At 65.6% G+C, this 115,343-nt stretch carries 109 protein-coding genes, 1 tRNA gene and 1 pseudogene (1 of these 111 cut by a window edge); 55 read left to right on the forward strand and 56 right to left on the reverse strand.

Annotation, left to right across the window (positions count from 1 at the left end):
- Window positions 1–19: 19 nt before the first annotated feature.
- On the forward strand, window positions 20–925 hold the full coding sequence (locus RND64_RS03870; protein ID WP_005204120.1) for an acetaldehyde dehydrogenase (acetylating): 906 nt from the start codon (window positions 20–22) through the stop codon (window positions 923–925).
- Window positions 922–1,998 carry a 4-hydroxy-2-oxovalerate aldolase gene (gene dmpG, locus RND64_RS03875; protein WP_049697727.1) on the forward strand — a complete coding sequence of 359 codons (1,077 nt, stop codon included), beginning with the start codon at window positions 922–924 and terminating at the stop codon, window positions 1,996–1,998. Before RND64_RS03870 ends, dmpG begins: the two co-directional genes overlap by 4 nt.
- 101 nt (window positions 1,999–2,099) lie before the next feature.
- Here the strand turns inward: dmpG and RND64_RS03880 are convergent, their stop codons facing one another.
- The gene (locus RND64_RS03880; protein WP_049697728.1) at window positions 2,100–3,023 is read right to left on the reverse strand and encodes a type IV toxin-antitoxin system AbiEi family antitoxin domain-containing protein; all 924 of its coding nucleotides are present in this window, start codon (window positions 3,021–3,023) and stop codon (window positions 2,100–2,102) included.
- Between the two features lie 120 nt (window positions 3,024–3,143).
- Window positions 3,144–3,947 carry a VOC family protein gene (locus tag RND64_RS03885; protein WP_270483459.1) on the reverse strand — a complete coding sequence of 268 codons (804 nt, stop codon included), beginning with the start codon at window positions 3,945–3,947 and terminating at the stop codon, window positions 3,144–3,146.
- Window positions 3,948–4,082: 135 nt separating this feature from the next.
- On the opposite strand from RND64_RS03885, the gene RND64_RS03890 reads away from it, so the two are divergent.
- Window positions 4,083–4,625, forward strand: coding sequence for a hypothetical protein (locus tag RND64_RS03890; RefSeq protein WP_152929999.1), 543 nt, complete (start codon window positions 4,083–4,085; stop codon window positions 4,623–4,625).
- Here the strand turns inward: RND64_RS03890 and RND64_RS03895 are convergent.
- Both RND64_RS03895 and RND64_RS03900 read right to left on the reverse strand, forming a co-directional pair.
- Window positions 4,579–4,995, reverse strand: coding sequence for a hypothetical protein (locus tag RND64_RS03895; protein WP_049697730.1), 417 nt, complete (start codon window positions 4,993–4,995; stop codon window positions 4,579–4,581). The genes RND64_RS03890 and RND64_RS03895 overlap by 47 nt on opposite strands.
- A 2-nt stretch (window positions 4,996–4,997) precedes the next feature.
- Window positions 4,998–6,233, reverse strand: a complete 1,236-nt coding sequence (locus RND64_RS03900) for a Rieske 2Fe-2S domain-containing protein (RefSeq protein ID WP_064869009.1) — start codon at window positions 6,231–6,233, stop codon at window positions 4,998–5,000.
- Between the two features lie 231 nt (window positions 6,234–6,464).
- On the opposite strand from RND64_RS03900, the gene hsaA reads away from it, so the two are divergent.
- The 7 genes from hsaA to RND64_RS03935 are packed head-to-tail and all read left to right on the forward strand — an operon-like array spanning window position 6,465 to window position 13,016.
- Window positions 6,465–7,700 carry a 3-hydroxy-9,10-secoandrosta-1,3,5(10)-triene-9,17-dione monooxygenase oxygenase subunit gene (gene hsaA / locus RND64_RS03905; RefSeq protein WP_049697732.1) on the forward strand — a complete coding sequence of 412 codons (1,236 nt, stop codon included), beginning with the start codon at window positions 6,465–6,467 and terminating at the stop codon, window positions 7,698–7,700.
- Window positions 7,701–7,717: 17 nt separating this feature from the next.
- On the forward strand, window positions 7,718–8,632 hold the full coding sequence (gene hsaC, locus RND64_RS03910; RefSeq protein WP_049697733.1) for an iron-dependent extradiol dioxygenase HsaC: 915 nt from the start codon (window positions 7,718–7,720) through the stop codon (window positions 8,630–8,632).
- Between the two features lie 20 nt (window positions 8,633–8,652).
- Window positions 8,653–9,225 (forward strand): 3-hydroxy-9,10-secoandrosta-1,3,5(10)-triene-9,17-dione monooxygenase reductase subunit, encoded by a 573-nt coding sequence (gene hsaB, locus RND64_RS03915; RefSeq protein WP_049697734.1) that lies wholly within the window; start codon window positions 8,653–8,655, stop codon window positions 9,223–9,225.
- A complete protein-coding gene (locus RND64_RS03920; RefSeq protein WP_082938030.1) occupies window positions 9,198–10,424 on the forward strand; it encodes a hypothetical protein in 1,227 nt (408 codons plus the stop codon). Before hsaB ends, RND64_RS03920 begins: the two co-directional genes overlap by 28 nt.
- Window positions 10,421–11,245, forward strand: a complete 825-nt coding sequence (locus RND64_RS03925) for an SDR family oxidoreductase (RefSeq protein WP_049697736.1) — start codon at window positions 10,421–10,423, stop codon at window positions 11,243–11,245. The genes RND64_RS03920 and RND64_RS03925 overlap by 4 nt, the downstream gene beginning before the upstream one ends.
- A complete protein-coding gene (locus tag RND64_RS03930) occupies window positions 11,238–12,377 on the forward strand; it encodes a sulfotransferase family protein (protein ID WP_270483455.1) in 1,140 nt (379 codons plus the stop codon). The genes RND64_RS03925 and RND64_RS03930 overlap by 8 nt, the downstream gene beginning before the upstream one ends.
- Window positions 12,378–12,386: 9 nt before the next feature.
- On the forward strand, window positions 12,387–13,016 hold the full coding sequence (locus RND64_RS03935) for a TMEM175 family protein (protein WP_049697737.1): 630 nt from the start codon (window positions 12,387–12,389) through the stop codon (window positions 13,014–13,016).
- A gap of 405 nt (window positions 13,017–13,421) precedes the next feature.
- Here the strand turns inward: RND64_RS03935 and RND64_RS03940 are convergent, their stop codons facing one another.
- The 5 genes from RND64_RS03940 to RND64_RS03960 all read right to left on the reverse strand — a co-directional run bounded on the left by RND64_RS03940 (window position 13,422) and on the right by RND64_RS03960 (window position 18,161).
- Window positions 13,422–14,534, reverse strand: coding sequence for an acyl-CoA dehydrogenase family protein (locus RND64_RS03940; protein ID WP_049698042.1), 1,113 nt, complete (start codon window positions 14,532–14,534; stop codon window positions 13,422–13,424).
- On the reverse strand, window positions 14,531–15,502 hold the full coding sequence (locus RND64_RS03945) for an acyl-CoA dehydrogenase family protein (RefSeq protein WP_049697738.1): 972 nt from the start codon (window positions 15,500–15,502) through the stop codon (window positions 14,531–14,533). The genes RND64_RS03940 and RND64_RS03945 overlap by 4 nt, the downstream gene beginning before the upstream one ends.
- A gap of 3 nt (window positions 15,503–15,505) precedes the next feature.
- Window positions 15,506–16,672, reverse strand: a complete 1,167-nt coding sequence (locus RND64_RS03950) for an acyl-CoA dehydrogenase family protein (RefSeq protein WP_049697739.1) — start codon at window positions 16,670–16,672, stop codon at window positions 15,506–15,508.
- Window positions 16,673–16,675: 3 nt separating this feature from the next.
- The gene (locus tag RND64_RS03955) at window positions 16,676–17,593 is read right to left on the reverse strand and encodes an enoyl-CoA hydratase (RefSeq protein ID WP_049697740.1); all 918 of its coding nucleotides are present in this window, start codon (window positions 17,591–17,593) and stop codon (window positions 16,676–16,678) included.
- Between the two features lie 85 nt (window positions 17,594–17,678).
- Entirely contained in the window at window positions 17,679–18,161 is a 483-nt protein-coding gene (locus RND64_RS03960) for a hypothetical protein (protein WP_049697741.1), read from the reverse strand.
- 266 nt (window positions 18,162–18,427) lie between these two features.
- On the opposite strand from RND64_RS03960, the pseudogene cysC reads away from it, so the two are divergent.
- Together cysC and RND64_RS03970 are read left to right on the forward strand one after the other, a co-directional pair.
- Window positions 18,428–18,997: pseudogene (cysC, locus tag RND64_RS03965) on the forward strand (adenylyl-sulfate kinase); the annotation flags it as partial.
- A gap of 96 nt (window positions 18,998–19,093) precedes the next feature.
- Entirely contained in the window at window positions 19,094–19,894 is an 801-nt protein-coding gene (locus RND64_RS03970; protein WP_049697743.1) for a 3'(2'),5'-bisphosphate nucleotidase CysQ, read from the forward strand.
- On the opposite strand, the gene eccA is transcribed toward RND64_RS03970, so the two are convergent.
- Window positions 19,854–21,647: a type VII secretion AAA-ATPase EccA gene (eccA, locus tag RND64_RS03975; protein WP_049698043.1), complete on the reverse strand. Its 1,794-nt coding sequence runs from the start codon at window positions 21,645–21,647 to the stop codon at window positions 19,854–19,856. The genes RND64_RS03970 and eccA overlap by 41 nt on opposite strands.
- Before the next feature lie 138 nt (window positions 21,648–21,785).
- Between eccA and purL the strand changes: the two genes are divergently transcribed.
- The 3 genes from purL (at window position 21,786) to RND64_RS03990 (ending at window position 25,255) form a co-directional block, all read left to right on the forward strand.
- Complete coding sequence (gene purL, locus RND64_RS03980) at window positions 21,786–24,089, forward strand: phosphoribosylformylglycinamidine synthase subunit PurL (RefSeq protein WP_049698044.1); 2,304 nt, start codon at window positions 21,786–21,788, stop codon at window positions 24,087–24,089.
- A gap of 119 nt (window positions 24,090–24,208) precedes the next feature.
- Window positions 24,209–24,685: a CD225/dispanin family protein gene (locus RND64_RS03985; protein ID WP_082938029.1), complete on the forward strand. Its 477-nt coding sequence runs from the start codon at window positions 24,209–24,211 to the stop codon at window positions 24,683–24,685.
- Between the two features lie 48 nt (window positions 24,686–24,733).
- Window positions 24,734–25,255, forward strand: coding sequence for a DUF2752 domain-containing protein (locus tag RND64_RS03990; RefSeq protein WP_414651988.1), 522 nt, complete (start codon window positions 24,734–24,736; stop codon window positions 25,253–25,255).
- A gap of 32 nt (window positions 25,256–25,287) precedes the next feature.
- On the opposite strand, the gene RND64_RS03995 is transcribed toward RND64_RS03990, so the two are convergent.
- On the reverse strand, window positions 25,288–26,184 hold the full coding sequence (locus RND64_RS03995; protein ID WP_270483453.1) for a glycerophosphodiester phosphodiesterase: 897 nt from the start codon (window positions 26,182–26,184) through the stop codon (window positions 25,288–25,290).
- Between the two features lie 77 nt (window positions 26,185–26,261).
- On the opposite strand from RND64_RS03995, the gene RND64_RS04000 reads away from it, so the two are divergent.
- Window positions 26,262–27,365, forward strand: a complete 1,104-nt coding sequence (locus RND64_RS04000) for an NAD(P)H-dependent amine dehydrogenase family protein (protein ID WP_270483451.1) — start codon at window positions 26,262–26,264, stop codon at window positions 27,363–27,365.
- Window positions 27,366–27,382: 17 nt separating this feature from the next.
- Here the strand turns inward: RND64_RS04000 and RND64_RS04005 are convergent, their stop codons facing one another.
- Window positions 27,383–28,894, reverse strand: a complete 1,512-nt coding sequence (locus RND64_RS04005; RefSeq protein WP_049698046.1) for a glutamate--cysteine ligase — start codon at window positions 28,892–28,894, stop codon at window positions 27,383–27,385.
- Window positions 28,895–28,999: 105 nt separating this feature from the next.
- Here RND64_RS04005 and RND64_RS04010 point away from each other — a divergent pair, with 105 nt between their 5' ends.
- The 3 genes from RND64_RS04010 (at window position 29,000) to purM (ending at window position 32,391) form a co-directional block, all read left to right on the forward strand.
- Window positions 29,000–29,386: a sterol carrier family protein gene (locus tag RND64_RS04010; RefSeq protein ID WP_049697745.1), complete on the forward strand. Its 387-nt coding sequence runs from the start codon at window positions 29,000–29,002 to the stop codon at window positions 29,384–29,386.
- A 153-nt stretch (window positions 29,387–29,539) separates the two neighbouring features.
- Window positions 29,540–31,123 (forward strand): amidophosphoribosyltransferase, encoded by a 1,584-nt coding sequence (gene purF / locus RND64_RS04015; RefSeq protein ID WP_005204188.1) that lies wholly within the window; start codon window positions 29,540–29,542, stop codon window positions 31,121–31,123.
- A gap of 143 nt (window positions 31,124–31,266) precedes the next feature.
- Window positions 31,267–32,391: a phosphoribosylformylglycinamidine cyclo-ligase gene (gene purM, locus RND64_RS04020; RefSeq protein WP_049698047.1), complete on the forward strand. Its 1,125-nt coding sequence runs from the start codon at window positions 31,267–31,269 to the stop codon at window positions 32,389–32,391.
- A 100-nt stretch (window positions 32,392–32,491) separates the two neighbouring features.
- Here purM and RND64_RS04025 read toward each other — a convergent pair whose 3' ends face one another.
- The 3 genes from RND64_RS04025 to ygfZ form a co-directional block, all read right to left on the reverse strand.
- Window positions 32,492–32,668, reverse strand: a complete 177-nt coding sequence (locus tag RND64_RS04025; protein ID WP_005204191.1) for a DUF3073 domain-containing protein — start codon at window positions 32,666–32,668, stop codon at window positions 32,492–32,494.
- A 120-nt stretch (window positions 32,669–32,788) separates the two neighbouring features.
- Complete coding sequence (locus RND64_RS04030) at window positions 32,789–33,451, reverse strand: MOSC domain-containing protein (protein WP_049697746.1); 663 nt, start codon at window positions 33,449–33,451, stop codon at window positions 32,789–32,791.
- Window positions 33,448–34,623 carry a CAF17-like 4Fe-4S cluster assembly/insertion protein YgfZ gene (gene ygfZ / locus RND64_RS04035; protein ID WP_049698048.1) on the reverse strand — a complete coding sequence of 392 codons (1,176 nt, stop codon included), beginning with the start codon at window positions 34,621–34,623 and terminating at the stop codon, window positions 33,448–33,450. The genes RND64_RS04030 and ygfZ overlap by 4 nt, the downstream gene beginning before the upstream one ends.
- A gap of 41 nt (window positions 34,624–34,664) precedes the next feature.
- Between ygfZ and RND64_RS04040 the strand changes: the two genes are divergently transcribed.
- The 5 genes from RND64_RS04040 to cydC all read left to right on the forward strand — a co-directional run bounded on the left by RND64_RS04040 (window position 34,665) and on the right by cydC (window position 41,959).
- Window positions 34,665–35,543: an aminodeoxychorismate lyase gene (locus tag RND64_RS04040; protein ID WP_049697747.1), complete on the forward strand. Its 879-nt coding sequence runs from the start codon at window positions 34,665–34,667 to the stop codon at window positions 35,541–35,543.
- A gap of 230 nt (window positions 35,544–35,773) precedes the next feature.
- Complete coding sequence (locus RND64_RS04045; RefSeq protein ID WP_049697748.1) at window positions 35,774–37,360, forward strand: cytochrome ubiquinol oxidase subunit I; 1,587 nt, start codon at window positions 35,774–35,776, stop codon at window positions 37,358–37,360.
- Between the two features lie 12 nt (window positions 37,361–37,372).
- Window positions 37,373–38,449: a cytochrome d ubiquinol oxidase subunit II gene (gene cydB / locus RND64_RS04050; RefSeq protein ID WP_049698049.1), complete on the forward strand. Its 1,077-nt coding sequence runs from the start codon at window positions 37,373–37,375 to the stop codon at window positions 38,447–38,449.
- A 5-nt stretch (window positions 38,450–38,454) separates the two neighbouring features.
- Window positions 38,455–40,185 (forward strand): thiol reductant ABC exporter subunit CydD, encoded by a 1,731-nt coding sequence (gene cydD, locus RND64_RS04055; protein WP_197494558.1) that lies wholly within the window; start codon window positions 38,455–38,457, stop codon window positions 40,183–40,185.
- Window positions 40,178–41,959, forward strand: coding sequence for a thiol reductant ABC exporter subunit CydC (gene cydC, locus RND64_RS04060; protein WP_049697749.1), 1,782 nt, complete (start codon window positions 40,178–40,180; stop codon window positions 41,957–41,959). The genes cydD and cydC overlap by 8 nt, the downstream gene beginning before the upstream one ends.
- Window positions 41,960–41,985: 26 nt before the next feature.
- Here the strand turns inward: cydC and RND64_RS04065 are convergent, their stop codons facing one another.
- Window positions 41,986–43,611: an HNH endonuclease signature motif containing protein gene (locus RND64_RS04065; protein WP_064866257.1), complete on the reverse strand. Its 1,626-nt coding sequence runs from the start codon at window positions 43,609–43,611 to the stop codon at window positions 41,986–41,988.
- 478 nt (window positions 43,612–44,089) lie between these two features.
- Between RND64_RS04065 and RND64_RS04070 the strand changes: the two genes are divergently transcribed.
- On the forward strand, window positions 44,090–44,539 hold the full coding sequence (locus tag RND64_RS04070) for a hypothetical protein (RefSeq protein WP_231894252.1): 450 nt from the start codon (window positions 44,090–44,092) through the stop codon (window positions 44,537–44,539).
- A 59-nt stretch (window positions 44,540–44,598) separates the two neighbouring features.
- Here RND64_RS04070 and RND64_RS04075 read toward each other — a convergent pair whose 3' ends face one another.
- Both RND64_RS04075 and RND64_RS04080 read right to left on the reverse strand, forming a co-directional pair.
- Entirely contained in the window at window positions 44,599–45,264 is a 666-nt protein-coding gene (locus RND64_RS04075; RefSeq protein WP_049697750.1) for an FABP family protein, read from the reverse strand.
- Window positions 45,265–45,535: 271 nt separating this feature from the next.
- Window positions 45,536–46,393 (reverse strand): alpha/beta fold hydrolase, encoded by an 858-nt coding sequence (locus RND64_RS04080; RefSeq protein ID WP_049697751.1) that lies wholly within the window; start codon window positions 46,391–46,393, stop codon window positions 45,536–45,538.
- A 57-nt stretch (window positions 46,394–46,450) separates the two neighbouring features.
- Between RND64_RS04080 and RND64_RS04085 the strand changes: the two genes are divergently transcribed.
- The gene (locus RND64_RS04085; RefSeq protein WP_049697752.1) at window positions 46,451–46,852 is read left to right on the forward strand and encodes a helix-turn-helix domain-containing protein; all 402 of its coding nucleotides are present in this window, start codon (window positions 46,451–46,453) and stop codon (window positions 46,850–46,852) included.
- Between the two features lie 83 nt (window positions 46,853–46,935).
- Here the strand turns inward: RND64_RS04085 and RND64_RS04090 are convergent, their stop codons facing one another.
- From RND64_RS04090 to RND64_RS04100, 3 genes are all read right to left on the reverse strand, one after another.
- Window positions 46,936–47,241, reverse strand: a complete 306-nt coding sequence (locus RND64_RS04090; protein ID WP_005204217.1) for a DUF1416 domain-containing protein — start codon at window positions 47,239–47,241, stop codon at window positions 46,936–46,938.
- A gap of 2 nt (window positions 47,242–47,243) precedes the next feature.
- Window positions 47,244–48,083 carry a sulfurtransferase gene (locus RND64_RS04095; protein ID WP_005204219.1) on the reverse strand — a complete coding sequence of 280 codons (840 nt, stop codon included), beginning with the start codon at window positions 48,081–48,083 and terminating at the stop codon, window positions 47,244–47,246.
- Between the two features lie 411 nt (window positions 48,084–48,494).
- Window positions 48,495–49,466: an LmeA family phospholipid-binding protein gene (locus tag RND64_RS04100; RefSeq protein WP_082938028.1), complete on the reverse strand. Its 972-nt coding sequence runs from the start codon at window positions 49,464–49,466 to the stop codon at window positions 48,495–48,497.
- Between the two features lie 156 nt (window positions 49,467–49,622).
- Between RND64_RS04100 and RND64_RS04105 the strand changes: the two genes are divergently transcribed.
- The 4 genes from RND64_RS04105 (at window position 49,623) to RND64_RS04120 (ending at window position 53,510) form a co-directional block, all read left to right on the forward strand.
- Window positions 49,623–50,513: a winged helix-turn-helix transcriptional regulator gene (locus RND64_RS04105; RefSeq protein ID WP_049697753.1), complete on the forward strand. Its 891-nt coding sequence runs from the start codon at window positions 49,623–49,625 to the stop codon at window positions 50,511–50,513.
- A complete protein-coding gene (gene mshD, locus RND64_RS04110; protein ID WP_049697754.1) occupies window positions 50,497–51,435 on the forward strand; it encodes a mycothiol synthase in 939 nt (312 codons plus the stop codon). The genes RND64_RS04105 and mshD overlap by 17 nt, the downstream gene beginning before the upstream one ends.
- Window positions 51,401–52,399: an endonuclease/exonuclease/phosphatase family protein gene (locus RND64_RS04115; RefSeq protein ID WP_049697755.1), complete on the forward strand. Its 999-nt coding sequence runs from the start codon at window positions 51,401–51,403 to the stop codon at window positions 52,397–52,399. The genes mshD and RND64_RS04115 overlap by 35 nt, the downstream gene beginning before the upstream one ends.
- 124 nt (window positions 52,400–52,523) lie before the next feature.
- Entirely contained in the window at window positions 52,524–53,510 is a 987-nt protein-coding gene (locus RND64_RS04120; RefSeq protein ID WP_231894258.1) for a glycosyltransferase family 2 protein, read from the forward strand.
- Window positions 53,511–53,514: 4 nt separating this feature from the next.
- Here RND64_RS04120 and RND64_RS04125 read toward each other — a convergent pair whose 3' ends face one another.
- Together RND64_RS04125 and RND64_RS04130 are read right to left on the reverse strand one after the other, a co-directional pair.
- Window positions 53,515–56,964, reverse strand: a complete 3,450-nt coding sequence (locus RND64_RS04125; RefSeq protein WP_082938027.1) for an AMP-binding protein — start codon at window positions 56,962–56,964, stop codon at window positions 53,515–53,517.
- A 46-nt stretch (window positions 56,965–57,010) separates the two neighbouring features.
- A complete protein-coding gene (locus RND64_RS04130) occupies window positions 57,011–58,321 on the reverse strand; it encodes a hypothetical protein (protein WP_270483441.1) in 1,311 nt (436 codons plus the stop codon).
- Between the two features lie 179 nt (window positions 58,322–58,500).
- Between RND64_RS04130 and pstS the strand changes: the two genes are divergently transcribed.
- From pstS to pstB, 4 genes are read left to right on the forward strand one after another with little or no spacing between them, the layout of a single operon-like run.
- Entirely contained in the window at window positions 58,501–59,622 is a 1,122-nt protein-coding gene (gene pstS / locus RND64_RS04135; RefSeq protein WP_197494557.1) for a phosphate ABC transporter substrate-binding protein PstS, read from the forward strand.
- A gap of 35 nt (window positions 59,623–59,657) precedes the next feature.
- The gene (pstC, locus tag RND64_RS04140; protein ID WP_049697759.1) at window positions 59,658–60,746 is read left to right on the forward strand and encodes a phosphate ABC transporter permease subunit PstC; all 1,089 of its coding nucleotides are present in this window, start codon (window positions 59,658–59,660) and stop codon (window positions 60,744–60,746) included.
- On the forward strand, window positions 60,743–61,672 hold the full coding sequence (gene pstA / locus RND64_RS04145; RefSeq protein WP_005204269.1) for a phosphate ABC transporter permease PstA: 930 nt from the start codon (window positions 60,743–60,745) through the stop codon (window positions 61,670–61,672). The genes pstC and pstA overlap by 4 nt, the downstream gene beginning before the upstream one ends.
- A gap of 53 nt (window positions 61,673–61,725) precedes the next feature.
- A complete protein-coding gene (gene pstB, locus RND64_RS04150; RefSeq protein ID WP_049697760.1) occupies window positions 61,726–62,502 on the forward strand; it encodes a phosphate ABC transporter ATP-binding protein PstB in 777 nt (258 codons plus the stop codon).
- Window positions 62,503–62,590: 88 nt separating this feature from the next.
- On the opposite strand, the gene RND64_RS04155 is transcribed toward pstB, so the two are convergent.
- The 6 genes from RND64_RS04155 to RND64_RS04180 all read right to left on the reverse strand — a co-directional run bounded on the left by RND64_RS04155 (window position 62,591) and on the right by RND64_RS04180 (window position 69,146).
- Window positions 62,591–62,740 (reverse strand): hypothetical protein, encoded by a 150-nt coding sequence (locus RND64_RS04155; protein WP_168431243.1) that lies wholly within the window; start codon window positions 62,738–62,740, stop codon window positions 62,591–62,593.
- 140 nt (window positions 62,741–62,880) lie between these two features.
- Window positions 62,881–63,543, reverse strand: coding sequence for a phosphate signaling complex protein PhoU (phoU, locus tag RND64_RS04160; RefSeq protein WP_049698056.1), 663 nt, complete (start codon window positions 63,541–63,543; stop codon window positions 62,881–62,883).
- A 100-nt stretch (window positions 63,544–63,643) separates the two neighbouring features.
- Entirely contained in the window at window positions 63,644–65,995 is a 2,352-nt protein-coding gene (locus RND64_RS04165) for an LCP family protein (RefSeq protein WP_064870122.1), read from the reverse strand.
- Window positions 65,996–66,124: 129 nt separating this feature from the next.
- Window positions 66,125–67,258, reverse strand: a complete 1,134-nt coding sequence (dusB, locus tag RND64_RS04170) for a tRNA dihydrouridine synthase DusB (protein ID WP_268760657.1) — start codon at window positions 67,256–67,258, stop codon at window positions 66,125–66,127.
- 133 nt (window positions 67,259–67,391) lie between these two features.
- The gene (locus RND64_RS04175; RefSeq protein ID WP_049697762.1) at window positions 67,392–68,384 is read right to left on the reverse strand and encodes an acyl-ACP desaturase; all 993 of its coding nucleotides are present in this window, start codon (window positions 68,382–68,384) and stop codon (window positions 67,392–67,394) included.
- Between the two features lie 183 nt (window positions 68,385–68,567).
- Window positions 68,568–69,146: a nuclear transport factor 2 family protein gene (locus RND64_RS04180; RefSeq protein ID WP_049697763.1), complete on the reverse strand. Its 579-nt coding sequence runs from the start codon at window positions 69,144–69,146 to the stop codon at window positions 68,568–68,570.
- 153 nt (window positions 69,147–69,299) lie between these two features.
- Between RND64_RS04180 and RND64_RS04185 the strand changes: the two genes are divergently transcribed.
- Together RND64_RS04185 and RND64_RS04190 are read left to right on the forward strand one after the other, a co-directional pair.
- Window positions 69,300–70,703 carry a WS/DGAT/MGAT family O-acyltransferase gene (locus RND64_RS04185; RefSeq protein ID WP_049697764.1) on the forward strand — a complete coding sequence of 468 codons (1,404 nt, stop codon included), beginning with the start codon at window positions 69,300–69,302 and terminating at the stop codon, window positions 70,701–70,703.
- Window positions 70,704–70,746: 43 nt separating this feature from the next.
- Window positions 70,747–72,771, forward strand: coding sequence for an NAD(+) synthase (locus tag RND64_RS04190; RefSeq protein ID WP_049697765.1), 2,025 nt, complete (start codon window positions 70,747–70,749; stop codon window positions 72,769–72,771).
- 13 nt (window positions 72,772–72,784) lie between these two features.
- Here the strand turns inward: RND64_RS04190 and RND64_RS04195 are convergent, their stop codons facing one another.
- Window positions 72,785–73,942 (reverse strand): acyl-CoA dehydrogenase family protein, encoded by a 1,158-nt coding sequence (locus RND64_RS04195; protein ID WP_049698058.1) that lies wholly within the window; start codon window positions 73,940–73,942, stop codon window positions 72,785–72,787.
- A gap of 183 nt (window positions 73,943–74,125) precedes the next feature.
- Here RND64_RS04195 and RND64_RS04200 point away from each other — a divergent pair, with 183 nt between their 5' ends.
- Window positions 74,126–75,286: a thiolase family protein gene (locus RND64_RS04200; protein WP_049697766.1), complete on the forward strand. Its 1,161-nt coding sequence runs from the start codon at window positions 74,126–74,128 to the stop codon at window positions 75,284–75,286.
- Here the strand turns inward: RND64_RS04200 and RND64_RS04205 are convergent.
- From RND64_RS04205 to RND64_RS04225, 5 genes are all read right to left on the reverse strand, one after another.
- Entirely contained in the window at window positions 75,270–76,151 is an 882-nt protein-coding gene (locus RND64_RS04205; protein ID WP_049697767.1) for a LysR family transcriptional regulator, read from the reverse strand. The genes RND64_RS04200 and RND64_RS04205 overlap by 17 nt on opposite strands.
- Before the next feature lie 3 nt (window positions 76,152–76,154).
- Entirely contained in the window at window positions 76,155–77,060 is a 906-nt protein-coding gene (locus RND64_RS04210; protein ID WP_049697768.1) for a LysR family transcriptional regulator, read from the reverse strand.
- Window positions 77,061–77,090: 30 nt separating this feature from the next.
- A complete protein-coding gene (locus RND64_RS04215) occupies window positions 77,091–77,852 on the reverse strand; it encodes a crotonase/enoyl-CoA hydratase family protein (RefSeq protein WP_049697769.1) in 762 nt (253 codons plus the stop codon).
- Window positions 77,849–78,967 carry an MBL fold metallo-hydrolase gene (locus RND64_RS04220; protein ID WP_197494562.1) on the reverse strand — a complete coding sequence of 373 codons (1,119 nt, stop codon included), beginning with the start codon at window positions 78,965–78,967 and terminating at the stop codon, window positions 77,849–77,851. The genes RND64_RS04215 and RND64_RS04220 overlap by 4 nt, the downstream gene beginning before the upstream one ends.
- 167 nt (window positions 78,968–79,134) lie before the next feature.
- Complete coding sequence (locus tag RND64_RS04225) at window positions 79,135–80,085, reverse strand: alpha/beta fold hydrolase (RefSeq protein ID WP_049697771.1); 951 nt, start codon at window positions 80,083–80,085, stop codon at window positions 79,135–79,137.
- Between the two features lie 174 nt (window positions 80,086–80,259).
- Here RND64_RS04225 and RND64_RS04230 point away from each other — a divergent pair, with 174 nt between their 5' ends.
- The 6 genes from RND64_RS04230 to nrfD all read left to right on the forward strand — a co-directional run bounded on the left by RND64_RS04230 (window position 80,260) and on the right by nrfD (window position 88,037).
- The gene (locus RND64_RS04230; protein ID WP_082938034.1) at window positions 80,260–81,129 is read left to right on the forward strand and encodes an alpha/beta fold hydrolase; all 870 of its coding nucleotides are present in this window, start codon (window positions 80,260–80,262) and stop codon (window positions 81,127–81,129) included.
- A 170-nt stretch (window positions 81,130–81,299) separates the two neighbouring features.
- The gene (locus tag RND64_RS04235; protein WP_064866269.1) at window positions 81,300–82,085 is read left to right on the forward strand and encodes a DUF2510 domain-containing protein; all 786 of its coding nucleotides are present in this window, start codon (window positions 81,300–81,302) and stop codon (window positions 82,083–82,085) included.
- 132 nt (window positions 82,086–82,217) lie between these two features.
- On the forward strand, window positions 82,218–82,538 hold the full coding sequence (locus RND64_RS04240; RefSeq protein WP_049697773.1) for a putative quinol monooxygenase: 321 nt from the start codon (window positions 82,218–82,220) through the stop codon (window positions 82,536–82,538).
- Window positions 82,539–82,553: 15 nt separating this feature from the next.
- Window positions 82,554–85,910, forward strand: a complete 3,357-nt coding sequence (gene fdh / locus RND64_RS04245; protein ID WP_197494556.1) for a formate dehydrogenase — start codon at window positions 82,554–82,556, stop codon at window positions 85,908–85,910.
- A gap of 10 nt (window positions 85,911–85,920) precedes the next feature.
- On the forward strand, window positions 85,921–86,937 hold the full coding sequence (locus tag RND64_RS04250; protein WP_270483440.1) for a 4Fe-4S dicluster domain-containing protein: 1,017 nt from the start codon (window positions 85,921–85,923) through the stop codon (window positions 86,935–86,937).
- Complete coding sequence (gene nrfD, locus RND64_RS04255; RefSeq protein WP_270483439.1) at window positions 86,934–88,037, forward strand: NrfD/PsrC family molybdoenzyme membrane anchor subunit; 1,104 nt, start codon at window positions 86,934–86,936, stop codon at window positions 88,035–88,037. Before RND64_RS04250 ends, nrfD begins: the two co-directional genes overlap by 4 nt.
- Here nrfD and RND64_RS04260 read toward each other — a convergent pair.
- Window positions 88,021–89,172: a GGDEF domain-containing protein gene (locus tag RND64_RS04260; RefSeq protein WP_270483438.1), complete on the reverse strand. Its 1,152-nt coding sequence runs from the start codon at window positions 89,170–89,172 to the stop codon at window positions 88,021–88,023. The genes nrfD and RND64_RS04260 overlap by 17 nt on opposite strands.
- Before the next feature lie 58 nt (window positions 89,173–89,230).
- Window positions 89,231–90,244 carry a selenide, water dikinase SelD gene (gene selD, locus RND64_RS04265; RefSeq protein ID WP_270483437.1) on the reverse strand — a complete coding sequence of 338 codons (1,014 nt, stop codon included), beginning with the start codon at window positions 90,242–90,244 and terminating at the stop codon, window positions 89,231–89,233.
- A gap of 52 nt (window positions 90,245–90,296) precedes the next feature.
- On the opposite strand from selD, the gene RND64_RS04270 reads away from it, so the two are divergent.
- The 3 genes from RND64_RS04270 to selB all read left to right on the forward strand — a co-directional run bounded on the left by RND64_RS04270 (window position 90,297) and on the right by selB (window position 93,549).
- Window positions 90,297–90,392 (forward strand) — tRNA-Sec (locus tag RND64_RS04270).
- Between the two features lie 36 nt (window positions 90,393–90,428).
- Complete coding sequence (selA, locus tag RND64_RS04275) at window positions 90,429–91,757, forward strand: L-seryl-tRNA(Sec) selenium transferase (RefSeq protein WP_270483436.1); 1,329 nt, start codon at window positions 90,429–90,431, stop codon at window positions 91,755–91,757.
- A gap of 1 nt (window position 91,758) precedes the next feature.
- Window positions 91,759–93,549 carry a selenocysteine-specific translation elongation factor gene (gene selB / locus RND64_RS04280; RefSeq protein WP_270483435.1) on the forward strand — a complete coding sequence of 597 codons (1,791 nt, stop codon included), beginning with the start codon at window positions 91,759–91,761 and terminating at the stop codon, window positions 93,547–93,549.
- 27 nt (window positions 93,550–93,576) lie between these two features.
- Here the strand turns inward: selB and RND64_RS04285 are convergent, their stop codons facing one another.
- Window positions 93,577–94,179, reverse strand: coding sequence for a TetR/AcrR family transcriptional regulator (locus RND64_RS04285; RefSeq protein WP_270483434.1), 603 nt, complete (start codon window positions 94,177–94,179; stop codon window positions 93,577–93,579).
- Between the two features lie 81 nt (window positions 94,180–94,260).
- Here RND64_RS04285 and RND64_RS04290 point away from each other — a divergent pair, with 81 nt between their 5' ends.
- The 7 genes from RND64_RS04290 (at window position 94,261) to RND64_RS04320 (ending at window position 100,645) form a co-directional block, all read left to right on the forward strand.
- Window positions 94,261–95,379, forward strand: coding sequence for a hypothetical protein (locus RND64_RS04290; protein WP_270483433.1), 1,119 nt, complete (start codon window positions 94,261–94,263; stop codon window positions 95,377–95,379).
- A gap of 5 nt (window positions 95,380–95,384) precedes the next feature.
- Window positions 95,385–96,458 (forward strand): phosphotransferase family protein, encoded by a 1,074-nt coding sequence (locus RND64_RS04295; protein ID WP_270483432.1) that lies wholly within the window; start codon window positions 95,385–95,387, stop codon window positions 96,456–96,458.
- Window positions 96,459–96,468: 10 nt separating this feature from the next.
- Window positions 96,469–97,017 carry a dihydrofolate reductase family protein gene (locus RND64_RS04300; RefSeq protein ID WP_270483431.1) on the forward strand — a complete coding sequence of 183 codons (549 nt, stop codon included), beginning with the start codon at window positions 96,469–96,471 and terminating at the stop codon, window positions 97,015–97,017.
- A 91-nt stretch (window positions 97,018–97,108) separates the two neighbouring features.
- Complete coding sequence (locus tag RND64_RS04305) at window positions 97,109–97,570, forward strand: MarR family winged helix-turn-helix transcriptional regulator (protein ID WP_270483430.1); 462 nt, start codon at window positions 97,109–97,111, stop codon at window positions 97,568–97,570.
- Between the two features lie 17 nt (window positions 97,571–97,587).
- Entirely contained in the window at window positions 97,588–98,010 is a 423-nt protein-coding gene (locus tag RND64_RS04310; protein ID WP_005204332.1) for an organic hydroperoxide resistance protein, read from the forward strand.
- A 90-nt stretch (window positions 98,011–98,100) separates the two neighbouring features.
- Window positions 98,101–99,516: an HNH endonuclease signature motif containing protein gene (locus RND64_RS04315; protein ID WP_270483429.1), complete on the forward strand. Its 1,416-nt coding sequence runs from the start codon at window positions 98,101–98,103 to the stop codon at window positions 99,514–99,516.
- Window positions 99,517–99,793: 277 nt separating this feature from the next.
- Window positions 99,794–100,645: a tyrosine-type recombinase/integrase gene (locus RND64_RS04320; protein ID WP_331436419.1), complete on the forward strand. Its 852-nt coding sequence runs from the start codon at window positions 99,794–99,796 to the stop codon at window positions 100,643–100,645.
- On the opposite strand, the gene RND64_RS04325 is transcribed toward RND64_RS04320, so the two are convergent.
- The 3 genes from RND64_RS04325 to RND64_RS04335 form a co-directional block, all read right to left on the reverse strand.
- Window positions 100,646–101,566 (reverse strand): tyrosine-type recombinase/integrase, encoded by a 921-nt coding sequence (locus RND64_RS04325; RefSeq protein WP_331436420.1) that lies wholly within the window; start codon window positions 101,564–101,566, stop codon window positions 100,646–100,648.
- A gap of 183 nt (window positions 101,567–101,749) precedes the next feature.
- A complete protein-coding gene (locus RND64_RS04330; RefSeq protein WP_331436421.1) occupies window positions 101,750–101,899 on the reverse strand; it encodes a hypothetical protein in 150 nt (49 codons plus the stop codon).
- 7 nt (window positions 101,900–101,906) lie between these two features.
- A complete protein-coding gene (locus RND64_RS04335; RefSeq protein WP_331436422.1) occupies window positions 101,907–102,209 on the reverse strand; it encodes a hypothetical protein in 303 nt (100 codons plus the stop codon).
- A gap of 37 nt (window positions 102,210–102,246) precedes the next feature.
- Here RND64_RS04335 and RND64_RS04340 point away from each other — a divergent pair, with 37 nt between their 5' ends.
- Window positions 102,247–102,474: a hypothetical protein gene (locus tag RND64_RS04340; RefSeq protein ID WP_331436423.1), complete on the forward strand. Its 228-nt coding sequence runs from the start codon at window positions 102,247–102,249 to the stop codon at window positions 102,472–102,474.
- A 108-nt stretch (window positions 102,475–102,582) separates the two neighbouring features.
- Here RND64_RS04340 and RND64_RS04345 read toward each other — a convergent pair whose 3' ends face one another.
- From RND64_RS04345 to RND64_RS04355, 3 genes are read right to left on the reverse strand one after another with little or no spacing between them, the layout of a single operon-like run.
- Window positions 102,583–103,188, reverse strand: a complete 606-nt coding sequence (locus RND64_RS04345; RefSeq protein ID WP_270483424.1) for a hypothetical protein — start codon at window positions 103,186–103,188, stop codon at window positions 102,583–102,585.
- 13 nt (window positions 103,189–103,201) lie between these two features.
- Complete coding sequence (locus RND64_RS04350) at window positions 103,202–105,694, reverse strand: alpha-L-rhamnosidase (protein ID WP_270483423.1); 2,493 nt, start codon at window positions 105,692–105,694, stop codon at window positions 103,202–103,204.
- Window positions 105,691–106,257: a hypothetical protein gene (locus tag RND64_RS04355; protein WP_331436424.1), complete on the reverse strand. Its 567-nt coding sequence runs from the start codon at window positions 106,255–106,257 to the stop codon at window positions 105,691–105,693. The genes RND64_RS04350 and RND64_RS04355 overlap by 4 nt, the downstream gene beginning before the upstream one ends.
- Window positions 106,258–106,305: 48 nt before the next feature.
- Between RND64_RS04355 and RND64_RS04360 the strand changes: the two genes are divergently transcribed.
- Window positions 106,306–106,530, forward strand: a complete 225-nt coding sequence (locus RND64_RS04360) for a hypothetical protein (RefSeq protein ID WP_331436425.1) — start codon at window positions 106,306–106,308, stop codon at window positions 106,528–106,530.
- Here RND64_RS04360 and RND64_RS04365 read toward each other — a convergent pair.
- The 12 genes from RND64_RS04365 to RND64_RS04420 form a co-directional block, all read right to left on the reverse strand.
- The gene (locus RND64_RS04365; RefSeq protein ID WP_331436426.1) at window positions 106,514–106,900 is read right to left on the reverse strand and encodes a hypothetical protein; all 387 of its coding nucleotides are present in this window, start codon (window positions 106,898–106,900) and stop codon (window positions 106,514–106,516) included. The two genes, RND64_RS04360 and RND64_RS04365, sit on opposite strands and share 17 nt — an antisense overlap.
- Complete coding sequence (locus RND64_RS04370) at window positions 106,900–107,142, reverse strand: hypothetical protein (RefSeq protein WP_270483420.1); 243 nt, start codon at window positions 107,140–107,142, stop codon at window positions 106,900–106,902. Before RND64_RS04370 ends, RND64_RS04365 begins: the two co-directional genes overlap by 1 nt.
- Complete coding sequence (locus tag RND64_RS04375) at window positions 107,139–108,179, reverse strand: hypothetical protein (RefSeq protein WP_270483419.1); 1,041 nt, start codon at window positions 108,177–108,179, stop codon at window positions 107,139–107,141. Before RND64_RS04375 ends, RND64_RS04370 begins: the two co-directional genes overlap by 4 nt.
- A gap of 189 nt (window positions 108,180–108,368) precedes the next feature.
- Complete coding sequence (locus RND64_RS04380; protein ID WP_331436427.1) at window positions 108,369–109,433, reverse strand: hypothetical protein; 1,065 nt, start codon at window positions 109,431–109,433, stop codon at window positions 108,369–108,371.
- Window positions 109,430–109,786 (reverse strand): hypothetical protein, encoded by a 357-nt coding sequence (locus tag RND64_RS04385; protein ID WP_331436428.1) that lies wholly within the window; start codon window positions 109,784–109,786, stop codon window positions 109,430–109,432. The genes RND64_RS04380 and RND64_RS04385 overlap by 4 nt, the downstream gene beginning before the upstream one ends.
- A 38-nt stretch (window positions 109,787–109,824) precedes the next feature.
- On the reverse strand, window positions 109,825–110,235 hold the full coding sequence (locus RND64_RS04390; RefSeq protein ID WP_331436429.1) for a hypothetical protein: 411 nt from the start codon (window positions 110,233–110,235) through the stop codon (window positions 109,825–109,827).
- A complete protein-coding gene (locus RND64_RS04395) occupies window positions 110,232–110,633 on the reverse strand; it encodes a hypothetical protein (protein ID WP_331436430.1) in 402 nt (133 codons plus the stop codon). The genes RND64_RS04390 and RND64_RS04395 overlap by 4 nt, the downstream gene beginning before the upstream one ends.
- 23 nt (window positions 110,634–110,656) lie before the next feature.
- On the reverse strand, window positions 110,657–111,793 hold the full coding sequence (locus RND64_RS04400; RefSeq protein ID WP_331436431.1) for an N-acetylmuramoyl-L-alanine amidase: 1,137 nt from the start codon (window positions 111,791–111,793) through the stop codon (window positions 110,657–110,659).
- Window positions 111,793–112,173 carry a phage gene 29 protein family protein gene (locus tag RND64_RS04405; protein ID WP_331436432.1) on the reverse strand — a complete coding sequence of 127 codons (381 nt, stop codon included), beginning with the start codon at window positions 112,171–112,173 and terminating at the stop codon, window positions 111,793–111,795. The genes RND64_RS04400 and RND64_RS04405 overlap by 1 nt, the downstream gene beginning before the upstream one ends.
- 1 nt (window position 112,174) lies before the next feature.
- A complete protein-coding gene (locus tag RND64_RS04410) occupies window positions 112,175–113,803 on the reverse strand; it encodes a Gp37-like protein (RefSeq protein ID WP_331436433.1) in 1,629 nt (542 codons plus the stop codon).
- 2 nt (window positions 113,804–113,805) lie between these two features.
- Window positions 113,806–114,678, reverse strand: coding sequence for a hypothetical protein (locus tag RND64_RS04415; protein WP_331436434.1), 873 nt, complete (start codon window positions 114,676–114,678; stop codon window positions 113,806–113,808).
- Window positions 114,675–115,343 carry the end of a phage tail tape measure protein gene (locus tag RND64_RS04420; RefSeq protein ID WP_331436435.1) on the reverse strand. It continues 4,845 nt past the right edge of the window, so 669 of the gene's 5,514 nt are visible here — the last part of the coding sequence; its start codon lies beyond the right edge, outside the window; its stop codon occupies window positions 114,675–114,677. The genes RND64_RS04415 and RND64_RS04420 overlap by 4 nt, the downstream gene beginning before the upstream one ends.

Here is a 115,343-nt window from a genome sequence, read left to right on the forward strand (position 1 = left end):
CACACCCACAGGAGGCACCGTGGCGGCAACGCTGACCGCAGCCATCATCGGGTCGGGCAACATCGGCACCGACCTCATGTACAAACTCGAACGCAGTCAGGTCATCGACCCGCGCTGGATGGTCGGTATCGACGCCGACTCCGAGGGCATGAAACGTGCCGCCGACCACGGGCTGATCACCATGAGCGGCGGCGCCGACGAGTTGCTCGCGTCGTCGGAGAAGCCCGATCTGATCTTCGAGGCGACGTCGGCCTACGTGCACCGCGAGTACGCGCCCCGCTACGAGGAGGCAGGCATCATCGCCGTCGACCTCACACCCGCGGCAGTCGGGCCCGCGGTGGTGCCGCCCGCCAACCTGCGTGAGCATCTCGACGCCCCGAACACCAACATGATCACCTGCGGTGGGCAGGCGACCATCCCGATGGTGCACGCGGTGAGTTCGGTTGTGCCGGTGCCGTATGCGGAGATCGTCGCGTCGGTGGCATCCGTCTCGGCGGGGCCGGGCACGCGCGCCAACATCGACGAGTTCACGCGCACGACGTCGAAGGGGATCGAGACGATCGGGGGTGCGCAGCGCGGCAAGGCGATCATCATCCTCAACCCGGCCGACCCTCCGATGATCATGCGCGACACCATCTTCTGCGCGATTCCCGAGGATGCCGACACCGACGCGATCGCCGCGTCGATCCATCAGCGCGAAAAGGACATCCAGGCATACGTTCCCGGCTATCGGCTGCTGCAGGACCCGCAGTTCGATCCGCCCAGTGTGCTCAACGGCGGGCACGCGCGCGTCTCGATCTTCGTCGAGGTCGAGGGTGCAGGCGACTTTCTACCGCCGTACGCGGGAAACCTCGACATCATGACGGCCGCCGCCACCAAGGTCGGCGAAGAAATCGCGAAGCAGAAGCTGGGGGTGTCGGCATGACCACGGCGACAACAGATCTCATGGCGCACGCGCGCAAGTACTCCGACACGCTCGACATCCGGATCACAGACTCGTCGCTGCGCGACGGCAGCCACCACAAGCGCCACCAGTTCACGGTCGACGAGGTGCGGTCCATCGTCGGCGCGCTCGATGACGCCGGAGTCCCGGTGATCGAGGTGACCCACGGCGACGGACTCGGCGGGTCGTCGTTCAACTACGGCTTCTCCAAAACCCCTGAGCAGGAACTGATCAAGGCGGCCGCCGAAACCGCGCAGCGCGCCAAGATCGCGTTCCTCATGCTGCCGGGGCTGGGTACCAAGGACGACATTCGGGCCGCGCAGGACAACGGCGGCCAGATCTGCCGCATCGCGACGCACTGCACCGAGGCCGACGTGTCGATTCAGCACTTCGGGCTGGCTCGCGAGCTGGGTTTGGAAACCGTCGGCTTCCTGATGATGAGTCACAGTCAGCCGCCGGAAGTGCTTGCCGCGCAGGCGCGCATCATGGCCGACGCCGGCTGCCAGTGCGTGTACGTCGTCGACTCCGCCGGTGCGCTCGTGCTCGAGGACGTCACCGTTCGCGTGCAGGCACTGGTGGCCGAACTCGGCGACGACGCCCAGGTCGGCTTCCACGGCCACGAGAACCTCGACATCGCGGTTGCCAACTCCATCAACGCCATTCGGGCGGGTGCACAGCAGATCGACGGTTCGATCCGACGTTTCGGTGCGGGCGCGGGAAACACGCCGACGGAGGCCTTCGTCGGAGTGTGCGACAAGCTCGGGATCACCACGGGCGTCGACTTCATGAAGATCGCCGACGCCGCGCAAGACGTCGTGCGGCCCGCCATGCCGTCGGAGTGCCTGGTCGACCGCTCGTCGATGATGATGGGCTACGCAGGCTGCTACAGCTCGTTCCTCAAGCACGCCGAGGGGCACGCCGAACGGTACGGCGTCTCCGCGGCGGACATCCTGCTCGAGGCCGGCAACCGCAAACTCGTTGGCGGGCAGGAGGATCAGCTCATCGACATCGCCCTCGAGCTGCGCAAGAAGGCCGACGCGAACGCCGGCGTCTGAGGGGTTCCGCGTTCGCCCAAACGCGGCCCGAACGTGTAGACGCGGCTGGTACACCAGCCGCGTTTGCAGGTTCGAGCCGCGTCTGGAGTTCGACGATCCGCTCACGCCACGTCGAGCTGCAGTTTGGTCAGCCACTGCCGGACCGACGCGGCGACGGTGCCCCGCTCGAGGTCGGCCCAGGTCCAGCGGATCACCATGACGCCGAGTCGGCGCAGTCGGTCCTCGCGCTTCTTCTCCCGGACCACGGCGTCGGTGGCGTCTTCGCCGTCCCGTAAGTACTTCTGGTACTTCACCTTTCCGTCGAACTCCCCGACGAGCAGCCCCGACCAGTCGAAGTCGCTGCGCGCGACGAACCCGTCCTGATCGCGGAACTCGTGTTGCAGACGCGGAATCGGAAGGCCCGCCTCGATGATCTGCGCCCGACACCACGACTCGCCGGGACTCTCCGCGTCGGCGGTGGCGTGTGCGAGCGCACGGCGCGCCTGTCCGACGCCCCGACGCGTGGCCCGCAGCATCTTGCGCATGACCTTGCGGTCGGCGCCGAGGCGCAGCGCGGCGTCGAGCACTGCGAGTGCGCCGGCGAAGCCCATCGGGCTCGTGCATGCGATGTCGACGGCTGTTCGTTCGAGCGAGCTGACCAGCACACCGTCGACGTCGACTGTCTCGCTGGGCGCGACCACTCCGACGTGCGTGTGCCTGGTGGCCGTACGTCCGCCGTGGTTGGCGTCGCCGGTGGTCACGTGCAGGCGCGCGAAGTTGGGTTTGAGCATCGGCAGCCTGTGCATTGCGGCGGCCGACTGGTGGGTCACCACTCCCGCGACGATGCCGAGCGTGGCCGACGCGATCACGGTGAGCCGGTGCGCGTCGTCGGGTGTGCGTTTCTCGGCGGGCGCGAAGGCGCCGCGGCCGACACGGACGATCTCGCCGCGTCGGCACGCTCGGCGCAGATCGTCGTCGGTGAAGCCGTCGGCCAGTGCCTTCTTGCGGTAGATGATGCCGTGGTCGTCTGCGATGAACGGGGTCATGACAGCTCCGACGCGCACGACCGCCCGGCGGTTCCCCTAATGCCCAAACGCGGCCCGAACCTGCAGACGCGGCTGGTACACCGACAGCGTCTGCAAGTTCGAGCCGCGTCTGGAGCGCGGTTACATCCCGGCCGGCGGGTGCCCCAGCGAGATCAGTGCGCCGTTGGGGTCGTGCACCGTGGCGAGGGTGCCGTACGGCGTGTCCGTGGCGGGCATGATGACCGAGCCGCCGAGCTCCTCGGCGCGCTTGACGGTCGCGGGTACGTCGTCGACGCAGATGTAGATCTGCCAGAAGGAGGGCAGTTCCGGCGGAAACAGGTTGGCTGCGTCCATGATTCCGGCGTAGGCCATGTCGCCGAAGAAGACCTGCTCGTACCGCAGCGGGCTGCCCGGCTCGACGATCTCGACGGCGCTGTTGTCGATGACAGACTCGACGCGCGCGCCGACGACCTCGGGGTAGAACACCACCGATTTGGTGTAGTCCTGGCTCACACACTCGAACCAGTACGGGGCGCCGTGGACGCCCCACTCGGCAAAGCCCTTGTGCTTGTTGGCTTTCCAGAAGCCGATCACCGCGCCCGCGGCGTCGACCGCCACGGCCATCGTGCCCTCCTCGCCGACCTCCATCGGAGGCAGCATGACCGATCCGCCCGCTGCCTTGACCAGCTCGAGAGTGGCCTCGGGGTCGTCGGTGCGAAGGTACGACGACCAGACGTTGGGCACCGACCCTTCGCCCATGGCGGGCATCAGGCCGGCGACGCGGTGACCGTTGAGAGTGAAGTTCTGGTATCCGCCGAAGTCGGGGTTCGGATCCTCGACCTTCCACCCGAACAGGTCGCTGTAGAAGTCGATCGCCTTGGCGGTGTTGCTGCTCATCAGGTCGAACCAGACAGGTGCGCCGGGGGGAGCGGTGTATTCGGTCATGGCAGTGGCTCTTCTCTGTGGTCGCTGGTCTCGGACGCTGGTACTGACCTCCATCCTCGCGAAAAGTCATCGGCGGCGTCGGCGAACACCGGAGGTCGGTACGCGAGCGAGACCCGGGGTGGCACGCTTGACCCCATGACAGAACGTGCGCGCGCACTCGCATGGCCGCTTTTCGCGGTGTCCGGCCTGCTGATCGTCGCGTTCAGTCTGGTGTCGTGGGGCGACTCCAGCCAGGGGCTCAACTCCAAGATCTCCGGTGTCGGGCGCGTATCGGTGCCGGGTGCGGCGCCGGAAGACGTCGCATTTCTGGAAGCGCACACGCAACGCCCGGGGCTGGTCACCATCATCCTGGGTGCGGTGATCGCTGCCGTCGCGGCAGTGGGCTGGTGGCGTCGTCGGCTGCGTCCGATCGCACTTTCAGTGATCGGGCTCGCCGCGGTCGGAGCCGCGGTGGCCGCGGGATTCGTGGTTGCTGACCCGTCCGGACGACTGCTCGACGACGCGGTGACCAGCACCCTCGACCTCGCGCCGGGCGAACAGATCCTCCAACCGGGCTACGGCGTGATCGCGGTGCTCGTCGTCGCGATCCTGGTGGCCGTCGGCGTGGTGTTTGTCAGCGCCACAGCAGTGCTCACCAGTACCCGTCGGGATCGGACTCCGGCGACTCCGCCGGGATGATCCCTTCTGCGACACCGTGATCGATGCTCGCCGACAGTCGTGAGCAGGTCGGGACGAGCGCCGGATTCCCGCCCTCGGCACGTATGCGGGCGAGTTCGTTGCACCGCTCCCGGGCGTCGGCGTTCCACTGCACGCTGGTGTGGTGCGAGCTGGTCTTCTTGACCAGCACGCACGCATGGCATCCGCGGCACTCGATCTCGGTCATGCCGCCGCGAAGGTAGTGTTCGCGGTCGCGTGCCGTCGACTCGTGGACCGCGGCCCGACGCTGCGGGTCGTCGCCGAAGTCGGGTGCCTTCGACCACCCGGCGAGGGCGGGTGAGGCGCCCCGTGGGGTCTCGCCCTCCTCGATGCGATCGGCGGCCCTGGTCATGCTCAGACGCGCGTGTCGGTGTCGGACGAGTTGTCCGCGGAGGAATCTTCAGGAGCCGCAGCCTCTGCCGCCTCGCGTTCCTGCTTGCGGCGCAGGTTCTCGGCCACCTCGATGCTCCAGTTCTCGACGGCCTTGGTGGTGTCGATCTCGTACTCGAAGCGCTGGGTCATCTCGTCCGTGACGTCGGCCTTGTCGACGTAGAACTGCTCGTACCAGCGTCGAAGCTGGTAGACCGGACCGTCTTCTTCGACGAGGAGTGGGTTGTCGATGCGCGTCTTGTTCTTCCAGATCTCGACGTCCTGCAGGAACCCGACCTCGACGCCCTTGGAGATCTTGTGGGCCATCCGCGACGCCTGCTCACCCGTCATGCCCTCGGGCACCTTGGCCATCACGCCGTACATCAGGACGAACGAATTGGCGTCGATGGGGTAGTGGCAGTTGGTCAGGATGGTCTCGATCTTGAAGTCGCCGTAGAACTGGACCATCGGGTTCAGCATGTACGACGGCCCGTAATAGGCGGCCATCGATTCGAGTCGGCTCTCGGCGTATCCGCTGCCGAAGTCGATGTCGGGTCGGCCGTGGGAGTTCATGTACTGCGCGGCGGTCTCGCCCTCGAAGACGTTCTTGAAGTAGTCGGGCAGCGCGTAGTGGACGTAGAAGAAGTGCGCCATGTCGACGACGTTGTCGATGATCTCGCGGCAGTTGGAACCCTCGATCACCAGGCGGTTCCAGGTCCATCCGGTCCAGGCGTCGCTACCGACCTCGTCGAGTTCCGGGACGACGCAGTCATCCGGTGGCGGGTTGCCCTCCGGGTCGTTGTAGACGAAAACCTGTCCGTTGCGGATCATCGTCGGCCACGAACGAGTCTTGGCGAGTTTGGGATTGCGCTTCGCGTACGGCACGCCTGCGCAACGCCCGTTGCCCTTCCACATCCAGCCGTGGAACGGGCATGCGACGTTGCCGTCGCGGATCGAGCCCTGGCTGAGATCGCCGCCCATGTGCCTGCAGTACGCGTCGAGGATGTTGACCTCGCCGTCGTGTATCCACAGCGCAAGTTTGGTGCCGAACACGGTGATCGAGTGTGGCTCGCCGTCGTCGAACTCGGACAGCAGACCCAGGCAGTGCCAGCCGCGCGCGAACCGCGTCGGGGGTACCCCGGTGTCGATCTCGCGCACGTCACTGTCGCGTGCCGCACCGGATGCTCCGGTGTGTGCAGCGGGTCGTGGGGTGACGGTCATCTCGGGCGCTCCTTGATCTCGGGGCTGTGCTGTGCGGTTCGCTCTTCATCGAATACTAGAACAGGTTCCAGTATTCGTGTCCACATCGACTCTGCGCCGCTCGATCGCAGCAGTACATGGGGCCAAGGTCCTGTGTTTCCCAATATCTCGACAAAAACTAGAACCTGTTCTAATCTCAGATTTGAAACCAGTGTCTCACGAACGCGAATCGACAGGTAGGAGCCGGGCCAGATGCCAGCACATGAGCCGTCAGCACTTCAATCGGTGGCGCCGGACGCGCAGACGAGCGCCGACCGGGCAGACGCAGCTGCACAGGTGCTCGAGAAGATCAACGCGCTGCTGCCCGAGATCGAGCAGCGGGCGCAGCAGACCGAGGACCTCCGCCAGATCCCCGACGAAACGGTGTCCAGCCTCGACGACGCGGGCTTCTTCAAGCTCCTGCAGCCGTCGCAGTGGGGTGGATACGAGGCCGACCCGGTCACGTTCTACGAGGCAGTGCGCAGGATCGGCAGTGCATGTGGATCGACCGGGTGGGTCTCGGGCATCATCGGCGTCCACAACTGGCACCTCGCACTGTTCGATCAGCAGGCGCAGGAAGACGTCTGGGGCTCCGATCCGTCGGTGCGCATCTCGTCGTCGTATGCCCCGATGGGTGCCGGCCAGGTTGTCGACGGCGGGTACGTCGTGAACGGGTCGTGGGCGTGGTCGTCGGGTAGTGGCATCGCCGACTGGGTGTTCGTCGGTGGTCCGGTCATCAAGGACGGCAAGCCCGTCGACTTCGTCAGCTTCCTGATTCCGCGCGAGGACTACAACATCAAGGACGTCTGGAACGTGGTGGGGCTGCGGGGCACCGGCTCGAACACGATCGAGGTCAAGGACGTCTTCGTGCCACGGCATCGCATGCTCAGTTACCGCACGATGGGGATGGGTCAGGCGCCAGGGCTCGAGCGCAACACCGCTCCGGTGTACAAGATGCCCTGGGGCACAATTCATCCCAGCACCATCTCGACGCCGATCGTCGGTATGGCATACGGGGCGTACGCCGCGCATGTCGAACATCAGGGCAAGCGTGTACGTGCGGCCTATGCGGGAGAGAAGGCCAAGGACGATCCGTTCGCGAAGGTCCGGATCGCCGGTGCGGCAAGCGATATCGACGCGGCGTGGCGACAGTTGTCGGGCAATCTCGCCGACGAATACAACTACATCTTGCGCGGCGAGGAAGTGCCGATGGAACTGCGGCTCGCCGCACGTCGCGACCAGGTACGGGCCACCGGGCGGGCGATCGCCTCGATCGACACGCTGTTCGAGAACTCGGGTGCACACGCCCTCGAGAACGGCACGCCCATCCAGCGATTCTGGCGCGATGCCCACGCGGGTCGCGTCCACGCCGCCAACGACCCCGAGCGGGCCTACGTCGCATTCGGCAACGGGGAGTTCGGGATTCCCGTCGGCGACACGATGGTCTGAGTGGAGCACCTGAAACGATGAGCGACAGCCCCATCAGTTCCCTCGGCTACATGCGCATCGAGGCCACCGACATGGCCGCGTGGCGCGAATACGGACTCAAGGTCCTCGGCATGATCGAGGGCAAGGGTGCAACGCCCGATGCCCTCTATCTGCGCATGGACGATTTTCCCGCGCGACTAGTCATCGTGCCGTCCGACCGCGACCATCTCGGCAGCACCGGCTGGGAATGTCCGAATGCGCAAGCGCTGCAGGATGTTCGGGACCGTCTCGCATCCGCGGGCGTGATCTTCCGCGAGGGCAAGGACGAGGAACGCCTCGACCGTCGGGTCGACGAGATGATCATCTTCGACGACCCGGCGGGCAATACCCTCGAGGTATTTCACGGTGCGGCACTGGAACATCGGCGCGTCGTCAGCCCGTACGGGCACTCGTTCGTCACCGGCGACCAGGGACTCGGCCACGTCGTACTCACCTGCGACGACGACAAAGCAGCACTGGCCTTCTATCGCGATGTCCTCGGCTTCAAGCTGCGTGACTCGATGCGACTCCCACCGCAGGCGGTGGGTCGCGAAGAGGGCGACGAGGTTCCGTGGCTGCGCTTCCTCGGATGCAACCCGAGACACCATTCGCTCGCGTTCCTGCCCATGCCGAACGCGACGGGCATCGTGCACCTCATGGTCGAGGTCGGTGAGTCCGACGACGTCGGGCTCTGCCTCGACAGGGCGCTGCGTCGAAAGGTGCCGATGTCGGCATCTCTCGGACGCCACGTCAACGACCTGATGCTCTCGTTCTACATGAAGACGCCCGGCGGATTCGACGTCGAATTCGGCTGTGAGGGACGGCAGGTCGACGACGGCGAGTGGGTGGCGAGGGAGAGTACCGCGGTGAGCTTGTGGGGACACGACTTCACCGTCGGATTCAAGAACCAGTGAACGGGAGGGCGAGCGCCCAGATGGCTGCGACACCGTACGGGTCAAGTGATTTCGACACACGTCAGTTCCGCACCGCGATGGGGCAGTTCTGTACCGGCGTCACGGTCATCACCACGCTCACCGCTGACGGGGCGCCGTCGGGGTTCGCCTGTCAGTCGTTCGCGGCGCTCTCGCTCGATCCGCCGCTCGTGCTCTTCTGCCCGCAGAAGACGTCGCGGACCTGGCGGGTGATCGAGGAGAACGGGAGCTTCTGCGTCAACATCCTCTCCAACCGGCAGCAGGATGTCAGTGCGGCGTTCGGTGCACCGGGCGACGACAAGTTCGCGGGAATCGCCTGGGACCCGTCGCCTGCAGGACTCCCCGTCATCAGACACGGTTTGACGTGGGTCGAGTGTTCCGTCGAACGCGTCGACGACGGCGGCGACCACCACATCGTGATCGGTCGGGTGCTGACACTCGGAGAAGTGTTGCAGGACAAGCCGCTTCTCTTCTACCGGGGTGGCTATCTCTCGACCGAGCATCCGCGGGTCACCCCAGCGCAGGCCGAGCTAGACAACTTCCTGACATGGACCGGAGGAGACACGTGGCTGTGACGACGACCCCCATCTCGCGAACAGTCGACGTCACCGGTCCCTTCACCGACGCCATCACACAGGCGCAGACATTGATCGCCAATGCCGACTTCGCACTCACGGAGGCCGATCTCGCAGAGGGATTCGACTACCTGGCCGGAAGCATCGCGGCGACACTGCAATTGGCGCGAGCGCGCAGTCGAACCCATCCCGGGTTCGTGACCTCAACGGGACCGACCACCAAGATTGGCCTCGACAACCCGGACACCCTCTACCTCCACGCAGACATCGAGCCGAACGCAACGTATCGGGTCTGGGGACGACGCGGCAGCACAACGGATCTGAGCTTCCAGGTACTCCGCGGCGACTACACACCAAGCGAAGTGCCCGGCGGTGACGACGCCTTCGACGACCGGCGGATTCCGATCAACTCCCACGGGACGTTCGAGATCACCTTCGGGCCGGATCTGTCCGCTGCATCTGCGCGCGACGACTACTTCGCCCTCGGCGACGGAGCGTCGATGCTCGCGGTGCGTGAGGTGTATTCCGACTGGTCGCAGCGTAGGGGAGAGATCGCCATCGAGCGGGTCGACACGGTGGGCAGCGCCCCCGCCGACCTCGACCTCGCGCGGGTGCAGCGACGGTACGCCACCGCGGGCAAGATGCTCCTGGCACGGCTGAATACCTGGTTCAACTTTCCGAAGTGGTTCTACCTCGACGAGCCGGTCAACACCTTCACGCCGCCGCGGCTCACCCCCGGTGGATTGTCGACGCAGTATTCTTCCGTCGGGCATTTCAGACTGCTGCCCGGTGAGGCCATGATCATCACGGTTCCGAAATCTGCTGCGCCGTATCAGGGTTTTCAGCTCGGCAGCATGTGGTACATCTCGCTCGACTACGTCAACCACCAGACCAGCCTGAACTCCGCGCAGGCGCAGGTCGACCGCGACGGCATGATCCGATTGGTGCTCGCACACGACAATCCCGGCGTCGCCAACTGGATCGAGACCACCGGTCACGAGGTCGGGATCATGCAATTCCGATGGCAGCGAACAGATGTGCCGATCCCGCCGGAACAGGGGCCGACGGCACAGGTCGTCGACGCGGGCGACATCGCCGATCATCTGCCCTACCTCGACGACAACAGGCTCGACCCCGCGGGCTGGGCTGCGCGAATTGCCCTCCGCCAGCGCGGCTTTGCAGAGAGAATGCTGGGATGACCGAGATGGCGCGTGCGGGGCTGCTCGACGACAAGGTGGTCGTCGTGTCCGGGGTTGGGCCGGGACTCGGCCGATCAATCTGTCTGCGCGCGGCAGCACACGGCGCTCGCGTGGTGCTCGCCGCGCGAACCGAGTCGCGGCTCAAGGAGATCTCCGCGGAGGTAGACGCTGCCGGCGGTCGCTCGCTTGTCGTCCCCACCGACATCACCGACGACGACGCGGTCGACCAGTTGGTCGCTGCCACTCTTGCCGAGTTCGGACGGGTCGACGTCGTCGTGAACAATGCCTTCGCGGTTCCGTCTATGAAGCCGTTGGCCCGCACTGACTTCGAGCAGATCAACGCGAGTATCGAGCTGACCGTACTCGGGACGCTGCGCGTCGTGAAAGCCTTCACCGCCGCGCTTGCCGACGCGGCGTCGGAATCTCCTTCGCCGCGAGCGACGAGCGCGATAGTCAACATCAACTCGATGGTCATCCGACACTCCGAACCGCGCTATGGCAGTTACAAGTTGGCGAAGGCGGCGCTGCTCGCCATGTCGCAGACGTTGGCCACGGAATTGGGTGACAAGCGGATACGGGTGAACTCCGTTGCGCCAGGCTATATCTGGGACGATCAGCTGAAGTGGTACTTCGGCGAGGTCGCCAAGAAGTACGGCATCAGCGAGGACGACGTCTACGCGCAGACCGCCGCGCGCTCCGACCTCAAGCGTCTGCCGGAGCCGGACGAGATCGCTGACGCCGTCGTATTTCTCGCCTCCGATGCGGCCAGTGCGATCACCGGTCACACCCTCGACGTGAACTGTGGGGAATACCATGACTGAGTCAGTCGGCAGGCGCAACGTCGGTACGATCGACGATCTGCACGAATCGGCTATGCGGACAACGGGTCTCGATGACTTCGGCGACGACGCATACCTCGAGCCGCTCGGCGTGCTACTCGATTCGTACGCGAACGAAGCGGGCCTCACCGAGCTCGGTAGCAAGATGTTTCGATACTTCCTCAAGGGGGCGTTGATCGCTCGACTGATGAGCGAAGCGTCGTGGCGGGCCACCCCGTCGTACGCCGACGTCGAGATCACCCGTCCGATCTTCGTGACCGGGCTGCCCCGCACCGGGACCACCGCCCTGCATCGACTGCTCGCCGCCGACCCCGCGCACCAGGGACTCGAGATGTGGCTGACCGAGTTTCCGCAGCCGCGGCCGCCGCGCGAGCAGTGGGCGTCCAATCCGGTCTATCAGCAGATCGACGCGGGTATCGCGCAACACCACGTCGAGAATCCGGAATTCATGGGTCTGCACTATCTCGACGCCAGTGAGGTCGAGGAGTGCTGGCAGTTGTTGCGGCAGAGCATCATGTCGATCTCGTACGAATCGCTCGCCTACGTGCCGACGTACTCGAGGTGGCTCGCTGAGCAGGACTGGACACCGGCCTACGCGCGGCATCGTCGAAATCTTCAGATGATCGGCTCGAACGATCGCGGGAAACGATGGGTGCTGAAGAACCCGAGTCATCTCTTCGCCCTCGACGCGCTGATGGCGGTGTATCCCGACGCGCTGGTGATCCAGACGCATCGCGCGCCGGAGACGAGCATCGCGTCGATGTGCAGTCTCGCCGAACACGCCACTCCGGGGTGGTCGACTGTCTTCGTCGGCGACACGATCGGACGTACACAACTCGACCTCTGGTCACGTGGATTGCACCAATTCTCGCAGGCGCGTGCGCAATACGACGAGGCGCAGTTCCTCGACGTCGACTTCGACGACCTGCGGGCAGACCCGCTCGGGACCGTCGAACGCGTGTATGCGGCGCTGGGCACCGACATCTCGGAACCGGCGCGCGCCGCGATGGTCGCCCTTGATGCCGAGAGCGCGTCGGGCGCACGTCGGCCCCAACATCGGTATGCCCTCTCGGATTACGGATTCACGGAGGCGGAGGTCGCCGCGGCGTTCTAGAGTCGGGGCATGGCAGCACCCGAAGGGCGACGTACCGCTGAGGGTTTTCGACGATTGATCTCGTTCGCCGATGCGGTGGTTGCCATTGCGCTCACGCTGTTGGTCTTGCCTCTCGCCGAGATCGGTAAGGAGATCGGGAGCGATACGACGGTGGTCGCGGTTTTTCGTGACCACTCCAGTGAGCTACTCGGATTTCTCATCAGCTTTTTCGTGATCTGGGTGCTGTGGCGCAATCACCATCGCATGATCGAGTACTTCGACGCCTACGACAAGGTGCTGTTCAACCTGCACATGGTGTGGCTGTTCACGATCGTCGTGCTGCCCTTCGCCACCTCGCTTATCAGTGGTCCGACGTTGAAGTGGGGTACGGCGTTCTACATCGCGGTGCTCCTGGTGTCGGTGTCGAGCCTGGTGGCGATAAGCGAGTGGGGTAGGAGGCATCGGGAGCTGTTGGCGATTGGCGAAGACGTCGACGAGTGGGTGGCGAGTGCTCCCGATGTCGGCACGGTGATTGCGCTCGTCGTGGCGCTCGTCGGGTCGCTGCTGGTGCCGCAGTGGGGGAGCTGGTGGCTGGTGGTGCTCTTCCTGGCGGGTCCCGCTGACAAGATCGTCGCGGCCGTGGCCCCGCGCAGGCGGTAGGTCGCGACAGGCTCGACCAGCGGGGGGCGCGGCCCGAGCAGCGAAGCCTTCTCCGCTGGTCGAGCGGGCGCGAGCGTAGCGAGCACCCGAGTCGAGACCACTTCCCGCTGCGACTGGTGGTCTCGACAAGCTCGACCAGCGGAGGGGCGGCTCGATCAGCGGTGGGGAGCTCGACCAGCGGGTCTCGACAGGCGAGATTTCCCCGCTGGTCGAGCGGGCGCGAGCGGAGCGAGCACCCGAGTCGAGACCACTTTCCGCCCGCTCGGTGGTCTCGACAGGCTCGACCAGCGGTAGGGCTCGACCAGCGGTGGGGTGGTCTCGACAAGCTCGACCAGCGGTGCGGCTCGACCAGCGGTGCGGCTCGACCAGCGGTGCGGCGGCTCGACCAGCGCTCGGGCGGCTCGGCTAGCCGCGCAGGGCGTCGACCATCTCGGCGACGATGTCGTGTGGTTGGCCGAAGAGCTGGGCGCTGCCGTGGGCGCGTTTGAAGTACAGCCCGATGTCGTGTTCGGCGGTGATCCCGATGCCGCCGTGGATCTGGATCGCCTCGCCCGCGACGGTGGCGAACGCTTCCGAGCAGTACACGTGGGCCGAGGCCGCGAGGTCGGCGGCATTCGGGTCGTCGGCGACGACGGTCTCGATGGCCGCGCGTGCGAGCGATCGCGACGACTCGACGAGCGTGTACATGTCGGCCATGCGATGTTTGAGCGCCTGGAATGACCCGATGATCCGGCCGAACTGAGTCCTCGACGATGCGTGCTCCACGGCGAGTCGGAGCGCGCGGTCGGCGCCGCCGACCTGTTCAGCTGCGAGGAGTGCCCAGGCAAGCGTGCGCAGTCGCGACACCACGTTGCCCGCTGCGGTGACAGCGGTGGCCGCGGTGTCGTCGAATGTGATGCGGGCCAACGGCCGCGTCGGGTCGACGGTGGGGAGTGCGGTCACCTCGATACCGTCGGCGTCGGCATCGACGACGTGCAGTGTGATGCCGGACGGTGTGCCGGCGAGGACGAGCAGCAGGTCGGCTGACTCGCCGTCGATGACGAACTCTGCTGTGCCGGTGAGCAATCCGGCTTCACTGGAGACACCGGGGATGTCCCACCCCGTCGCGCCCGCCCAGCACAGACTAGCGATGCGTTCTCCGGATGCGATGTCGGGAAGCAGCCGCGCGCACGCGTCGGTATCGCCGCTGAGCAGCAGGGCGCCGGACGCGAGTGCCGTCGAGAAGACAGGCACGGGACTCAGCGTCGCGCCGAGTTCCTCGAGCACCGTTGCGGTTTCGACGAACGATGCTCCCGCACCGCCGAACTCCTCCGGGACCGCGAGAGCTGCCACGCCGATCTCATCGCACAATGTGCGCCACAGGTCGCTGTCGAACCGGCGGGGTGTGCGCATCGCCGCGCGCACCGCTGTGGAGTCGGATCGCTTGGCCAGAAGATCGGCGACGGACTGCCGCAACGCATCCCGGTCCTCGGTGGATACCGTGCTGTGTGTTGCCGTGTTGTGTGTCGTCGTGCTCACAGCGACTCCAGAATCCGCGCGCGATGCTGTGCCGGCGTCCCCCACGCGCTCACCAGCGCGCGAGTCTTGGTGATGTACAACGACAGATCGTGTTCGGAGGTGTATCCGATCGCACCGACAACCTGAAGAGCTCGCCGGGATGCCAGGTACGCGGCGTCGGCCGCTGCAACCTTGGCCGCGGAGATGTCACGGCTCACGTCGACGCCCTCGGGAACTCCGCCGTCGATGCCGACTGCTGCGCCGTGGACGAGCGGGCGGGCCATCTCGAGGGCGATCGCGACGTCGGCGAGGTGATGCTTGACCGCCTGGAACGATCCGATCTGGCGCCCGAATTGCTTGCGTGACAACGCGTAGTCGGATGCGAGTCGGAGCATCGTCGAGCCGAGACCGAGTAGTTGAGCCGCGGTGGACAGTGCTCCGAACTGTGCGGCTCGGTCGCCATCGACACCGTCTGCGATCACCTCGGCCGCGCGCACCGTGGACACCGTTCGCGTGGGATCGACCGACTGTGCTGTGTCGTCGACCGTCGCGAGCGACAATGTGCCGTTGTCGACGACATACACGTGCTCGGCAGCATCGGTGTCGGCTGCACGCGGAGAAAGGGGCGCGATTGCCGCCGAACTCAGCCGCCCCGATGCCGCAGCGTCGAGCGCATCTGACTCCGTGGCCGACCGCAGCAGGATCGGCACCACCGCAACGGATTCGACGATCGGCCCGGGGAGCGCGTGGCGGCCGATCTGTTCGAGTGCGACGACCATCTCGACGGCGCCTGCTCCGGCGCCACCGTGCTCCTCGTCGACGAGCAGGCCGAAGACTCCGATGTCGGCGAGCTGGCGGAAGACACCTGCCGCGGGAGAGCGATCACCGTCGGCCCATGCACGGGCAACGGCAGGCGCATCCGCTTTCGTGAGGAGCGTGTCGACGCTCGATGCGAGGTCGTCGTGGATGTCGGACAGCAGGAAGTCCATCGTTCACCTGTCCCCGCGCGGGAGGCCGAGGAGGCGCTCCGCGATCACATTGCGCTGAATCTCGTTGGTGCCTGCGTAGATCGGCCCGGACAGCGAGAAGAGGTAGCCGTCAATCCATGCGTCGTCGATCTCGGCGTCGGTGCCCTGTAGTTCCAGCGCTGTCTCGTGGGCCGCGATGTCCCACTGCGACCAGAAGACCTTGTTGATCGACGACTCCATGCCCAACTGCCCGCCTGCCGCGAGTCGGCTGACCGTCGCGTATGTCGACAGCTCGTAGGCCCGCGAGCCGATCCAGGCGTCGGCGACGCGTGTATCGACGCCGGAGGCGGTGGGTACGTTGTCCCGCTGCGCTTTCCACAGGTCGACGAGGCGATCCGTGGTGGCGAGGAAGCGACCTGGCGAACGCAACGACAGCCCCCGCTCGTTGGCGGCGGTGCTCATCGCGACCCGCCACCCGTTGTCGACGTCGCCGATGACGCCGGAGTTCGCCGGGTCGGCGGGGTCGTCGGGGACGAAGACGTTCTCGCAGAAGACTTCTGCGAATCCCGGCTCGCCGTCGAGTTGAGGGATCGGCCGCACCGTGACGCCCGGGCTGTGGAGGTCGAACATGAAGTAGGTGAGTCCCCGGTGGCGTTGCGCCTCTTTGTCGGTGCGGAACAGGCCGAATGCCCAGTCGGCGAAGCTCGATCGGGAACTCCACGTCTTCTGGCCGTTGAGGAGCCAGCCACCGTCGGTTCGGGTGGCCGTGGAGCGCAGCGAGGCCAGGTCGCTGCCGGCTTCGGGTTCGCTCCAGGCCTGGCCCCAGATGTCGTCGGCACGTGCTATACGAGGCATGATTCGGGCCAGTTGTTCTGGATGTGCGTGCTCGAAAAGTGTTGGTGCCAAGAGGAAGATGCCGTTCTGGCTCACTCGGCCGGGTGCGCCGGCACGGTAGTACTCCTCCTCGAAGATGATCCAGTGCAGGAGCGGGGCGTCGCGGCCACCGAACTCCTCCGGCCAACTCACCACCGACATGCGGTCGGCGGCCATTGTGCGCTCCCACTCCCGGTGCGCCTCGAAGCCCTCGGCGGTGTCCATCGAGGGAAGTGGTTGTGCGGGAACATGATCTGCGAGCCAGGTGCGCACCTCGAAGCGGAACTCGTCAGCGGCGGCGTCGAACGTCAGGTCCATCGGTCAGCGTCCGTTCGACGTCGAACCCGCGGACGCCTTCATCGACTTGGCATCCATGCCACCGAGCGAATCCCCACCGGAGGATTCGGCATTGGCCGAATGCGCGAAATGGTGCCAGCCGAATACCGAGTCCATCGCGGTGCGCATGCCCATCTGGTCCTCGCAGATGTTCACCGCCTTCTTGGACAAGAACAGTCCCTGCATCGGCATCGCGACGATGTTCTCGCAGATCGCATCGACCTTGGCGCCCAGGCCATCCCGCTCGACGACGTGGTTGACCATGCCCCACTGTTCTGCCTGTGTCGCGGTGAAGCGTTCGCCGGTGAAGAGGATCTCCTTGGCGCGACGTGGACCCAGCACGTAGGCGTGTGCGAAGTACTCGACGCCCGGAATACCCATACGTGCAACGGGATCGGAGAAGAACGCGTCGTCGGAGGCGACGATGAAGTCGCATACCCACGCGAGCATCAGGCCGCCCGCGATGCATGCGCCGTGCACGGCCGCGATCATCGGCTTCGGGATCTCCCGCCACCGTCGGCACATCCCGAGGTAGACCTCGGTCTCGCGGGCGAGACGTTGATCGGCTCCCGACTTGTCTGTGTGGTCCCAGTGCAGGGCGGCGACGTTGTCGTAGTACGTGTCGAAGTCACGCTCCGGGGTGCCGATGTCGTGGCCCGCCGAGAAGTGCTTGCCGTTCGCGCGAAGCACGATCGCCTTGACGTCGGGGTCGTCGACTGCCTTGCGGAACGCGGCGTCGAGCGAGTACGTCATCACCGAGTTCTGGGCATTGCGGTACTCGGGCCGGTTCAGCGTCACGTAGGCGACCGCGCCACCCGGACCGCCGACCTCGTAGGCGACCGGCGAGGTGTCCGGGCCGAGGTCGTCGGGACCAAGCGGGGCGGGGATCACGGCGTCGCTCATGCTCACGAGCTTAACCTAGCAAATGCTTGGTTGGTAGTCTCGCGTGCGGTTCCTGCAGTGTGCAGTGGTGGGTAGCGCCAGGGGTTTAGCGCACGGTGATTGTTCCGCTGCAGGCGGTGGTGGGGATTGCCCACAGCGCGTTGCGGTTGACCGCGCTGAGCGTGACCCGGACCTTGCCCGGGCCGGTGTTGAGCGCGAAGGTGGGTCCACCGACGAAGAGGGCGATCTTTGCCGTGTTGAAGGCAGTCCCTTTTCGGTTGTTGTTCAAGTTGTGCCAGTCGAGCCGCCCGGCGGATTCGTATCCTCCGCTGAATGTCCAGAAGGACGAGATGTCGCGGACAGCGGCGGTGACTGTGCCCGGTCCCGTCTGGGAGACGAACAGTCGCGCGGTGCTGTAGGGCTGGTCGACGATGTTCGGGCTGATGCCCCAACACCGTTCGAGGGGCGCGACCGTTTCGGCATGGGCGGTACCCGAGCCGACGCTGAGGGCGGCGAGTGACGACGCGGCGACCCCGGCGGCTGCAAGTGCAGTTGCGACGCGGGTGCGGATTGTGTGTCGATGATGCATGGTGTAGTCCTCGATCGGGTTCCGGATGCGAAACGTTGGCGGGAACGCCGCCGCGTCGGGATGTGCGGCGATGCACGACGGTTAATTCGGGCAATACGGCCGAATCGTTAGCTGGAATTGTGAGCTGTGACACGACCGTGACGTGGCAAGCTGAGACCATTCGGCGTCAGCAGCGAGATGAAGGTGGGCGCGACGGGGATGACGACAGAATGAACGCAGACGGGGGCGACGGCGGGCAGTCGGCGGGCAATGAGCGCGATCTGAACCCGAACGTCGTGTGGCAGGCCAGCAAAGTGTCGCGGGAGCAGCGCCCCCACCGTGGTGGGACCCTGTGGATCACCGGATTGTCGGGCTCTGGAAAGTCTTCTGTGGCAATCGAACTCGAGCGTCGACTGGTCACGCAGGGGCGACCTGCGTATCTGATGGACGGAGACAATCTCCGACACGGCCTCAACTCCGACCTCGGTTTCGGCGACGACGATCGGCGCGAGAACATCAGGCGCACAGCAGAAGTCGCGGCACTGTTCGCCGATTCCGGCTCCGTCGCGATTGTCTCGCTGATCTCGCCGTTCGCGGCGGAGCGTCAGCGTGCCCGCGAGATTCACGACGAACGCGCACTGCCGTTCTACGAGATCTTCCTCGACACGTCGTTGCAGGAGTGCGAACGCCGCGACCCCAAGGGCCTGTACGCCCGTGCACGGCGCGGTGAGATCAGTCACTTCACCGGGATCGACTCGCCCTACGAGCGGCCCGAGAAACCAGATGTCGTGATCCGGCCGACCGACGGGCTGCCAGCGGAGACGGCTGCCGCTGTTCTCGAACTTCTCGGGCTATGAGCGCCGAGCTCTCGGTCTACGATCAGCAGGCGTCGGCGTGGCCGGCGCGCGCAGGCGCATCCCGGCGCCTGGGCGAGAGGGTGGAAGGGGCAACGAGTGGACGACCGCAGCCTTGCCGGAGAACTGGCGACCGCAGCAGGTAAACTGCTTCTCGAGATCCGCGCGAACAGCGGCCTGACCGGCCGCGCGCTCGGCGACGAGGGAGATCGACGCTCCAACGACTTCCTGCTCGCCCGCCTCGCCACCGATCGCCCCGACGACGCTGTCCTCTCGGAGGAGTCGACGGACGACAAAGCCCGGCTGATCTCGCCGCGCGTCTGGATCGTCGACCCCGTCGACGGCACACGGGAATACGGGGCCGTCGACGAATCCGGTGAGGGCCGGAAGGACTGGGCTGTGCACGTCGCGCTCTGGTCGTCGACCGGCGGCGGCACGCTCATCGCCGGTGCCGTCGCGCTGCCCGCGCTCGGGATCACCTATGTCGACGACGAGACGCCCGTGGCGCCGACCGAGGGTCTCGCCGAGGTTCCGCGCGGTGACGCCCCGCGCGTCGTCGTCAGTGGCTCTCGTCCGCCCGCTTTCTCGCAGGCCGTCGCCGACGCGATCGGCGGCGAGGTCGTGCAGATGGGTTCAGCGGGCGCGAAGGCGATGGCCGTGGTGCGCGGTGAGGCCGACGCCTACGTGCACGCGGGTGGGCAGTACGAGTGGGATTCCGCGGCACCGGTTGCCGTCGCTCAGGCAAAAGGTCTGTGGTGCAGTCGAATCGATGGCTCGCCGCTGGTCTACAACCAGGACGACACCTATCTGCCCGACCTCGTGATCTGCCTGCCGGAGTTGCGCGACGCGATCATCGAGGTCACGAGTTCAGAGCCAACCCCGACATCAGAGTCGCGATAGCGGCGCGCACGTCGCTTGCTTCGATCCGCATCAGGTCTTCGGCTGACAGCGAGCCCAGATCGCCTGCGGTGAGCCGATATTCGCGCTCTTCCTCGGCAGATTCGACGATGTTCCGCACAAAGCGGCCGTTACCCGCGAGGTCGATTCCCCGCCGCGTTCCCGCACCGGCTTCGCGTACATCCTCATAGAGCGGTGCACACGCCTGCTCGATCTCGGCCGCAGCTTCGGGGGTAAGTATCGAATCACGGCGCCGCGCGAGGTAGTCGCCGATGCTGGCCAACTCCCGCGGGGTGTACGACTCGAAGCGGATGCGTCGGGCGAATCGTGACGCGAGGCCGTCGTTGGAGGCGAGGAACCTGTCGATCTCTGCGTCGTAGCCCGCGATGATCACCACGAGCCGGTCGCGGTTGTCCTCCATGCGAGCCAGCAGGGTGTCGACGGCCTCGCGTCCGAAGGCGTCGCCACCGGAGAGTCCTTGCTGGACAAGGGTGTACGCCTCGTCGATGAACAAGACGCCGTCCATGGCCGAGTCGATCAGCGCCGACGTCTTGATGGCTGTGCTGCCCAGGTGTTCGCCGACCATATCGCGTCTGGTGGCCTCGATGACCTTGTCGGACTTGATGAATCCGAGCCCGCAGTACATCTTGGCGATCACGCGCGCGACAGTTGTCTTGCCGGTGCCGGGCGGCCCGGTGAACGCCAGGTGCAGGCTGCGCGCCGACGTCGAGAGACCCCGGTCGGCGCGGATTCTGGCGACCGTCGCCGCCGACTGCAGTTTGGCGACCTGCTCCTTGACCGATGTCAGTCCGATCTGGGCGTCGAGCTCTGCCTGTGCGGCACTCACCAGATCTTCCGCGGTCTGCGACGCCTCGTCGGACTTGTCCGGTGATGTGAGTGTTGGTGGAGTCGTCGGGGCGGACGCGGGATCCCACGGATCGGTCCGCGCCGCGATCTCGTCGGCGGTGGTGACGGTCAGTCGCGTCGCGGGCGACCGGAGTGCGTCGGCAGCCGCGGTCAACGAGGGATCGCTGGCGAAGGCCTGCTCGAGCATCGATGTGGCCTGCGCCTGTTTGCCCTCGCCGCGCAGTGTGAGCCCGTAGGTGTACATCGCCCGGCTCGCACATGCGGGAATGGCGCATGACATGGCTCGTTCGAGGCGTCGAATGGCTTCGGCGCTCATTCCGAGCTGCGCGCAGGCGGTGCCCGTCAGATAGTCGGCGACGGCGCTCATGTGGGGGTCGTGCCACTGTTCTGAGCGCGCGAGCGTCGACAACACGTCCGGCCATCGCCCGGTGCGGAAGTAGAGCACGGCTTCGATGAACGTCACGATCGGAGTTCGACGCTGCTCGGCAATCGCGTCGACGACGTCACGTGCTCCCGCGAAGTCGTCGCCCGCGATCAGGGTCGCTGCGTAGGCGGCCGCAGCCTCGACGGCGTCGGTAAGCGGGTAGTCGAGGAACATGCCGGTGTACCACCGCCCGACAAGCGTTCGGGGCGGCAGTCCGAGTCTGCGTTGCTCCGCTCCGATGCGGTCGCTGTGTCGATAGAGCGCGAAGAGCACCTCGTTCGACGCGTCGCCGCAGGCCAGGCGACCGAGCCAGGCGTCGGCCATGGTCGGGTCCCACTCGCTGGCGCGCGTGAATGCCTTTGTTGCCTGCGCCTTGTTGTCGACCGGGTCGGTGCCCTCGACGGGGATCCCAAGTGAGAGCACCCCGAGCTCGAAGAGCTGCCGCGCCTTGCGGACGTCGGTCATCATCCCCCCCAAAAGTCCGATTGAACCGCTTCGCGTAGATCAATCACCGTAGCCGTTGTGTCGTGCGCTCGGGTCGCGGTCGACACAGTCCGAGCCCGATGCGGGCCGGGCGGTAGAATCTGGCAGGTGAGCGATCCTGTGGAGACCGTGTCTGTGGATTCAACGTCTGTGGATTCAATCGAACGGGCAGTCGACAGCCCCGATCAGCCCCAGCCCTACAAGGAACTCGGACTCAAGGACGACGAGTACGAGCGGATCAAGCAGATCCTCGGTCGCCGCCCGACCGATTCCGAACTCGCCATGTACTCGGTGATGTGGTCGGAGCACTGCAGCTACAAGTCGTCGAAGGTGCATCTGCGCTACTTCGGTGAGACCACCACCGAGGAGATGCGTTCGGGCATGCTCGCGGGCATCGGTGAGAACGCGGGTGTCGTCGACATCGGCGATGGCTGGGCCGTCACGTTCAAGGTTGAGTCGCACAACCATCCCAGCTACGTCGAGCCGTATCAGGGCGCAGCGACCGGTGTCGGTGGCATCGTCCGCGACATCATGGCGATGGGTGCCCGCCCGATCGCGGTGATGGACCAGCTCCGCTTCGGCAGGGCCGACGCCCCCGATACGCGACGCGTGCTCGACGGAGTGGTCCGCGGTGTCGGCGGCTACGGCAACTCGCTCGGACTGCCCAACATCGGCGGCGAAACGGTCTTCGACTCGAGTTACGCGGGCAACCCCCTGGTCAACGCACTGTGTGCGGGTGCGCTGCGCACCGAAGACCTGCAACTGGCCTTCGCGTCGGGAACCGGGAACAAGATCATCCTGTTCGGTGCTCGCACCGGACTCGACGGCATCGGCGGTGTGTCGGTGCTCGCCTCGGAGACCTTCGACGACACCGGCGAGTCCGGCCCCAATCGCAAGAAGCTGCCGAGCGTGCAGGTGGGCGACCCGTTCACCGAGAAGGTGCTCATCGAGTGCTGCCTCGAGCTCTATCACGCGGGGCTGGTCGTCGGTATCCAGGATCTCGGTGGCGCCGGACTTTCATGTGCCACATCGGAATTGGCATCGGCCGGCGACGGCGGCATGAAGATCGAACTCGAGAAGGTTCCCATGCGCGCGGTGGGGATGACACCCGCGGAGGTGCTCTCCAGCGAGTCGCAGGAACGCATGTGCGCGGTCGTCACCCCGGAGAATGTCGACGCCTTCCTCGCCGTGTGCCGCAAGTGGGATGTGCTCGCCACCGTGATCGGCGAGGTCACCGACGGCGACAACCTGGTGATCACGTGGAACGGTGAGACCGTCGTCGACGTCCCGCCGCGGACCGTCGCGCACGAGGGTCCGGTCTACGAGCGTCCGGTCGCCCGCCCCGACTGGCAGGACGGTGTGGTCGAGTCGACCACGGAGGCCCTGCAACGTCCGTCGACTCCCGACGAACTGCGTCAGACACTCCTCGACCTGCTCGAGTCGCCCGCACTCTGCAGCCGCAAGTTCATCACCGATCAATACGACCGGTACGTGCGCGGCAACACCGTGCTCGCCGAGCATGCCGACTCCGGAGTGATTCGGATCGACGAAAAGACCGGTCGAGGAATCGCTTTGGCCACCGACGCTTCGGGGCGCTACACCTTCCTCGACCCGTACCGGGGTGCACAGCTCGCGTTGGCCGAGGCGTATCGCAACGTGGCGGCGTCGGGTGCAACCCCCCGCGCGGTGACGAACTGCCTGAACTTCGGTTCGCCGGAGGACCCGGCGGTGATGTGGCAGTTCCAGCAGGCTGTGCACGGGTTGGCCGACGGGTGTCGCCAGCTCGGCATTCCGGTCACGGGCGGCAACGTCAGCTTCTACAACCAGACGGGGTCGACGCCGATCCTGCCGACACCGGTCGTCGGTGTACTCGGTGTGATCGACGACGTGCATCGTCGACTCCCGACCGACTTCGGTACCGAGCCCGGCGAGACGCTCATCCTGCTCGGCGAGACGCGCGACGAGTTCGACGGCTCGATCTGGGCGGAGGTCGCCTACGACCATCTCGGCGGTGTGCCGCCGGAGGTCGACCTCGACCACGAGAAACTGCTGGCCGACATTCTGACTGCTGCCTCACGCGACGGCTTGGTCTCGGCTGCGCATGATCTCAGCGAGGGCGGGCTGATCCAGGCCGTCGTCGAATCCGCGCTCGCAGGTGAAACCGGTTGTCGCATCCTGCTTCCCGAAGACGCTGATCCGTTTGTGTGGCTGTTCTCCGAATCGTCGGGACGTGTGCTGGTCGCGGTGCCGCGGACCGAGGAGTCGCGGTTCACCTCGATGCTCACCGCCCGACAGATGCCGTGGACGCGTATCGGTGTCGTCGATCAGGGTTCCGACTCGGTGACCGTGCAGGACCAGTTCGAGGTGACACTCGACGAACTGCGCGCCGTGCACGAGGGCACGCTGCCGAAGCTGTTCGGCTGAGACTGCTCGCCGGGCGTTGTTCCTGCTGTCGGGTCTTCGAATGGAATCGACGGCCCGTATAGGGTGTCCGTTGGCCGTGTCCGTTACGCTCCACTCGACCAAACTCGAGAGGAATCCCGATGACCAACCCGTATGACCCGCAGGGCGACCCGCTGAAGAAGGATGGCGGATACGGTCAGGCGCCCTACGGTGGCCAGCAATATGGGCAGCCCCAATACGATCAGCAACAGTACGGCCAGCAACAGTATGGGCAGCCCCAGTACGGTGGCCAGCCTCCATATGGTGGGCAGCCCTACGGGCAGCAGCCCCAGTACGGCTACGGACCCGCGGCACCCGAAAACAACCTGGTGTGGGCGATCCTGTGCACCGTGCTCTGCTGCTTGCCGCTGGGCATCGTGTCGATCGTCAAGGCGACGTCGGTGAACGGCCTGTGGGCCTCGGGCGATTACGCGGGCGCGCAGCAGGCCGCCGATGATGCCAAGAAGTGGGCCATGTGGGGTGCCATTGCGGGCGTCGCGAGCGTCGTCGTCAGCATCCTCATTTATGTCATCTTCTTCGTCATCCTCGTCGCCAGCGTCCCGTCGAGCTCGTACTGACGACCGCGAACTGACAACCACCGCGACACCGGAATGACCGACCCCGTGATGACCGAACGCGAGCCGGCCGACGGCGCCGCGTCGGACCCGCGCCCCGTGCATCCTCCGCGGGAGCGACTTTCCGCCCGCATCGAGCATGCGGTCCTCGGGACGGTCACCACGGTGTCGCGTCACCGCGTTGCCGGACCCGCGGTGGTTGTCGCCGCAGCGGTTGGCTGCTGTACCGCGATCTGGTTCGCCGATCCCACGACGCCGGGCGGGCCGTTGCCGATGTGTCCGACGAAGGCGTTGCTGCACATCGATTGTCCCGGCTGTGGTTCGCTACGTGCGATCTACTGGCTCATGCACGGCAACCTCGGAGAAGCGTTGCGGTACAACGCAGTCGGCGTCGTCGCCATCGCCTTGCTCGGGTGGGCGTTCGTCGCCTACTGCGTGGGTTTGTGGCGGGGCCGCCGGGTGCGCAGTTGGCAGCACCTGCGGTTCGCCCCGATCGTGACGCTGGTCGTCGTGGGCGTGTGGGTGGTGATCCGCAACATCCCCGTCGCGCCGTTCGACGCGCTGCGGGTCTGACACACCGTCGCCGCTGGCCTGGCCGATCGGATCTAGTCCGGCCGCTCGGATTCGGGCGCGTTCGCGAAGAGTCCTTCCGCGAAGAAGCCCTCCGGATCGTCGGTGGTGATCTGGTCGGCGCCACGTTCGACGAGCCGCGCGAACCTGGCCATCGACGACGCATCGGCACGCGCAAGGGTGTAGACGTCGACCTCACGCTTCATCGCGTGGAATGCCGCGATCAGATCAGCGCCGCGATCCGCGGCGCGGAGCACGAGTTCCTGGTCCAGATAGATCATTTCGGCGCGCGGTGAGTCGCGGCAGGCGGTGAAGACGAAGCCGCGGAAATCCCCCGAGTGCAGCACACGGCCGATCGCACCGCGGTGGCACGGGTCGTAGCCCACGTGGATGTCGGGCGCGGCGTCGCAGAGGGCGGTCACGGCGTCGGCGTCGCCGCACGAGAGGATCGCGTTGTCGGCGAAGGGTTCGACGGCCAGCGCGAAGATGCTGAGCGCCTCATCGTCGAGGGCCGCTGCATCTTCTTTGAAGTCGAGTTGCAGCATTGCGTCGTCGGCTATCTCGATGCCGTCGAGCATGGTCGCGAGGTCTTCGAGGAGCACGACGCTGTCGTCCGTCGGGTCGCCGACATTGTCGGTCAACGTCAGTCCGCGCAGATACGCCGCAGAAGCGTGCGAGACGTCGCCGCGCCCCGTCGTCGAGTGCGCGAGGTCGCGATCGTGCAGCACGGCGAACCCACGATCGGCATGGATGAGAAGGTCGACTTCGACGCTCGCACCGACCCGCATCGCCTCGACGATCCGCGATGCGGTGAACGGGGTGTCGGATGGTCGTCTCCGTGCCCGATGCCACTTGAGCCTGGTTCGACGGCCCGCGTGCGTGACCGCGATGGGTGGCGGGGTGGATGCGGCGGAGTATTCGGAGCTCGACATCGTTGCCGACATTACGCCCGGCAGGGCATTGCCCGAATACCGTCCGCCGATGTGGAACGTGTTCTAGTTTGGTGGGCATGAGTCTGCGCGTGGTCGAGTGGTCGACCGGAACCGTCGGAAAGCATGCGATCGCCGGAATCGACGCCCACCCCGATCTGGAATTGGTCGGTGTGTGGGTATCCGATCCCGCGAAGGTCGGTCGAGACGCCGGTGAGTTGGCAGGCCTCGGGCGCGAACTAGGGGTCGTGGCGACGTCGGACGTCGACGAGCTGTTGGCTCTCGCTCCCGACTGCATCGTGCACACCGCGATGACCGACGATCGCGTCGTCGAGTCGATCAACGACCTGACCAGGTTTCTCGACGCGGGGATCAACGTGGTGTCGAGCGGGCCGGTCGTACTGCAATTCCCGCACGGCATCCTGCCGGCGTCGATGGTCGAACAGGTCGAGGCCGCGGCAGCCCGCGGAGGTGCAACGCTGCACGTCAACGGTATCGATCCGGGATTCGCCAACGACGTGCTGCCGCTGTCGATGACGAGCCTCGCGCAGCGCATCGATGAGCTCCGGTGCATGGAGATCGCCGACTACTCGACCTACTACCAACCGGTCGTGATGCGCGATCTGTTCGGCTTCGGCCAGCCGATGGACAGCACGCCGATGCTGTTGACGCCGGGTGTGCTGTCGATGGCGTGGGGGAGCGTCGTGCGACAGCTCGCGGCGGGCCTGGGCATCACGCTCGACGAACCGCTTGTCGAACGCGTCGAGCGGGTGGCTGCTGATCGTGACTACTCGACGGTGTCGGTCGAGATTCCGCAGGGCACGATGGCAGCACTGCGATTCGAGGTCGCGGGACAGGTCGACGGCACCGACCGGATCGTGCTCGAGCACGTCACTCGCACACATCCCGATCAGTGTCCGGAGTGGCCGAAGCCCGCGGAGGGTGACGGCTCGTACCGCATCGTCGTGTCCGGCGAACCGCAGATGCAGGTGGAGTTCACCCATCACGGGGAGAACGGCGATCACAACGTCTCGGGCATGATCGTGACGGCTATGCGTCTTGTCAACGCGGTTCCCGCTGTGGTCGCGGCGTCGGCCGGTCTTGCTACCGCGCTCGATCTGCCGCTCGTCACCGGGCGCGGACTCGTGGCGGGCCAGCCGAAGGCGGTCACAGTCGGCGCATAGCCGTAGTGGAAAAGCCTTCAGGAAAGCGGCCACGCGTGCACGGGTTCGCCCTCGTGCATCAACGTGACGTAGTCGGCGAGCATGCGGTGCAGCGCCGCGTCGCGACTCTCGCCCGCGGCCTCGCGTGCGGCCACCGCGCGACGTTGCCACACCGCTCCCGACTGGCGGGTGATGCAGCGCCCCTCGATCACGGACAGATACCGCGACCGCGCCTTGTCCGACACCCCGAACGAGCGAAGACCCGACTCGGCCAACGGCAGTAGGCGCCGAAGCGTGAGTTCGTCCGGGCGTATCCACCCGACGCTCGGCCAGTACAGCTGACTGTCGAAGCCCGACCGCGCGCCGGCGTGGAGGTTCTCCGCGGCGGCGTCGAACGACATCTGTGACCACAGGGGCAGATCCTGTTCGACGAGTCCGCGCACCACGCCGTAGTAGAAGGCCGCGTTGGCCATGGTGTCGACGACGGTCGGTCCTGCGGGCAACACCCTGTTCTCGACGCGCAGGTGTGCCTGGCCGTCGACGACGTCGTAGACGGGACGGTTCCAGCGGTAGACGGTTCCGTTGTGGAGCCGCAGTTCGTCGAGCGCCGGGATGCCTCCCGCGTCGAGTGTTGCGAGGGGATCCTCGTCGGACGACACGGGTAGCAGCGCGGGGAAGTAGCGGGTGTTCTCGTCGAAGAGGTCGAAGATGGTGTTGATCCAGCGCTCGCCGAACCACACCCGGGGCCGTACGCCCTGGTTCTTCAACTCGAGCGGTCGGGTGTCGGTTGCCTGCTCGAACACGGGGATGCGGCTCTCGTGCCACAGCGCGGTGTCGGCCAGGAACGGGGAATTGCCCGCCAAGGCGACCTGCACACCTGAAATCGCCTGTGCGGCATTCCAATGCGCAGCGAAGTCCTCAGGTGCGACCCGTAGATGTAGTTGCAGGGAGGTGCAGGCGGCCTCGGGGAGAATCGAATCCGTTGCGGTGTGCAGATGTTCGGCGTCGTGGTGCTCGTCGAGGGCGACCCCGGTGATGTCCAGCTCGATGTCCTCACCGCGTGCGTCGAAGATCTGTCGGTTCAACAGGTCGTAGCGCGGGTTGGCCGAAATCCAATGGTGTGCAAAGTGTTCGGCGCGCAGTGTGGGAAGCATGCCGATCATCACGAGATGGCTGTCGGTGGCTGCTGCCCGCTTCTCGGCCCGGTTGAGCGAGGTACGCAGAGCCTGCTCGAGAGAGATGGTGTCGTCAGTGGTGAAGGGGCGGGGCGAGACGTTGATCTCGATGTTGAACTGGCCGAGTTCGGTTTGGTAGTCGGGGTCGGCGATGGCGTCGAGGACCGCGGCGTTTGCCATCGCCGGATTCATCTCGGCGTCGACGAGGTTGAGCTCGACCTCCATGCCCAGCAGGGGTTCGGGGGGTGCGCCGTGATCGGTGAACAGTCCTTCGGAGAGCATGCGCGCGATCGCCTCGGTACCGCGCGAGACCTGGCGTCGGAAACGGACCCGGTCGGCTCCGGTGAACTTCTGATCGGGCACATCGGTTCCCATGCGGTCAATGGTGCCCGAACCGGGTGCTCGCGCACCGGCCATTCGGGTCAACACTGTCCGAGGGCACCGGGATCGGCGTCGACGCGGCGGGTGCATCATTGCGGGGTGCCTGCGCGAAAACCGATCGACCCCGCGGCCGCCCGCGCGGCGGTCCTCGCTGTCGCGCCCTGGTTGCGCGACGACACCCTGCCCGCACCCGGCCGAGCCGAACTCGCAGCTGCCGTGCGGCTGACCGCGCGCACCCTCGAAGACATCGCGCCGGGAAACTCCGTCGAGGTGCGGGTGCCTCCGTTCGTGGCGGTGCAGTGCATCGAGGGGCCGCGCCACACGCGAGGGACACCGCCCAACGTTGTCGAGACCGATCCGAGGTCGTGGCTGCTGCTGGCCGTCGGGGATGCCGATTTCGGCGACCTCGTCGCGCGCGGCGCGGTCGCCTCGTCGGGTAGCAGGGCCGACGAGGTGGCCACGTGGATGCCGCTCGTTCGGGTGTAGATGTGCGCGTGCGCTGGCTCACACGTGGAATAACCGCAGGTGCCACGCCGCTGCACAATTGGAAATCAGGAGCTACCGGCACGTAAACTTGCCGGTGGTTACCTTCGTCACGCGAAGCCCGTGCCGCCACGTTCAGCCCAGGGAGCCCGTCGTATGCCGGATCTTTCGATCACAAGCGCCAACCTGCTGGCTCCTACCCAGCATGCCTGTCCCGCACGGGACGCAATGGACGAACCCGAGAACGAGCCGCGCGAGGAGTGCGGCGTTTTTGGTGTCTGGGCACCAGGCGAAGACGTCGCCAAACTCAGCTACTACGGCCTGTACGCACTGCAGCACCGCGGCCAGGAAGCCGCGGGCATCGCGGTCGGCGACGGTTCGCAGGTCCTTGTCTTCAAGGATCTCGGTCTGGTCAGTCAGGTCTTCGACGAGCAGACGCTCGGCGCCATGGTCGGTCACGTCGCCATCGGCCACTGCCGCTATTCGACGACCGGCTCGACCACCTGGGAGAACTCGCAGCCGATCTTCCGCACCACAGACGCAGGCACCGGAGTTGCCCTGGGGCACAACGGAAACCTCGTCAACACGGCTGATCTGGCAAGTCGCGCCCGTGAGCTGGGAATCGCCAGCGGAGCCGCGACGTCGGATTCCGACATCGTCGGCGCGTTGCTGGCGCACGGCGCGGCCGACAGCAGCATCGAACAGGCCGCGATGGAACTCCTGCCGACGCTGCGCGGTGCGTTCTGCCTGACCTTCATGGACGAGCACACCCTGTACGCGGCTCGCGATCCACACGGTGTGCGACCGCTGTCGCTCGGCCGACTCGACAGGGGATGGGTCGTCGCATCCGAGACCGCGGCGCTCGACATCGTCGGCGCGTCGTTCGTCCGCGACATCGAACCCGGCGAACTGCTGGCCATCGACGCCGACGGTGTGCGCAGCACCCGCTTCGCAGAGCCGACGCCCCGCGGATGCGTCTTCGAGTACGTCTACCTCGCCCGTCCGGACAGCGTGATCCACGGACGGTCGGTGCATTCGACCCGCGTGGAGATCGGTCGGCGACTGGCCAGGGAGTTCCCTGCCGACGGCGACCTGGTGATCCCGGTGCCGGAGTCGGGTACGCCCGCGGCGGTCGGCTACGCCCAGGAATCGGGCATCCCCTACGGCCAGGGACTGATGAAGAACGCCTACGTCGGGCGCACGTTCATCCAGCCATCGCAGACCATTCGCCAACTCGGTATCCGCCTCAAGCTCAACCCGCTCAAGGAAGTGATCCGGGGCAAGCGGCTCGTCGTAGTCGACGATTCGATCGTCCGCGGCAACACCCAGCGCGCGCTGATCCGGATGCTGCGCGAAGCGGGCGCGGCCGAGATCCACGTACGCATCGCGTCGAGTCCGGTGCGGTGGCCCTGCTTCTACGGCATCGACTTCGCGTCGCCCGCGGAGTTGATCGCCAACGGCATGGAGTCCGAGGAGCACATGGTCGAGGGCGTGCGCCAGGCAATCGGTGCCGATTCGCTCGGCTACATCAGCATCGACGAGATGATCGCCGCGACCGACCAGCCGGCGTCGTCGCTGTGCGCGGCCTGCTTCGACGGCAACTATCCCATCGAACTCCCCAAGGAGACCTCGATGGGCAAGGCTGTCCTCGAGCAGATGCTCGCCAGCGCCGCAGGTGACGGCCGCGTCGATCCGCTGACAGTGCCGAACGACAACGCCAGCGCTGTCCTGCGGCCCTGAACTCATCCTCCTGCGACCGCGCTGCGGTGAACCTCACCCCGTGAGCCCCTCTGTGTGAACTGCTGCCTGTGGCGACTGCTTGCGCGCTCTCCGGTAGCGTGTGATCCGACCATCAGCGATTGCGAACAGGGGTGCGCGCCTACATGTCCGAGAAGGATTCGGTAGCCAACGAACCGAGTACGGGCGACTCGACGCCGACGGATGCCGGAGCGTCGTACGCGGCTGCTGGTGTCGACATCGACGCAGGTGAGCGCGCCGTCGAGCTGTTTGCTCCGCACGCAAAGCGCGCCACGCGACCCGAGGTGATGGGCGGACTGGGCGGGTTTGCCGGTTTGTTCGCACTCAAGGGCAACTACCGTGAGCCGGTCCTCGCTGCATCGAGCGACGGTGTGGGTACCAAACTCGCTGTCGCGCAGGCGGTCGGAAAGCACGACACCGTCGGACAAGACCTCGTCGCCATGTGCGTCGACGACCTCGTCGTGTGCGGTGCAGAGCCGCTGTTCCTGCAGGACTACATCGCCATCGGCAAGGTGATCCCGGAGGTCGTCGCAGAAATCGTCGCGGGCATCGCCGACGGCTGTGTGGCCGCCGGGTGTGCGCTGCTCGGCGGCGAGACGGCCGAGCACCCGGGACTGATGCTTCCCGATCATTACGACCTCTCGGCAACCGCTGTCGGGATCGTCGAGGCCGACGAACTGCTGTCGCCCGAACGTGTCCGCGCGGGCGACGTCGTGATCGCGATGGGGGCGTCGGGGCTGCACTCCAACGGATACTCACTCGCGCGCAAGGTGCTGCTCGAATGGGGCCATATGGATCTCAGTGGCCACGTGGAGGAGTTCGGGCGCACGCTGGGCGAGGAGCTCCTCGAACCGACCCGCATCTACGCGCGCGACTGCCTCGCACTGGCTGCGGAGACCGACGTGCGGATCTTCGCGCACATCACCGGCGGAGGACTCGCCGAGAACCTCTCACGCGTCATCCCCGACGGCCTGGTCGCCGAGCTCGAACGTGGAACCTGGACGCCCGCACCGATTTTCGCGCTCATCGCGCAGCGTGGCCGCGTCGAGCAGGCCGAGATGGAACGTACATTCAACATGGGTGTCGGGATGGTCGCCATCGTGGCGCCCGAGGACACCGACCGTGCGCTGGCAGTGCTGACCGCCCGCCACGTCGACAACTGGGTGCTCGGCTCGATCAAGCGTTCACCGGAACCGAAGAACCACGACGTCCCCAAGGTGACGGTCGTCGGAGAGCATCCCCGCTTCTAGAGCCTGGGAGTAAGCATCGTCGGTGATGCGCACGGGACTGCCGAGCGCATCACCGACGTGACTAAAAGGTCGTGCGGGTTACCGCAGGAGAAGGGACGCGTCAGGCGCGCTTCCACTCCTCCTCTTCGGCCCACTCGTCCACAGGATTCGGACGGTCCGCCGAATCGTCCGACCCCGACAGCTCGCGTTGCAAGCTGTCGAAGTCGGTGTGGGGAGTGGAGTACTTGAGCTGACGAGCAACCTTCGTCTGCTTTGCTTTCGCCCGGCCGCGGCCCATATGGGACCCCCTCGCACAATGACGGGGCGGCCAAACTAGTGGCGGCCCCGTTCTCTAGGTAGTGAATCTGTCGTGCTGACCAGTCTAGCGCGCCCAAACGGATTCTGTGGATTGCCCTGCCTATGCGCGAGCCAGCTTCTTGGTGGCTTCGCGGCGAACCTTGGGTGCGAGGTCGTCGTCGGCCAGCAACGCACGCAGTGAATCGCCGTCGGTCCCGGTGATCAGATGACGCACCCGCACACCGTGGTCGGGGCGGAAGACGACGCGGATGTCGTCGCCGGCGCCGACCGTGCCCGGGTGGAGAACCCGCAGGTAGGTGCCGACGTCTGTGCGGTCGAGGAACCGCTTGATCCACTGGGGTTCGTCAGCCCACGCGGCGAAGGTGCGGCACGGGATACGGGGAATCGTGGTTTCGAGGAGCAGCCCGTCGTCGCCGACGGCCCACTGTTCGCCGACCAGGGCGTCGGTCACGGGGAGGCCGGTGACCCGGAGGTTCTCGCCGAACCAGCCGTAAGGAAGTTCACGCCCGAGGGTCGTCGCCCACTCGTGTGCCTCCGCGTGGTCGTACGCGTAGACGGCCTGATCGAGTCCGCCGTGGTGTTTCTTGTCGCAGACGTGATCGGTGATGAGGCCTTCGTCGCCGACGGCCACCCTGCCCTGCTGGGGGCGTTTGTCGATCGCGCTCACTCCGACACGTCCCAGATCGACGTCGCGATCGGCGACGCAGACCGCCAGGACATGTCCGAGCAGTTCCTGCGGCTGATCGTTCGCCGATGCGCTCATCGGCCGCGCAGCTTGTCGATCGCGGCCCGTCCGGCCTGCACCCGGTCGTCGACCTTGATCGAGTCGGGATCGATGCGGGCGGGCAGTCCATCCCCGACCTCGAGCTCGACGTCGGGGCCGATTCCACTCTTGACCAGGGCCAGGGCGATCGGTCCGAGTTCGAAATGGTCGATGACGGTTCCGAGGCGTCCGACGGTGCGGCCGCCCGCGGTCACGGTGGCGCCCGGCTCGGGCTTGTCGTCGGCGCTGCCGTCGAGGTGTAGCAGGACGAGTCGTCGAGGTGGCTTGCCGAGATTGTGGACGCGTGCCACGGTCTCCTGGCCTCGATAGCAACCCTTGTCGAGATGGACGGCGCCGAACTCTTCCGGGCCGCCGATCCAGTTCAGCTCGTGGGGGATCGTTCGTTCGTCGGTGTCGATCCCGAGGCGGGGGTGCATGCCTGCGACGCGCAGCGCGTCGAATGCCCAGCTCCCGGCGGCACGTGCGCCGGCTTCGATCACGGTGTCCCACCAGCTCACGATCTGTGACTCGGGGACGACGAGGTCGACGACGGGCAGTACGCCTGATGCGTGCGGCCCCTCCGACAGCGGCGGCATGATGCGCCAGAAACCGAGCGGCTCTTCTTCGTGGTGGGCTTCGGGGAGGTCGCCCGCGGTGTACGGCGCGGCGTCGGGGTCGATGTCGAGGACTTCGGCGATCGGTCCGCGCAGCACGTCGGGGCCGATGAGGGTCAGCACCTTCATGTCGGGTCGGGCCGCGGGTGCGACGTCGGACCAGAAGATCATCTTGGTGAAGAAGTCGAGAAGCGGAGTTCCGCGATCGCCCTCGGTGTCGATCCAGGTGACCTCGTCGACGTCGGTGACGACGAAGTGGTCTTCGATGCGCCCGTTGATGTCGAGGGACAGCGACTCGGCGCTGAGTCGATCGGCGAGATGGCTCACATGCTGGCTGCTGATGTTGTGCAGCCAGGCGAGGCGATCGGAGCCGGGGACCTCGATCACCGCACGATCGGAGCGGTCGATGATGACGGCACCGCGCACGGCGGCTCGCTGTTCGCCGAGGGGATCGCCGTAATGCCACGCGAGCGTCGTCGACGAATCGTCTGCGGGAGAGTGCGGGTCAGCGACCGCGCCCTTGGTGGAATACCTGGTCAAGATCGGGGAGGGCGCCACCTCACTGATTCTACGCAGCGAACGCACTAGCCTCGTGGACTATGTCGCACTCGATCCTGATGACCCTCGACGGTGAGCGCCACGAGCCTGACGAACCGTTCCTGCACGCCGACGACCTCGCCGCGGTGCGTGGCGACGGCATCTTCGAGACGCTGCTCGTGCGCGGGGGCCGCGCGCGGTGCGTCGGACTGCACCTCGAGCGCCTCACGCGCAGTGCGGCGATGCTCGACCTCCCCGAGCCCGACGTCGACGCGTGGCGTGAGCTGATCGACGTCGCGGCCAAGCAGTGGACCGCCGATGCGCCACAGGGTGCCGAGGGCCTTGCGCGCCTGGTCTATTCGCGAGGCCGGGAGAGTGCGGGCGCGGACGGTCCGCCCACGGCGTATCTGACGGTGGGACCTGTCGCCGATCGGGTGACGGCGGTCCGACGCGACGGTGTCTCGGTTGTGACGCTCGACCGTGGCTATTCGATCGATGCAGCTGCGAGCTCGCCCTGGCAGCTCCTCGGAGCGAAGACGCTGAGTTATGCGACCAATATGGCGGCACTGCGCCACGCGACGGCACAGGGATTCGACGACGTCATCTACCTGAGCGCGGAGGGTGCGGTTCTCGAGGGTCCGCGTTCGACGGTCGTCGCCGTCTATGACAAGACGTTGGTCACGCCTCCCACCGAAGTCGGCATTCTTCCCGGGACCACGGCGAGGGCCACGTTCGCATTGGCCGAGAAGGAGGGCTGGCGCACCGAGACGCGAATTCTGCGGACCGCGGACCTGATTGCTGCGGATTCGTTTTGGCTCGTGAGTAGCGTCACGTTGGCGGCTCGGGTGACCGCACTTAATAGATACGTAACGCCCGTGGCGTCGAATACTGAGCAGTTCGCCGATTTGGTGGACCGTGCCATCTGCGATGACTCAGAATAGGCAGGTCGGCGGCTTTGCCTTGTTGATGTACTCGTCGAGACGCCGGCGACACTGTGAGACACGGCTCATAACTTCATCCTGACGACGGGACCTTTGGCTGCTTGTCCCCAGGATCGGCCCAGCGTAGCGTCGTCGACAACGAGCTACTACGTGGTGTCGTAGCAAGCTCGTGTTTTCGTACCAGGACGCGTCTCCCAGCCCGGGGGCGCGGCTATGAGATTCGAGACGCGATGAACGCTCTGGATTTGTCACGATGGCAGTTCGGAATCACGACTGTCTATCACTTCATTCTTGTTCCGCTGACCATCGGTCTTGCGCCGATGATCGCGATCATGCAAACGGTCTGGTACAAGACCGGGAATGAGCAGTGGCTGAGGGCCACGAAATTCTTCGGGAAGCTCTTCCTGATCAATTTCGCCCTCGGTGTCGCAACCGGCATCGTGCAGGAGTTTCAGTTCGGAATGAACTGGAGTGAATACAGCAGGTACGTCGCCGACGTCTTCGGTGCGCCGCTGGCACTCGAGGGGCTGATCGCCTTCTTCCTCGAATCGACGTTCCTCGGATTGTGGATCTTCGGCTGGAGTCGTTTGCCGCGGGCCATTCACCTCGCGACGATCTGGTTGGTCACGATCGGTGTGACCGCGTCGGCGTACTTCATCATCGCCGCGAACTCGTTCATGCAGCATCCTGTCGGCGTCGAGTGGAGCGACGAGCGGAATCGCCCCGCCATGAACAACTTCTGGGCTGTGATCACCAACAGCACGACTCTTGCCGCGTTCCCACACGTGATCGTGGGTGCGTGGTTGACCGCGGCAACCTTCGTCGCGGCCATCGGCGCGTGGTGGATGGCTCGAAACATGTGGCGCGCCAAGAAGTTGCGCGAGGCCATCAAGACCGGCGACACCTCCGACATGCCCAAGACCACGTCGCCCAGCCAGATCGACGCCACGCCAGAGGATCTGGAACGAGATGCACGACGTCTCTGGCGCCCGGTCACCCGGTTCGCGTGCTGGGTGGCGATCGTCTCGGGAGTACTGCTGATCATCACCGGCGACTACCAGGCGCAGATCATGTTCAAACAGCAGCCGATGAAGATGGCCGCCGCCGAATCACTGTGTGAGACACAGACGAATGCGGGCTTCTCCGTGCTCTCCATCGGTAGGCAGAACAACTGCGACAACATCGACCACGTGATCGAGATCCCCGGCATGTTGTCGTTCATGGCTACTCATCGCTTCAACCAGACCCTCCAGGGTGTCAACGAGTTGCAGCGGGAGTACACCGAGAAGCTGGCGGGCACTCCCGGCGTCCCACCGAATCAGAACTTCGCCCCGAACCTGTTCGTCACCTACTGGGGATTCCGCGCGATGATCACGTGGGCTCTCGGATCGGTCATCGTCGCGTTCGGCGGACTGTGGTTGACACGGAAGAAGAAGGTGATCAGCTCACGCAAATTCGGTTTGATTGCGCTGTGGATGATCCCAACTCCGTTCCTGGCCAACGCATCCGGTTGGATCTTCACCGAGATGGGACGCCAGCCGTGGGTGGTGGCGCCGAACTGGCAGGACAACCTCGACCCGACGCGAATACACATGCTGGTGCAGAACGGCGTCTCCAATCACACGGCCCCGATCGTCTGGGTGACGCTGATCGGCTTCACGCTCCTCTATGGCGCACTCGGCGTCGTCTGGTTCCTGTTGCAGCGCCGCTACATCATCGAGGGCCCCGGTCCACACGACGACGTCCCGCCGGTGCTCGACAACGATGTCACCGACCACGATGCCGATGGTCCCAAGCAACTGTCGTTCGCGTACTGAGGAGTGGGAGAGATGCTCGGAAACCTCTGGTTCATCATCGTCGCCATTCTGTTCGTCGGATACTTCGTCCTCGAAGGCTTCGACTTCGGTGTCGGCATGCTCATGCCGTTCCTGGGACGCAGTCATACCGGCGGCGACAGCAAGGTATCTGCTGACGACGACGCAGCCGACAACGACAAACGACGTCGCGTTCTGCTCAACACGATCGGGCCGGTGTGGGACGGCAACGAGGTCTGGCTGCTGACGGCGGGCGGCGCGCTGTTCGCCGCGTTCGGCGGGTGGTACGCGACCATGTTCTCGGCGCTGTACCTGCCGCTGTTCCTCATCCTGGTCGGCCTGATCGCCCGTGTCGTCTCGATCGAATGGCGCGGCAAGATTAACAATCCCAAGTGGCGGCAGTGGTGCGACATCGGTATCGGACTCGGCTCGTGGATTCCCGCCATTCTGTGGGGCGTCGCATTCGCCAATGTCGTTCGTGGTCTGCCGATCGACGAGGCGCATCAGTACACGGGCGGGTTCTTCAACCTTCTCAACCCCTACGGTCTCTTGGGTGGACTCACGACGCTGCTGGTGTTCCTCACCCACGGTGCGATCTTCCTCAGCCTCAAGACCGGTGGTGTGCTGGAAGAGGATTCGAAGAAGTACGCCAAGGTGCTCGCCATTCCGACGCTGGTCGTCGCGGCAGTCTTCCTGCTGTGGACTCAGTTCGCCTACGGCAACGGCTGGACGTGGATCCCGGTGTTGATCGCGGCCGTCGCAGCGGTTGTCATGGTGATCGCCACGCAGGCCGAGAGAGAGGGAATCGCGTTCACCGCCAACGCGATTGCCATCGCCGGTACGGTTGCCTCGCTCTTCGCGTGCCTGTTCCCGAATGTGCTGCCGTCGACGACCGATTCGGCGTTCAACCTGACCGTCGAGAACACGGCGTCGAGCGACTACACCCTCACGGTGATGACGATCGCCGCGGTGGTCGTCACCCCGATCGTGATCGCGTACCAGGCCTGGACGTACTGGGTGTTCCGCAAGCGGCTGTCGGTTGACCAGATCCCAGAGTCGATCGGGTTGTCGTCGCTGAAGGCGTGGGAGTAAGCCCGGTGGGCGCCCCGGCAGACAGCCGGGGTGGCCCAGCGGCCTCGGGCGCACAGCGTCGTGGGGGTCCGCCTCTCGATCCTCGCCTGCTCAAATATTCGCCGACGACCCGCCGCTACGTTGCGGTGACCGCGATCTCGGCGTCGATCACCACCGTCGCGATGCTCGTCGCCGCGGCGATGACGGCGTCGATCCTGTCGGAGATCATCGTCGATCCGGCGCGCAGGTCGATCTCGGCGCAATCGACGCATCTGTGGATCCTGGCCTGCGCGTTGGCGGTTCGCGTGATCATGTCGTACGCGCATGACCGGTATGCGCACCGCGCGTCGGCGTCGACCATTGCCGAGCTGCGCGCGCGTGCACTGCGTGTGTTGACCGATCCCGACCGCACCCCGACGCGAGAGTTGGTGCGGCGCAGGGAGCATGCGACGACGGTCTTGCTGCGCGGACTCGACGCCCTGGGGCCGTACCTGTCGGGCTACGTCCCGGCATTGATTGTGACCGTGCTGGTGACCCCGACCGTCGTGGTCGTGATCGCACTTGCCGATTGGCCGTCGGCGTTGATCATCATCATCACGTTGCCGCTCATTCCGTTGTTCATGATCCTCATCGGACTGATGACGCGGGATCGAACCGAGCGCAAGCTCAAGACGATGAGCACGTTGAATTCGCAAGTGCTCGACCTGATCGCGGGTCTGCCCACGTTGCGTGCGCTCAATCGTGCGCAGGCGCCCGCGGCGCGGGTTGCCGAGTTGGGGCGAGAACACAAGCGCAGCACCATGTCCGGGCTGCGGGTGGCGTTTCTCTCCGGTGGTGTTCTCGAGTTCTTGGCGACGCTGTGTGTCGCTCTGGTCGCGGTTGGCATCGGATTGCGGCTGGTGTTCGGCGATATGAGCCTCTACGCCGGTGTCTTCGCGCTCATCCTCGCGCCCGAGGCGTATCTGCCCCTACGCCAAGTGGGTGCGCAGTTCCACAACTCGGCCGACGGGGTCGCCGCGGCGGACGAGGTGCTCGAGCTGATCGATTCCGGCGATGTCACGGCACCGTCGACCTCTCGCCGGACGCGCACGTGCACTGTTGCGGGAGAACCGATCCGGCTTCTCGACGTCGGCGTCCACGGGCGTGATGGCTGGGCGCCCTACGGTCTGACCACCACCGTGGAACCCGGACAGTTCACGTTGTTCACCGGTCCTAACGGTGCGGGTAAGTCGACGGCCGTCGCGACGATGCTGGGCCTGATCGCACCCGACGACGGATCGGTGCTTGTCGGTTCGATCCCGGTCGCAGAACTCGAACCGACCGCGTACCACGAGCAGGTCATCTGGCTGCCCCAGCAGCCGGTCATCGTGCCCGGCACGGTCGCCGAGAATCTCGCGCTGTTCGGGCAGGTGCCGCCCGAATCATTCGAGACGGCTGCCGCGGCAACAGGATTCGACGTCGTCGTGGACTCCTTGCCGAACGGGCTCGACACCGAACTCGGGGCTGGTGGTGTCGGTCTGTCGGCCGGCCAGCGTCAACGACTGGCGTTGACACGTGCTTTGGCGTCGCCGGCGCCGCTGCTGTTGCTCGACGAACCGACAGCACACCTCGACGCGGCGTCGGAGGCATCGGTGCTCGGTGCGCTCGCTCGTCGCGCGTGGGCGGGCGACACCGTGGTCGTCGTCGCGCATCGTCCGGTTGCTCGTGCCTATGCCGACAGCATCGTCGAGTTTCCGGAGGTGATCGGCGTTGGCTGACAACAGGACCGGGTGGCGCAGCGATCCGCTTGTCCGTGCGCTGGGTTTCCTGGATCTGAAGTGGAAGCCGGTTGCGCGGTCGCTTCTGCTCGGAGTCGCCGGTGCGCTGTCGGCGTTGGGCTTGGCCGCACTGTCTGCGTGGCTGATCACGCGTGCCTGGCAGATGCCACCTGTGTTGTTTCTGTCGGTCGCGATCACCGCGGTACGCGCACTGGGTATTTCGCGTGGTCTGTTCCGCTACCTGGAACGGCTGGCGACACACGATCTGGCGCTCGGCGGCATGGCGACGGCGCGGGAACGTCTCTACCTCGCGCTGGCCACCGGCTCGCCCGCGTACTCGGTCACGTTGCGGCGTGGTGATCTGCTCACCCGGACCGGCGACGACATCGACGAATTGGGTAACGCCCTGATCCGTGGGCTGATCCCGATCGGCGTCGGATTCACCACGTCGCTCGCGGCGATCATCATCATGGCGTTCGTATCCGGTTGGGCCGCAGTCGTGTTGGCGGTGGCGCTCATCGTCAGCGGAGTCGTGGCGCCGTGGCTCGCAGCGCGTGGGTCGGCGCGGGCCATCGCCGACAGTGCCGCCGCAACTACACGGGCTGCCGACACCGCGTCCACCGCACTCTGGCATGCGCCGGAACTCATCGTCGGGCGGCGTCGTGACGCGGTGTTGGCCGACGCCCGTGCCGCGGACGAGGATGCCATCGCTGCTGCCGATCGTGGTGTCCGGGTGCAATCACTCGCAGCAGCGGCCACACCGCTTGCGCTGGGGGTGTCGCTGCTGGCTGGCTGCCTGATCGGTATCCACCTGGCGTCGTCGACGTCCGGTTCCCTCGCCGACGTCGCGAGCGGCCACGGACTGACCCCGATGATCCTCGGCGTGCTGATTCTGTTGCCGCTCTCCGCATTCGAATCGACGGCACCGCTGACCGAGGCGGGCATCCAACTGGAGCGCAGCCGCCAGAGCGCGGCGCGTGTGATGGCGCTGGTCGACGGTGCCCGCGCTGAAGGTGCCGACGTCGACCGTGCTCACGTGGACGTTACGGGGGACGCTGCCGACGACATCGACGTGCCGGTACACGTTGGGCCGGTGACGATGCAGCTCGATCAGCTGAGGTGGGGGTGGCCCGCCACGTCCGACGCCACACCGCCGACGCTCGGCCCTGAACAGGGCATCTCCCAGGTGCTGCCGCCGGGATCGCGACTTGCCGTTGTCGGGCCGAGCGGCATCGGGAAGTCGACGCTCCTGCTGACCATCGCCGGTCTGCTCGAGCCGCGTGCCGGTTCGGTGAGTGCCACCGATCAGGACGGTACTCCTGTCGCATTGCGCTCGGCCGCATGCTATTTCGCCGAGGAGGCTCACATCTTCTCGACGACGCTCGGTGAGAACCTGCGCGTGGCGCGCGGCGACGTGACCGACGACGAGATGCGCGCGGCGCTGGGCGCCGTCGGACTCGGTGAGTGGGTGGCCGGTCTACCCGATGGCCTCGACACGGTACTGACCGGTGGGGCGGAGGCGATCAGCGGTGGGCAGCGTCGTCGACTATTGCTTGCCCGCGCACTGCTGCACCGGGCACCGGTGGTGCTGCTCGACGAGCCGACCGAACACCTCGACGCCGCAGACGCCGAGCAGTTGCTCGCCCGACTGCTGACGCCGGTGGGGGGCATGTTCGGACCCGATCGCACTGTGGTGGTCGTGACGCATCAGCCGCCGCGCGCGGAGTCTGCTGACTTCGTGCGGATCGAATGGGAACCGGTCGGCTCCCAGTAGGTTGGCAATTCTCGGTAGGCGATTGCTCAGTAGGGCGGCGGGTTCTCGTCGTTCCAGCGCTTTTCGGCACGTTCGAGTCGACGACGTTTGGCGTCGTGTGCGGCGTTGATTCGTCGATTGGCCGGGTGATCGGGTGGTTTCAGCCTGCGCAGGCCTCGGAAGAGGTTGAAGCCGGTGAACGCATTGCCGACGAAGGTGTGCCCGGTGGGGGAGACGAACAGAGTTGTCCCCATCACGGTCTGCAGGTCGCGCCAGTTGCCGAAGGTCTTGATCCTGTGGTGAAACCTGCACAGCGGCTTGAGGTTTGCCGCTACGGTGGCGCCTCCAGCCTGCGGATTGCTGCGGTTGAAAGCCTCGCCGTGGTCGACGTCGGCGCGCCACACCGGGTTGCTGCACCCGGGGAATGTGCAGCACAGCTCACCCGAGCGGATCAGCGCGTCGAGCTTCTTGCTCGGCGTGTACCGCAGTGCCGATGAGGCGGCACGCTCGTTGATCGTCGCGGGGTCGAGGAAGTCGATCCCGGCATCCGTGAGTAGTTTTCGAATCGTCTCCGCATCGACGACGCCATGTCCGTCGATGAATCCCGGCTTGTCGTCGTCGCCATTGATGGTCGACTCGTTGACGACGACGTGGATGATCGCCCTCGGCGACGGCGGAATCATCTGTGCCGGTGCGGCGGCTTGGTCGGGCAGGTCGTCGGTTGGTTCGCTTACCGCCTCCGAGAGGTCGTCAGACAGCGCGCAGGCCTCGCACCTACACGTGAGGTGGCTCTCGCCGTGCGCGAAGGCGGTCAGGGCGTCGGCTCGACGTTGTGCGTGAGTGCGCGGGTCGGCGTCGTGAACAGCACGGGCCATCGCGTTGAGCCGAGCGTCGATCATGACACCGGACTCGATGGGAAGCGTCCCGCTGATACGGGACTGTCCCGGCTGGTGCCGGTCGGGCCGTACCTGCACGTCGCGGTCGTGTTCGACGAGCTCGCGCTGCCGTTTGACCGCGGGAGGGTCGAGTTGTGCGACGACGCTGTCGACGAGTGCCTTGAGGCGAGTCGTCGACATTTTGTTGCGCGCCAGCAGTGCCGAGGCGATTCGGGCGTCGACGTCGGCGATGGTGTCGGGTCCGCAAAGGGCGGTGCGCGAAAGGACGATGAGGAATTGGGACAAGTCGAGACGTCCGCACGCCAGTACCGAGCCGGTGAGCGGTAGGCGATAGCGGACGGCATGCCCCGCGGTAATCAGCTCACGCGCCTTGGCGGGCGAGACCGAGAGGACCGCGCCGACGTCGGCGATGGTGCGCTCGAGTCCGTCCGGGCCGAACCGGGCGCGCGGATTACCGCCGGATCTGGCCAGCGTCGCCAGCGCGTGCAGATCCTCCGGGGAATCAGCGGGGCCGGGGTGCGCTTCGCCGATCTCTGAGCCGTAGTCTTCCTCGTGCTCTTCGTGAATCAGGCTGATAGCCTGCAGCATTCGATAATCGGCGCTGGCGCGAACGGACGCGCAATGCGCGATGATCTCGACCAGGTCGGTCTTCGACAGTTCTTCGTCCTCGCACATCTGCTCGACGATCGGCGGCATCGTCGGCGCGCCAAAGCGCTCGGGATCCGACGACGCGCCGGGCGCGCCCGCGCCGGCGTCGAGAGTGGTTTCCAAGGACATGAACCAAACATACATTCGAGGTCTGACAAGAATTCTGAACGCAGATCCGACCTCGGCATACGCAGCGAAAAATGCGTTGCGGGCATGTTGTTGCGGGCGTACTTTCGGTCGTACACGAGAAAGGAGGTGGTCTGAAGTTGTATGACATACGGACACGTGAGGTGGCCATCCGCTAACGGCGGACCGCCTGTGACTTAAGCAGTTTCGCCCGTTGGCGAATACCAGATGGTCACCCGACCCCCGCATCCGGCCGTCCGGCCGATGTGCCCGTGCATGACGGGTGATGCGGGGGTCGTTCCATGTCTCGGGCTGTTCCGTGTCTGGGTTCTTTCGCGGCCTGAGGTAGTGCGGCAGCCTCGGCCTGTCGGGCAATTCCGACAACGAGTAGTGCATTACGCATGCGGCCGCCGAGTCCGGGGAGTGAACTTCGTGTCAGTAGCACACCCGTTACCCGTGATTCGTGACAGCCAGGAGGCCGATGATGAGAACAACCAGCGCGGTCAGATCTCTCCACGCGCGCATGCACGAGTCGTCGAATCGCACTGCCGCGGTGCGCAGCCGCTATCTCACCACCGAGGATCCGGAGTGGACCAACGACGGGCCGACCAATTGGATCATCGGGACGGTGGAGAACCTCGGCTACAGCCGACTCGGTATCGCAGGTGCCGCATCTGGCCACCTTGTCTTGCACAATGACGGCCTCGCCGACCTGGCGATCCTCTCCGCCCCCGGCGTCTGCGGGACCGCCGATGCGCTATTCACCTATTTGCCGCGCGGCACGTCGCGCATCCTGCCCGACACCGAGTTCCACATCCTGCAGGGTGAGCGTCGAGGCGGGCGCCCGGTGCTGGTGGGAGAGATCATCGACGACGGCCCGCTCGCGCTCCAGTTCTTCTTCGACGGCCCGCCGCCGCAACTGCGTGGGTGATCAGGCAGCCAATTCGACGATCAGCTGGCAGCCGCGGCACAGCTCGCGGGGTGCGCTGACTATCCGACGAAACGACGCAGCTTCGCGGACAGGCGCGGCGTGAGGTCGCCGTCGGAGTCGACGCGCTCTTCGACGTAGGCGAGGTCGCCGTCGGGAACGATGCCGTAGAGGCGCTTGGCGTTGCCGGCGGGGGCGCTGGTCTCCGAGCGCACGACGGCGTCGGTGGTGAGATTCCACGACGTCTGATTCAGCGGCCGACCGTAGAACAGCTCGACCCATCCCTCGGCATGGGCGAGGAGAAGTTCGATGGAGTCGTCCTCGGTGATCCGCCAATAGCCGGTCTCACGCTGGTCGGGACGCAGGAAGTTGGCGTCCTCGTCGATGACCCAGGAGCGCGACTCCCAGTTCAGGAAGTTCTGCCCGTCATGACTGACGACGATCTGCTGTGCGAAGTGGTAGTCGGTGTGGGTGACGGGATCGTGTCCCTCGCCCTCGCCACGCCACACTCCCACGAGCGGTAGTAGCGCGAGAAGTCCCTGGTGGAGGTCCGCACCGAGCCGCAGGTTGGCGGTATCGGCCTTCAGCGGCAGATCGTCCCACGCGGGTACGTTGCGTTCGCGGCTGCCTGACTCGGCAGCGCGCGAATCGGCCTGGCTGATCGCCTCGTCGCCTGATCTACGGGCGGCGACGGCGTCGTCGGGCTGTGCGTCCTCCGGGGAGGTCACGATTCGTCTGTGACCAGTCGGTAGAGCACGTACAGCGCAAACCAGGTGATCAGGACGGCCGCGAGGACCAGCAAGATTTCGAAGAAGATGACCACGGTTAGATTCTAACTCCGATGCGCGGGCGGTAGTTCACTGAGGTCGACCACACTCGGCTGTGTCGCTTGGCGCCCGCGCCGTCGAGTCGGATCACTGTGCCGTGCCGCGTCCGCCCTGGGCCGCAGACGGTGTTGATGGTGGGTCGGCTCCGACCATGGCCCACGCGGCGACGGCGCTATGGGGCCGGTTGCCGCGCAAGCCATGCGCGAACGGCCGCCGTCACCGCAGAAGGGTCTTCGACGGGCGTGAGGTGTCCGACGTCGTCGAGCACGACGACCCCCGGGTGATCTGGGAATCTGGACTGGAGTTCATAGGCCTGCCCGAGCGGTATCCACGGATCATCCCGACCCCAGCCGATACGAACCGGGCTGCGTGTGGCTTCCAGTCGATTTGCCACTGGGCGGGTGTCCGCTGCGCTGAGTGCTGTGATCTGCCGGTAGAACGCCGCCTGTCCGACGGGGCCGAGCCACTGGGAGGCGAGCGCCTCGACGTCTTCGTCGGGTAACGGCCGAAAGGCTGCTGCGGCAATGTATTCCTTGACCAGTGCCGCATGTAGATGTGCTGGGAGCTGCTCGAAGACATGTGCGTTCTCGGCAACCAGCCGGAAGAAGGGCGACCCCCACGGGTCCAGGGTGACGACGTCCCAGAGGAACACGTCTGCGTACTCGACGCCGTTGAGCAGATGTGCGCGGAGTGCGACGGCGCCTCCGATGTCGTGCGCAATGACATGTGGCCGCTGCAATCCCCACAACTCGATGAGCGAGCCCAGTCGTACGGCTTGCGCGGCCAAGTCGGTCGTGACTGCCGCGCTCTTCTCCGACTCGCCATAGCCGGGCATGTCCCAGAGAAAAACTCGGTAGTCGCGACTCAAGTCGGTGGCAACACTGGTCCAGACCTGAGACGACCATGGCGTGCCGTGGCACAGCACGATGTCGCCCGCCGAGGCCGTTGGGGGCTCGAGAATCCTTGTCGCGATAGAGGTTTCGTCCACGGTGATGATCGAAGCGGTTGGCAGCGGATCGTGTGTCATCATGGCGACACGCTAAAACCTCAGGTTGACCTGAGGTCAAGACGGAAGGTCGTACGGAAAGTGAAGATCGGAGAGGCTTCCAGGCGAGTTGGCGTCGACGACCACGTGCTACGCCACTGGCACGACCTCGGTGTGGTCGTACCCGATCGCGCAGCGTCGGGCCACCGTTTGTACACGGAGGAGCACATTCGTCGCATCCGCATAGTTCAGGCCTGCCAGAGCGTCGGCATGAGTCTTGCCGAGATCCGGCTGGTGCTGCACCGCGACGAAGAAGGTCGTACGGAACTGATCGAGCAGAAGCTCCGATGGATACGTTCACAACGCGCCCAGCTGGCGGACGCGGAGAGTTTCCTCGAACACGTCATCGGTTGCAGGCATGATCTGCTCAGCCGGTGCCCCGACTGCACGCGGTACGCATCGACCTATCCGCCGAACAAACAGGCCCGGCCACCCTGCGGGTGACCGGGCCTGCTCTGCGAATCAGCAGCCTCAAAAGCGTTGCGCTACTTCAGAACTGCGCTACTTCGAGATTGCGACTCTTTTGTCTACTTCGAGACGGTGATGTCCTTGTCGTGAACGCCGGGGCCCTCGGGGCTGACGGTCACGTCGCCGTTGCCGACCGACGAGAGGGCGCGCAGCGTCCAGGTGCCGGGGGCGGCGAAGAAGCGGAAGTCGCCGGTGGGGCTTGCGACGACCTCGGCGGTGAACTCACCGGTCGAGTCGAGCAGTCGCACGAACGCGCCCGCAACCGGGTTACCGGATGCGTCGGTGACCTGTCCGGTCAGGACGGTCTCCTTCTCGACGTCGACGCCCGCGGGCAACTTCTGTCCCTGCTTGGGTGCAGCACACATACTTACTTTCCTTCTCCCAGTTCAACCGGAACGCCGACCAGCGAACCGTATTCGGTCCAGCTGCCGTCGTAGTTCTTCACATTCGTCTGTCCGAGCAGCTCCTGCAGCACGAACCAGGTGTGGCTCGAGCGCTCACCGATACGGCAGTACGCGATGGTCTCCTTCGAGCCGTCGAGGCCCGCTTCCTTGTACAGCTCGGCGAGGTCGTCGTCGGACTTGAAGGTGCCGTCTTCGTTGGCAGCCTTGCTCCACGGCACGTTGATGGCGCCGGGGATGTGGCCGGGACGCTGGCTCTGCTCCTGCGGGAGGTGCGCGGGAGCCAGGATCTTGCCGGAGAACTCGTCAGGGCTACGCACGTCGACGAGGTTCTTCACGCCGATGGCGTCGACGACCTCGTCGCGGAAGGCGCGGATCGAGTTGTCGGGATCGGCAGCCTTGTACTCGGTCGCGGGACGCGAGACGGCGTCGGTCGACAGCGGGCGGCCGTCGAGCTCCCACTTCTTGCGTCCACCGTCGAGCAGCTTGACGTCCTGGTGGCCGTAGAGCTTGAAGTACCAGTACGCGTAAGCGGCGAACCAGTTGTTGTTGCCGCCGTAGAGGACGACGGTGTCGTCGTTGGAGATGCCGCGCTCGCTGAGCAGCGCGGAGAACTGCTCGCGGTCGACGAAGTCGCGACGGACCGGATCCTGCAGATCGGTCTTCCAGTCGAGCTTGACGGCGCCTTCGATGTGGCCGCCGTCGTAAGCGCTGGTGTCCTCGTCGACCTCGACGAAGACGACCTTGTCGTTGTTCAGGTTCTGCTCAGCCCAATCAGCGCTGACCAGGACGTCGGAACGTGCCATGTCTGGTTCCTTCCAGAGGTGGGATTTCTCGGTAAGTGTGTCCGGTCACCGGAGTGATGAGAATGGGCCGGACGTCGGTCGAATGACGGTCGAACGATGACGGCGGCATCTGAGGAGATGCGGACTTGCGATGTCACGAGCGCGCACACTGCACACACCGGCCGTCACCTGTGGTGAGCGTGCCGAGGTGGCGCGATCACCGGACTAGAGACAGCAACAGTCGGCGACGCGACAGAAGTCGATCGCCCGCCGACGGGTGAGCAGAAGCTCACGGCGCAGTTGCATGCCAACGAGGGTACAACAGCCACCCCGTGACACTTCAATAGCGGCCCCCGTGATTTCGACTGCGACGACGAGTTGCGCTGGCGCGCGGCGGCGGAGTTACGCTCGCGCGCTGAATGCCGACGGTGGTCAGAAGTCTCTCGGGCGAAGATCGCGCGGACCGGTGTCGGCGACGAGGAGTACGTCGCTTCCCTCGCTGTGCGCACCCGTGGCAGTGATGCCCCACGGTAGGGGGAGGGGTGGCAGCGTCGTCGAAAATCGTTGCAGCACTTGGGCGCGCAGCGCCGCGTTGTCGGGGCCGTCGAGTTCGGGAGCGCTCTCGTGTTCTTCCGGGCCGTCGTAGAAGTCGGTGGCCTGCAGGTGTAGCCGACCGTCGCGGATCGAGAGGTCGACGCTCACGCTCACCTTTGCTTTGCGACCCCGATATTCCGACGCCGACGGGGTGTCCGCGGGGACGGGCGTGGTCTCGGGTCCTGCGGAGGGCAGAGGACTATCGGATGGGGGCAGGGCGACGGTTCCGGTCAGCAGCACCCCGGATGATCGGTGCAGCAGGCCGTCCTGCGGGCCACCGCCGCCTGCCTTGCCCTCGGGAGCGGGAGTGTTCACCGTGAGGTCGAGGATGCCCAGGAATCGGCCGAGATTGACCGAGTCCAGCCGTGTATACGCGTCGACCGACTCGGTGTGCATCGTGTCCGACGGCCCGATGTTCCACCCGTCGGGCACAGACAGCGTCCCGAGACGGGCGCCGAGTTCTGCGGTACACCCGCGTCGGATCTGGCAGCCGGCCACCGCGACGCCGCGCGCGGTGATGGTCGCACCGGAGAACTCGCCGCGTGACGCGTGTGTCACGTAGGGGAATCCGCTGAGCGTGACCTCGGGATCGAAGGTGATCTGCGGCGAGGCCTGCAACGATCGCGACAGGCGGTACTCGCCGCGCGCGGCGGCGCCGAGATCGGCGAGAAACGCCCCGACCAGCACTACGACGACGACACAGACGCCGACGATGAGTGCGCGACGGGCGCGGAATGTGCCGCGCTCGTGGCTGCCCGACGCAGTTGCGCCACCCCCGTCGGCTGCCTTGTTAACAGCAGAACCCGACATTGGCGCTATTCTGTCATCTATCGCGCACACGGTGGTAAGCCGACGTAAACAATGAGGTTCGTTCGTGTGTGATGCTGACGTCCCGGCGAACTTCTGCCCGGCGGTCGCAGTAGTAGTGGTGGAGTTCAGGGCGGGAAGACGAGATCGGAGTATCACGTGGATCTCTTGTTATTGACAGCCGATCCGAATCCGGAGGCGGTGCTGCCATCCCTGTCGCTGCTCGCGCACACGGTCCGTGTGGCACCCACCGAGGTGTCGTCGCTGATGGAGGCCAGTAACGCCGACATCGCCATCGTCGACGCGAGAACAGACCTCGCCGCGGCACGCGGATTGTGCAGACTCCTCGGCAGCACCGGCTCAGCCGTGCCGGTGGCTGCGGTGCTGACCGAAGGCGGGCTCGTCGCGGTCAACGCCGACTGGGGCCTCGACGAATTCCTCCTCCCGGCGACCGGACCAGCCGAACTCGACGCGCGGCTTCGGCTTCTGGTCGTTCGTACCCGTGGGGTGGGCACGGAGGAGGCGTCCGGCAAGGTCACGCTGGGTGAACTCGTGATCGACGAGGGCACGTACACCGCTCGACTGCGAGGGCGCCCGCTCGACCTCACCTACAAGGAGTTCGAACTCCTCAAGTACCTCGCGCAGAACGCGGGCAGGGTGTTCACCCGCGCACAACTACTGCAAGAGGTGTGGGGTTACGACTTCTTCGGCGGCACGCGAACGGTCGACGTCCACGTCCGACGCCTGCGCGCCAAACTCGGCAGCGAGCACGAGTCGCTCATCGGGACCGTGCGCAACGTCGGATATAAAGCAGTACGTCCGACGCGCGGTCGCGGCGCAGGCTCCGGAGCGGCCAGCGACTACCCGGTCGACGATGACATTGCCGACGATGACATTGCCGATGACGGTCTGTCCGACAGCGATATTGCTGAGAATGCAGATCTCGATGACGACCTCGACGGTGGGGACGTGAATGAGGACGCCAGGTCTGCGGGCGACTCCTTCGACGCCTCGGGATTCGGTGAGGAGTTCAGTGCCAGCGGAAGCTGACGCGATCGGAGACACCCCGGTCGTCACCGATCGACTCGACGCCGCCGGTGTCGCGCACGCACGCCGACTGGTGGCCGACGCGACCAGCGCCGACGATGTCGGCCCGCTGTCCGAGCAGTCCGTCCTGTCCATCGACGACGCCGCCGGATCTCACGCGGAGTCGGGCGTGCGTCACGTCGTCTCGACGGCCGGCTACGCCAACATCACCCCCGGACGCGAGGGGGAGCCCTCGATGATCGAGGGGGTCGTCGACCCGGCCCTGCGCCGCCGCGGGCACGGGAAGGCCCTGTTCGACGCAGCATTCGACGCCGCGCGCGCTGTCTCGAATCCCGACGGCCCGACGCCCCGCGCCTGGGCGCACGGCGATCTCCTCGGCGCGCAGGCGCTCGCGGCGAGCATGGGCCTGCACAAGCAGCGGGAGCTGCTACAACTGCGCCGCGACGTCGCAGCCGACGGGTCTGATCTACCACCGCTGGTCGTCGACCCGTCGATCGAGCTGCGCACCTACGCCGGACCCGCCGACGACGCGGAGATCCTCCGGGTCAACAACGCCGCGTTCGCGTGGCACCCGGAGCAGGGCGGATGGTCGTCGGAGCAGATCACCGAACGGACATCGGCCGAGTGGTTCGACCCGGCCGGGCTGTTCCTCGCCTACGACGTCGACGACCCGACGACGCTGCTCGGCTTCCACTGGACCAAGCAGCAGGACGCCGATCTCGGCGAGGTCTACATCGTCGGGGTCGACCCGGCGGCTCAGGGCCGTGGCCTGGGCCGGATGCTCACGCTGGCCGGGCTTCACTACTTTGCCGACCGTCGGATCGGGACTGTGATGCTGTACGTCGAAGGCGACAACACCGCAGCCCTACACACCTACGAGAGGCTCGGGTTTGCCCGATACGCCGTCGACGTCGCGTACGGCTGAGTCGGGCAGGACCGGGTCGAGTCGGCTGCGCCGAGCGCTGACGATCATCGGTTGCCTGCTGGCCGCGGTCGGTCTTCTCGGGGCCGTTGCGCATGCTGTGCCATTCGTCAGCAACACCTGGGCACGATTGGCCGCGGGCACCCCGATCCTGATCGTGATCGGGATCGTCGGTCTGGTGGTGTTGCTCGCGTCGCGGGCATGGATGTGTGCTGTCGTCGCTGCAGTCGTCGTCGCCATCGGGATCGGCACACAGGTACCGCTCTTCGTCGGGACCGACGAAGCGCGCGCGGCGTCGGACATCACCGTCATGCAGGCGAACATCTATCTCGGACAGGCCGACGCCGCGTCGGTGGTGCGGGAGATACGCGACAATCGCGTCGACATCGCCACCGTCGTCGAACTCACCGACGACGCGATCGGCAAGCTCGACGCCGCCGGAATCGCCAGTGCGCTGCCGTATCGGTTCGTGGTTCCGAGGCGGGGTGGGGGCGGGGCCGGCATCTACTCGCGCTACCCGTTGACCGACGAGTTCCGCATCGGCAAGATGGCGATGGCCAATCTGCGGGCCGTCGTCGACCTGCCGGGTGTCGGGCGTCGCGCCATCTATGCGCTTCATCCCATACCGCCGTGGCCGGAGCCGGCGTGGCGGTGGGCGTACGAGGTCGATCTGCTGTCCTCGACGCTGGGTGAGGAGCGACTCCCGCTGATCCTCGGCGCCGATTTCAACTCGACCTACGATCACGCACGCTTTCGGCGGTTGCTCGCGCAACCGCCGGGTCTCGTCGACGCCGCTGACCACCTCGGGGCGGGGATCGTCGCAACGTATCCCGCCAACAGGCGCTTTCCGCCCGTGCTCGCTCTCGATCGGGTGATGACGCGCGGCGGTCCGATGCCGACGAGCTTTCGTCGAGTCGAGTTGCCCGGTTCCGACCACACCGGCGTGATCGCCACGGTCAGGCCCTGACCTCGTCCGCGGCGGTGCCCGACAGGCGCATGGTATCGCGGTTAGGCTACCCTTACGCGGAGTGATTTTGAGGGGAGCGCATCTCGCGATGTTTCAATCCGCCACGAGCCGGACTCGACTGACGATGCAAGACGTGTCGGTGTCTGTTGTCGTGCCGGTCTATCGCAGCGCTGCCTACATCGAGGCATGTGTGCGCTCGATAATCGACCAGCACGCTCCGGTCGACGAGATCGTGCTCGTCGATGATCGCGGCGGTGACGATTCCATCGAACGGGCAGAAGCCGTGCTCGCTGATGGGGAGGTCGCGCATCGGGTCGTGCGTATGCCACACAACAGCGGTGTGGGGCCGGCACGCAACGCGGGACTTGCGGCAGCGTCGGGAAACATCATCTGGTTCTTCGACAGCGACGACATCGCCGACGCGGCGTTCACGGCGACAATGCTGGACCAACTGCTTCGTTCCGACGCCGATTTCGCCACGTGCACAACGCGATTCGTCGACGAGAGTGGGGTACCGACGGGAGATTTCACTCCGGTACTTCCGACCGGCGCGCTCTCCGGCGACGAGTACGCGAACCTATTGCTGCGCAGTAGGGCACGGTCGTATGCCAGTGGAAAACTCTTCCGCCGTGACGTTCTCGGCGACGACCCCTGGGGTACGCGCCGCGCGTACGAGGATTTGTCGACCATCGCGCGGGTGGCGCTGGACTCACGCGCCGTGGCGACGGTGCCAGAGGCGTTGTACCGCTATCGACTTCGCAACGATTCGGTGTCGCACCGTGTCACGGCCGACACGCGCGCGATCTTCGAGATGGGCGACGAGGTCCTCGAGATGCTCGACACCGTTCCCGACACGAGGCAATGGCGTTCGACTGCAAGGTCATTCGTGTATCGAGAGGTTCTGATCCCCGCGGCGCACATGGCGATGCGCGCAGAGCACGAAGGCGGTGCGGGCCCCATGACGAACGAACTGCTGCGCATCGCTCGTGCTCGCGTATCGCGTCGGGACGTGCTCCCGCTGCTCGCGGCGGGTGAGATGCGCTCTGCCGTCTTCGCCGTCGCGATGCTGACAGCACCGCACCGCTACGCGAATGCGTTGCGGCACAGGTGATGCGTCAGGGCAGCGCGTGGAGGAAGTGCCCCACCACCTCGGTGATGTGTGGCTCGCGCACGATCGACATGTGATCGGCCCGAATCCGGGTTATCGTGATGTCGCCCGGGGTGAGATGGTCGGTCCAGACCCGCTCGTCGTGGTGGTTGTCGGCTCCGAGCACGACGAGTACCCGGCCGTGATACGGCGCGGGGCGGTGGAACCGGCCGACACGCCAACCGACCTGCTCCATCGCACGTGCCGACTCGACGGGTTCGTCGGTGAGGAACCCGGCGCGGAGCAACTGAATTCGATTGCGCCACAACTCTGATCGAGACAACTGGGGACCTTCGGTGGTCTCGGTGGTCGCGGGGGTCTGTGCCGACGAGCCGACGGCGCGAGCGGTGTGCTGCGGGACGAACGTGTCGAGCGTCATCACCAACTCGACCTGCTCGCCCGCGTGGCGGAGTCGTCGGGCGACCTCGAGTGCGATCAATCCGCCCAACGAATGGCCAAGCAGCACATAGGGTCCGCTCGGTTGGAGGCGACGCAGATCGCGCAGATGTCTGCGCGCGGCCATACCGACCGTCCAGTCGGGGAAACCGCGATTCTCCAGGCCGTGGGGTTGGAATCCGTAGATCGATCCGATCCGTTCATCGCCGGCGAGGTGATCTGCCAGCGCGACGAACACCAACGCCGACGCGCCCGCGCCCGCGAAGCAGAAGACCGTCTGCCCGTCGCCGCGGCGTAGGGGTACCGTCGTCGGGGAGAGTGAATCGCTACTGCTGGCAACGGAATCCGGTCGCAGGCGTGCATCCAGCGTGCGTGCCATCGCCGCGACCGTCGGTGCCGACGCGGCGTCGGCCTGGGTGAGTGCAACGCCGTGGCGCCGGGTGATTCCGACCAGGATCTGTGCCACCGTCAGCGAGTCGGCACCGAGTGCGTAGATGTTCTCGTCACGTCCGATCTCGTCGAGCCCGAGGGCCTCGGACCAGATCGCTGCCACCGACATCTCGAGATCGCCGACTGGCGGGTCGATGTGTCGGGTCGGCGCGGGTAGTGCGGCCCGGTCGATCTTGCCGCGCGCAGTTCTCGGGAGGGCGGCGAGCTCGACAACGTGTGCGGGAATCATCCACTCGGGCAGTCGTTGTCGCAGTCTGGTGCGGATTTCGGCCGCCGGTGGGGTGCGGCCACCGGGCACTGGTGCGACGTACGCGAGCAGCTCGGTCCTGCCGGAATCGGGCTCCTTCCGTGCGATCACTGCGGCTTCGGCGAGGTCGCCGTCGGACATGATCGCGCGGTGCACCTCCGCGGGCTCGACGAGATAGCCCCTGATCTTCACGGCGTCGTCGACGCGGCCCGTGAGGATGAGCGTCGCGCCGTCCCACGTACCCCTGTCGCCGGTGCGGAAGCTGAGTACTCCGTCGGCGTCGCGGGAGAAGCGGTCCTCGTCGGCGGCCGGGTCGAGATATCCGAGTGCGAGGTGACGCGACGAGACGACGACGCGACCGTCGTCGTCGATGGTGACCGATTTGTGTGGCGCGAGAACGCCTGCGGGAAGCGGGCCGGGAGAGACGTGCTCTCCCGCGCGGAGATCGAAGTAAGCAAGTGCCGACGTCTCCGACGATCCCACCCAGTTCGTCACCGTGGCCTCGGGAGCGTGCGACAGCGCGGCCTGTGCGACGTCGGACGTCAGTGCCTCGCCGGTGGTGATGATGCGACGCAACGATGTCCACGCCGGATGGCCGGTCGCCTCGCGTGCGCTCGTGAGCGCACGCAGCAGTGCCGGGGTGAGAAAGGTGACGTCGGCGGCGCACTCGGCGAGCTCGTCGAGTACCGCAGCTGCGGTGCGGTCACGCGGGTCGACGGCGGTGATGTCGGCCCCGTTGATCAGCGAACCGATCAGGACGTTGAGTCCGGCACCGAAGCTGATCGGCAGGCACAGCGCGACCCGACGTCCCGGCGTGATCGAGAATCCGGTGCGCATCAGCTCGGAATCGCAGAGCCACATGCCATTCGGGTGCAGGACGCCCTTGGGTGTGCCCGTCGAGCCGGACGTGAACTGGATGCTGGTGAGGCTGTCGGGATTGTCGAGACCCGCGGTTGTTCCGGGGCCCGCGGCGGCGCCTCGCTGTGTGATCGCCGCGAGGTCGGTCACCGGAAGCTCGTGGGCGGCAGCGACGGCGCGGGCGGCGTCGAGGTGCTCGGCGTCGGCGATCATGAATTCGGCACGGCGGTCGTGCTTCTCGAGCTCGGCCAGGATCGTCGAGACGCGTTCTGCGGGTAGGTGCGGGTCGAGGGCGACGATCGGATGTCCGGAGAGAAACACCCCGAGAACGAGTGCGACCGCATCGGGTGACAATCCCACCTGCACGACAATCGGATTCGAGGCTCCACTCGCATGCGCGGTGATCGACGCCGCGGCAGACGTGGCTCGGTCGACGAGTTGGCCGTACGTCAGGCTCTGACCCGCCATGCGGATGGCCGGGCGGTCGGTGAAACGTTGTGCGCCTGCGAGGATCGCGGTTCGCACCGAACGGGCCTCGGCGGTGAGCGCCGCGACCCGCGTCGGTGTGTGGCGTGAACGCCACACACCCTGCGGCAGAGTGCGGGTCGCGTACCCACGCTCGGTGGAAAGCGCTGTGTCGGTTGAGGTCAGGCGTGACAGGGTTGCCTTGGAGCGTCCCTCTTCGTAACAGCGACGTGCGAAGTACGCGAAGCGGGCGCGGTCGGGTGACACCGCATGGAGGACACGGAAATGCGTGTCGCGCAGAATCGTCGAATCCGGGAACCTTTGGCGCAGAGCGATTCCCATCAATGTTTCCTCGCAGCCGGCGGGGAGATTGGCGCGCCGACCGAGCGCCGTCGAGAAGCCTCCGACGGCCTCGAGCCGATCGCGCCGCACGGCCATGGCAGCCCCGATCGGATTGCGGATCTGCGCACTGTGCCCTGGTAGGCCGCGATAATCGCAGCCGACGACCCAGCCGAACTCCTCGGGGAACCATGTCGGCCTGGGGGCAAGCCACCGGGCATCGATTGCACCGCCCAGGGCACTGATGTCGTCGTCGGCGAATCGCGATCGAACCGCGGCGAACGACCCGGGTACCGGCTCGGCGTCGTCGTCGATGAAGACCAACACGTCACCGCGTGCCACGCGAGCGCCGGTGTTTCGGGCTCCGGACAGTCCCCGCGGCCCCGATGACGCGACAACCGTGACCGCGGAGTGGTCTGTGGGGAACTGCGCTGTCAGTGAGATGAGCAGGTCGTCGTTGTGATCGACCACGACGAGGAGCTCGTCGACGTCGAGGAGTTGCGCGCGTGTCGCGGTGATGGCGCGCGTGAGAAGCGTTGCGCGATCGGAGGTATAGCAGCAGATGATCGCCGACAGGGTGGGCGTGACGGACTGCTGGTGCGGGTGCGGCAACTTCGACTCCGGACGGCATGCGGGACGGCGGACCTCGGTAGCGTAACCCATAAATATTAGGGAAGGCTAACCAAAGTAGCCTGATGTGATCGACCCACTACCTCGGTGCGGTGATCGTCCCTTCGAGCGCCGCCAGCGCCTGCGCCGGTAGGTCCGCCAGCGCGGCTGTCACCGCGTCGGCGGGAAAGACATCGTCGCGGAAGGTTGCTGTAAGACAAAGGCTTCCGGCGACCGACGTGCTTGTGACCGTGATCCCGGTTGGCGACGGAGGCTCGGCGATGCCGATGACAAGCGCCCTGTTGGTGTCGACGAAATCCCACCCTCGCCCACGTCCCGGTACGACGCCGCCCGACGAGTGCAGTAGGTCGATCGCCGCCTCGCCGGCGGGCGCCCACGACTGTTGGCCGGTCGCCTCCACACTTCGGCCTTCTGTGGACCTCGACCTCCCCGCGGCTCTTGACTCGGCTGCTCTCGACTTTGCTGCTGTCACAAGGAGATTCGCCACGGGGCGACCTATGGACGCCGCCTCTGACAGCTCTACCTGTAGCGCGACCGGCGCGGTGTCGGGAAGCACGGCGAAGTCGAGGCCTGCCGCGAAGTTCGCCATGGTGCCCACTGACCGGGGTAGGTAGGCCCGCGCGTCGAACGGAAGTGTGACCATCGGATTGACCCGCAACCCGGCGGCGGTCAGAGCGCGCACGAGCGCGACGGTGTGCAATGTGAACATCCCGACGCCTGGCGCGCGCGACGTCCGCGCGGCGCGCATCGATTCGACGACGTCGCGCGGCGTCCGCACGAATACGCTCGTCGCCGACCGCGGCGGATCGACCGGCACCAACGCCGAGGGTTGCGATGCCAGATAGTCGCGGGACCGATGCATCCGGGCCAGTGCGATGAGCCGCCGCGGATTCGACAACACGGCCGCACCTGCGAGCGCGAGAGCACGCGTCGGCGTCCACCCGCTCGGAGATGTCGTGATGGTTTCGGGGATCTCCTCGCTGAGTAGAACGTCGACGATGGTGTTGAGGAGCGTGGTGTCGCCGAGGCCGTGGTCGTAGTCGATTGCCAGGTAGCGGCCACTGAGTACGACGCGCAGATGCCGAGGTGGAAGCGCCGCCAATACGTCGAGCAACGCCAGGGGATCGTCGGTCGGTGGCGCGGTGTGGACGGCGTCGGCCAACCTGTCGGGCTCGTATGACCAGGCGCGACGATCGTGTGATGGTACGAGCCCGATGCGTGTGTGGGGGCCACGCTTCGCGAAGCGGATGAGTCGGTGTGACGCGCAGTTCGCGTCCGGGAGATCGAGCGGACCGACGACGACGGCGCTGCGATGGCCACTGTGATGCGCGTCGATGGCCGCGCCTGTGAAAGTGCGCGACGCGTCGGGGGAAGTGGCTGAACTACTCATCTTCCTGGAGACTTTAACAAAGGCTTACCTAATACGCGCAGGCCGCGCCGGAGATGTCCAATTCATCTTCCGTTCACCTTCGGTGCCCGGTACGTCCACCACGGCACCCTACTGTCATTGCGACCGGGCAAAGCCGCTTGGCGGGACTGCCATGTTCTGATGCTGGAGGGAACCAGAAAGTGAAATTGAGTCGTACAGGAGCCGCTGTCGCCGTGATGGCCGCCAGCTCCGCCCTCGTTCTCGGTGCGTGTAGCAGCAATGCTGACAAGGGCGGCACGAGCGCAGCGCCCGCCTCAGCGGTGACTGACATCAAGTGCGAGGGCAAGCAGTCACTCAAGGCGAGTGGTTCGACAGCCCAGGCCAACGCCATGAAGATCTTCTCCACCTCGTTTGCGAAGACCTGCCCCGGTCACGAGCTCGCCTACGGTGGCGGAGGCTCGGGACAGGGTGTCTCCGACTTCACGCAGAATCTCACCGACTTCGGTGGCTCCGACTCGCCGCTGAAGGGCGACGAGATCCAGAAGGCCGCACAGCGCTGTGGCTCGGAAGCATGGCAGCTGCCGCTCGTGTTCGGTCCGATCGCCGTGACCTACAACGTCGATGGTGTCAACGATCTCGCGCTGTCGGGTCCGACGCTCTCCAAGATCTTCAGCGGCGAGGCAAAGACCTGGAACGATCCGGCGATTGCCGCCGACAACCCGGGCAAGACCCTTCCCAGCACTGCGATCAGCGTGATCTACCGCGCTGACCAGTCGGGCACGACGGACAACTTCCAGAAGTACCTGACCGCCGCGGGCGGATGGACCAAGGGTGCGGGCAAGACCTTCAACGGTGGTGTCGGCGAAGGCAAGCAGGGCAACCCCGGCGTTGGTTCCGCAGTGAAGCCGACCCCCGGATCGATCGCCTACGTCGAGTGGGCGTACGCGCAGTCCAACAAGCTGTCGATGGCGAAGATCATCACCGATCAGGACAAGAGCGGTGTGGAGCTGAACTCTGAGACCGGCGGCAAGACCATCGCGGCGGCGACTCTCAAGAACGGTCCGGACAACCACAACATGGTCATCGACACCGAATCGTTCTACAAGCCGACCGAGGCGGGCGCGTACCCGATCATTCTGGCAACATACTCGATCGTCTGCTCGAAGTACGCCGATACTTCGGTTGGCCAGGGTGTCAAGACGTTCCTCTCGGTGGCGTCTGCACCGCAGAACCAGGGCCAGGATCTGATCAACGCGGGCTACATCCCGCTGCCGAGCGAATTCCAGCAGAAGCTGACTTCGTCGATCAACGCCCTTCAGTAACCACACGAAAACACCGACCCGAAGCGATATGAGTTATGTCTGTGGATGACACCACCGGTGTGGGCCGGGGGAAGGCGGAGACCCCGCCCGAACCCGGCACGCAGCCTCCCGAATCGTCCGACCAGTTGCCTCCGGATTCCGAGGAGCAGCTCGAAGAGCAGCTCCACCCGGGCCTGCGCAGCCACCGCGGCGCACTCGGCGACCAGCTTTTCTCCTACCTCGCGCGGGGCACGGGTTTCTTCGTGGTCGTCCTCGTCGCCGGTATCGGCATTGCACTGATCGTCAATGCCATACCGGCGATGCTGGCGAACCACGCCAACTTCATCTTCTCGTCCCAGTGGGACGTCAGTTCGGCGAACTTCGACAACGACACGGTGCGTTTCGGCATCTGGGAGTTGTTCCGAGCGACGGTTCTGACCTCGCTGTTCGCCCTGGTGATCGCCACCCCGATCGCGATCGGCATCGCGGTGTTCCTCGTGGAGTACGCCCCGCGACAGGTCGCCCGCCCGCTCGCCGCGGTCATCGATCTGCTCGCAGCGGTGCCGTCGATCATCTTCGGTCTCTGGGGCATCTACGTCCTCGCTCCGGTGATCGCGCCGTTCGCGGAATGGCTCAACAGCGTGCTCGGCTGGTTCTTCCTCTTCTCCGCCGGTAGCACGTCAGTCAGCGGCGGCGGCACGATCTTCACCGCGGGCATCGTGCTCGCGATCATGATGCTGCCGATCATCACCTCGATCACCCGAGAGGTGCTGCGCCAGACCCCTCCCGGCCAGAAAGAAGCGGCACTGGCCCTCGGTGCGACGAAGTGGGAGGTCATCCGGATGACCTCGTTCCCGTACGGACGCTCCGGCATGATCGCCGCGGCGATGCTGGCGCTCGGACGTGCGCTCGGCGAGACCATCGCCGTCATGATCATCCTGAGTGCCGCCGTCGGCCGCCTCAAGTGGTCGCTGTTCGAAGGCGGCGACACGTTCGCGTCGAAGATCGCTCGCGACGTCGGCGAGTTCGTCGGTAGCCAGGACACCCAGAGCGCCTACATCGCGGCCGGTCTGGTGCTGTTCCTCCTGACATTCGTGGTGAACGCGGTCGCTCGCACGGTCGCAGGCGGAAAGGTCAACGGATGAGCATCGCACTTGATAAGGGCGCAGGCGGCGGCCCGGTCAAACAACATCCGTCGGCATTCCGCGAGATCTCGCTGAGTCGTCGAATCCGCAACAACGGTGCGCGCGCCGCTTTCTTCATCTGCTTCGCGCTCGGCGTCATTCCACTGGTGTGGTTGCTGTGGACGGTGCTCTCGAATGGAGCGAGCGCCATCACCGACCCGAACTGGTGGTTCGGCGACGGCTACGCAGTCGACACCACAACCGACTACGGCGCGGGAATCGCGCCGGCGATCGTCGGTTCGATCATCCAGGCGCTCGTCGCCACGATCATCTCGGTCCCGATCGCGGTGCTCACGGCCGTTCTCCTGGTCGAGTACCCGACGTCGAAGCTGGTCAAACCGGTCAGCTTCATGGTCGACATTCTCGCGGGCGTGCCGTCGATCGTCGCGACGCTGTTCATCTTCACGGTGTTCGTGATCGGACTCTCGATGGGGCAGAGCGCCTTCATGGTCAGTCTCGCGCTCATCCTGCTGATGATCCCGATCGTCGTCCGATCGTCGGAGGAGATGCTCAAGCTCGTACCCGACGAACTGCGCGAAGCGTCGTACGCATTGGGCATCCCCAAGTGGAAGACGATCATGCGTGTCGTGATCCCGACCGCGCTGTCGGGCATGCTCAGCGGCATCTTCCTCGCCATCGCACGCATCATGGGTGAGACCGCCCCAGTCCTGATCCTCGCGGGTCCGGCGAGTTCGCTGGTCAAGACCAACCCCTTCGAGGGCGGTATGAACTCGCTGCCTCTGTTCATCAAGGACATGTGGGCGGCGAGTCAGCCGGCGTCGTCGTTCTACTACTGGGGTGCAGCGCTGACGCTGATCATCATCATCGCCATCCTCAACATCGTCGCAGCGCTGCTCGCGAAGTTCCTGGCACCCAAGTCCAGGTAAGACCGCACGCCCAGCAACAGCGTCGTACATCAACAGCACGAGAGAGTAATGCCATGGCCAAGCGCCTCGACATCAAAGACCTGAATATCTACTACAGCAAGTTCCACGCCGTGAAGGACGTGACTCTTGCAGTGCCGCCGCGCAGCATCACCGCGTTCATCGGTCCGTCGGGCTGCGGCAAGTCGACGGTGCTGCGCACGCTCAATCGCATGCACGAGGAGATCCCCGGAGCCTATGCGGTCGGCAGTGTGCTGCTCGACGGTGAGGACATCTACTCCAAAGAGGTCAACCCGACGAGTGTCCGTACGACGATCGGCATGGTGTTCCAGCGGCCGAATCCCTTCCCGACCATGTCGATCCGAGACAACGTCGTCGCAGGTCTTCGCCTGCAGGGCATTCGCAACAAGAAGCAGCTCAACGAGGTGGCCGAGCGCAGCCTTCGCGGCGCCAACCTGTGGGAAGAGGTCAAGGACCGTCTCGACAAGCCCGGTGGCGGTCTCTCGGGTGGTCAGCAGCAGCGACTGTGCATCGCGCGTGCCATCGCGGTGTCGCCGGACGTCCTGCTGATGGATGAGCCGTGCTCTGCGCTCGATCCGATCTCGACGCTGGCCATCGAGGATCTGATGGGCGAGCTCAAGAAGGACTTCACGATCGTCATCGTCACGCACAACATGCAGCAGGCTGCGCGTGTCAGCGATCAGACCGCGTTCTTCAACCTCGAGGGCGTCGGCCAGCCGGGACAGTTGGTCGAGATCGGCGACACCGAGACCATCTTCACGCACCCCACCAAGCGCGAGACCGAGGACTACATCTCCGGCCGCTTCGGCTGATCACCGGCAGGGCACAACGCACAGGCCCACAAGCAGACAAAGACCCGCGACGAGGAATCGTCGCGGGTCTTTTGCGTTGATGGGGGGCTTACATGTTGAGCAACAGAATGACCAGCAGAGCGACGAGCGACAGCGTCACGCCGACATAGACGAACAGCTGGCGTCGCCGGAGATGTGCTTCGGCTTCGTCGTCGGATTCGGCATTGAAATCAGGTTCTGCCGGATAGTGCACGCCCATGGCGCTCACCCTAGACTGCGCGCCTGGTGTGCGTGAAGTCAGGACGCCCTCCACGACGAGAAACGTCGGTGAATCACATCCGAACCGGGGTGTGATCCACCGACGTCGGTGGTGGGGGTGTGTCGGGAAGCGTCTGTGCTTTAAGAAGCGTCCTGGAACTGCTCGGGCGTCTGGCCGGTGGCCTGGAAGACGACCCGACGGCCGATGAGTACGGCGTGGTCGGCGAAGCGCTCGTAGTAGCGGCCCAGCAGGGTGACGTCGACGGCTGCGGCAACTCCGTGCTGCCAGTCCCGGTCCATCAGCACCGTGAACAGGTGGCGATGCAGATCGTCCATGGCGTCATCGTCTTCTTGCAGACGAACCGCAGCCTCGGGATCTTGCGTGTCGAGGACCTCGCGCGCGTTGGTGGCGAGCTGGACTGCCAGCCTGCCCATCTCGGCGAAGTAGCCGTTGACCTCTTCGGGCAGGGCCTTCGCGGGATGGCGTCGTCGGGCGACCTTGGCGACGTGCAGCGCCAGCGCGCCCATACGGTCGACGTCTGCGACGATCTGGAACCCGCTGACGACTCCGCGCAGGTCGCCTGCGACGGGAGCCTGGAGCGCGAGAAGCGCGAACGCCTGCTCCTCGGCGCGCGCGGACAGTTCGGACAGCTTGTCGTTCTCCGACAGCACTTCCTCGGCAATGGCGAGATCGGCCTGCAAGAGGGCCTGGGTGGCACGGTCCATTGCTGAACCGGCCAGATCGCACATTTCTCCGAGCACCGCATTCAGTGAATGCAGCTGTTCTTGATACGCGGTACGCATACCCTCAAGGGTACTGTGCGTGCCGCAGATCACGATCTTCCGCGTGGTGAACACACCGTGAACGCGCGGTGAGTAGCTCTGCTCGCGGTACGTGCGCCCGTCAGGAGCAGGTGGTGTCTCCCGCGTTGGTCACCGCGAGATCGTTGGGCAGATTGCTGGAGTTCGCCGCTGGAGGCAGTGCCTGCGCCGATAGCGTCTCGCCTGCGGCGGGAGCACTGGTGACGCTGCCGGCGAAGTCGCTGCCGAGAATGACCTCGACGCCCGACTTCACTGTCTTGTCGCTCTGGATCTTGGCGCCGGGGAACATCGCGGCGAGTGTTGCAGCAGAGTCCTGTTCACCCGGCCCGTAGCGCACGACAGTGTCTGTGCGGTTCTCCGACGCATCCGCGACGCCGCGGACGTCGAAGCCCTGGGCGGTCAGCTGGTCGGACGCGTCGGCGGCTTGCCCGGCCTTGCCCGTGCCGTTGAGCACACGCACCCCGACGTTGCTCGGGTTCTGCGCGGTGGCCGAGACCGTCGACGGCGTCTGCGACGTACTCGTGGTGGCGCCCGCAGCCGTGGTCTGCTTCTTCGACGAACTGCTCTGCTTCTTCTTCGCGGCCTGCTCGCCGGGTAGCGGGTCGTCGTCGATGATCGCGTTGAAGATGGCGTTGATGTCGTCGGTGCGCGGGATCTCGTTATTCGAGCCGTCGGTCGCCGTACCCGACGTCGGGATGGTCAGGAACGTCACGCGACCCGCCTCGATACCCTGCATCGAGTCGGCGAGTTTGAGCAGTGACTGCGTGTCGACGCCGTCGACGTAGCTGTTCTTGATGAAGGTGTTGACGATGCTGTTGAGCTTGGCCGGATTGGACAGGACGTTGCCTGAGAGCGTCGACCGCAGCAGTGACGACATGAACAACTGTTGGCGCTTGATGCGTCCGTAGTCGCCGTTGCCCTCCGTCGACACCGTGCGGGCGCGAACGTAGTTGAGCGCCTTGCGACCGGTGATCGTCTGCTTGCCCGGCTTGGAGAGGATCTGGCCGAGTTCGTAGTCGTACACCGGAGTGGTGGAGCACACCTCGACGCCGCCGACAGCGCGCACGATCTTCTCGAAGCCGGAGAAGTCCATCCCGATGAAGTGGTTGATGTTCAGACCACTCATCTCGGTGATGACCTTGACCAGGCACTTCGGTCCGCCGTCGGCGTAGACGCTGTTCAGTTTCACCTGGCTGGCCGCGGGTAGGTCGCCGGTATAGGTTCCGGCGTCGTTGTCCCAATCCTGACATTCGGGTCGGTCGACCTGCAGATCCCGCGGGAACGAGACCGCAACCACGCGGCTGCGGTTGGCGGGGATGTTGACCAGGATCACCGTGTCAGAACGTGCGCCCTCGGCGTCGGCCGTGGTGCCCGCGCCAACCTTGCCGTTCTTGCCGCTGCGTGTGTCGGTGCCGACGATCAGGTAGTTCTCGTCGCCGTACTGGGCGTCCTTGTTGCGAATGTTCGTGTCGTCGGGGTCGACGGCGGCGATGGTCCGCCAATCGCTGTTCTTCGACTTCATGTACCCCCACACGAAGCCGGTCCCGACGAGCGCCATGACGCACGCGATGGCGACCATGATGCGGCCGGTGAACGCGACGTTCTGGCGTGTCGTGCGGTCGTGACGTCGACGCCCCACACGTTGCGGGCGTGAACGCAGCGCGATCGTCTCGGTGAGGTCGGGAGTGGGCTCGAGCGGTGGGGACGCCGGCTCGCGCTCCGGTTCAGGAGCAGCGGGGGTCTGCTCGGGCGTGTCGGGTGCGGCGGCATCTCCGGACGTGGCGGAATTTCCGGATGCGGCGGGCTCGAGGTGTGACCCCTGTGCCCGTGATTCCTCGACGACCCGCTCCGTCGTCGCCCTGTCACTGAGGTCGACGACCGGTTCTGGGGTGGCACCGACGATCGGGATCTTGCGCGTGACCTCGTTGGCCCCTGGCGTGTCGGAGGGGCGATTCGACGGCTTGTCCGTGGCGGCGCGGTCTGTCCCACGCCGAGCTCGACGCAGTCCGGAACGGTAGCCGCCGACTCGTGGGATGGCCTCGGTCGGCGATGAATCACCTCGTGGCTGCGTGCCGGCGCCGGTCGATTCGTCAGAAGCAGACGGCTTGTCGGACGCAGATGGCTTGTTGGATGCAGTCGGCTTGCTAGATGCAGGCGGCTTGTCAGAATCGGTCGCTTTGTCGGCGGGAGCCGCGGTGCCGGACGGGGAATCGGAGCGTGCGCCGGGATCGGCGTTCATCTGCTCCATCAGCTCGCGGACGGTCATGCGACTACGGCCGCGGACGTACCGATCGGCGGAGCGCGGCTCACGAAGCCTGCCGTCATTGGGGTTCGCTGGTCGTGAGGTGCGTGAAGCGCGTGGAGTCGATGAGGACGTCGAATCGTCCCGGTCGCCCGGCTCGTCGCCGTGCGGCTTGGGTGTCCAACGACTCACGTCACATATCCTCGTACCCCGTGGTGACGCTGCCGCCCCGTCGGGGCTGAACGCTGCGGCAAGCAGGAAGAACTCAGATCCCGCCTGCGGGACCTTCGGACATAGTACTGATAGGTCCTGAGAAGCGCCTCAGCCGCCGGAGTGCATCACTTCCGCGCCTGCGGGGACGACATCCTCGTAGGGATCGTCGAGCCAGCCGTCGGGGAGCGCGACCTTGGCGGGCGACCCCTGCCGCCCACGCGGACCGTGCCCGTCCTCGGGGAACGGTGTGTCGGCGGGAAGTGACCCGACGAGGTCGCGGAGTTCGTCGAGCGTCGACACCAGCGACATGCGCGAACGAATCTCCGAACCGGCCGGGAATCCGCGCAGATACCAGGCAACGTGTTTGCGCATCTCGCGCATGCCCTTGTCCTCGCCGTGGTGATCGGCGAGCAACTCGCCGTGCCTGACGATGATCTGTGCGACCTCGCCGAGGTTCGGTGCGGCGGGTGCGGGCAGCCCGTTGAGTTCGGCGGCGAGTTCGGCGAACAGCCACGGCCTACCGAGGCAGCCGCGTCCGACCACGACGCCGTCGCATCCGGTCTGCGCCATCATCGCGACCGCGTCTTTGGGTTCGAAGATGTCGCCGTTACCGAGCACAGGTACGTCGGTCACGTGCTCCTTGAGCCGGGCGATCTCGGCCCAGTCGGCCTCGCCGGAGTACCGCTGTGAAGCCGTACGGGCATGGAGCGCAACAGCTTTCGCGCCCTCGCCCGCGGCGATGCGTCCGGCGTCGAGGTGCGTGTGATGCTCGTCGTCGATTCCGATGCGGAACTTGACGGTGACGGGGATGTCGGTGCCCTCGGTCGCCTTGACCGCGGCTGCGACGATTCGTTGGAACAGGGTGCGCTTGTACGGGATCGCCGAGCCGCCGCCCTTGCGGGTCACCTTCGGGACAGGGCAGCCGAAGTTCATGTCGATGTGGTCGGCGAGATTCTCGTCGACGATCATCTTGGCTGCCTCGTAGGTGTAGCGCGGATCCACCGTGTAGAGCTGCATCGACCGCGGATTCTCGTCCGGGCCGAACGTGGTCATGTGCATCGTGACCGGATGCCGCTCGACGAGCGCGCGGGCGGTGACCATCTCACAGACGTACAGACCCGACACCGTGCCGGTGCGGGCCAATTCGAGTTCGCGACACAGCGTGCGGAACGCCACGTTGGTGACGCCCGCCATGGGTGCGAGCACCACGGGACTGGCGAGCTCGATCGTGCCGATTCGCAAGCGGGTGTCGCGCAGCGGGGTTGCTTGGAGCGGGGTGGCGTGCGCAGCCGACAGCGCACCGGCGCCCTCGTGGATCGTGGAGGGCGCCGGCGCTGCTGGGGTTCGGATCGTCGTCGTCAAGCCAATGGTTGCGTCAGGACGCCTGACGCTCGCGCTTCTTGGCTTCGCGGGCGAGTGCGCGGTCGCGCATCTCCTCGAACTTGATGGTGTCCTTCTCGAGCTGCTCGAGGAAGGCTGCGAGCTCCTCGCGGGTCTGGTCGCCCTCGGCGGAGAAGTCGTCGCGATCGAAGACGTTCCACTTGCGCAGGACGGGCTGGATGACCTCTTCGAGGTGCTGACGCAGGTCGTAGATGCCGTGCTTGGCCATCAACACGCCGTGGCGGCGGAAGTTGGGCATTCCGGCGCCGGGCATCTGGAAGTTGGTGACGATGTCGGTCACGGCACGCAGCGTCTGGTCGGGAGCGATGTCCATACCGGCGCCGCAGATGTTGCGGTAGAAGATCATGTGCAGGTTCTCGTCGGCCGCGATGCGCTGAAGCATCTTGTCGGCGATCGGATCGTTGCACGCCTTGCCGGTGTTGCGGTGGCTGACGCGCGTCGCGAGCTCCTGGAACGTCACGTAGGCGACGGAGTGCAGCAGGCCCATTTCGCCGCCCTTCTCCATCATCTCCTCGACGCGGTCGCCTGCAGCGGACTCGGGCGAGTAACCGTTGGTCATGTGGACCATGCGGTCGGCCTCGAGCTGGGCAGGGTCGACGCCGCGCGTCACCGTGAGGTAATCGCGCATGACGATCGAGTGCCGGTTTTCCTCGGCGGTCCAACGACCGACCCAGAAGCCCCATGCCGAATCCATCGAGAAGTTGTCGGCGATCACCCGGTGATAGGAGGGCAGGTTGTCCTCGGTCAGCAGGTTCGTGATCATCGCGGCCTTCGCAACCTCATCGAGCTGCGACTGCTCAGGGTCGTAGTCGACGCCGCCGAGCGCGGCGAAGTTACGACCCTCGTCCCACGGGACGTAGTCGTGCGGGTTCCAGTTCTTCGCGATCTTCAGGTGCCGGTTGACGTTGTCCTCGGCAACCGGTGCCAGCTCGCGGAGCAGATCAAGCTGAGTGAGCTCACGTGCCATTGTTCGTTCCTCCGAACGGTCCACATCGAAACAGGTCGGACTGTCGTAGTCTCCGACTGTCGTCTCTGGTTGTCATGCCTGGCTCGGTGACCGACATGTATCCAAGTCAGTCAGTAAGGCTACGGCACCGAGCAGGCGTTACCCAAGTACGCACTTACGGTGTCGAAACTTGGCTCGCAAGCGTTACCCCCGAAACGCTCGGCCGAACGTCGACGCCCACGTGGCGGCGTCGTCGTCAAGAGTACCGAGTTCGCGCGCCTTGTCACACCACAGCATCGCGGCGCTGCCGAACTCCATGGGGTTGTAGATGTCCTCCTCGCACCGCCACAGGCCGTCACCCGCGTACGTGATGATCGAAATGTTGGTGGCGGTGATCACGCTTCCGTCGCCGGGATCGCACATCGGATTGTCGACCTCGAAGATCACCCGACCGGTGGGGGCGTCGAACACCTTCCACAGGTTGGGGAAGGCGACCATGTGGTTGCCGGGGAAGCGCGTCATCGTCTTCACGATCCACGGGCGGATCTCGTCCCTGCCGTGCATGGTGCCGAGTGCGTGCTCGATGTAGTCGGCGTCGGGAGTGAAGAGGTCGGCGAATCGGGCCCATGCCGCGGGCGCCTCGGACGGCTGTGCTCGGGCCTCCGCGGCGATGCCCGCGACGGTGGCCTCGAAGACGTCGAACGCCTCCGACAACTCGTCGAGATCGAATGGGGTCGGCGAGAATCGGGCATCCGCGGCAGACGCGGCGTTTTCGGTGCGCATCGGGCTGATCGTAGGGAACTACGGCGGGTGCGCGAAGCGTTATGGAAAAGGAGCGCGACGACGCATCGACGTGGTTCGATTTCATCATCGGCCCGACGACGAAGACGGGCGTGCGCGCGACGGCGCGGGCGAGCAGGATGCGGAGGATTTGCGATGGAGCGGCTGAGCGGTTTGGATGCCTCGTTCCTGTACATGGAGACGCGGTCACAGTTGATGCAGATCATCGGCCTGATCGAAATCGATCCGTCGACGATTCCCGGTGGGTATTCGTTCAGCGGTATCCGTGATCAGATGCGACAGCTCGTCCGTGCTACCCCGAAGTTCCGACGCAAGCTCGACAACTCGCTGATCAACATCGACCACCCCGCCTGGGTGGAGGACGACCATTTCGACATCGACCGGCATGTGCACCGTGTCGCGGTTCCGGCGCCGGGCGGGATCGGCGAGGTCACCGAACTCTGTGGGCATCTGGCCGGGCAGACCCTCGACCGGGCGAAGCCGCTGTGGGAACTGTGGGTCATCGAGGGACTGTCCAACGGGCGGATCATGATCATGCTGCGGATGCACCACGCCGCGGTCGACGGCGTCGGCAGCGCCGAGGTGCTGTCGCAGCTCTTCTCGCTGTCGCCCGAGCAGCCCGACCTCGACGCCGATCTGCTGCATCAGACAGCGGGCGGGTCGTCGCATGCGCTGCTCGCCGCGACGGGAGCGGTGCACTACCTGATCCGACGTCCGATCGCGATGGCTCGATTGCTCCCGGAGACGGTCTCGGTTCCGGTCGCGTGGTTGCGTCGGGCGCGCTCGCACGAGGCGATGCCCGCGCCGTTCGGGGCGCCGCGCACCCGATTCAACGGGCCGATCACCCCGCACCGCTCGATCGCACTGACCCAGCTCTCACTCGCCGACATCAAGCGCGTCAAGAATCGGTTCGGCGTCAAGGTGAACGACGTCGTGCTGGCGATCACCGGCGGGGCGCTGCGCGAGTATCTGCTGGCGCACAACGAGCTGCCGGACAGACCACTCGTCGCGATGGTGCCGGTATCTGTCCACGGCGCCGACGACAGCGGCTTGATGGTGCAGGGCACCAACAAGGTGTCGGGGATGTTCACGCAGTTGGCCTCCGACGTCGCAGATCCCGTCGAACGGATCGAGCGCGCTGCAGAACTCTCGCGGAAAGCAAAGGCACACCACGCCGACATCGACGCGAACATCCTGCGTGCGTGGGCACAGTTCGCGCCAGGAACAACGATGTCGACGTTGATGAAGTTCTACGGCGACCGGAAACTGGCACTCAAGCATCCGCCGATCTTCAACGTGACGGTGTCGAACGTCGCGGGCGCCGACATTCCCGTCTACTTCTGCGGCGCGCGTGTCACCGCGGTCTACCCGCTCGGGCCGATCTTCCACGGGCTCGGCCTCAACATCACGGTGTTCTCGGCCGACGGCGAGCTCAACGTCGGCATCCTCGGGTGTACCGATCAGATCCCCGACGTCGACTTCCTCGCCCACGCCTTCGACGAGCAGCTCAAGACGCTTCTCGAGGTGTGTGGCGACTGAGGTCTTGCGGTGATGGGGTTATCCGGTCACTAAGCTTTGCCCTGTGTCCATCTATCGCCACGGATTTGCCCGAGTAGCGGGCGCGGTCCCGGTCGTCCGTATCGCCGACCCGGTGGCCAACGCGCAGGCCACCGTCGAATTGATGCGGCAGGCGGCCACCGAGGGTGCTGCGCTCGTCGTGTTCCCCGAGATGGGACTCACCGGATACAGCATCGACGATCTTGTCCAACAGGACGCGGTTATCGACGCCGCGCTCGACGCCCTCGCCACCGTCGTCGCCGCGAGTGAGGGTTTGCGCCCGTTGGTGGCGGTCGGCCTGCCGCTCGTCGTCGACGCCGGGCTGTACAACTGCGCCGTCCTGCTGCGTGATGGTCGGATTCTCGGCGTCGTACCGAAGGCGTTCCTGCCGAATTACCGCGAGTTCTACGACAAGCGCTATTTCAGCGCGGCCCGCGACGCACTCGCCGACACGGTGACGCTGCTCGGACAGACGGTTCCGTTCGGCACCGACCTGATCTTCGACGCCGTCGACCTGCCGGGTTTCGCGCTGCATCTCGAGGTCTGCGAGGACGCGTGGGTGCCGATCCCGCCGAGCACCTGGGCCGCCCTGGGAGGTGCGACGGTTCTCGCGAACCTGTCGGGTTCGCCGGTCACGATCGGCAAGGAGTCGTATCGGAAGTCGTTGTGCACCAGTCTTTCCGCCCGGTGCATCGCGGCCTACGTCTACGTTGCCGCCGGATATGGCGAATCCACAACCGATCTCGCGTGGGACGGTGACGCCCTGATCGCCGAGAACGGTGGACTACTCACTCGCAGTACGGGGTTCGCGACGGCCGAGCAACTCGTCGTCGCCGACGTCGACCTGGACCGACTGCGCCAGGAACGCATCCGGATGGGCAGCTTCCACGATCAGGTCGGTGATCTCGAGGATCGTCTGACGTCGTTGCGCCACATCGACTTCGAGTTCGGTGACCTCGACCTCGCCGACGACGATCTGCGACGCTCGGTCGCACGATTCCCATTCGTTCCCGCCGACGCCGGTGATCGTGACGAACGGTGCCGCGAGGTGCGCGACATCCAGGTTCAGGGCCTGGCTGCACGTCTGCGCGCCACCGGCATCGACAAGATCGTCATCGGGGTGTCCGGTGGTCTCGATTCGACGCTCGCACTGCTCGTCGCCGTCGACACCTTCGACCGACTCGGCCTGCCGCGCACCAACATCCTCGCGTACACGATGCCGGGATTCGCCACCGGCGGCGCGACGCTGCGGCGCGCACATGTGCTGATGGATTCTCTCGGCGTCACCGGCACCGAACTCGACATCCGGCCGTCGTGTGAGCAGATGCTCGCCGACATCGGGCATCCATATGCCAAGGGCGAGAAGGTCTTCGACGTCACCTTCGAGAACGTGCAGGCAGGCGAGCGGACCTCGCACCTGTTCCGGTTGGCGAACTTCCACGGCGGAATCGTGCTCGGGACAGGTGATCTGTCCGAGCTCGCTCTGGGTTGGTGTACCTACGGTGTCGGCGATCAGATGTCGCACTACAACGTCAACACCTCGGTCCCGAAGACGTTGATCCAGTACCTGATTCGCTGGATGATCTCGACCGGACAGTACTCGCAGGAGACCACCGACACGCTCGCAGAGATCCTCGACGATGTGATCTCGCCCGAACTCGTCCCGCCGGGCGACGACGGCGCGATCCAGAGCACCGAGGACACCGTCGGCCCCTACGAACTCCACGATTTCTTCCTGTACTACCTGACGCGCTTCGGGTATCGCCCCGACAAGATCGCCTACCTGGCCGGCCAGGCGTGGGGTGACCGGGAACGCGGCGCGTGGTCGGAGTTGATCGCGCCGGAGCGTCGAAACCAGTACGACGCCGCGACGATCGAGCACTGGCTCTCGACGTTCCTGAAGCGATTCATGAGCAACCAGTTCAAGCGCACCGCGATGCCCAACGGGCCGAAAATCGGTTCGGGCGGGTCACTCTCGCCGCGTGGCGACTGGCGCTCGCCGTCGGACGCCTCCGCCCGCACCTGGCTGGACCAACTCAAGGGTCGCTGATGTCGAGGCCCCTCTAGAGCCCCAGGTCCTTGGCGATGATCGTCTTCATCACCTCGTTGGTGCCGCCGTAGATGCGGGAGACGCGGGTGTCGGCGTACAGGCGCGCGATGGGGTACTCGGTGATGTAGCCGTATCCGCCGTGCAATTGCAGGCATTTGTCGATGACGCGGCCGGCGGTCTCGGTGGCGAAGAGCTTGGCGCGCGCGGCGTCGGCCACCGAGAGTTCGCCCCGGTTGTGCAGGATCAGCGCCTGGTCGACGAACTGCTGCACCGCCGCGACGTCGGCTGAGCACTCGGCCAGTACGAACTTGGTGTTCTGGAACGATGCGACGGGCCTGCCGAACACGTCGCGCTCTCGGGTGTAGGCGAGGGCGTGCTGCAGAGCAGCGTTCGCGGTTGCCGACGCTCCGATCGCGATGCTCAGGCGCTCCTGCGCCAGGTTGTGTGTGAGGTAGGAGAACCCCTTACCCTCCTCGCCGAGCCGATCCTCGACGGGTACGCGCACCGACGAGAAGGAGAGTTCTGCGGTATCCGATGCCTTGAGGCCGATCTTCTCCAGCTTCCGTCCGACCGCGAAGCCCTCGGACGTGGTGTCCACCACCAGAATCGAGAGTCCGGCACGACGATTGTCGGGATCGAACGGTGCGGTGCGGCAGACCACCAGAATGCGGTCGGCCAGCGCGCCACCGGTGATGAACGTCTTTGCGCCGTCGAGGATGTAGTGGCTGCCGTCCTCGGAGAGCTTGGCCGTCGTCGAGATGTTCGCGAGGTCGGAGCCGGTGCCCGGTTCGGTCATGGCGATCGCGAACATGATGTCGCCCGAGGCGAATCCGGGTAGCCACCGCTGCTTCTGCTCGTCGGTCGCGTACTCCATCAGGTACGGCAGGATCAGGTTGGTGTGCACCGACTCGCTGCCGAAGGTCACGCCTGCAAGCGAGGTTTCCTCCGACACGACAAGCGAATACGTGAAATCGTGCACGCCTCCGCCGCCGTACTCCTCGGGCACCTCGATGCCGAGCACACCCAACTCGCCGAGCTTGCGGTAGAAGTCACGCGGAGGGTGTCCCTGCTTCTCCCACTCGTGGTGGACCGGCACGACCTCCTTGGCGATGAAGTCGCGGATCGTCTTGCGAAAGGCCTCGTGGTCTTCGGTGAATACGGTGCGCTGCATGGTCTCCAGCATGCACCCGTGGCATACCCGGAAGGAACGGCCGGATCGGCTAACACACCGATAGGGCGAGTCAATGTGTAGAGACGTCAGGGGGACTGGGCGAATCAGGATAGGTCGCGGCTATGGGTCCGTGAACGCGAATCTACTTGTGGTCACCGGGTGAGAAGTGGTCGGCTCGAATGCATGACAGATGCAGTGATCGTCGACGCGGTGCGCACCCCTATCGGACGCCGAAATGGCGCGTTGGCCGGCATCCATCCCGCTGACCTCTCGGCGCACGTGCTCGAAGCACTCGTCGAACGTACCGGGATCGACCCCGCGATCATCGACGACGTCATGTGGGGTTGCGTGAGCCAACATTCCGAGCAGGCGGGAAACATCGCACGTACGGCGGTGCTGGCCGCGGGGTGGCCGACAACGGTCCCGGGAACCACGGTCACACGGGCGTGCGGGTCCAGTCAGCAGGCGCTGGCGATGGCCGCGGCCGCAGTGATCTCCGGACAACTCGACGTCGTCGTGGCGGGCGGAGTCGAGTCCATGAGTCGCGTGCCGATGGGTACGGCGGCGCCCAACGGGGAGAGCCAGCCGGCAACCGTCCTCGACCGCTTCGGCGTCGACCGTTTCAGTCAGGGCATCGGGGCAGAAGAGGTCGCACGACGGTGGGGACTGAGCCGCACTCAACTCGACGAGTACGCGCTTCGATCACACGAACTCGCAGCCGCAGCAACCGATTCGGGTGCATTCGACGCCCAGCTCGCTACGTTGCCCGGTGTGCTCGAGGGTGACGAGGGAATTCGACGCGGCGGTTCACTGGAGTCACTCGGCGCACTCCGGACGGTCTTCGACGAGAACGGCGTCATTCACGCGGGCAACGCATCACAGATCTCCGACGGCGCGGGCGCACTGCTGGTGATGTCGAGCGAGACCGCTGCGGCCCACGGTCTGGTGCCGCTGGTGCGGATTCACACCACCGTCGTCGCAGCCGACGATCCGGTCATCATGCTCACGGGGCCGATCCCCGCGACGGCCAAAGCGCTTGAGCGGTCGGGACTTTCGATCGACGAGATCGGCGCGTTCGAGGTCAACGAGGCTTTCGCGCCGGTGCCGCTGGCCTGGCAGATCGACACGGGCGCGGCGGAGAAGGCACTCAACCCGCTCGGCGGGGCGATCGCCGTCGGCCATCCACTCGGGGGTTCCGGTGCCATCCTTGCCACGCGCCTCGCGCATCACATGCGGGACAACGGTATTCGCTACGGACTGCAGACGATGTGCGAAGCCGGTGGCATGGCCAACGCCACCATCTACGAGCTCATCAGCCCCGAACTCATCAGCTCCGGGCGCTGACGACGTCGACGAAAGCCTGTGCGGCGACCGACAACGCCGTCGGGTCGTACATGAGCGCGAAGTTGCGGACGAATCGCGGTCGAACCGGCCGCACGGTGGTGCGATCGGCAACCGATTGCGCGACACGGCGTTCGAGCAACGTCGCGCCGATTCCTGCCAGCACCATGGGTAGTCGCTCTTCGCGGTCTTCGGCGAGCACCGCGATCGGTGGCCGCACGCCCGCTTCGCGCATGGCGCTCTCGATCTCGTCGGCGACTGTCCCGCCGCGCGGAACGAACACCATCGGGATGTGGGGGAGGTCGGCGATGTCGATCGGACCGTCGGGCAGGACGGTGCCCGACGGACAGACGAGCCAGAACTCCTGCTCGCCGAGCACGATCACCTCGAGAGCGTCGTCGACCGCCGTCTCGACGGGGTGGAGATGCGTGACGACGAAGTCGCAGCGTCCCTCCTCGATCACTGCTGCTGCGAGTGATTCGTCGTCGAGCTCACCCACCCGAATGGTGGCGGTGGGGTGCGCGTCGACGAATGCCGCGACCACCTCGGCGATCGTGGCACCGTCGGCGAACGGTGAGGCGAGTATCTCCACCCGTCCGGTGATCTGATCACTGCCGACGGCAAGCGCGTCGTCGACCGACTCGACGTCGCGCACGATCTGTCGCGCCGAGCCGACGAGTGCACGTCCGGCAGCGCTCGGCACCATCCCGCGGCCGATCCGGTGAAACAACTGCACCCCGAGCTCACGTTCGAGTGCGCGCAGCGCCTGGGACACCGTCGGTTGTGTCACGCCGAGCGACACCGACGCCCCGCCGATGCCGCCGTGCTCGACCACGGCGAGGAAGTACTCGATCTGGCGCAGTTCCACGGGTTACTCGAAGACCGAGTCGTCGACTCGTGTTGGGGCGCCGCATGTCTGGCGTGCAACGGCGACGAAGGCCGCTGCGGCGGGCGACGGTTGGCCCGAGCGCATGATCAGACCGAAGTCTCGTCGTAGCGGAGGGTCCAGGCTGTAGGTCGTGGCGTCCGGGATCTGCTCGGCGACCGACTCCCGCGGTGCAATGGTCGCGCCGACGGCGCGGGTGACCAACTCGCGGATGGTCGGCGGGTGCGAGCAGTCGACCATCACGTTGCGCGCGCCGTCGGAGATGATGTCGGCGAGAAGACCCCCGGTCGACGGATCGGAGAGGTCGAGCAGCAGTGGCAGCGACCGGACGGACTCGCGTGCGACAACACCCTCGTCGGCGTCGACGCTCAGCGATGGCGATGCGGCAAGGACGAGTTCCTGTGTGCCCAGCGGAGTGAATACGAAGGTGGAATGGTCGGCGGTGGAATCGATCAGTCCGATCTCGGCTCGCCCGCTGCGTAGCGACGCGAGGATGCCCGCGGGACCGTCGGCGGCGAGGATTCGCACGATCACCTTGTCGAAGCGGGCACGGAAATCACGCACGATCGCGACGAGGGGTGCGACGGCGAACGCGGATTCGGTGACGATATCCACTGTCCCGGAACGTAATTCGCGGACGGCGCCGACTCGTAGACGTGCTCGCTCGACATCGGCGAGGACGCGCCGCGCGATCACCTCGACGCGTGCGCCCGCCTCGGTGAGTTCGAGTCGACGCCCCGTGCGGTCGAACAGCGTGACGCCGAGCTTGCGTTCGAGCGTACGAATCGCCTGCGACAGCGACGGCTGGGAGATGTAGAGCGCCTGCGCAGCCTTGGTGATACCGCCGTGATCGATGACCGCGACGAAATAGGTGGCAAGGTGCAGGTCCACCTCTCGATCGTAGGCGAGGGGGTACCTCGATCAGTGGCCGGTCCACTTCGGTGCGCGCTTCTCGGCAAAGGCGCGGGCGCCTTCCTGCGCGTCGTCGGAGACGAAGACGGGATCGAGGATGCCGCGCTGCGCCGCGAACAGATCGGGGTCGGTGTAGCGGATCGCCATGCTGACGACCTGCTTGGTGGCACGCACCGCCAGAGGGCCGTTCGCGGCGATCCGCGCGGCGAGTTCACGCGCGCCGTCGAGTGCCCCACCCGACGGCGTCAGGGTGTTCACCAGACCGAACTCGTGGGCGCGGGCGGCGGTGATCGGATCGCCGGTGAGTGCGATCTCCATGGCGAGTTGATAGGGCAGGATCTTGGGGAGTCGTAGCAGACCGCCCGCTGCGGCCGCGAGTCCGCGCTTGACCTCCGGCAGACCGAACTTCGCGTCGTCGGCGGCGACGATCAGGTCGGCCGAGAGCGCCAGTTCGCACCCGCCCGCCAGCGCCCAACCCTCGACGGCCGCGATGAGTGGTTTGCTCGGGGGAGCGGAGGCGATACCGCCGAAGCCACGACCCTCGACGCTGGGCAGCTCACCACGGGTAAACGCTTTGAGATCCATACCGGCACAGAAGGTTCCACCCGCCCCGGTGAGGATGCCGATCGTGATGTCGTCGCGACGTTCGAACTCGTCCATCGCTGCGGCGAGTTGCTGCGCGACCTCCTGATTGACGGCGTTGCGCGCCTCCGGGCGGTCGATGGTGAAAACGGCTACGCCGTCGGCGAATTCGGTGCGTACCGGGGTCATCGCAGAGTTCCTCTCGTGGTTGCGGATTCGATCGTCGCGGATTCGATGCTGTGATCGGCGGGTCGGGTGTCGGTGACCGTCCAGCGCACCGGCTCGTGGCCCGTCGACGAGATGATGCCGCGCGCTTCCAGTACCAAAAGGTGCGCGTTGGTCTCTCGCAATGCCACGCGGGACAGGGGAATCGACAGGTCGGAGAACGGGAGAGACCACGTGACAGCGCGGGTGACGTCCCACGCTGTGGCGCCCGGCTGGTTCCAGATCGCCTCGGCGATCTCGGTGAGTCGCTCCTCGTGGTGCGACAGGAGATCGGTCACCCGATCGGCGAGCCCGCGGAACCGGTACTCGTGACTGGGCATGGCCTCGAGGTCGCCGATGTGCTCGGTGCGCGCGAGCGACGTCAGGTAGTCGGCCAGCGGGCTCGGCGTCTGGAACGGATTGGTCGAGACATTCGGGCTGATCCGGGGGAGCAGATGATCGCCGGTGAAGATGACGCCCGCGTCGTCGTCGGCGAAGCACAGGTGTCCCGCCGTATGGCCGGGGGTCCACACCGCACGCAGATTCCACCCGGGAACGTTCAGCGGAACGTCGTCGTCGAGTTCGACGTCCATCGTGCGACCTCCCGGGAGCCGGACGAATTCGAGGAGGCCGGTGTCGGCGACGTCGGTCGGAGCGCCCAGGACACGCAGGTCCTCCTGAGCGGCTACGAACTCGCCCGCGAGTTCTTCCTCGCTGTGAAACCGCAGGTGACGGGCATCGGCGTTGTGCATCGCGAGTTGCGGGTCGGTGTGCTCCAGCAGGCGCGGGACGAGTCCGAAGTGGTCGGGGTGCAGATGGGTGACGAAGACGTGCGAGACGTCGGCGAGGTCGTGTCCGGTGGAATGGATTCCGTCGACGAGCATCTTCCAGCCCGTGTCGGTGTTCCAGCCGGTGTCGATGAGCGCGAGCCGACCGTCTGCCGTCGCCAATGCGTAGACGAGGATGTAGCGCAGCGGGTTCTCGGGAATGAGAACCGGAATCGACCAGAGGCCCGGCCGGACCTCTTCGACGGGCGGCATCTCCTTACGCACCCAGGCCTCGCGCTGGCGATGGCCGGTGACCACGATCGACGTACTCATCATCTGATCCGACCACGGCGCAACCGAGCGCCACAAACACCCGTCGACTCACAGCCCGTGAGGAAACCCCTATGTGGCTAAATGCCGAAAATCCACCTCATCTGTTGCACGCCACCTTCGGCACTGCCGAAGGTAAATCGACACAGATGAGGTGAACTTTTCTGGTCCTACTCGCCCGCGGGGCTCGGCGGCGCAACCGTCGCCTGGTCCCAGACGGCGAGCAGTTCGTCCATCACGTCGGTCGACATCCCGAACAGGCTCAGATGGCTCTCGCCGTGCAGGCTGAACAGCTTGGCGTCGGGCAGGAGCGAGACCACGTGCTCGCCGTGCGCGTAGGGGACGATGTGGTCGCGGTCCCCGTGCCACCAGCGCACCGGGGTGGAGACGTCGCTGACCGAGAAGCCCCAGTCGCGGGAGAACACCCGGACGTCGTTGAACGGTGCCTCCATGCGATGCGACCCGCCGCTGAGGAGGTCGTCGAGGAACATCGCGCGGAACTCCGGGCGGCTGAGCAACTCGCGGTCGGCGGCGGGGGAGAGCCTGCCGTAGAGCAGGATCGCGGGTTCGGCGATCGGCCGTACGAAGCGCAGTGCGGTGCTGATCACCTGCCCGACGGGTGCCCCGAGGACGGGTAGGACGGGTGCGGCGCGGCGTGCCAACGCGACCGCGCCACCGCCGATCGCCTCCGGTCCCACGGTCGGGGCCACGCCGCCGACGATTCCGGCGACGTGGACGCGTGGACCGAACTCGTGCGCGACGGCCAGCGCGTACGGGCCGCCGCCGGAGACGCCGATGACACCGAAATCGTCGATGCCGAGCGCGTCGAGGACGTCGGTGAGGTCGGCGCAGAAGTCCCGCACGGAGTCGTAGGGGTGGGCCGTCGACGATCCGACACCCGGCCTGTCGATACCGATGAGCCGCACTCCGCGGGCAGCGGCGTACTCGCGGGCTTCGAGCGGGATCTGTCGACGAGCACCCGGCGTGCCGTGGAACCACAGGATCGGGCGTCCGGACGCCGAACCGAACTCGGCGAACCCCATTCGTCGTTTCGTGCGGTCAGTTGCGTGCGTTCCGACAGCTACGGAGCCCTCGATCTTCGGGCGATCGACGTCGATCATGTGACAAGGGTCTCACGTTGCCACCTAGCCGACGAACGGCACCTGTTCAGCACGAACATTCGTTGACGCGCCGAATTCAGCGAACCCGCAGCGTGGGCGCGTACCGTTGACCGGGTGAGTGCAGACGTTTCCCCGACAACCGAGGCTTCGACGCCGTCGTCGATTCAGCGGATCGTGCGCGGCGTTCGTCACGTTGCGACGCCCTACCCGGTACGCGACCTTCCCGCCGGGCGGCATGTCGAATTGCCCGGCCGCGGAACGACTTACGTCACCGATTCCGGGCCGAAAGACGCGCCGGCGGTGTTCCTGCTGCACTCGGTGCTCACCACCGGCCTTCTCTGTTGGTATCCGTCGATTCCGCAGCTCAACGGTCGGTATCGGGTCATCACACTTGATCAGCGGTGGCACGGCCGAGGCATTCAGGCCGAGGGTTTCGATCTGCGCGACTGCGCCGACGACGTCGTCGCGCTCGCCGACGTTCTCGGCATCGACCGGTTCACCGCTGCGGGCTTCTCGATGGGCGGCGGCATCGCACAGCTCGTCTGGCGTCGACACCCGCGCAGGGTGTCAGGACTCGTGCTGTGCTCGACCGGGCCGTTCTTCAGCGAACGCGATCCGCACCGGCGCGACCGCGACGCCCGTATCGGACGAATCCTGCGCCCGATCTACGAGTCGCTGCCCCGCCCGTCCGACGCCAGCCTCGACCGCCCGGCGAAACACACGAGCATCTGGGCCACCAAGCAGTTCCTCTCGACGCCGCTCTCGCACGCGGGCGATTTCGGCGAGGGTCTTGGCAACTTCGACTCCAGCTCGTGGCTGCGCGACATCGACGTGCCCACCTCTGTCGTCGTGTCGACGAGGGATCACACCGTCGAACCCGAGCGTCAGCAACTTCTCGTCGACGGCATCCCCGGTGCACGCCGATTCGACGTCGACGGCGGCCACGCCTGCTGCGTGATCGGCGTCGAGAACTTCCTGCCGCCTTTCGTCGCGGCGGTCGACGCCGTCGCGCTCGAATCCCCGGTGCTCGTAAGCGGCAACTGACGCCATCCGACGTTCCATCTGAGGCCGAATCTCCTACAAGGAGCGCAGATTTGAAATCTTGTGCAAGTCTGTGCCAGATTTCTCGCCAGGAGCGTCACCGGTCCTGACCAGCAGTTACAGTGATCGCATTTCTCGCGCGCGTGCAGTCCGCGAGTCTGAAGGAGATCACGATGACCACGCCTACTCCGCCGCCCGACTGGTATCCCGACCCGGAGAGTCCGCGTAGCGGTCGCTACCGATGGTGGGACGGCCACAAATGGACAACGGATACGCACACTCCCTCAGAGCCGCCGGGGACTGCTGAAGCGCCGGGGATTGATCCGACTTCCAGCGTCGCGCCCCCGCCGGTGGCGACCAAGGAGAAAAATTCTCGGAAGATCTGGTACCTGATAGGGGCGCTGTGTGCAGTTGCGCTGGTAGTCGTGGTCGCCGTCGCCGTATCGGTAGCCGCATCTGACAAAGGGGCGAACAAGACCAACCGTGCATCCTCTGGCGCTGCTCAGTCGACAACAGTCGACCCCGCCGAGCAGTCCAGGGAGGCCGCAGCAGCCCAGTCGGCTCAGCGTGAAATGGAGCAGCAACGGGCCGCAGATCTCGACAAGTCGACCTACCAAGCTACTGATTCGCGTGGTTGGCAACTCGTCGCCAAGAACCCGGACTCCCACGTGGGCGAAAAATACGTGATCTATGGCCACGTCACTCAGGCTGACGCGGCGATGGGGTCTTCGACGATCCGCGCAGATACGGATGGCGCGCAAGTCGACTATTACGAGATGAATATCAACACAATCGCCAAAGCCGGCGCAGCAACCTTTGTCGACATCGTAGAGGACGACCTCGTCACCATGTGGATAGTAGTCAAAGGCTCGAAGACATATGACACCACAGTAGGTGGGAGCGTGACTGCTCCAGAGGTTGAAGTGAACATCATCGAGACCACTGGAAGCTCGAAATAGGTGCGAGCGCAACGAACCTTCGCTGTCTGAGATCTGAGTTCCGTTGAAATTCGGGACGTGAGCCATTGCCGCCCGTAGCGTTGAGTGCGCCCGGAAATCCAACTGGGCGCGGAACCCCAAGTAGGAGTGCATATGTCGCCCGTCATCGTCGTCGCAACGCTATCGCCGAAGCCCGGACAGGAGGCAGCGGTGCGCGAGGCAGTGATCGCGGCGGTCCCCAAGGTGCAGACCGAGCCGGGTTGCCAGCTGTACTCACTGCACGAGGCCACCGGCGATGGCACCGATCTGGTGATGATCGAGAAGTGGGAGTCGTTCGACGCCCTGGCTACGCACGGCAAGGGAGCCGCCCTCGCCGAACTCGGCGCAGCGCTGAACGATCTGCTCGCCGCACCGCTCGACATCAAGACGTTCGACGCCGTGCCCGCGGGTGACCCCGACAAGGGTGCAATCTGACGTAGGGTCTATTACGTGCCCTCCTTCAGCCCATTGGAGTGGCCGGTCTTCCGGCAGTTACGCACCGGCGACAAGTTCGGCCGCGGTCCGGCCGTGCAGTCGGCGCGCACCCGCGCAACCGAACCGAGGACCGCCACCGCCGACCGCGTGGTGCAGAGCGTCTGCCCGTTCTGCGCAGTCGGCTGCGGGCAGAAGGTCTACGTCAAGGACGAACGCGTCATCCAGATCGAGGGCGATCCCGACTCGCCGATCTCGCGCGGACGCCTCTGCCCCAAGGGCGCGTCGAGCGAGCAACTGGTCAACAATCCGATGCGGCAGCGCACCATTCGCTACCGCGCGCCGTACGCGACCGAGTGGACAGACCTCGATCTCGATACCGCCATCGACATGATCGCCGACCGCTTCGTCGAGTCGCGTCGTCGAACCTGGCAGGACACCGACGAGCAGGGGCGCGTACTCCGACGCACCATGGGCATCGCATCGCTCGGCGGCGCGACCCTGGACAACGAAGAGAACTATCTGATCAAGAAGCTCTTCACCGCGGCGGGCGCGATCCAGATCGAGAACCAGGCGCGCATATGACACTCCGCAACCGTTCCCAGTTTGGGAGCTTCATTCGGACGCGGCGGCGCAACGCAATCACTGCAGGACATGGCGAACTCCGACTGCATCGTGCTCATCGGCGGCAACATGGCCGAGGCGCACCCGGTCGGCTTCCAGTGGGTGGTTGAGGCGCGCTCGCGTGGTGCGCGGGTCATCCATGTCGACCCGCGGTTCACCAGGACGTCGGCCAACGCCGACAAGCACATCTCGATCCGTGTCGGCTCCGACGTCGTGCTGCTCGGTGGGCTGATCAACTACATGCTCACCCACGAGCGGTACTTCCGTGAGTACGTCGTCGCGTACACCAACGCCGCGACGATCGTGAACGACGAGTACCGCGACACCGAGGACCTCGGCGGACTGTTCTCCGGCTTCGACCCCGAGACCGGACAGTACGACCCGTCGACGTGGGCCTACGCCGACGCAGAGGACAGCGGCGGCATCGAATCGCCCGGTATCGAATCGCCAGGCGGCGACGAGCACGGCGAGACGGCAGCGGCGCGTGCGGCAGGCGACCAGCACGGTTCGGGCGGTCCGCCTCTCGAACACGCGAACGTGCTCCGCGACGACTCGTTGACCGATGAGCGCACGGTCTTCCAGGTCCTCAAACGCCACTTCTCCCGGTACACGCCGGAGATGGTCCGCGACATGTGCGGGATCTCGGTCGAGGAGTTCACCTACCTCGCCGAGTCGATCGCCGACAACTCCGGCCGTGACCGCACAACGTGTTTCGGCTATGCGACCGGTTGGACGCAGCACACCCTCGGCGCCCAATTCATCCGTACCGCGGCGATCCTGCAGTTGTTGCTCGGCAACGTCGGTCGCCCCGGCAGCGGCATCATGGCGCTGCGCGGACACGCGAGCATCCAGGGTTCCACCGACATCCCGACCCTGTTCAACCTGCTTCCCGGCTATCTGCCGATGCCGTCGGTTGGCAAGCACGACACTCTCGACGAGTACCTCGCGGGCGTCGGATCGCCACAACAGAAGGGGTATTGGGCATACGCCGACACCTACATGGTGAGCCTGCTCAAGGCGTGGTTCGGCGACGCCGCCACTGCCGACAACGACTGGTGCTACGACTACCTGCCCAGGTTGAACGGGCCCGCCGGCACATATCAGACCACCGTGTCGATGCTCGACGACGAGGTCGAGGGCTACTTCGTACTCGGCCAGAACCCTGCCGTCGGATCGGCCAACGGCAGACAGCAGCGCCTGGCGATGAGCCATCTCAAGTGGCTGGTGGTGCGTGACCTCAACATGATCGAGTCGGCGACCTGGTGGAAGGAGGGACCCGAGATCGCCTCCGGCGAATTGCGCACAGAAGACATCGGTACCGAGATCTTCTTCATGCCTGCAGCAACGCACGTCGAGAAGGCCGGCTCGTTCACCCAGACCCAACGCATGGTGCAGTGGCGGCATCAGGCGGTTGCGCCGCCGGGACAGGCGCAGAGCGAACTCGACTTCTTCTACGAACTCGGGCAGCGCATCCGCGCGCGGCTGGCCGACTCCGACGACCCGCGCGACCGACCGCTCCTCGACATGACATGGGACTACCCGCTCGACGAGCACGGCAACCCCGAACCGGAGTCGGTGCTCTCGGAGATCAACGGCTACTTCACATCTGGCGAGCACGCGGGCGAGAATCTCACCAGCTACACGCAGATGAAGGCCGACGGTTCGACGGCGGGCGGCTGCTGGATCTACACCGGCATCTATGCGCACGCGACGAACATGGCCGCGCGGCGGGTACCGCACGGCGGCGACTCGGTGAGCCAGCACGAGTGGGGCTGGGTGTGGCCGGCGGATCGTCGAATTCTCTACAACCGCGCCTCCGCCGACCCCGAGGGCAAACCGTGGAGCGAGCGCAAGCGCTACATCTGGTGGGATGCACAGGCGCGCAAGTGGGTTGGCGACGACGTGCCCGACTTCCCGGTCGACAAGGCGCCCGATGCCCGCCCCGATCCCGATCTCGGGGGAGCTGAGGGACTCGCGGGCGACGACCCGTTCATCATGCAATCCGACGGCAAGGGTTGGCTTTTCGCGCCCAAGGGGCTCGTCGACGGCCCGCTGCCCGCGCATTACGAGCCGCAGGAGTCGCCGGTCGCCAACGCGTTGTACCCGCAGCAGCAGGCCCCCGCACGAATCATGTTCGCGCGTAACGACAATCTCGACGCTCCGAGCGCGGGAGACGAAGGCGTCGACGTCTACCCGTATGTGTTCACCACCTACCGCCTCACCGAGCACCACACCGCGGGCGGGATGAGTCGCTGGTCGCCGTATCTCGCCGAGCTGCAACCGGAGATGTTCTGCGAGGTCTCCCCGGCACTCGCCGCCGAACGCGGGCTGGTCAACGAGGGTTGGGCGACGATCATCTCGCCGCGCGCGGCCATCGAGGCACGTGTACTGGTCACCGATCGGGTGAAGACGTTGCGTATCAACGGACGTGACGTCCATCAGGTCGGTCTGCCCTATCACTGGGGCGTCGGCAGCGACGCCGTCGTCAGTGGCGACGCCGCGAACGACCTGATCGGTGTCACGCTCGACCCCAACGTCCAGATCCAGGAGTCCAAGGTCGGGTCGTGTGAGGTGATCGCGGGGCGTCGACCTCACGGGCAGGCGCTACTCGACCTGGTGCACGACTACCAGCAGCGCGCAGGCGTGACACCCGAGACCGACAACGTGCGCATCACCGATCCCGAGCACGAGACAATCTATCCGCCAACCGATTCCGATGATGCGGACGGAGAGGGGTTCACCCGATGGTGAGGAGTGCGAGATGAGTCATCAACTGTCCGGTCCCACCGATCCCAGCGCCGACGCGCACTGGGGCGACGCCGAACGTCCGCGCAAGGGGTTCTTCACCGACACGTCGATCTGTATCGGCTGCAAGGCATGCGAGGTCGCGTGCAAGGAATGGAACCAGAACCCGCGTGACGGTGACCTCGAGCTGACGGGCATGTCGTACGACAACACCGTCGCGCTCGGTGCGAGTACGTGGCGACACGTCGCATTCATCGAGCAGGACCGCGACCGCATCGACAAGGCACGCGAATCCGGCCGTGCCCTGGTCGGTCTGGGGATGCCGACGATGCCCGGGGGTGCTACCTCGGCCGACGCCACGCCCCCCGACGCAGTGGACACCACCCCGCCCGACACACCCGAGTTCCGTTGGCTCATGTCGTCGGACGTGTGCAAGCACTGCACGCACGCGGGGTGTCTCGACGTGTGCCCGACCGGCGCGTTGTTCCGCACGGAGTTCGGAACCGTCGTGGTGCAGCACGACGTGTGCAACGGGTGCGGAACCTGTGTCGCCGGTTGCCCTTTCGGCGTCGTCGAACGTCGATCCGACGGCACCGTCGAGCCGACGACGCGCGAGGGGCAGCGCAAGGGAGAACAGCCTCCCGTGCCCAGACGTGGTGTGGCACAGAAGTGCACGCTCTGTTACGACCGACTCGTCGACGACGAGACACCCGCATGCGCGAAGACCTGCCCGACGACGTCGATCAAATTCGGCGACCACGACGACATGGTCGACACCGCGCGCGAACGCGTCGAGCAACTGCACGCGCAGGGGATGACCGAAGCCCGGCTCTACGGGGCGAACTCCAACGACGGAGTTGGGGGCACAGGTTCGGTGTTCCTGTTGCTCGACGAGCCGGAGGTCTACGGCCTTCCGCCGGACCCGCGAGTGTGCACGGCCGACCTCCCCACGATGTACCGTCGAGCGGGCGCTGCCGCCCTCGGAATGGTTGCTGCGGCGGCGGTCTCGTTCCTGACCGGCAGAAAGCGATGACCTCCGACTACGATTCGCTGCGACCGCCCGAACGCGGTCGCCGAAAGCGCAAGGGCGGCAAGGGGCGTCGACGCGGCTTGTTCGGCCAGGGCGACGGCGCGCGTGAGATGTCGATGGTGCCCGACGTCGAGTTCGAGAAGGTCGACGTCGAGGGCTACTACGGACACAACGTCGTCAAGCCTGCGCCCTGGGACGACAAGGTCGCGGCGTACCTGTTCCTCGGTGGTGTCGCGGGCGGGTCGGGAGTACTCGCGGCGGGTGCGCAGTTGACCGGGCGAGAAGTGTTGCGCCGCAACGCCCGTCTCAGTGGTCTCGCCGCGGCCGGGCTGGGTGGGGTTGCGCTCATCGCCGACCTCGGCCGACCCGATCGGTTCTACAACATGCTGCGCACCTTCAAGGTGACATCGCCGATGAGCGTCGGGTCATGGATACTGTCCGGCTTCTCCGGCGGTATCGGAGTCGCGGCCGCGGCAGAGGTGGATCGGCTTCTCCGGGAAAGACTTCCGCTAGGCCCGTTGCGTTCGGTTCTCCACGCCGTGGAGGCGCCGGCGGGACTCGTCGGCGGCGCGATGGGGCCGCTGCTCGCCGTGTACACCGCGGCGCTGCTGGGCGATACGGCCACACCGACGTGGAATGCGATGCACCGCGACCTGCCCTTCGTCTTCGTCAGCTCGGCAAGTCTCGCGGCGAGCGGACTGGCGCTGGTCACCACACCGCTCGACGAGGTGGGCCCGGCACGGACGCTGGCAGTCCTCGGCGTCGTGGGCGATGTGGCGGCCACCCGCGTGATGGAATCGCGCATGGACCCGGTTGCCGCAGAACCGCTCCACCACGGCAAGGCAGGCACGCTGATGCGCTGGGCGGAACGCCTGGCGGTCATCGGGGGAGTGGGCACACTGCTCAGTGGTCGTTCGCGGGTCGCGTCGGCCGCGTCGGGACTCTCTTTGCTCGCGGCGTCGGCCTGTACCCGGTTCGGTGTGTTCCACGCTGGCATCGAGTCGGCGAAGGACCCGCGCTACACGATCGAACCGCAGAAGCGACGCCTCGCCGCTCGCCGCGCCGCCGGAGTCACCGACGACTCGATCACGACTGCGGACTGATCGCGTCGTGGCGTTCGCGCCGAGCGTGTCGGGCCAGTGGTCGGTGGTCGTTGGACGGCGCCACCACCACGCGATTTCCGCCCTGTCGCTTCGCGAGGTACATGGCGGCGTCGGCGTCTTCGAGGAGTCGGTCGACGTTGGCCTTGACGTCCGGTGAGGTGACGCTGATACCGACGCTGACGGTCACCGACGGTGAGGTGTCGGCTGCGACGCCGATGCGGATGCGCTCGGCAAGCGAACGGGCGGTGCGCAGGTCGTCGTCGAGAATCACGGCGAACTCCTCGCCGCCGGTTCGCGAGGCGATGACATTGCGGATGCCTGCCAGCCGATGACACGCCTCCATGATCCGACCGGCCACGCGCACGAGCACGAGGTCGCCGACCTGGTGGCCGTGGGTGTCGTTGATCGCCTTGAATCCGTCGATGTCGATGATGATCACCGAGAGCGTTCGGGCCGAGTGATTGAGCCCGCCGACATATCGCGACAGGCCTCGCCGGTTGGCCAGCCGGGTCAGCGGGTCGGTCCCTGCGTCCATGGCGTTGGTGCCGAGGACCCAGAAGAAGTAGTGCATGGCGGGCAGGAGCACTGCCACCAGGGCAAGGGGGGCGATACCTTTCGACAGGGCCACCAGCAGCATCGGACGCCCTCCGTCCGCCGCCACAATAGTGACCAGAATCACGATTGCCGCAGAAGCGAAGATCGCGTGCAGTAAGTGGGCCCTCGGTGTGCAGAAGAACAGCGCAAACGAGCTCATGATCGCGAATAGCGTGACGCCTGCGATGCCGAGCATGTGATCGTGATGCCCGAAGCAGGCGGTCGCGATCACGGCGTCGGCGAACACCAGCACCAGAAGACTTTCGGCTCCTGTCGGGAGTGGGAGCAGCCACCACCGCAGCACGAGAATCGCGGCAACGACCGCTGTGACCAGCAGAATGTTCTCGACGTACGGCGAAAATCCGGAGCTCGACGACGCCGCGGCGGCCGCTGCCGCGAATCCCAACAGCCCCGCACCCAGCGAAAAGACGAGCCGCTTGAGTGGCGCATTTCCGAGTTGATCGAAGAGTGGGACGCGCCACTGTAGTGGCGTTGCGTCACGCAGCCAGTCAGAGACCGCGATAGCGTTGCGACGCTGCACCTGATCTCCCCCTCGGATTCGGTGTGTGTAGCGACAATAGAGCGATCGGCGACCGATGTCAGCGAATGTCGATCCCTGCACCTGCAACGATTTCGCCGATGACCGGGTATCCGGGCACTTCGCCGACCAGCAACAACCCGCCGGACGTCTGGGCGTCGGCGAGCATCAGAAGGTCGTTCTCGTCGACACCGCGACCGACGGCGAGGTGGTCGCGAACCCAGTCGAGATTGCGCCGAGTGCCGCCCGAGACGTATCCGTCGTCGAGCGCGTCGCGGGCGCCGTCGACGAGCGGGACCGCAGAAGCGTCGATCACCGCGCGCACCCCCGACGCCCTTGTCAGTTTGTGGAGGTGCCCGAGCAGTCCGAATCCGGTGACGTCGGTGCCCGCGCGGACACCCGCAGCGAGGGCGGCGTCGGCGGCGTCGCGGTTGAGCGTCGTCATGACGTCGATCGCGGCGTCGAATACCTCGCCGGTCTGCTTGTGCCGGTTGTTGAGCATCCCGACGCCGATCGGTTTGGTCAGGGTGATCGGCAGTCCGACGGTCGCGGCGTCATTGCGGATGAGCGCGTCTGGCGACGCGACACCGGTGACGGCCATGCCGTACTTCGGTTCGGGGTCGTCGATGCTGTGGCCGCCGATCACCGGGCAGTCGGCGTGCGCTGCGACGGCCAGTCCGCCGCGCAGCACCTCGGTCATCAGTTCCATCGGCAGCAGGTCACGCGGCCAGCCGACGAGGTTGATCGCGACGACGGGCGACCCACCCATGGCGTAGATGTCGGAGAGTGCGTTCGCGGCCGCGATGCGCCCCCAGTCGTAGGCGTCGTCGACGACCGGAGTGAAGAAGTCGGCGGTCGAGAGGACGGCGAGGTCGTCGCGGATGCGTACCGCTGCGGCGTCGTCGCCGTCGTCGAGGCCGACGAGGATGTTGTCGCCGCTCTGGCCGGTCAACCCCGCGACTGCGGCCTCGAGCTCGCCCGGCGGGATCTTGCACGCACAGCCGCCACCGTGGGCGTAGCCGGTCAACCTGATCGTCGGGCTCTGCGAATCCGGATTCGTCTCGACGGTGCTCATCTCACCGAGGGTAATTGCAGGGGTGATGCCAGTTCGGCGGTATGGTCGCCGAGGAGGCGTCTGGGTTCCTGGTGGGCCCCCCGGTCTTCAAAACCGAGGAGGTCGAGTATCTCGGTCTGGCGGGTTCGATTCCCGTCCGCCTCCGCCACAGCTTTTCCGCCAGCTTGTTCTCGAAGGAGGCGCGGTGACCCGATCCGATCCCCGACGGCGGATCCCGCGCACCGATCACCTGCTGGCCGATACCGAGATCGCCACGGCTGCGCGACGACTCGGTGAGCAGACCGTCCGCGACGTCGTCCGAGATGTGCAGGAGTCCGCCAGGCGAGGCGACGTCGATCCCGACGACGTGCTGGGAGTCATTCGGGAAACACTCATCCGACGCCCCGTCGGCAGCGGACGGTCGGTGCTGAACGCGACGGGGGTCGTCGTGCACACCAACCTCGGTCGAGCACCGTTGTCGACGGCTGCACGCGATGCGGTCCTCGATGCGTGTGGCTACGTCGACGTCGAACTCGACCTGGAGTCGGGTACGCGCTCGCGTCGTGGCGTCGCGACCCGCGAGGCGTTGCTGCGGGCCTGTCCCGCCGCGGGCGATGCCCTGATGGTGAACAACGGTGCTGCCGCGATGGTGCTGGCCACAACCGCGCTCGCGGCCGGACGCGAGGTGGTCATCAGTCGCGGCGAGATGATCGAGATCGGCGCGGGTTTTCGGCTCACCGACCTCATCGAGTCGACCGGTGCGCGGCTGCGCGAGGTCGGGACGACCAACCGCACCCACCTGCGCGACTATGCCGCGGCACTCGCAGCCGGTGACGTCGGCTGCGTGCTCAAGGTCCACCCGAGCAACTACCGGGTCAGCGGATTCACCGCGGAGGCGACCATCGGCGAGCTGGCGGAACTGACAGCCGCCCAGGGTGTTCCGCTCATCGCCGACCTCGGGAGCGGACTCCTCGTCCCCGACGCTTCGCTCCCCGACGAACCGGACGCGTCGTCTGCGCTGGCCGCAGGCGCCGATCTGGTGATCGCCAGCGGCGACAAGCTGCTCGGAGGTCCGCAGGCCGGAAACCTGCTCGGCGACGCCGATCTGGTCGGTCGACTGTCGAAACATCCACTCGCGCGGGCGGTTCGGGCCGACAAGCTCGCACTCGCGGCGATGGAGGCGACCCTCGTCGGACCTCTGCCGCCGGTGGCCGAGTATTTGCACGCCGACAACGGGCGGTTACGTCAGCGGGCCGAGGTCGTTGCCGCCAAGGTCGGTGCGGACGTGGTGCCCCACGACGGCAGGGTCGGTGGGGGAGGAGCTCCAGGAGTTCCGTTGCCCGGCTGGGCGATTGCGCTGCCGGAACAGGCCGCCAAGGCGTTGCGCACAGGCAGTCCCGCGGTGCTCGCACGCGTGCACGACGGCGTATGTCTCGTCGACCTGCGATGCATCCCGGAGACGGACGACGAGGTTCTCGCCGAAGCGGTCGCGCGTGCGCTCGGCGTCGTCCGCGTGTCGGGGGCGACTGGCTGAGGTGTACGTCGTCGCCACGGCGGGGCACGTCGATCACGGGAAGAGTGCGTTGGTGCGTGCCCTGACGACGATGGAACCGGACCGCTGGGCCGAAGAGCGACGTCGAGGTCTGACGATCGACCTCGGATTCGCCTGGATGACAACATCATCCGGCGCCGACATCGCATTCGTCGACGTTCCGGGTCACGAGCGATTCCTCGGCAATATGTTGGCGGGGATCGGCCCGGCGCCCGTGGTGGCGTTCGTCGTCGCTGCCGACGAGGGGTGGAGCAGGCAGTCGTCGGATCATCGTGATGCGATCGCCGCACTCGGCATCGATCGTGGCGTGCTCGTGATCTCACGGGCAGACCTCGCCGACGACAAGCGGATCTCCGACGTCGTCGCGCAGGCACGCGACGAATTGTCGGGGACAGGTCTCGCCGACGCACCTGTCGTCGTCACCTCGGCGTTGACCGGGCGTGGGATCGACGAGCTACGCGAGACGATCGCAGACGTGCTGCGGCGCAACCCGTTTCCCTCGGATACCGCACCCGTTCGATTCTGGATCGACCGTGCGTTCACCATCAGGGGTGCGGGTGCCGTTGTCACCGGGACGTTGTCGGCTGGGTCGGTGGGACGTGGTGACATGCTGGATGTGTTGACGGGCCGAGGGATTCGATCGGTCACCGTGCGTGGTGTGCAGAGTGAGAACACGCCGCGCGAACGTGTCGGGCCGGTGAGCCGGGTGGCGGTCAACTTGCGCGACGTGTCGGCGTCGGACGTCGCGCGGGGTGATCTGCTGTTGAGTCCGGGGGTGTGGCGGCTGACCGACTGTGTCGACATTCGACGTGTCAGTGGTCCCGAGTTCGACTCGGTACCAAGCGCTCTGAGTGTTCATGTCGGCACGGCCGCGCTGCGAGGTCGGCTCCGCCCGTTCGACGCCGACCACGCGCGGATCACGCTCGAGCGAGCCGTTCCGCTGATCCTCGGTGATCGACTGGTGCTCCGCGACGCGGGCAGCGGTCGGATCGGTGGGGGCGTCGTGGTGGATGCGGAGCCACCGCCCCTGCGGCGTCGCGGTGATGCGGCGCGTCGAGCAGATGCGTTGTCGGACATGAGTGATCGAGGCGACGCACGGCGTGAGGTCGAACGTCGCGGTGCGGTCACCGTCGAGCATCTGCGACGGCTCGGTGTCGTCGGAGCCGACGACACGCCGCCCGAGGGTGTGCGCGTGGTCGGGGACTGGTGGGTGGACGAGCAGGCGTGGGCGGAGTGGGTCGAACGGCTCCGCGACGCTGTTGATGCTGTCTACCAACGAGACTCGCTCGCAGAGGGATTGCCTCGCGCAAGCGTGGCAGGCGTCGTCGGACTTCCGTCGGATGCGCTTGTCGCGCCCCTCATCGCCGACGCCGGCCTGGACCATGCGGGCGGGTTCCTGTCGAAACCCGGTGTGGCGCGCGGACTCGGCGATGCGGAGGAAGCCATCGCGGCACTCGAGCGTCGGTTTGCCGACGATGCCTTTGCCGCGCCGGAAGCCGACGACCTCGCCGCACTCGGGCTCGGCGCCAAGCAACTGGCGGCGGCTGAACGACTCGGCAGGCTACTTCGGTTACGTGACGGTGTTGTGCTCTCGCCTCGATCTCCAGCGCTGGCGATGCGAATCCTGGCTGCTCTTGATCAGCCCTTCACGACGAGCGAGGCCCGAAAGGCATTGGGCACCACGCGCCGCGTCGCCATCCCACTGCTCGAGCACCTCGACGAACGCGGCTGGACACGACGCCTAGATGCCGGGCATCGCGAGGTGGTTCGGTGATCCTCGGATCGGGTGGCGGTGCAGTCGTCAGGTCCAGCTCTGCGAGAGCAGCATGGCGGTCAGAGCTTGCGCCGTGCGGTCGTAGAACTCCTCGCGCCCGGTCTCCCCGAAGGTGAGAGCCTGCAGCAGCGTCTGGCCCACGAGGATGTCGAATGCCACGTCGAGTCTCTGTTCGACCTGCGTCGGATCATCCCCACTTACGTGGACAGCCAGTCGCTCGACGAATACCGCTCGTGCGCCCGAATCGGCACGGTCGAGGAGCCGTTGGTACAACTCCGGGTCTTGTTGATAGTCGGAGATCAAGCCCGGTAGGGCTGCTCGGGTCACGGGATCGGCGAGCGTAGCGAGAAACACTGTGGCCCATGCCCGGAGGTTCCTTTTCAGGTCACCCTGGTCCTCGGGTAGCGAGACGCTGTCCGTCTGCCTGAAGGCGGCATCCTCGATGAGCATCTCGCGACGCGGCCAGCGCCGGTAGATCGTTGGTGCACCAACCCCCGAGTGGCGCGCGATCGCCGCGACGGTCGCGCCTCGATATCCCTCGTCGAGCAGTAGCTGTTTGGTCGACGCGATCACCGCACGATCCTTCTCGGGATCGCGGGGGCGGCCGGTGCCGCTGGTCGCTGACGTCATGAAGCGAATCTATCGGAAGCGGCTACCCGTAGTTACATTACGTGTCAGCATGTAACGATAATCCGACGAAGGGTGTGACCGTTGCTTGTTCCTCACGATGAGATTCTGTGCCACCAGATGGCGACGACGTTCGACCACGTCGGTCAGAGCGATCTGCGCTGGGTCGAGCGGATCGTCATGTACGGCTTCGACATTTCCGGTGACGTCAATGTCATGACAGGGATGGCGAGATATCCCAATCGCAATGTGACGGATGCCTACGCGATGGTCACCCGAAAAGACGGCACCGCGCACGTCGCTCGAATGTCGACCGAATTGCAGCCGGAGAGTGCCGGAGCTCTCGGCGTCTACCAGATCGGACCGTTCACCTACGAGATCGAGGAGCCTCTGCGTGCGGTGCGAGTTCGTCTGGCGCCCAACGAGTCCGGAATCTCGCTGGATCTGCGTCTACGTGGTCGGTTCGACGCGTATGAGCAGACACCGGCGTTTCATCGCAGCCGTGGACGCGTACTCGAGGACGCACGACGCTTCTATCAGAATGGTGTGGTCGAGGGATTCTTGTCCATCGGGGACGAGCGTATCGAGATCGATTCGCGGAAATGGTGGTTCGGCCGCGACCACTCGTGGGGTGTGCGTCACGGCGGGGGTGGCGGTAGCATCTCCGAGGGCCCGGAACGGCAGCCTACCGAGATCCCCGACGGGGTCCTCTACTACATGGGAATCTTCGAATTCGACGACCAGCTTGTGCATTTCGCACAGCGCGAGGACAGCGCGGGGCGTCGCACCCAGTTCGAGGGCGAGCTCCTGTATCCGAGCGACACCCAACGCGCTCCCGGCCGCCTCATCGATGTAGAGCACGATCTGACTTTCCGCGATGATCTGCGCGTGGTGAGCGGAGGTAGTTTCTCGATCATTCGCGACGACCGTTCTCGCTCTCGGATCGAAGTCAGGCCGCTGACCGACTTTTGGCCGGGTATCGCGGGCTACGACGACTATCGTGGCTATGCCAGCGGGTATTGGCGTGGAACGGATTTCATCGACAGTTTCACCGTGAACACTCTGGACATCGACGAGATCCGGCCGGCCTCGATGCTCAGCGAAACGCTGTGTGAGGTTCGGATGGACGGCAAGGTCGGGCACGGGCTCGTCGAGATGGTCTTTCTCGGCGCGTATCCGCGCTACGGCTACACCGGATGGTGAGCGGCATGGAACACGACGTCGAACAGCGTTGCGCTGAAACGGATCTGGCCGAGGTGCTGACCCCCATTCTTCGAGCGAGACTTCCGGAGGCGGCGTCGGCCGATGTGATCTTCTGTGTGCGAACGGAGACGGGGTATTCCACGGAGACGTTCATCGTGACAGTAGACGGGGTTGCCGAGCCGGACATACGGTCGCGCACTCGGCGATACGTCCTGCGACGACCGCCCCGGCTGGCGATCCTGCCCGACTACGACCTCGAAAAGCAGTTCCGGGTGATGCACCGGCTCACCGAATCCGATGTGCCGGTGCCGCGGGTGCGCTTCTTTGAGGCTGACCCTGCCGATCTCGGATCACCGTACTTCGTCATGGATTTCGTCGATTCGGTCTACACCGTCGGTGATGTTCCTCCGTATCATCAGGCGGGAATCTTTGCCGACACCGACGATGCGGGCCGGGCTCGATTGTGGAACGGCTGCGTGGACATGATCGCGCGGATACATCGTGCCGATGCCGGGCGAGACCGTTTGGGCTTTCTCCGTCTGAACGCCGATTCGTCACCGGGACCGGAGGGCCTCGCGCGCTATCTCCGCACGTCTATCGAATGGGCGTATGCGGGTGAGCCCATTCATCCGGGACTGCTGGGCGGGCTCGACTGGCTTGACGCCCATCTCTACGAACCACGTCGAATCGGCCTGTGCTGGGGCGACGCACGAATGTCGAATCTGTTGTACGGCAGAGACTTCGAACCGGTAGCGGCGCTCGACTGGGAGATGGCATACCTCGGAGATCAGGCGGCCGACATTGCGTGGATGTTGACCACGGATTGGATCAGCAGCCCGCATGAGGGACACGCGCCATCGCCGGGTGTACCCACTCCCGCCGAGACCATGGCCCGCTACGAGGATGCGGTTGGTGGGCGGGTTGAGCACATGACATTTCACTTCATCAGTAGCGCGTTGCTGCTCGGACTTCCGCTCATACGCCTCGACAGATCCATGGGGCTCGGCGGACTGCTTCCCGAGGTGTGTGCCAACAGAATCGAAGCGGTACTCGGCGGTGAATGCGACACTGCAGGGTAGGAGGTGCCCGATGAGTGCGGCAACGCGATTCCGCTTCTACACGGCCACGAGTCTCGACGGCTTCCTCGCCGATACGGCAGACTCGCTCGATTGGTTGCTCAGTCAGCCGATCGACGAGGACGGTCCGATGAATTACGCGGAGTTCATCGGCGACGTCGGAGCCCTGGCGATGGGGTCTACCACGTACGAGTGGCTCGTCGAACATGAAGTGGAACAGGGTAATCCGTGGCCGTACGAGGTCCCGACGTTCGTCTTCAGTACGCGCGACCTGACTGCTGTCGCCGACACCATCCGCGTGGTGTCCGGGTCGCCTGCGGATCATCGCGCTGCACTGGTCGACGCCGCCGCCGGACGTGACGTCTGGATCGTCGGCGGCGGCGACCTGGCCGCGCAGTTCTGGGCGTCGGGAATGCTCGACGAACTCGTGGTGTCGATCGCGCCCGTGCTGCTCGGCTCCGGGCGTCCACTGTTCACCGCGAGGTGCGACCTCGAACTGCGCGACCTCGCGCGCAACCAGGGATTCGTCTGCGCTCGATACGGCGTCACTGCGTTCCGCTGAACGCTCCTTGCGCGTCGATATGACGTCGCCCACAGAAATATTGCGAGCAACTAGGTTGTGCACAATCTAAATCGCGCCTAGTCTTCGTCACGTGGGAAAGATTCGCCTCGACGACCATCTGTGCTTCGCGCTCTACACCGCGTCGCGAGCGATCATCGCTGCCGAGCGACCGGGTTTGCGCGAACTCGGACTGACGTATCCGCAGTACCTCGTGATGCTGGTGCTGTGGGAGGAAGAGTCTGTCCCGATCGGCCGGCTCGGCGAGCGTCTACAACTGGACTCGGGCACCGTGTCGCCACTGGTTCGTCGGTTGGAGTCGATGGGACACGTGGAACGTCGCAGGTCTCCCGACGACGAGCGGTCGACGATCGTGTCACTCACCGAATCGGGCGCAGCGCTGGGCGAAAAGTCTGACTGCGTGATGGCCGCCTTGGTCGACGCGTTGACCGATCCTGCGGAATCCGATGCCGACTTCGACGTCGACGCGGCCGTCGAGCTGCGTGCGGCACTGCACCAACTATCTGATGTGTTGCGCGCCAACCAGGCTCGCTGAAAAGAAGGGATGTCACCATGAAGACTCTGTACACAGCCGAAGCACTTGCCACCGGCGAAGGCCGGGACGGGCACGCGAGGACGAGCGACGGACAACTTGATCTCGACCTCGCTATCCCCAAGGAGCTGGGAGGTCCCGGCGGCGCGACGAATCCGGAGCAGCTCTTCGCAGCCGGCTACGCCGCATGCTTCCACAGTGCGCTGCGCACCGTTGCGCGGGCCGAGAAGGCCGACGTCAGCGACTCGGCCGTCGGCGCCCGAGTGTCGTTGGGCTCCAACGACTCCGGTGGGTTCGAGCTGGCCGTCGTTCTGGAGATCTCGTTGCCGGCGCTGAGCGCAGACGACGCGCAGGCACTCACCGCTGCGGCCCATCAGGTGTGCCCGTACTCCAACGCCACGCGCGGCAATATCGACGTCACGCTGACACTCGTCGACGAGTAGTCACGACACCGGCAGTCGGACTCCAGATCCTCTGTCGGTGCCCACCGATACTCTGATACTCGAACAGGTTGTCGAGTCTCAGGGGGCATCGTGAACGCCAGCAGCACAAGCATTTTCGACAACTCCGACCCGTCCGGGTTGGAGTTGGATCAGATCGCAGACCGCCTTGTGGGGCACGCCAGCCAGATCGCGAGCCTGACAGGGCGGTTCTTGCTGCTGCTGTCCGAGTTCGATCGCAGGAAAGGGTGGACGGGCGAGGGGATCATTTCTTGTGCGCACTGGTTGACGCTGCGAACCGGCTTGTCGCCGCGGACGGCACAGGAGTACGTGCGGGTCGCGCGCACGCTCGACGGTGTGCCTCGGATTCGGGACGCGTTCGTCGAGGGCCGACTGTCGTATTCGAAGGTGCGTGCGCTGACGCGAGTTGTGACGCCCGAGCGCGAGGACGAGTTGCTGAGCGTCGCGTTGTCTGCCGACGCTGCTCAGCTCGAGCGGGTCGTGAGAGCTATTCGTTCGATCGATCAGCGTGAGCGAGAGGCGAGCGAGGGCGAGGTCGAATCGACGGCGTCGTGGGAGTGGAATTCCGACGGCACGTTGTCGGTCCGCATGCGGTTGTCGGCGTTGGGCGGGGCATCGTTCCTTGCAGCCACGGTGCGTGCCGAATACGAACGAACGCGCGCGTCGTCTGACGACGGCGCTGGGCCCTCGGTGACGGATCTGGTTGCCGCACAGATTGATTCGGCAGGTACGTCTGACCGGGAGGCCGAGATCGAGGAGGCCGGCCTCGAGCCCGCCGATCAACGGTTGTGGCGGCATACCCCTGCCAACATCGCGCCCGCGGTGGTGCTGATGGCGGAGACGATGCAGTCGGCGATCGACGTGCCGACGTTCACCCCCGGGGCCGAGGTGGTCGTGCACAGCCAGTCGTCTGAGGCTGACTCGTACGTCGAGGGTGGGCCTGCGCTCTCAGCGGTCGAGGAGGCGGAGGCGTCGTGTTCGGGCACCAAGACCGAGGTTCGTCACGGAAGGCAGGGCAGCATCACGTCGTGGGGCCGTCGAACGCGGACGCCCTCGACGCGGACGCTGCGCGCGATCCTCGCTCGCGATGGTGGGTGCCGCTACCCGGGGTGTGGACGGACTAAGCATCTACACGCGCATCACGTCCGCTTCTGGTCGCATGGTGGTGCCACGACACCCGACAACCTGGTGCTGCTGTGTTCGTCGCATCATCGCGCGTTGCATCGCGGCGAGTTCTCGATCACGGCGCATGCGTTGCAGCAGTTCACATTTCATCGACAGGATGACCACCGGCTGATCGAGCAGGCGCCGCCGATCAGTGCGCCAGTCGGTTGGCGGCCCGCGGCGATCTCCGACGACGCGGTCGTCCCCGAGAACCCCGGACCTCTCGACCTGGGCTACACAACAGAGGTGCTGTACGCCAGTTGGCGTTTCAAGCAGTCCGCCGCGGCCCGCGCCGACCGACCTGCCTCGCTCGCCGCCGCGTGACGACGTTCAGCGGAACGCTCGGCGGACTCGCCGCGTGCGAGCGCGGACTCCGTCACGAGTGCCCCCAGTAGGGCTCGAACCTACGACCTGCGGATTACTAGACCGTCAGTCTCGCTTCTGAGCGTCCGTCAGTCTCAGGAGTCAGCTGCCGCATGATCGTCACGCGATCATGCACAGCGATCGCCGCACCGTGGGCGAATCGGACGTAATGGGGTCGAAAGTCCCGATTCCGGCAAACGCCATCCAGGCTGTTCGCTCGGCTGAGCAGAATGCCGGGATGTTCAACGCACACACGGTGATCGGAGCGGCCGAGTGGGAGGTCTGGCAGTACGCGCAACGCCTCTCCACGGTCACGATCACAGAGCGCCTACGGGTGCTCTCTCAGTTCCTCGCCGAGACCGACGTTCAGCCACTTCATGCGCAGGCCGTCGATATCGTCCGCTGGCTCGCCGGCCATGACGACGACTGGTCCGACTCGACCTCGGCGACCTACGCGAGCTACCTGTCGGCCTGGTACAAGTGGCTGCAGATCGTCGACCGACGCGCCGACAACCCGATGATCAAGGTCGGAATACCTAAGGTGCCCGAACGCGAGCCGCGGCCCATCGCCGACGAGGATGTGCCCAGGCTCCTCGCGACGCGCATGTGGGGCTCGACGCGAGTGATGATTCTCCTCGCGCTCCTTGCCGGCCTGCGCGCTCACGAGATCGCGAAGGTACGCGGAGAGGACTTCGACCTCACTGGGCGAGTGCTGTGGGTGAAGGGCAAGGGCCGCAAACTCAAGTCGGTCCCGCTGCATCCGATCCTGATCGAGGTCGCCTCACAGATGCCGGCCACCGGCTGGTGGTTCGAGATGCGCGGTCACCCCTCCGAGCACATGCACTCGAAGTCCGTCTCCGACATCGTCGGCCGCACCATGCGGCGCGCCGGAGTGCGAGGCACATGCCACTCGCTGCGGCACTGGTACGCGACGACGCTCCTTGACAACGGCAACGACCTCCGTGTCGTGCAGGAGCTGCTGCGCCACAGGTCGATCACATCGACGCAAGGCTACACGCGAGTGCCCGACCAACGCCGTCGCGACGCGATCGCCGGACTCACGCTTGTACGCGGTCGACGAGCCGCCTGACTACGCCACCGATCCGACTGTTCCGGCGACGGCGTAGCTGGCGTGGTCGTCGAGTGAGAAGCGCGCTCTGGCGTACCACTTGAGGGTCGTCGACATTTCGGCGTGGCCCAACGATTCCTGGACGATCTGGGGGTCGATACCGCCCGCGAGCGCGGTGATGGTGAAGGTGTGGCGCAGCCAGTGCGACGACACCTCCGGCTCAATCCCGGCTTTGCGGGCCATCCTTTTGATGACCTCGTTGGCGCAGCGACGGGAGATCCGTTTGCCGCTGATCGCTCCGAGGATCAACGGCCCTGTCGTGCGGTCGGCTGCGGCGTCGTCGACGGCGCGTTGCACCACCGGGGGTAGCGGGATGAGGGCGACCTCGCCGCCCTTGCGGGTGACGCGGACGCAGCGGTGCGATGCCTCGTTGATGCGGGTGTCGTCGATGTCGATTCCTACAGCCTCGGAGACACGTAGCCCGCAGTACGCCATGAGGGTGACGAGCGCGTAGTAGCCGGGGCGTTCGTCCCGGGCGACGATGAGGAGTTGGCGTAGCTCGTGGCGGTGCAGCGACTTGCGGGAGTGGTCGCGTGCGACGCGGAGTTTGCGGACGAGCCTGCAGGGGTTGCGGTCGATCAAGCCGTCATCGATGGCGAGCTCGAACCAGGTGCGGAGCACGCACACCCGGTGATTGATGGTGGTGGGCTTGAGTTTTCCGGAGTCTTTCAGTTCGAGGACCCATGCTTCGACGTGGGTGCGGTGCACGCCGTGGATCGGGTCGAGGCCGCGGGCGGCGCACCAGTCGGTCCAGGAGTGGATCGCGGCGCGGTAGGCGTTGCGGGTGTGGGTGTTCTCCCAGCGCAGGAGGAACACTTCGACCTTGAGGTCGATGTCGGGGGTGGTGCCCGGATTCGGGCAGAGTTGGGTAGCGTGAGACACGGTCATCATCTCCAGGGCTATCTGGGTTGGTGGCAAGGCCTCGGGTGGTGTTGGTAGCACCTCCGGGGCCGCTTTTAGTTCTACGCCGAATCGGACACGTTCGCCACGCAAATAGAGCAGATCGGCTGCGGCACAACAAAAGCGGCCCACCTCCGAAGAGGCGGGCCGTTGTCGTGTGAGGGGTCAGTCCAGGTGTTCAAGCTCTGTCGCTGCGAAGAGTCCCCGGTCGCCGTCTGCGAGGTCGACGGAGATGAGTGGTGTGAGGTGTGCGGCGACGTGCCCGTACAGGGTGGTGCCGATGACGCGGACACGATCACCGAGAGCGAAGGTCATCAGTCGATCAAAGCTTGCCGAAGATGGGCATGAGAATCGGGCGTGGGGGGAGCTCCGCCCGCTGAAGAGTGGGCGCGGGAGTGTGCGCCACCGACTCAGCGAATGCTGCCTCTGCCGCGTGATGGTCCATGACGAATATCCGATCGTCAGGAATTGCCGGACTCGCGTGCACGCGAAGGATGTGTTCGTGGCCGCTGACCGCAATCCAGGTCTTGATCCGGGACTCGTTCTCCGGCGAGCACAGGATTGTTCGCTCGGCATCGATTGTCACCTGCTGCCAGAACCGAATCTCGGTGATCATGTCCGCCATGCTCCAGAGTCTATCCGCCGCCCGTACCCTCGACGTCGTGACAGACCGGGATGTCCTCTCTGCTGCCGCGCGTGATGTGCGGACGGTGATGCGACGACGGCAGGCGGCGGCGAACGCGCTCGACCCCGCAGGCTGGGAGCCGCCCGACCCCGAGCTCCTGGCGCTGGCTGTCGAGTGCGACGAGGTGGTGCACGGGCAGCGCGCCGAAGCACCCGACCTCGCCGAGCGGATCGCCGTTGTGCTCGGTGAGGAGTGGGAGCCGTGAGGGTTAAAGGAAACCGACGATTCCTTGAACCGGCCCCGCGCACGTTCTACCTACCTTTAAGTGCCAGTGCGCGACAAATCCCTGAATGTTATTCGAATTATGGGCGGGTCACGTGAGCTGAACCAGTTCCACCCCGAGGATTGCCACGTCTCCGGTCAGGGTGTCGGTGGTATTCGCGCCGAGGCGACGCACAGACACGTGCGTCATCGGGCGGGCGGTCTTGTCCGAGACGGGCGTGATCGCGAACGACCCTTCCAGCGACTTGACGACCTGGAAGGCCGTACCCGCTGCCGCTCTGGTGAGGGAGGTGCCGATCGTTTCACTGGCGTTGCTCAGCGCGCCGGGAAGCACGGTGCGCACCCTGGCCTGCATGTCAACGTTGCCCACAGCGGCGGTCTTGGTACACCACCAGGTGTAGACCGAGAAGGTATTCCATGTCGCCGGTAGCTGGATGGACGCGGTGATGATTTCGGTCGACGAATCGTCCAGATTCCAGACCGCCGCTCCGAATCCCGCGCCGATGGTGACGGCATCGGGACTGCCCGCCAGGCCGACGAATTGTGGAGCGCCGACGAATATCCCCGTCACCAGCGACCCGGACAGCGCCGCGACGCGGGAGTCCAAGTCGTTGATCGCGGCCCGCTCCTCGTTGTGGCGTACCGCGTGTCCGGTGTCAGCGGTGCCGACTGTGGTCGACAGATTGTATGTTCCCATGTTTCCAATCTCCTTACGGGAGTGTGATATTCGTGACGCCCGACGACAGTGCCGAGCCTTGATAGGTGGCAATCACGCCGGGTGGGATCGTCACGGTGAGCGCTTTACCCGACCGAGACGTGGACACCGGGCCGCGTGCAGTCTCCACGGTGGCCTGCACCGTATCGAGACCCGACGACGGCACATAGGGCTTGATCACCATCGATCCCGGCCCGGTGATGTCGATACCGGCAAGGTGTCGGTACATCCATGCGACGTAGGAGCCGTGCATCTGGTGCGACAGCGACCGGGTGCCTAGCTCGTACCAGGTGAAGCCGTTCCAGGTGGTCGTTGCGCCGAGGCTGGCCCACGCCCCCCAGGAGGGGTAGTCCTGCTTGAGCGCCACCGCGAGCGCGGTGTCCACATAGCCTGCTTCGGTGAGCACTTCGAGGAGGCGTTCACCACCGACGATGCCGCATGACGTGTGGTTGGATTTGGTGGTCGCCACATTGGTTTGCAGCGCCACTGCTGTCGCGGTTGCATCACTACCCGCGCACACCTGCTCGCGCAGTGCCAGCACCATCGGAGTTTGCTGCACCTGGCCCGACCATGCCGCACCGGGGAGGTAGGTACCGTCTGACTGACGCAGGGCAGTGTTGAGGCGGGCCGCGATGGCGATAGCGGTGGCGCGCCAATCAGTCCCATACGACAACCCCAGGGAGTCGGACATGTCCGCCATTGCGCGTAGTGAGCGCATCACGATAGCCGCCGACACCATATCGCGAGGGCCGTCCTGGTAATTGCCCGCTGGCGACCCCCAATCCCCGTAGGTGGTCTGCGCAGTGAACGGGCCAGGGGCGGCGGTGAGCACGTGCGATAGATACTGGCGCATACGCTCGAATAGTTGTGCCACCATGCCGACATCGCCTGTGCGAAGCCATATCTCGTATGTGACGAGGATGATCGCTGTGGACCAGTTGATGTCGTCGTACAAACCGAAGCCGGGTGACGGGACGATGTTGTGCAGCATCCCGTTGTCCTGCATGTCGTCGGCCATGTCGGTCAGCCATTTGCGGTACATCGGCCCGATGTCCCACATGTAGAGAGCGCTGCGACACATCACATTCGAGTCCCCGAGCCACCCGTTGCGCTCGTATGTCGGTGTGTCCTGCGGGATTCCGTGCGAGTTGATCCGCACAGACTGCGCCGACATGCCGTGCAATTGGTTGAGCAGTGCCGATGACGACGACCACTGCCCGATCTGCGCGTAGTCGGTCCAGACGGGAATCGCTGTCACCTCATCGGGAGTCGCCCCGAGGACGTCGATGTAGCGAAACCCCTTGTACGAGAAGCGCGGTGACCACACCTCCTGCCCGCCACCCTTGCAGATATAGGTGTCGGTCTGACACTGGCCGGTCACAGCGGAGTTGTCCATGTAGAGCGTGCCGTCAGCGTTGAGCTTCTCGGCATACTTCACCGTGACAGCAGTGCCCGCGCTGGCGGTGACCTTGAGGCGCACCCAGCCGGTCATAATCTTCGGGAAGGTGTAGCGCGTCCCACCCGATGCCGGGGTGGCCGTGGCCGTCGGTGAGAGCGCAGCCCCGGCACGGATCGGCTGCTGGCACTGCGCGGTGAGCGCACCAGCCGGTGCCGACACCACACTGGCTGCTACCCATGCCGACGCATCGAATCCCGCAACCTGCCAGCCGGGCGTTTCCAGCCGCGCATCGTAGGACTCACCCAGATACACCGAATCCGCCTGCGTCGGACCAGCCTTCGCCTTCCACGTGCCATCCGACTTGACGACCTGCGTGGTGCCGTCCGAGTAGGTGACGACCAGCAGTGCCAGTAGACGGGGATCACCAGCCCACGGCGCGGTCTTCCACCCCCAATCGGTGGTGGTGGTGCAGCCGAAGAACCCTCGCCCTAGAGTGACCGCGAGCGCGTTCGCGCCTGCCGCGACGATCTGCGCGGTGACATCGGTGGTCGTGTACTGCACCCGCTTGCTGTAATTCGTGAAGCCGGGAGATAGCGCGTCGGACACCTGTGTGCCATTGATCGTGACTTCGGCGTAGCCGCCCGCCGCGATGTACAGTCGCGCCTTGGCGACCGTGACACCGCTGGTCGTGGTGAAATCTGTCCGTAGCTGTGGTGCCGGGGTACCCGCTAGGCCGATCCACTGCGCGCCGCGCCAATCGCGCAGCGACCATAGGCCGGTCTCGATCTGGATGCGACACCAGTCCGACGCGACATTGCTGGCATCCCAGGCCCGCACCCGAACGAAATAGCGGGTCGCGGACTTGAGTCCACGCGGAATCCGCACCGACTGGATCGTGGACGACACCACCTTGCCGGTCGCGAGATAGTCCGACGCGTCCAGCGTCGTGCCGACCTGCACCTCGTACGCGGTCGGCTGATCCCCGGCGACTGTCGAGGTGAGCTTCCACGCGAGCGTGGGTGACGGGTCGTCAATCCCGATGAGCGATCCTAAGCCGACGAGGTAGGCGCTCGATACGGTCATTGTCATGCGAGGATCACCCCATCCAGCGACACCCACGCCGGAGACGACCCCGCCAGAATCTGGCTGACGGTGATCTGTGTGGCCGTCGTGAGCAGTAGCACCACGCCCGTATCGGTGACCGCTGTGGCCTTGACGCCCGCAGTCCAGGTGCCGCCCGTCGTGAGCACTGCCCCCGCCACGATGGATGAGCTACCCGCCGCGATCTGCCCACGCAGATGCTTGTCTGTACTCACTGTCATCACCGACGGTGCGACACCCCACGACGGTGTAGCGAATCCCGTTCCAATCGTCAGGTTCGTCCGCGCCGACGAGAGAGTGCCGCCACCGCCGTACTTCGCCGGTATCTGCCCACCGACCAGCAGCGGGAGCGCGCCCGCAACGAACGTGGTGGACCCGCCGTGCATGTCGTCGCCCACCGTGTCTCCGACAGGATTCTTCGACACCCCACCATCTGCGGCGACCACGCGCAGCACACCCGAGTCAGAGGGGTCGAGGAATGCCCAGCACAGCTTCGCGCCGTACTTCTTCGCCGCGTCCGACTTCGCCATACCCAGGGTTACGGGGTCCATTAGGCTGCCTCCTTCGGCATGATGTTGAGCATGGGAGCGAAGTATCGAGTGACCGCCACGTACGACATCGAGGTCACGGATGAGACTGCACTGCGAGATGCGGCATTCAAGGAGCGCCATAGGAGTCCGGCACTCGCTTTGTCGTACGACGAGGCGGTGGATGATTCCGAACTGGGCGCGCTTAAGATGCTGTTAGGGCACGGAGCAATCACATCCGTCCCCGGCGCGGTACCGATCCAGGTTGAAGTGGATGCGGTCACGATCGAGCCGTGATGGTTGTCAGGTTGCCCGACCCGTCATATTCATAGTCGCGGGTGATTCCGTTGCACGAGTCAGTGGCTACCGATCCGTCTGCCTTATAGGTGTAGTTGGTAGCCACCCCGTTGGTGGTGACCGAAGTGACATTGCCCGTCGCGGGGTCGATCGCGATGACCTGAGATGCCGGGAAAGCCTTGGCATAAATCGTGTCCGCTGTGGTCTTGTCGAGCACGTTGCCGGCGAGGTCGGAGGCCGGAATCCCGCCCGCCGGTTTCGTGTACTTGCCGGCCAGCGACGCCACCGCCGAGTTCACCGCCGACGCCAGCTGATTGAGGAATGTCGCCGTGACGGTGTCGCGGTCAGTCCAGTTCTGTTTGAGCGGCATCAGGCCTCCTGTGTGTTGAGTTCGATCAGCATGTTCAGGTGTTCAGCCGCAGCCGCCCAATCACCGTTCCACTGCTCAAACCACGCCTGATCCCACGGCATGAGGTAGATGGCACCGGTGATCGGAGTGTGCTCAGTCCAGGGCTGGTCGGCGATGAGAAGCTCGCGTCCAGGTGTCAGCCACCACCAGTGGTCGGCTCCCGCGTCATGGAATGTCGCCACGTCGTCGGCTGTGATGGTCATGCGGCCTCCGTTGTGTCGACCGATACTGCTGCCCAAGGAATGCGGCTGTTGATCCGAGTGAGGTCCGATCGAGCAATCGACGACGGGATCGACCCCAGTCTTGTCTTCGAGCGGTACGTGCACGCGTCAAGGAGCAGCGTCGGCGGCCGCGAGATACCAGCCTGCGGTACCGCCGCGAAGGACCGCGTGCCCTGCAGAACCCCGGGCGCAATCTGTTGATGGGCGAAGAACAGAACTTGTCCGGGCGTACAGTGCTGGTCGATCCCCATGTCCAGCTCGACCTCTTGCAAGTTAGTCGTGTTTGCCACGCCGTCCTTGATATTACCTGAGTCCCAAACCTTTTCGACAGCACCTGTGGATGGGTTGTATATGCAGAGCGCGACATAGTAGGCGTCGATCCCGAAGATGGCGGAGTCGGCTCCGACGATCCATCGCAGCTTCTTCACCACGCCCGCACGATCGACCACGATCGGCGTGAAGTCGACGTACGAGGTGGACGACAGGTTGAGGCGGTCCGGGGTGTAGACGGGTAGCTGCACACTCACCCCGAAGTTGTCCCCGTGAGTGTGGCTACCAATCAGAGTGCTACCCGTTGACGTCGCGCCCGACGAGATCGGGTGGGTGTGACCGCCAATCGAGGTGCTATTCACGCTGCCATACACCGCATAGGTAGTGAGATTGGCACGTGGAATCGTCGCCATGTCCTGAATGTCAGCAACGTAGGCAGGCGTCGTCGACGACGCAGCTCCCACTTCCTCCAGGTTCGCGATTGCGGCCTCCACGTCCGCGAGTTGAGAGGTGTGGCCGTCGATCAGCGCTCCGAGCTGACTGAGCAGATCGTTGAATCCAGAGAAGTCACTGAGCCAGGACGGTAGCGCGCCGCTACCGAGCCAGGACGTCAGAGCCGAGCTATCACCACCCAGCCGACCCAGCAGCGCGTTGACGAATCCACGAAGATCGGTCACCTTCGACGTCGAGATAGCGTCAGCGTCAGGCTTCGATGCAAGGCCATCACCTCCCGCAAGGATGTTGAGCACATCGATATCGACCGGCAGACCCGCGTTCTTCGGCGGAACTCTCGACATGTCCAGGCGCTGTTGGGGTTCGTCGAAGAACTCCGTGGTCGGTGTCGTGACTCCTGTCGCGGTGAAGGGAATCCGGTACGGCAGACCAGTATCCGGTGTGCGCTCCGGATCGTCGTACCAGTCGTCAATCGCTCCCACCGGTCAGCCCTCGGCAGGAATCAACGTCACCGACAACTGAGCATCGACCTGGTTGGCATACCACTGCCCCGACCCGGCCTCACGCTGAGCGACCACATACAGTGTCTGAGCCTGATTGGCGGCCACGCGCCCTACCGCGGAGTCGGGTGACGACGCATACCCCGTCTGTCCTGATGCCTGCGAAGAGTAGTGCGGAGAGATCACGCGCGCGCCAGCGCCCGGTTCGGGCAGCGCTTTACCGACGATCTGTCCGGTCGTCTGATCTCCCATACGCACCACCACAGCGACCTGCGCCGACGAGAGCAGACCAGGTCCGCAGCGCACATGCCCGTGGACGTCCACGTGATAGGCGTACTCAAGCGCGGGGAGTGCCATCGTCGAGATCAGCTGCGACGTCGACGAGCCCGAGTACGCGGTGAATGCCGACTCCGGTTGGGTATACCGACGCACCCGAGGGAAGCTGCCGATCTCCATCCACGTCTTTGGCTCGAATCGCGACTCAGTCTCGTTCCAGACGGGGATGTCGCCGGCGTCGCGATCCTTGGTGGAGTCGTAGAGATTCCACGGACCGGACGGCCCCGTGGGGCCTGGCACCTTCGGAATCTTGAAGTGCAGGTGCGGGTTGGCCGTCGTGCCCGATACCACCACATCGAACGGATCGTCCTCATCGACCTGCTCGCCGTCGACGGTGATGTCCGGCGCAGGTCCTGGCAGGCCGGGACCGAACGCGTCGACGAAATACTTCCACTCCGTGCCCGTCCAATAGGCGATGTCTGCTGTGCCGTAGCCGTCTTTGACGACATAGGCCTTGCCCTTGTCGTCTGTGGTGTTGGTCAGAGTCGGCAGTTCCGACGCCGAATCCAATGCCGGCCACTGCCATTTGAATGGCGCGGCCGCCGCACCCGCGGGACCTGTATCACCTTTCAGTACCGGGATTCCCAACGACGCATCCTCACCCACTACCGAGAGTTGCGCCTGCTGCAGCGGCGGTTCCCCCGGCGGTGCAGCCAACCCAAACACTTTGACACGCAACAGCATGTCGCCGAGGAACGTGCCCAGATTCGTCACTCGTTCATTCCTTCCGGTTCGTCCGGGATCTCGACCTCATGAGCTATGAGGTTGCGTCGGAGCCGCGCGATGTAGGTACGTAGATGCATGACGAGGCGGTCGAGTTTGGTGATGGCGCGGTCGCGTTCGGCGACCTGGCGCACCAGCTCGTCGATGCGCGCCTCGTACACCGCGATCTGACGATCGTGATCGGCCTGCATTTCCGCGTTGTCCCGGCGGCGCGCGTCCTGCTCGGCGGCGAGAGACTCCTTGAGTTCGTCGATCCGCCCCTTCAGCGTCGCGATGTCGTCGAGGCGCACCTTCGATCGGGTCGACATGATGCCGACGATGAGAGCGGTGATAGCGGTGATCACACCTCCCAGTGCAGCTAGCCACGTCGGGTCGCCGGCGTTCACCTCACCCCCCGCTTCGCATTCGCACGGGCGGTGGCGATCTGAGCGAGACACACGATCCCGGCGAGGCAGCCCGTCACGATCGGCCCCGGCGGCTCTGTTAGGAACGCCGAGATCAGGATGCAGCCGGAGTAGAACGCCCACAGCGTCGCCGTCGCGATGTGCGCTCGCCTATACCCGACGTCGCGGACCGCGGCGCCAAGCAGCCACAGGCCCGACAGTAGGAACAGCAGCGCCCACACCGGCCCGATCGACTCGAGCCACACCACCGCCGAGATCTGACCCGGCTGCAGCGGACGTCGCACGAGCTCGTCACCCAAGAAGTAGATGACGGCCAACAGGACCTGGCCGCCACCCCACACCGAGGCGACACCGCGTGCACCGGTGTCGTCACGAGTGTGGACCGTCATTCGATCGGCTCGTCCCGTACCGAGAGCACCTCGCCGGCAACGACGTTGGCTTTCGCGGTGACCTGCGGTCGAGTGAACACGAACCCGAGGAGCAAGGTGCCGGCGGCGAGTATGGCGCCCTGTTGGGCGTCGGTGAGGTCCAATCCGAACGCGACGAACAGCGGCACCACCGTCTGAACCAAGCCGACGAGAGCCGGATACACCGACTCCTTCACCGACACGACGACGATCAGACCGAGTACCGCGTTCACTGCGGCGATGATGACGCCCTGAGTCTCGGTCGAGATGTGGATTCCGAACGTGGTCAGCAGCACCAGGCCGGCGGAGATGAGTGCTGCCCACGCCGCCGGTTCGCGGCCGAAGACCAGGCGGGCGGGAGTACGAGTGGATACAGTCATGACTTGCTCCTTCTGTTGTGATGTCAGACGGTGATGAGATCGACGGCCTCGAGTGCGAGTGGCATGCCTTGGACGTTGACGATCGCCAGGTTGCGGACCGGTTCGGTGCCGATCTTCTTGGCGGCCTCGCCGGGGTTCCAGTCGAGCGATCCGAACTGGAAGTCTTGGCGGAATCCGCCTGTGCCGTTGGCGTACTCGTCGGAGATCGGCCAACCGAGTGGGCCCTTCTCGTATCCCTCGAGTGCCCAGCGTTGGCCGATGATTCCCCACACCGGGTGGTCGCCGATGGTCTGATCGTTCGCGACGTAGAGCACACCGCCCTGGAACGCCATCACGGCACCCGAGACACCGTGAGCGGAGATCATCGCGAAGTCGCGCTTCGGGTAGCCGAGAGGTCCCTTCTCCCAACGGCGTTCGGCCCACGCCTCGAAGATTCCCGATCCCGGAATCTTCGGGTCGGCGTGCGGCACCGCGAACGCACCCAACCCTGGGTAGTAGTAGATGTGCGCATTGTCGTAGCGCACGAACCGGCCGCGACCATCAGCGCCGCAACGAGATTCACCCTCGGCGCCCGGCTTCGCGTGACGCACACCGACCCAAGGATTCTGCTTCGCCTCGAGTTCGATGAGATTGACGACCGGCGTCGACGTCTCGTTCAGCAGTCGTTGGCGGAACAGCTTCATGTCGAGGTTGCCGGGGTCCCACTTCCCCTGGATCGCGCCGTACTCCTTGTGCGCAACCACCTTGTTCCACGGGTTGCCGAGCTTCTTGTTGATCGCCCGGACGATCCGCAGATAAGACTCGTACTGGGCGGCCGACCATGCGGAGACGCCGTCATGTGCTGCCTCGATACCGATGCACACCTGATTGCCGTTGTTCGTGGGGATACCCGGCCACGAGCCGGTGCCGGCATGCCAGGCGATCCCGACGCCGCAGAGAGTCACCCGGCCGTTCGGCGCCAGGTGCAGCTGCGACGCCAAGCCAAGAGTTGGATGGTTGGCGATACCGTTCGGGGTTTCACCGAAGCTGCCGGTGTGGTGCATGAACGGGCCCCAGATCGCGCCGAAGTCGCCATGCCCGCGGTCGAATGCGCCGGGAAAGATGTCGCACGCAACTCCCGCAGCACGCACGACGTCGGGCAGCCATATCGGATCACTCATCAGTTGTTCCTCTCGGGATGGTCGAGCGCCTCGTACGCGTCGAGCTGTGCGCGGAAGAACTCGCGTTCCTCCGCAGTCATGCGGGCCGGGTCCGGTGTGGTGACCTCCGGCGGATCAGGCAGATGGATCGGCACCCACTGACCTGTGTTGCCTGCCTGCTGTTGGCCGCGTGGCGGCGCCCAGTACTTGATCTGGCGGGGCGCGGTCTTGCGCAGGCCGCACGCCTCGACGTGACGGCCAAGCCTGTTGCGCTGATCGTCGTCGAAGAAGAGGGCCTGGCCGCCGGCGAGGATCGGGACGTCGCGGAAGAACTCGGAGAACCTGTGCATCGGCCCTGCAACTCCTGCGGGTGGGTCGGCACGCCAGATCGAGTCATCCATGTCAGTGCTCCAAGAACAGTTTTCGGCCGACCTCGCGGATCTCGTTAGCGTGACGCCACAGCTGCGCGATCGGATCTTCGTCGTCCTCGTCGTCGCCGACGACGAGGGAGTACCGCAACTCCTGGTCGCGGTCGCGGCGATGCTTCACGTTGGTGATCTGGTCGATGTAGAGCGACCTGTCCGGCATCTCGAACACCACCCGCTGTCCTTTACGGACATGCAGCCCAATGAGATACGGGAATCCGTCAATCACCTCGGCCTGCCGCACGATGCGGGGTCGCGACTTATACCAGCCCTCCCGCAACCCGAGTGCGGTCGAGATACCAAACCCTGTGCCGCCCTCCGAGCACCACACGTGCCGCAGCGCGAACCGGCCAGCCTTGCGGGCGCGCGGACGGTCCTCCACCTTCGCGAACGCGAGGACCGTGTTGTCGAGCTGCCCCTGATACAGGTTGCCCAGACCAGGGATGCCCATCGCGAAGCCGAGGTACTCGAGCGCGGTCGAGATCGCCAGAGCGATACCCTGATTCACCCAATCGGGGCTGCGGCCGCCCGTCCAGAACACGACGCCCATCGACTTCTTCTTCGACACCCGTGTCCCCACGAGTCCGGAGTATTCGCCGAGGCGGTAGACCGGCCACGGCTGCGCCGGCGCCAGGCCCAGGAGATCTCCTACTGGCGTTTGCGACGGCAGCGGAGTCATATCGTTCGGGTCGAGGATCGGATGCACCACCTCGGTCACCAGATCGTCGCCGATCTCGACGGCCAGCTGAATCCATCCGTCGATGAGAGTTCCGGTCAAACCTGCTACGCCGCCGACGTACTCGATGTCGATGATGATCACGTTGCGTGTCAGCACCAGGTAGTCGGGGAAGGGTTGCGGGTCGCCGACGAGCCACTGCTTGGCGACCGGCATGCACTGCGCATCCTTGAGTCCCTGCTTCATCGCAGGGAGCGCCATGTCGAATCGCCACGACGTGATCGTCGGTTTCGTGCCGTCGCGCAGAATGTTGAGCGGCGACACGATCAGCGGCCACTGGCGTGGATCGATCGCCTCTTGATACGCCTTGATCGAGAACGGATTGTCGGGGAACCGCCACAGCGGTGCGTAGGTGACCGCAAGGTTCAGCAGCCACGACAGCAGGTACACGGTGCGGGTGGCACCAGGAATCGCGAACAGGTGCGGCCACTGCACGAACACCGGCAGGATCGGATTCGACATGAGGATCTGGTGTTCCCAGTGCGCGAGAATCGTGATCCACTCGATCTCGACGATCTCGGTGCCGTCCTCATCGGTGACCAGATCGACGTTGAGTGCCTTGTAGGTGACACGAGAGTCGTAGCGGTAGAGGTCGTTGTCGATTTCCACCGTCATGTGGAGGTCCTCGGCGGCAGGTAACCAGTCGAAAGCGAACACGCCCTCCGGTGAGCGGTAGGGCACCTGCGTGGTGCCGCCGCCCGGCGACCACATCGGGTCCTCACCCTCGGTGAACACCTCGTTGCGCACCTCGAGGTTGACGTTCATGTCGCCGTCCCACCACCGGATCAGCGAGCCAGAGAAGTGTGCTTGGCGCGTAGCTCTTTCCGCTGCCTGCAGTGAGTCGTAGGCGGCGTCCGGATCGAAAACCATAGTCAGCCCCAGGGATGCCGATGGCGTTGTTCGAGACGGATCTGACAGGTCGCCGAGGTGGGGCCGTCGACGACGACACCGAACGTGTACTCACCAGGCTCGGTGATCGGCTTGGTGAACCCGCGCTGCAACAACTCCCACTTGCGCGGGTTGAGATTCGACTTCAGCTGGAACGCCATCGGATGCGCATCGACCACCCATTCCTCCGTGCCGGCCATGCGCGGCAACGGATTCCACAACCCGCCCGGCGACTGCTGCAGCACCCAATCACCACCATTGCCCGTCCACTTCGGAAACGACGGCCGATCACCGCGGTAGGCGATCCGCAGATTCCCGCGGCCGGTACCGGCCTTGTTGGTGAATGTCGCTGTCGTGGTGCGGGAACGAAAGTCGGGGTCGTGGGCGACGAGCTGCCAGTTCCACACCTGCGTGCGCGACACCGTCGGGTCTTCCTCGAACGGGTCGTCGAGGGACTTCTTCTTCCGCACCGGCAGCCACCGCACACCCCACGGCAACGTCTGCACCACCAGCGGCGAATCGTGCGTGTCGGAGAGAAGGTCGTTGATGCGGCGATTCCACAGCTGCCACTCGATCGAATCACGGCCCTGAATGATCACCGGCAGATCGATCTCGGCGGTCTCGACCCGCACCGTCACCGGGATCGATCCCGGCAGGCGCGCGGTCTTGATCTCCACCTGCGTGATCGGTGGCTCCCAGATCCCGCCGAGCCCCTCGAGGAGCTGCGCGCCGTGATCGTTCTGCCGCGGACCCGACAGCTCGACGAACCTGCCCGTGCCCCGCCAGTCGTAGAGACGCACCACCGTGTCATCGACCAGCCGGGTCCCGCGGAACGGCTTCGCGTACGGGTTCGTCACCGCCGCACCGATCCCTTCCGCCCTATCCGAGAGATCCCCGCGCCCTGGCGGACGATGTTGTCGTGGCGGCGAGCGCCCCGGAAGAACGCGTCCGCCTCCGATGCCGGTCCCGAATACTCGTAGGTGTTGCTGTAGTGGTTGTTGACTTCCTGACGGGCGGCGTCGAATGCCTTGCGCGCCACCGCCGCCTGCCCTCCGGCTGCGCGCGCAGCGATCCCACCATCGGCGTGCATCGCGACCAGTTGATAGCCGCGGCGGCGAGCCCACTCCGCGCCCAGCGCGACATGCTGCGGGTCATCAGTGTCTGGGATGAAGAACTCGTCATTGCGCTGTCGGTCACCCACCACACGCCACGTGTTCGGGCCGACGACCGCCGCCTTGTTGCCGGCCATCGGATTCAGCCCGCCGGCAGCCCACCGGGTGAGACCCCACAGCGGCACGACACCGCCGTCGCCATACCCGGCTTTCGTCGGCCACGGAGGATTCCCGGCATAGTTCTGCACACCCCACTTCGCGGAAGCGACACCGTTCGCGAGGACATTGAACGGGTCGTTGGGCAATTTCGGATCCCGCATCGCGGCGAACGTGCGGTCCTTGACCTGCATCCACCCCTTCGGGGCGCCGTCCGACGAGCCCGGCCCGACCGCGCGAGGATCACCGTGCGA

Origin of the sequence: Gordonia sp. w5E2, assembly GCF_036540975.1 — a bacterium.
Classification (GTDB): domain Bacteria; phylum Actinomycetota; class Actinomycetes; order Mycobacteriales; family Mycobacteriaceae; genus Gordonia; species Gordonia jacobaea.

Coding starts and splice junctions, on each gene's coding strand:
- dmpG (WP_049697727.1), top strand. CDS start 922: ATGACCACGGCGACAACAGATCTCATGGCGCACGCGCGCAAGTACTCC.
- RND64_RS03880 (WP_049697728.1), bottom strand. CDS start 3,023: ATGACCCCGTTCATCGCAGACGACCACGGCATCATCTACCGCAAGAAG.
- RND64_RS03885 (WP_270483459.1), bottom strand. CDS start 3,947: ATGACCGAATACACCGCTCCCCCCGGCGCACCTGTCTGGTTCGACCTG.
- RND64_RS03890 (WP_152929999.1), top strand. CDS start 4,083: ATGACAGAACGTGCGCGCGCACTCGCATGGCCGCTTTTCGCGGTGTCC.
- RND64_RS03895 (WP_049697730.1), bottom strand. CDS start 4,995: ATGACCAGGGCCGCCGATCGCATCGAGGAGGGCGAGACCCCACGGGGC.
- RND64_RS03900 (WP_064869009.1), bottom strand. CDS start 6,233: ATGACCGTCACCCCACGACCCGCTGCACACACCGGAGCATCCGGTGCG.
- hsaA (WP_049697732.1), top strand. CDS start 6,465: ATGCCAGCACATGAGCCGTCAGCACTTCAATCGGTGGCGCCGGACGCG.
- hsaC (WP_049697733.1), top strand. CDS start 7,718: ATGAGCGACAGCCCCATCAGTTCCCTCGGCTACATGCGCATCGAGGCC.
- hsaB (WP_049697734.1), top strand. CDS start 8,653: ATGGCTGCGACACCGTACGGGTCAAGTGATTTCGACACACGTCAGTTC.
- RND64_RS03920 (WP_082938030.1), top strand. CDS start 9,198: ATGGACCGGAGGAGACACGTGGCTGTGACGACGACCCCCATCTCGCGA.
- RND64_RS03925 (WP_049697736.1), top strand. CDS start 10,421: ATGACCGAGATGGCGCGTGCGGGGCTGCTCGACGACAAGGTGGTCGTC.
- RND64_RS03930 (WP_270483455.1), top strand. CDS start 11,238: ATGACTGAGTCAGTCGGCAGGCGCAACGTCGGTACGATCGACGATCTG.
- RND64_RS03935 (WP_049697737.1), top strand. CDS start 12,387: ATGGCAGCACCCGAAGGGCGACGTACCGCTGAGGGTTTTCGACGATTG.
- RND64_RS03945 (WP_049697738.1), bottom strand. CDS start 15,502: ATGGACTTCCTGCTGTCCGACATCCACGACGACCTCGCATCGAGCGTC.
- RND64_RS03950 (WP_049697739.1), bottom strand. CDS start 16,672: ATGGACCTGACGTTCGACGCCGCCGCTGACGAGTTCCGCTTCGAGGTG.
- RND64_RS03955 (WP_049697740.1), bottom strand. CDS start 17,593: ATGAGCGACGCCGTGATCCCCGCCCCGCTTGGTCCCGACGACCTCGGC.
- RND64_RS03960 (WP_049697741.1), bottom strand. CDS start 18,161: ATGCATCATCGACACACAATCCGCACCCGCGTCGCAACTGCACTTGCA.
- eccA (WP_049698043.1), bottom strand. CDS start 21,647: ATGACCGACGTCCGCAAGGCGCGGCAGCTCTTCGAGCTCGGGGTGCTC.
- RND64_RS03985 (WP_082938029.1), top strand. CDS start 24,209: ATGACCAACCCGTATGACCCGCAGGGCGACCCGCTGAAGAAGGATGGC.
- RND64_RS03990 (WP_414651988.1), top strand. CDS start 24,734: ATGACCGAACGCGAGCCGGCCGACGGCGCCGCGTCGGACCCGCGCCCC.
- RND64_RS03995 (WP_270483453.1), bottom strand. CDS start 26,184: ATGTCGAGCTCCGAATACTCCGCCGCATCCACCCCGCCACCCATCGCG.
- RND64_RS04000 (WP_270483451.1), top strand. CDS start 26,262: ATGAGTCTGCGCGTGGTCGAGTGGTCGACCGGAACCGTCGGAAAGCAT.
- RND64_RS04005 (WP_049698046.1), bottom strand. CDS start 28,894: ATGGGAACCGATGTGCCCGATCAGAAGTTCACCGGAGCCGACCGGGTC.
- purF (WP_005204188.1), top strand. CDS start 29,540: ATGCCGGATCTTTCGATCACAAGCGCCAACCTGCTGGCTCCTACCCAG.
- purM (WP_049698047.1), top strand. CDS start 31,267: ATGTCCGAGAAGGATTCGGTAGCCAACGAACCGAGTACGGGCGACTCG.
- RND64_RS04025 (WP_005204191.1), bottom strand. CDS start 32,668: ATGGGCCGCGGCCGGGCGAAAGCAAAGCAGACGAAGGTTGCTCGTCAG.
- RND64_RS04030 (WP_049697746.1), bottom strand. CDS start 33,451: ATGAGCGCATCGGCGAACGATCAGCCGCAGGAACTGCTCGGACATGTC.
- RND64_RS04040 (WP_049697747.1), top strand. CDS start 34,665: ATGTCGCACTCGATCCTGATGACCCTCGACGGTGAGCGCCACGAGCCT.
- RND64_RS04045 (WP_049697748.1), top strand. CDS start 35,774: ATGAACGCTCTGGATTTGTCACGATGGCAGTTCGGAATCACGACTGTC.
- cydB (WP_049698049.1), top strand. CDS start 37,373: ATGCTCGGAAACCTCTGGTTCATCATCGTCGCCATTCTGTTCGTCGGA.
- RND64_RS04065 (WP_064866257.1), bottom strand. CDS start 43,611: ATGTCCTTGGAAACCACTCTCGACGCCGGCGCGGGCGCGCCCGGCGCG.
- RND64_RS04070 (WP_231894252.1), top strand. CDS start 44,090: ATGATGAGAACAACCAGCGCGGTCAGATCTCTCCACGCGCGCATGCAC.
- RND64_RS04080 (WP_049697751.1), bottom strand. CDS start 46,393: ATGATGACACACGATCCGCTGCCAACCGCTTCGATCATCACCGTGGAC.
- RND64_RS04090 (WP_005204217.1), bottom strand. CDS start 47,241: ATGTGTGCTGCACCCAAGCAGGGACAGAAGTTGCCCGCGGGCGTCGAC.
- RND64_RS04095 (WP_005204219.1), bottom strand. CDS start 48,083: ATGGCACGTTCCGACGTCCTGGTCAGCGCTGATTGGGCTGAGCAGAAC.
- RND64_RS04100 (WP_082938028.1), bottom strand. CDS start 49,466: ATGTCGGGTTCTGCTGTTAACAAGGCAGCCGACGGGGGTGGCGCAACT.
- RND64_RS04120 (WP_231894258.1), top strand. CDS start 52,524: ATGCAAGACGTGTCGGTGTCTGTTGTCGTGCCGGTCTATCGCAGCGCT.
- RND64_RS04125 (WP_082938027.1), bottom strand. CDS start 56,964: ATGGGTTACGCTACCGAGGTCCGCCGTCCCGCATGCCGTCCGGAGTCG.
- RND64_RS04130 (WP_270483441.1), bottom strand. CDS start 58,321: ATGAGTAGTTCAGCCACTTCCCCCGACGCGTCGCGCACTTTCACAGGC.
- pstC (WP_049697759.1), top strand. CDS start 59,658: ATGTCTGTGGATGACACCACCGGTGTGGGCCGGGGGAAGGCGGAGACC.
- pstA (WP_005204269.1), top strand. CDS start 60,743: ATGAGCATCGCACTTGATAAGGGCGCAGGCGGCGGCCCGGTCAAACAA.
- pstB (WP_049697760.1), top strand. CDS start 61,726: ATGGCCAAGCGCCTCGACATCAAAGACCTGAATATCTACTACAGCAAG.
- RND64_RS04155 (WP_168431243.1), bottom strand. CDS start 62,740: ATGGGCGTGCACTATCCGGCAGAACCTGATTTCAATGCCGAATCCGAC.
- phoU (WP_049698056.1), bottom strand. CDS start 63,543: ATGCGTACCGCGTATCAAGAACAGCTGCATTCACTGAATGCGGTGCTC.
- RND64_RS04175 (WP_049697762.1), bottom strand. CDS start 68,384: ATGGCACGTGAGCTCACTCAGCTTGATCTGCTCCGCGAGCTGGCACCG.
- RND64_RS04180 (WP_049697763.1), bottom strand. CDS start 69,146: ATGCGCACCGAAAACGCCGCGTCTGCCGCGGATGCCCGATTCTCGCCG.
- RND64_RS04185 (WP_049697764.1), top strand. CDS start 69,300: ATGGAGCGGCTGAGCGGTTTGGATGCCTCGTTCCTGTACATGGAGACG.
- RND64_RS04195 (WP_049698058.1), bottom strand. CDS start 73,942: ATGCAGCGCACCGTATTCACCGAAGACCACGAGGCCTTTCGCAAGACG.
- RND64_RS04200 (WP_049697766.1), top strand. CDS start 74,126: ATGACAGATGCAGTGATCGTCGACGCGGTGCGCACCCCTATCGGACGC.
- RND64_RS04215 (WP_049697769.1), bottom strand. CDS start 77,852: ATGACCCCGGTACGCACCGAATTCGCCGACGGCGTAGCCGTTTTCACC.
- RND64_RS04220 (WP_197494562.1), bottom strand. CDS start 78,967: ATGAGTACGTCGATCGTGGTCACCGGCCATCGCCAGCGCGAGGCCTGG.
- RND64_RS04225 (WP_049697771.1), bottom strand. CDS start 80,085: ATGATCGACGTCGATCGCCCGAAGATCGAGGGCTCCGTAGCTGTCGGA.
- RND64_RS04235 (WP_064866269.1), top strand. CDS start 81,300: ATGACCACGCCTACTCCGCCGCCCGACTGGTATCCCGACCCGGAGAGT.
- RND64_RS04240 (WP_049697773.1), top strand. CDS start 82,218: ATGTCGCCCGTCATCGTCGTCGCAACGCTATCGCCGAAGCCCGGACAG.
- RND64_RS04250 (WP_270483440.1), top strand. CDS start 85,921: ATGAGTCATCAACTGTCCGGTCCCACCGATCCCAGCGCCGACGCGCAC.
- nrfD (WP_270483439.1), top strand. CDS start 86,934: ATGACCTCCGACTACGATTCGCTGCGACCGCCCGAACGCGGTCGCCGA.
- selD (WP_270483437.1), bottom strand. CDS start 90,244: ATGAGCACCGTCGAGACGAATCCGGATTCGCAGAGCCCGACGATCAGG.
- RND64_RS04285 (WP_270483434.1), bottom strand. CDS start 94,179: ATGACGTCAGCGACCAGCGGCACCGGCCGCCCCCGCGATCCCGAGAAG.
- RND64_RS04295 (WP_270483432.1), top strand. CDS start 95,385: ATGGAACACGACGTCGAACAGCGTTGCGCTGAAACGGATCTGGCCGAG.
- RND64_RS04300 (WP_270483431.1), top strand. CDS start 96,469: ATGAGTGCGGCAACGCGATTCCGCTTCTACACGGCCACGAGTCTCGAC.
- RND64_RS04310 (WP_005204332.1), top strand. CDS start 97,588: ATGAAGACTCTGTACACAGCCGAAGCACTTGCCACCGGCGAAGGCCGG.
- RND64_RS04320 (WP_331436419.1), top strand. CDS start 99,794: ATGTTCAACGCACACACGGTGATCGGAGCGGCCGAGTGGGAGGTCTGG.
- RND64_RS04330 (WP_331436421.1), bottom strand. CDS start 101,899: ATGACCTTCGCTCTCGGTGATCGTGTCCGCGTCATCGGCACCACCCTG.
- RND64_RS04335 (WP_331436422.1), bottom strand. CDS start 102,209: ATGGCGGACATGATCACCGAGATTCGGTTCTGGCAGCAGGTGACAATC.
- RND64_RS04345 (WP_270483424.1), bottom strand. CDS start 103,188: ATGGGAACATACAATCTGTCGACCACAGTCGGCACCGCTGACACCGGA.
- RND64_RS04350 (WP_270483423.1), bottom strand. CDS start 105,694: ATGACAATGACCGTATCGAGCGCCTACCTCGTCGGCTTAGGATCGCTC.
- RND64_RS04355 (WP_331436424.1), bottom strand. CDS start 106,257: ATGGACCCCGTAACCCTGGGTATGGCGAAGTCGGACGCGGCGAAGAAG.
- RND64_RS04365 (WP_331436426.1), bottom strand. CDS start 106,900: ATGCCGCTCAAACAGAACTGGACTGACCGCGACACCGTCACGGCGACA.
- RND64_RS04370 (WP_270483420.1), bottom strand. CDS start 107,142: ATGACCATCACAGCCGACGACGTGGCGACATTCCATGACGCGGGAGCC.
- RND64_RS04390 (WP_331436429.1), bottom strand. CDS start 110,235: ATGACGGTCCACACTCGTGACGACACCGGTGCACGCGGTGTCGCCTCG.
- RND64_RS04395 (WP_331436430.1), bottom strand. CDS start 110,633: ATGACTGTATCCACTCGTACTCCCGCCCGCCTGGTCTTCGGCCGCGAA.
- RND64_RS04400 (WP_331436431.1), bottom strand. CDS start 111,793: ATGAGTGATCCGATATGGCTGCCCGACGTCGTGCGTGCTGCGGGAGTT.
- RND64_RS04405 (WP_331436432.1), bottom strand. CDS start 112,173: ATGGATGACTCGATCTGGCGTGCCGACCCACCCGCAGGAGTTGCAGGG.
- RND64_RS04410 (WP_331436433.1), bottom strand. CDS start 113,803: ATGGTTTTCGATCCGGACGCCGCCTACGACTCACTGCAGGCAGCGGAA.